The organism is Sphingobacterium sp., from assembly GCF_032065005.1.
Lineage (GTDB): Bacteria > Bacteroidota > Bacteroidia > Sphingobacteriales > Sphingobacteriaceae > Sphingobacterium.
Genome location: NZ_DAMBMM010000010.1, coordinates 57,672 through 151,159, shown reverse-complemented (window position 1 = coordinate 151,159; position 93,488 = coordinate 57,672). Strand labels below are relative to the sequence as shown.

At 39.3% G+C, this 93,488-nt stretch carries 86 protein-coding genes, 1 tRNA gene and 1 pseudogene (1 of these 88 only partly in view); 33 read left to right on the top strand and 55 right to left on the bottom strand.

Annotation, left to right across the window (positions count from 1 at the left end; translation table 11 throughout):
- Positions 1-959 precede the first annotated feature (959 nt).
- A complete protein-coding gene (locus tag RT138_RS15705) occupies positions 960-1,943 on the bottom strand; it encodes an AraC family transcriptional regulator (RefSeq protein WP_313191418.1) in 984 nt (327 codons plus the stop codon).
- 263 nt (positions 1,944-2,206) lie between these two features.
- Here RT138_RS15705 and RT138_RS15700 point away from each other — a divergent pair, with 263 nt between their 5' ends.
- Entirely contained in the window at positions 2,207-2,989 is a 783-nt protein-coding gene (locus RT138_RS15700) for a class I SAM-dependent methyltransferase (RefSeq protein WP_313191417.1), read from the top strand.
- 68 nt (positions 2,990-3,057) lie between these two features.
- Entirely contained in the window at positions 3,058-3,381 is a 324-nt protein-coding gene (locus RT138_RS15695; RefSeq protein ID WP_313191416.1) for a cupin domain-containing protein, read from the top strand.
- Positions 3,382-3,449: 68 nt separating this feature from the next.
- Here RT138_RS15695 and RT138_RS15690 read toward each other — a convergent pair whose 3' ends face one another.
- The 6 genes from RT138_RS15690 to RT138_RS15665 all read right to left on the bottom strand — a co-directional run bounded on the left by RT138_RS15690 (position 3,450) and on the right by RT138_RS15665 (position 8,695).
- The gene (locus RT138_RS15690) at positions 3,450-3,923 is read right to left on the bottom strand and encodes a hypothetical protein (RefSeq protein ID WP_313191415.1); all 474 of its coding nucleotides are present in this window, start codon (positions 3,921-3,923) and stop codon (positions 3,450-3,452) included.
- Positions 3,924-4,312: 389 nt separating this feature from the next.
- Complete coding sequence (locus RT138_RS15685; RefSeq protein ID WP_313191414.1) at positions 4,313-4,693, bottom strand: hypothetical protein; 381 nt, start codon at positions 4,691-4,693, stop codon at positions 4,313-4,315.
- 6 nt (positions 4,694-4,699) lie between these two features.
- The gene (locus RT138_RS15680; protein WP_313191413.1) at positions 4,700-5,152 is read right to left on the bottom strand and encodes a hypothetical protein; all 453 of its coding nucleotides are present in this window, start codon (positions 5,150-5,152) and stop codon (positions 4,700-4,702) included.
- An 11-nt stretch (positions 5,153-5,163) separates the two neighbouring features.
- Positions 5,164-5,571, bottom strand: coding sequence for a hypothetical protein (locus tag RT138_RS15675; protein WP_313191412.1), 408 nt, complete (start codon positions 5,569-5,571; stop codon positions 5,164-5,166).
- 937 nt (positions 5,572-6,508) lie between these two features.
- Positions 6,509-7,027: a GNAT family N-acetyltransferase gene (locus tag RT138_RS15670; protein WP_313191411.1), complete on the bottom strand. Its 519-nt coding sequence runs from the start codon at positions 7,025-7,027 to the stop codon at positions 6,509-6,511.
- A gap of 162 nt (positions 7,028-7,189) precedes the next feature.
- Positions 7,190-8,695 carry a S41 family peptidase gene (locus RT138_RS15665; protein ID WP_313191410.1) on the bottom strand — a complete coding sequence of 502 codons (1,506 nt, stop codon included), beginning with the start codon at positions 8,693-8,695 and terminating at the stop codon, positions 7,190-7,192.
- Positions 8,696-9,087: 392 nt separating this feature from the next.
- Here RT138_RS15665 and RT138_RS15660 point away from each other — a divergent pair, with 392 nt between their 5' ends.
- From RT138_RS15660 to RT138_RS15635, 6 genes are all read left to right on the top strand, one after another.
- Positions 9,088-9,300 (top strand): tyrosine-type recombinase/integrase, encoded by a 213-nt coding sequence (locus RT138_RS15660; protein WP_313191409.1) that lies wholly within the window; start codon positions 9,088-9,090, stop codon positions 9,298-9,300.
- 1,129 nt (positions 9,301-10,429) lie between these two features.
- The gene (locus RT138_RS15655; protein WP_002993297.1) at positions 10,430-11,275 is read left to right on the top strand and encodes an RteC domain-containing protein; all 846 of its coding nucleotides are present in this window, start codon (positions 10,430-10,432) and stop codon (positions 11,273-11,275) included.
- Positions 11,276-11,537: 262 nt separating this feature from the next.
- Positions 11,538-11,819 (top strand): helix-turn-helix domain-containing protein, encoded by a 282-nt coding sequence (locus RT138_RS15650; protein WP_002993296.1) that lies wholly within the window; start codon positions 11,538-11,540, stop codon positions 11,817-11,819.
- Between the two features lie 100 nt (positions 11,820-11,919).
- On the top strand, positions 11,920-13,386 hold the full coding sequence (locus tag RT138_RS15645; RefSeq protein WP_185213547.1) for a DUF3945 domain-containing protein: 1,467 nt from the start codon (positions 11,920-11,922) through the stop codon (positions 13,384-13,386).
- A gap of 2 nt (positions 13,387-13,388) precedes the next feature.
- Entirely contained in the window at positions 13,389-15,473 is a 2,085-nt protein-coding gene (locus tag RT138_RS15640; protein ID WP_091097008.1) for a type IA DNA topoisomerase, read from the top strand.
- Positions 15,470-16,345: an ORF6N domain-containing protein gene (locus RT138_RS15635; RefSeq protein WP_091097010.1), complete on the top strand. Its 876-nt coding sequence runs from the start codon at positions 15,470-15,472 to the stop codon at positions 16,343-16,345. Before RT138_RS15640 ends, RT138_RS15635 begins: the two co-directional genes overlap by 4 nt.
- A 6-nt stretch (positions 16,346-16,351) precedes the next feature.
- Here the strand turns inward: RT138_RS15635 and RT138_RS15630 are convergent, their stop codons facing one another.
- Both RT138_RS15630 and RT138_RS15625 read right to left on the bottom strand, forming a co-directional pair.
- Complete coding sequence (locus tag RT138_RS15630) at positions 16,352-18,472, bottom strand: DEAD/DEAH box helicase (protein WP_091097012.1); 2,121 nt, start codon at positions 18,470-18,472, stop codon at positions 16,352-16,354.
- A gap of 3 nt (positions 18,473-18,475) precedes the next feature.
- Positions 18,476-19,393 (bottom strand): DUF1837 domain-containing protein, encoded by a 918-nt coding sequence (locus tag RT138_RS15625; protein ID WP_091097014.1) that lies wholly within the window; start codon positions 19,391-19,393, stop codon positions 18,476-18,478.
- Positions 19,394-19,594: 201 nt separating this feature from the next.
- Between RT138_RS15625 and RT138_RS15620 the strand changes: the two genes are divergently transcribed.
- The 4 genes from RT138_RS15620 (at position 19,595) to RT138_RS15605 (ending at position 26,726) form a co-directional block, all read left to right on the top strand.
- Positions 19,595-20,032: a DUF1896 domain-containing protein gene (locus tag RT138_RS15620; protein ID WP_091097015.1), complete on the top strand. Its 438-nt coding sequence runs from the start codon at positions 19,595-19,597 to the stop codon at positions 20,030-20,032.
- Positions 20,019-25,457 carry an N-6 DNA methylase gene (locus RT138_RS15615; RefSeq protein WP_313191408.1) on the top strand — a complete coding sequence of 1,813 codons (5,439 nt, stop codon included), beginning with the start codon at positions 20,019-20,021 and terminating at the stop codon, positions 25,455-25,457. Before RT138_RS15620 ends, RT138_RS15615 begins: the two co-directional genes overlap by 14 nt.
- Positions 25,458-25,813: 356 nt before the next feature.
- Positions 25,814-26,362, top strand: a complete 549-nt coding sequence (locus RT138_RS15610) for a DUF305 domain-containing protein (RefSeq protein ID WP_313191422.1) — start codon at positions 25,814-25,816, stop codon at positions 26,360-26,362.
- A 28-nt stretch (positions 26,363-26,390) separates the two neighbouring features.
- Positions 26,391-26,726, top strand: coding sequence for a four-helix bundle copper-binding protein (locus tag RT138_RS15605; RefSeq protein WP_002993225.1), 336 nt, complete (start codon positions 26,391-26,393; stop codon positions 26,724-26,726).
- A 270-nt stretch (positions 26,727-26,996) separates the two neighbouring features.
- Here the strand turns inward: RT138_RS15605 and RT138_RS15600 are convergent, their stop codons facing one another.
- The 26 genes from RT138_RS15600 to mobA form a co-directional block, all read right to left on the bottom strand.
- Entirely contained in the window at positions 26,997-27,824 is an 828-nt protein-coding gene (locus RT138_RS15600; protein ID WP_002993221.1) for an RteC domain-containing protein, read from the bottom strand.
- 65 nt (positions 27,825-27,889) lie between these two features.
- Positions 27,890-30,349, bottom strand: a complete 2,460-nt coding sequence (locus RT138_RS15595) for a multicopper oxidase domain-containing protein (protein ID WP_313191407.1) — start codon at positions 30,347-30,349, stop codon at positions 27,890-27,892.
- A 72-nt stretch (positions 30,350-30,421) separates the two neighbouring features.
- Complete coding sequence (locus RT138_RS15590) at positions 30,422-32,575, bottom strand: heavy metal translocating P-type ATPase (protein ID WP_091097022.1); 2,154 nt, start codon at positions 32,573-32,575, stop codon at positions 30,422-30,424.
- 36 nt (positions 32,576-32,611) lie between these two features.
- A complete protein-coding gene (locus tag RT138_RS15585) occupies positions 32,612-33,466 on the bottom strand; it encodes a restriction endonuclease (protein WP_091097024.1) in 855 nt (284 codons plus the stop codon).
- Between the two features lie 45 nt (positions 33,467-33,511).
- Positions 33,512-34,567 carry a class I fructose-bisphosphate aldolase gene (locus tag RT138_RS15580; protein WP_313191406.1) on the bottom strand — a complete coding sequence of 352 codons (1,056 nt, stop codon included), beginning with the start codon at positions 34,565-34,567 and terminating at the stop codon, positions 33,512-33,514.
- A gap of 18 nt (positions 34,568-34,585) precedes the next feature.
- The gene (locus tag RT138_RS15575; protein WP_091097028.1) at positions 34,586-35,599 is read right to left on the bottom strand and encodes a type II glyceraldehyde-3-phosphate dehydrogenase; all 1,014 of its coding nucleotides are present in this window, start codon (positions 35,597-35,599) and stop codon (positions 34,586-34,588) included.
- A gap of 68 nt (positions 35,600-35,667) precedes the next feature.
- Positions 35,668-36,234, bottom strand: coding sequence for a DUF305 domain-containing protein (locus tag RT138_RS15570; RefSeq protein ID WP_214649527.1), 567 nt, complete (start codon positions 36,232-36,234; stop codon positions 35,668-35,670).
- Positions 36,235-36,236: 2 nt separating this feature from the next.
- Positions 36,237-36,638, bottom strand: a complete 402-nt coding sequence (locus tag RT138_RS15565; protein WP_313191405.1) for a heme-binding domain-containing protein — start codon at positions 36,636-36,638, stop codon at positions 36,237-36,239.
- 95 nt (positions 36,639-36,733) lie between these two features.
- Entirely contained in the window at positions 36,734-38,317 is a 1,584-nt protein-coding gene (locus RT138_RS15560) for an efflux RND transporter periplasmic adaptor subunit (RefSeq protein ID WP_148917765.1), read from the bottom strand.
- Between the two features lie 25 nt (positions 38,318-38,342).
- Positions 38,343-39,809, bottom strand: coding sequence for a TolC family protein (locus tag RT138_RS15555; RefSeq protein ID WP_148917764.1), 1,467 nt, complete (start codon positions 39,807-39,809; stop codon positions 38,343-38,345).
- Positions 39,796-43,647, bottom strand: coding sequence for an efflux RND transporter permease subunit (locus tag RT138_RS15550; protein WP_148917763.1), 3,852 nt, complete (start codon positions 43,645-43,647; stop codon positions 39,796-39,798). The genes RT138_RS15555 and RT138_RS15550 overlap by 14 nt, the downstream gene beginning before the upstream one ends.
- 93 nt (positions 43,648-43,740) lie before the next feature.
- Positions 43,741-44,319, bottom strand: a complete 579-nt coding sequence (locus tag RT138_RS15545; RefSeq protein ID WP_313191404.1) for a DUF3347 domain-containing protein — start codon at positions 44,317-44,319, stop codon at positions 43,741-43,743.
- An 18-nt stretch (positions 44,320-44,337) separates the two neighbouring features.
- The gene (locus RT138_RS15540) at positions 44,338-44,763 is read right to left on the bottom strand and encodes a hypothetical protein (protein ID WP_148917761.1); all 426 of its coding nucleotides are present in this window, start codon (positions 44,761-44,763) and stop codon (positions 44,338-44,340) included.
- 9 nt (positions 44,764-44,772) lie between these two features.
- A complete protein-coding gene (locus RT138_RS15535; protein WP_237235626.1) occupies positions 44,773-45,339 on the bottom strand; it encodes a DUF3347 domain-containing protein in 567 nt (188 codons plus the stop codon).
- Between the two features lie 877 nt (positions 45,340-46,216).
- Positions 46,217-48,250 carry a heavy metal translocating P-type ATPase gene (locus tag RT138_RS15530; RefSeq protein WP_148917760.1) on the bottom strand — a complete coding sequence of 678 codons (2,034 nt, stop codon included), beginning with the start codon at positions 48,248-48,250 and terminating at the stop codon, positions 46,217-46,219.
- 5 nt (positions 48,251-48,255) lie between these two features.
- Positions 48,256-49,056: a transglutaminase family protein gene (locus tag RT138_RS15525; RefSeq protein WP_313191403.1), complete on the bottom strand. Its 801-nt coding sequence runs from the start codon at positions 49,054-49,056 to the stop codon at positions 48,256-48,258.
- A complete protein-coding gene (locus RT138_RS15520; RefSeq protein ID WP_094258248.1) occupies positions 49,023-49,445 on the bottom strand; it encodes a Fur family transcriptional regulator in 423 nt (140 codons plus the stop codon). The genes RT138_RS15525 and RT138_RS15520 overlap by 34 nt, the downstream gene beginning before the upstream one ends.
- An 11-nt stretch (positions 49,446-49,456) precedes the next feature.
- Positions 49,457-50,713, bottom strand: coding sequence for an efflux RND transporter periplasmic adaptor subunit (locus RT138_RS15515; RefSeq protein WP_148917758.1), 1,257 nt, complete (start codon positions 50,711-50,713; stop codon positions 49,457-49,459).
- A gap of 8 nt (positions 50,714-50,721) precedes the next feature.
- On the bottom strand, positions 50,722-55,026 hold the full coding sequence (locus RT138_RS15510; protein WP_237235625.1) for a CusA/CzcA family heavy metal efflux RND transporter: 4,305 nt from the start codon (positions 55,024-55,026) through the stop codon (positions 50,722-50,724).
- 183 nt (positions 55,027-55,209) lie between these two features.
- A complete protein-coding gene (locus RT138_RS15505; protein ID WP_313191402.1) occupies positions 55,210-55,557 on the bottom strand; it encodes a DUF6660 family protein in 348 nt (115 codons plus the stop codon).
- A 193-nt stretch (positions 55,558-55,750) separates the two neighbouring features.
- Positions 55,751-57,754, bottom strand: a complete 2,004-nt coding sequence (mobC, locus tag RT138_RS15500) for a conjugal transfer protein MobC (protein ID WP_313191421.1) — start codon at positions 57,752-57,754, stop codon at positions 55,751-55,753.
- Between the two features lie 198 nt (positions 57,755-57,952).
- Positions 57,953-58,159, bottom strand: a complete 207-nt coding sequence (locus RT138_RS15495) for a GDCCVxC domain-containing (seleno)protein (protein WP_148917757.1) — start codon at positions 58,157-58,159, stop codon at positions 57,953-57,955.
- 1 nt (position 58,160) lies between these two features.
- Positions 58,161-58,760, bottom strand: coding sequence for a mercuric transport protein MerTP (gene merTP / locus RT138_RS15490; RefSeq protein ID WP_148917756.1), 600 nt, complete (start codon positions 58,758-58,760; stop codon positions 58,161-58,163).
- On the bottom strand, positions 58,757-59,131 hold the full coding sequence (locus RT138_RS15485; protein WP_091100906.1) for an ArsR/SmtB family transcription factor: 375 nt from the start codon (positions 59,129-59,131) through the stop codon (positions 58,757-58,759). Before RT138_RS15485 ends, merTP begins: the two co-directional genes overlap by 4 nt.
- Before the next feature lie 96 nt (positions 59,132-59,227).
- A complete protein-coding gene (mobB, locus tag RT138_RS15480; RefSeq protein WP_148917755.1) occupies positions 59,228-60,508 on the bottom strand; it encodes a conjugal transfer protein MobB in 1,281 nt (426 codons plus the stop codon).
- 8 nt (positions 60,509-60,516) lie between these two features.
- Positions 60,517-60,948 (bottom strand): conjugal transfer protein MobA, encoded by a 432-nt coding sequence (mobA, locus tag RT138_RS15475; protein ID WP_002993194.1) that lies wholly within the window; start codon positions 60,946-60,948, stop codon positions 60,517-60,519.
- 688 nt (positions 60,949-61,636) lie between these two features.
- Here mobA and RT138_RS15470 point away from each other — a divergent pair.
- Genes RT138_RS15470 through RT138_RS15455 form a run of 4 tightly spaced genes read left to right on the top strand, consistent with a single transcriptional unit; the run spans position 61,637 to position 63,730 of the window.
- Positions 61,637-62,404 (top strand): ParA family protein, encoded by a 768-nt coding sequence (locus RT138_RS15470; protein ID WP_313191401.1) that lies wholly within the window; start codon positions 61,637-61,639, stop codon positions 62,402-62,404.
- Between the two features lie 11 nt (positions 62,405-62,415).
- Entirely contained in the window at positions 62,416-62,820 is a 405-nt protein-coding gene (locus tag RT138_RS15465) for a DUF3408 domain-containing protein (RefSeq protein WP_313191400.1), read from the top strand.
- Complete coding sequence (locus tag RT138_RS15460) at positions 62,820-63,092, top strand: DUF3408 domain-containing protein (protein WP_313191399.1); 273 nt, start codon at positions 62,820-62,822, stop codon at positions 63,090-63,092. Before RT138_RS15465 ends, RT138_RS15460 begins: the two co-directional genes overlap by 1 nt.
- A gap of 2 nt (positions 63,093-63,094) precedes the next feature.
- Positions 63,095-63,730: a conjugal transfer protein TraD gene (locus tag RT138_RS15455; protein ID WP_313191398.1), complete on the top strand. Its 636-nt coding sequence runs from the start codon at positions 63,095-63,097 to the stop codon at positions 63,728-63,730.
- A 60-nt stretch (positions 63,731-63,790) separates the two neighbouring features.
- On the opposite strand, the gene RT138_RS15450 is transcribed toward RT138_RS15455, so the two are convergent.
- Together RT138_RS15450 and RT138_RS15445 are read right to left on the bottom strand one after the other, a co-directional pair.
- Positions 63,791-64,585, bottom strand: coding sequence for a cation transporter (locus tag RT138_RS15450; protein WP_091100928.1), 795 nt, complete (start codon positions 64,583-64,585; stop codon positions 63,791-63,793).
- Between the two features lie 5 nt (positions 64,586-64,590).
- Entirely contained in the window at positions 64,591-66,762 is a 2,172-nt protein-coding gene (locus RT138_RS15445; RefSeq protein ID WP_313191397.1) for a TonB-dependent receptor plug domain-containing protein, read from the bottom strand.
- A gap of 587 nt (positions 66,763-67,349) precedes the next feature.
- On the opposite strand from RT138_RS15445, the gene RT138_RS15440 reads away from it, so the two are divergent.
- The 15 genes from RT138_RS15440 to RT138_RS15370 all read left to right on the top strand — a co-directional run bounded on the left by RT138_RS15440 (position 67,350) and on the right by RT138_RS15370 (position 78,232).
- Positions 67,350-67,655 carry a DUF4134 domain-containing protein gene (locus tag RT138_RS15440; RefSeq protein WP_115170698.1) on the top strand — a complete coding sequence of 102 codons (306 nt, stop codon included), beginning with the start codon at positions 67,350-67,352 and terminating at the stop codon, positions 67,653-67,655.
- 11 nt (positions 67,656-67,666) lie between these two features.
- Positions 67,667-67,999 carry a DUF4133 domain-containing protein gene (locus tag RT138_RS15435; protein WP_313191396.1) on the top strand — a complete coding sequence of 111 codons (333 nt, stop codon included), beginning with the start codon at positions 67,667-67,669 and terminating at the stop codon, positions 67,997-67,999.
- Positions 67,996-70,500, top strand: coding sequence for a TraG family conjugative transposon ATPase (locus tag RT138_RS15430; RefSeq protein WP_313191395.1), 2,505 nt, complete (start codon positions 67,996-67,998; stop codon positions 70,498-70,500). Before RT138_RS15435 ends, RT138_RS15430 begins: the two co-directional genes overlap by 4 nt.
- Positions 70,501-70,521: 21 nt before the next feature.
- The gene (locus RT138_RS15425) at positions 70,522-71,154 is read left to right on the top strand and encodes a DUF4141 domain-containing protein (RefSeq protein WP_045755183.1); all 633 of its coding nucleotides are present in this window, start codon (positions 70,522-70,524) and stop codon (positions 71,152-71,154) included.
- Between the two features lie 2 nt (positions 71,155-71,156).
- Positions 71,157-72,152 (top strand): conjugative transposon protein TraJ, encoded by a 996-nt coding sequence (gene traJ / locus RT138_RS15420; RefSeq protein WP_045755182.1) that lies wholly within the window; start codon positions 71,157-71,159, stop codon positions 72,150-72,152.
- Between the two features lie 26 nt (positions 72,153-72,178).
- Positions 72,179-72,802 (top strand): conjugative transposon protein TraK, encoded by a 624-nt coding sequence (traK, locus tag RT138_RS15415; protein ID WP_045755181.1) that lies wholly within the window; start codon positions 72,179-72,181, stop codon positions 72,800-72,802.
- Between the two features lie 10 nt (positions 72,803-72,812).
- Positions 72,813-73,100: a nitrogen regulatory IIA protein gene (locus RT138_RS15410; protein ID WP_313191394.1), complete on the top strand. Its 288-nt coding sequence runs from the start codon at positions 72,813-72,815 to the stop codon at positions 73,098-73,100.
- On the top strand, positions 73,087-74,424 hold the full coding sequence (gene traM / locus RT138_RS15405) for a conjugative transposon protein TraM (RefSeq protein WP_313191393.1): 1,338 nt from the start codon (positions 73,087-73,089) through the stop codon (positions 74,422-74,424). Before RT138_RS15410 ends, traM begins: the two co-directional genes overlap by 14 nt.
- Before the next feature lie 31 nt (positions 74,425-74,455).
- A complete protein-coding gene (gene traN / locus RT138_RS15400; RefSeq protein ID WP_313191392.1) occupies positions 74,456-75,349 on the top strand; it encodes a conjugative transposon protein TraN in 894 nt (297 codons plus the stop codon).
- Positions 75,350-75,369: 20 nt separating this feature from the next.
- Positions 75,370-75,930: a conjugal transfer protein TraO gene (locus RT138_RS15395; protein ID WP_313191391.1), complete on the top strand. Its 561-nt coding sequence runs from the start codon at positions 75,370-75,372 to the stop codon at positions 75,928-75,930.
- 12 nt (positions 75,931-75,942) lie between these two features.
- Positions 75,943-76,392, top strand: a complete 450-nt coding sequence (locus RT138_RS15390) for a DUF3872 domain-containing protein (protein ID WP_313191420.1) — start codon at positions 75,943-75,945, stop codon at positions 76,390-76,392.
- A 120-nt stretch (positions 76,393-76,512) separates the two neighbouring features.
- Positions 76,513-76,806, top strand: a complete 294-nt coding sequence (locus tag RT138_RS15385; RefSeq protein WP_045755914.1) for a hypothetical protein — start codon at positions 76,513-76,515, stop codon at positions 76,804-76,806.
- Positions 76,807-76,972: 166 nt separating this feature from the next.
- Positions 76,973-77,284 (top strand): helix-turn-helix domain-containing protein, encoded by a 312-nt coding sequence (locus tag RT138_RS15380; protein ID WP_313191390.1) that lies wholly within the window; start codon positions 76,973-76,975, stop codon positions 77,282-77,284.
- Complete coding sequence (locus RT138_RS15375) at positions 77,265-77,564, top strand: helix-turn-helix domain-containing protein (RefSeq protein ID WP_313191389.1); 300 nt, start codon at positions 77,265-77,267, stop codon at positions 77,562-77,564. The genes RT138_RS15380 and RT138_RS15375 overlap by 20 nt, the downstream gene beginning before the upstream one ends.
- 275 nt (positions 77,565-77,839) lie before the next feature.
- On the top strand, positions 77,840-78,232 hold the full coding sequence (locus RT138_RS15370; RefSeq protein ID WP_313191388.1) for a DNA-binding response regulator: 393 nt from the start codon (positions 77,840-77,842) through the stop codon (positions 78,230-78,232).
- Between the two features lie 322 nt (positions 78,233-78,554).
- Here the strand turns inward: RT138_RS15370 and RT138_RS15365 are convergent, their stop codons facing one another.
- The 17 genes and pseudogenes from RT138_RS15365 to RT138_RS15285 form a co-directional block, all read right to left on the bottom strand.
- Complete coding sequence (locus tag RT138_RS15365) at positions 78,555-79,622, bottom strand: ArsO family NAD(P)H-dependent flavin-containing monooxygenase (RefSeq protein WP_313191387.1); 1,068 nt, start codon at positions 79,620-79,622, stop codon at positions 78,555-78,557.
- Between the two features lie 159 nt (positions 79,623-79,781).
- Positions 79,782-80,813, bottom strand: coding sequence for an ACR3 family arsenite efflux transporter (gene arsB / locus RT138_RS15360; RefSeq protein WP_313191386.1), 1,032 nt, complete (start codon positions 80,811-80,813; stop codon positions 79,782-79,784).
- A 9-nt stretch (positions 80,814-80,822) separates the two neighbouring features.
- On the bottom strand, positions 80,823-81,431 hold the full coding sequence (locus RT138_RS15355) for a low molecular weight phosphatase family protein (RefSeq protein ID WP_045752272.1): 609 nt from the start codon (positions 81,429-81,431) through the stop codon (positions 80,823-80,825).
- 13 nt (positions 81,432-81,444) lie between these two features.
- Positions 81,445-81,900 carry a DUF6428 family protein gene (locus tag RT138_RS15350; RefSeq protein ID WP_313191385.1) on the bottom strand — a complete coding sequence of 152 codons (456 nt, stop codon included), beginning with the start codon at positions 81,898-81,900 and terminating at the stop codon, positions 81,445-81,447.
- Between the two features lie 66 nt (positions 81,901-81,966).
- Positions 81,967-82,296, bottom strand: coding sequence for an ArsR/SmtB family transcription factor (locus RT138_RS15345; RefSeq protein ID WP_045752270.1), 330 nt, complete (start codon positions 82,294-82,296; stop codon positions 81,967-81,969).
- A 368-nt stretch (positions 82,297-82,664) separates the two neighbouring features.
- Positions 82,665-83,474, bottom strand: a complete 810-nt coding sequence (locus RT138_RS15340; protein ID WP_313191384.1) for a PRTRC system ThiF family protein — start codon at positions 83,472-83,474, stop codon at positions 82,665-82,667.
- On the bottom strand, positions 83,471-84,190 hold the full coding sequence (locus tag RT138_RS15335; RefSeq protein ID WP_313191383.1) for a PRTRC system protein B: 720 nt from the start codon (positions 84,188-84,190) through the stop codon (positions 83,471-83,473). The genes RT138_RS15340 and RT138_RS15335 overlap by 4 nt, the downstream gene beginning before the upstream one ends.
- The gene (locus tag RT138_RS15330) at positions 84,187-85,356 is read right to left on the bottom strand and encodes a hypothetical protein (RefSeq protein ID WP_313191382.1); all 1,170 of its coding nucleotides are present in this window, start codon (positions 85,354-85,356) and stop codon (positions 84,187-84,189) included. The genes RT138_RS15335 and RT138_RS15330 overlap by 4 nt, the downstream gene beginning before the upstream one ends.
- A 17-nt stretch (positions 85,357-85,373) precedes the next feature.
- A complete protein-coding gene (locus RT138_RS15325; protein WP_313191381.1) occupies positions 85,374-85,592 on the bottom strand; it encodes a PRTRC system protein C in 219 nt (72 codons plus the stop codon).
- Between the two features lie 17 nt (positions 85,593-85,609).
- Positions 85,610-86,221, bottom strand: a complete 612-nt coding sequence (locus RT138_RS15320; RefSeq protein WP_313191380.1) for a PRTRC system protein E — start codon at positions 86,219-86,221, stop codon at positions 85,610-85,612.
- A gap of 23 nt (positions 86,222-86,244) precedes the next feature.
- Entirely contained in the window at positions 86,245-86,415 is a 171-nt protein-coding gene (locus tag RT138_RS15315) for a hypothetical protein (RefSeq protein ID WP_313191379.1), read from the bottom strand.
- Positions 86,412-86,888, bottom strand: a complete 477-nt coding sequence (locus tag RT138_RS15310; protein ID WP_313191378.1) for a hypothetical protein — start codon at positions 86,886-86,888, stop codon at positions 86,412-86,414. Before RT138_RS15310 ends, RT138_RS15315 begins: the two co-directional genes overlap by 4 nt.
- Positions 86,889-86,938: 50 nt before the next feature.
- A pseudogene (locus tag RT138_RS15305) lies at positions 86,939-88,012 on the bottom strand (DUF932 domain-containing protein).
- Positions 88,013-88,057: 45 nt separating this feature from the next.
- Positions 88,058-88,450: a single-stranded DNA-binding protein gene (locus RT138_RS15300; RefSeq protein WP_313191377.1), complete on the bottom strand. Its 393-nt coding sequence runs from the start codon at positions 88,448-88,450 to the stop codon at positions 88,058-88,060.
- Between the two features lie 668 nt (positions 88,451-89,118).
- Entirely contained in the window at positions 89,119-89,394 is a 276-nt protein-coding gene (locus RT138_RS15295) for a helix-turn-helix domain-containing protein (protein WP_313191376.1), read from the bottom strand.
- Between the two features lie 194 nt (positions 89,395-89,588).
- Positions 89,589-90,824: a site-specific integrase gene (locus tag RT138_RS15290; RefSeq protein WP_313191375.1), complete on the bottom strand. Its 1,236-nt coding sequence runs from the start codon at positions 90,822-90,824 to the stop codon at positions 89,589-89,591.
- Positions 90,825-91,118: 294 nt separating this feature from the next.
- A tRNA-Pro gene (locus tag RT138_RS15285) sits at positions 91,119-91,195 on the bottom strand.
- A 226-nt stretch (positions 91,196-91,421) separates the two neighbouring features.
- Here RT138_RS15285 and RT138_RS15280 point away from each other — a divergent pair.
- Positions 91,422-92,324 (top strand): hypothetical protein, encoded by a 903-nt coding sequence (locus RT138_RS15280; RefSeq protein ID WP_313191374.1) that lies wholly within the window; start codon positions 91,422-91,424, stop codon positions 92,322-92,324.
- A 187-nt stretch (positions 92,325-92,511) separates the two neighbouring features.
- Complete coding sequence (locus RT138_RS15275; RefSeq protein WP_313191373.1) at positions 92,512-92,811, top strand: Smr/MutS family protein; 300 nt, start codon at positions 92,512-92,514, stop codon at positions 92,809-92,811.
- Here RT138_RS15275 and RT138_RS15270 read toward each other — a convergent pair.
- Positions 92,806-93,488, bottom strand: partial view of an L-dopachrome tautomerase-related protein gene (locus RT138_RS15270; RefSeq protein ID WP_313191372.1) — the 3' portion only. Its footprint extends 364 nt past the window's final position; the window shows 683 of its 1,047 coding nt (coding positions 365-1,047); its start codon lies off the right edge, out of view; its stop codon occupies positions 92,806-92,808. The two genes, RT138_RS15275 and RT138_RS15270, sit on opposite strands and share 6 nt — an antisense overlap.

The following is a 93,488-nucleotide window of genomic DNA, read 5'->3' as shown; positions in this document are numbered from 1 at the left end:
GTATTAGCGCACATGCCCTTAACCGAACGTTAACCCCACACTGTCACCCTGACACCGGAAGGGTCTCGGAACTATACAAATAAGAGTGTATTAGCGCACATGCCCTTAACCGAACGTTAACCCCACACTGTCACCCTGACACCGGAAGGGTCTCGGAACTATACAAATAAGAGTGTATAGGCGTACAGTTCCTGCACCTTCGGTGCAGGATGACATAGTGGGTGGGTGGGAAACCGTACAGATTCTTCACGAATCGTTCAGAATTGGAAATGAATTCAGCAGGGATTTTCAGAAAAATATTTCACCCACACTGTGGGTTTTCCGATCAACGATCCGATTTTCTACAAAGATGTCACCCCTTCCAGGGGTTCCCAATATATAAACAACCATTCTTCCGGAGGAAGCTCTTTAGCCCTCGGCTCATTTCCAGTGGCGGAAAAATGGATAGAATGCCGTCGACTTGTGCGATGGGATTGGCCTTGGAATGCTTTCAATAGATCATCCCATTAAAAGGGATGATCTATTGAAAGATATTCCCGACAACAAGGCATTCTATCCATGTGCGGGAGCCCGTGCGAAAAGCCACCTTAAATGGGCCGAAGCGTTTACGGATTCGAGTTGTTTTTGGTATCCCTGAGCTCCTTCGTCGGTTTGGTACTTTTGCGCTTCAAAAGTAACGAAGAGAATTGGTATCCCTGAGCTCCTTCGTCGGTTTGGTTACTTTTGGGCTTCAAAAGTAACGAAGATTAAATTTTCGCATGCAGCTGCAAAAAACGTGAATATTCGACAATTTCAAAGAACAACCGACATACAGGGCCGTATACAAGAAACTAGTACTAGATAATGATTAGAGCACCTAGATTTCTTGCACACCACTAGCTTGAGTTGCAATTTAAAATTTTAATCCAAAAGAAAAACAATACTCAATATTATGTTTTCTATAAGAAAACAGGTGATCATTAATATTCCCTTCTTTTCCTATTTCGAGCAACATCACCCGGATGTATTCCAAAAAATTCTTTATAGGCGTATGTAAAATTGGAAGGCTTTTGATAACCAACTTGTATAGCAATTTCTTTCAACAATAAATTCTTTTGGGTAAGAAGTTCATGCGCTTTTTGCATTCTAATCCGTTGCGTATAGGCATGAATGGTACTGTGGAAAGTTTTCTTAAAATTGGTCTTGAGCTTTGTCTCGTTCAGACCAACCATCCCTGCTAGGTCCTTTATGGTTGGTGGTTGGATATATTGATCCTCCAAAATGTTTTTCGCTTCTTCTATTTTTTCAATATCCGCATCATGCATGGCCGGTCTTGCCGACTGTTCTGAATGCAAGCTGGCTTGCTGCTCTAATTGTAGCATCAGCAATTCAGCAATCTTTATTTCGAGACATAGGCGATGAAATGAACCCTTTCGACTACAGTTTCGAACCTTATCGATAATCTGTTTCATGTCAAGGCCCATTAAAGCAAACTCAGGGGACAAACTAATTCTATGCCCTTCTTTGACAGCTTTTACCAGCCTATCTTGACTATCATAGTCTTGTGGCATAATCCGAAGGCAGAACTCTTGAGAAAGCAGGATAATAAAGGAATTGACACTCAAAACAGGCTCAATGAGGAGCTTTAGATTTCTCGAGTTGAAAACCTCGAAATTGTGCTTTCCTCTTTGTAACTTTATTCCAGAATCGTGATTCACGCCGCTCTCCACGATCCTTGCATCTCCGTCGAGATGAAATAGCATGGCAACTACGCTATTGTGAAAAGACACATTTAAAGCAGCTCGCTGAGAAAATTGCGAATGGATATCAATGAGAATCAATCCATCGGTATGAAAGACCCTAAACTGGCCATCGGATATCTCCCCATCCCCCAGAGAAAGTTCTTTCAGGTCTGAGCCCAAGTTGTAACCATCAGTTACAGCAAAGCTTGCTTTCTCAGCCATTTTTCGATTGTTGAATATCAATTCCATCTTCAATCATGCTTATAAAATACTTCCTTTTTGGGCATTTTTACTTCCTTTTTGGGCATTCAAAAAATATCACAATGGATAACTTTACAAAGATAATTTTTATTTAGTATAAATCTAAATACTATCGCTTGTAATTCAATAAATTACAGCAAGACTAAGAATATTCAGCATGATTTAAAGCGTAATATGCCCTCATTCAAAAGCTGTTAATCACTTATCGTAAATTCAATAGCAAAATGTCAATAGAAGAAAAATTAAATGAAAAGCAAGGACACTGGATCCTTGCGAAGGTAGGTAAAAAGGTCCTTCGTCCCGGAGGTCGTGAACTTACAAAAATACTGATGGACAATATGGACATCAATTCCTCAGATGATGTAGTAGAGTTTGCCCCTGGCTTGGGCTTCACCGCATCGATTGCCTGTGCAAAAAAACCAAACAGTTATATTGGAGTAGACAACAACCTGCAGGCTGCCGAACTAGCTCGCAAAAACGTCAAATACGACAAAGTGAAATTTATTATCGCTGATGCCTCCGAAACCAGCCTTCCCTCTTGCCATGCTACAAAGGTTTACGGTGAAGCCATGTTGACCATGCAGCCCCAAGAACATAAAAAAGCGATCATCAAAGAAGCTGCAAGACTCTTGAAACCTGGTGGTTATTATGGCATTCACGAATTGGGACTGCAACCAGAGGATATTAGCGAAGAAATAAAACAGAGCGTTTACAAGGATTTGAGCTCCAACATTAGGGTCCACGCCCGTCCATTGACCATATCAGAATGGAGCCAACTATTAGAGGATGAAGGATTTGAAATTGTAAAGGTAGAAAGCAATGCCATGGCACTGTTGGAATTTTCTCGAGTCCTAGCCGACGAAGGTTTTTTCCGTACTATAAAAATCATTTACAACGTGATAACCCATGCTGATTTAAGAAAACGCATTTTACAGATGCGCAAAACATTCAAAAAGCATAAGAATGATATCAACGCCGTTGCCATTGTTGCCCGTAAAAAGATGTAGAAATGATGATTACTGGATAAAATGGTTTAAATTAATAGGAATTGAAAAAAAGAAAAACATAACATTATATGGCAACAATAGAAACAGGTTTTGTTTTTTCACTAAAGGAAAGAATAGAATATTCAAAAAACAGTGTGGTAAGCCAACAGGTTATCAAAAGTAAGGCTGGCAATATTACCCTATTCGCATTTGACAAAGACGAACAACTCAGCGAACATTCCGCTCCCTTTGATGCTGCACTACAGGTTCTGGACGGCGAAGCCCTGATCCATATCGCCCGTCAACCCCATGTGGTCAAAGAAGGCGAAATGATCATCCTGCCAGCCAATATCCCCCACGAAGTCTATGCAACAACGGCATTCAAAATGATGTTGACCATGATCAAGGGCTAGGGAAAGAAGAAGAGGGAATTTAGAAATACTGGTACCTAAAAAGGTTCTTAACCATTATCTCCTATCACTTAGTGATAGATGATAAAATGATAACTATCGTCCTGCGCTTTCTGAAAACCAAAAAATGATTCGATTTGATGGTCCTTAACCAGGACGTAGATTGGTGGATAATCCTCAAAGGACAATTTATAGATATCTTGATACCGTATTGGGTCAAATCTCAAAAACTTTGCCTTATCTTCTTCCTTGAACTCTTCATATCCAATCAACTTAATATTATCGTTGAGTATGTTTACCTTAAATGCAGCAACAAAGGATTCATGAGTTCCCTTTTGAAAATATTCCACGGAATTGACTGCATCCTGATAGTTGGAATCTACATAAACCACATACTTATCGACGATTTCATCTGACCATTTTTGACCTTCAAATATTTCCTTATAGAAAGTTTTGATGAGTTGTTTGGCTGAATTGGTTTCTTGGGAAAAGGAAGGTGAATGGAGCATGAAAACCATGGTTAGTGCTGTGATAAGTGCTTTCATAATTTGTTTTTTAATAAAAAAAGGGAAATAGTATAATAAAAACAATTTATAAGTATTAATATTTCGGGAAGTCTTAAAGATTAGAAAAAATGGACCTGCCCCCTTTCCATTGAGATATGCTCATAGAAAACCGATCTCTTTTTTTTAGGTTGTAAGAATATGAAAGCAAGCTATAGTAATAAAATCTGTAATGTTCAATTATAATTTGACGCACCTAATAACAATAATAATAACATATAAAAACCATTTTAGTTAGCTCATCTAGTTTCTTCTTTTAAAACAATATCACAAACGAAGCACAAATTTTGCACCTTAGATTATGGTCCAATCGAATTCGATCAATCCTTTATTTAAGAATAACTTGTAAGTGGGTGTTTCCTTTATTTTTGTTAAGGCAAATATTTAATGTCAACTCCTCTGTCGTGCATATGCAGAACGCAATTATCAACCTGCCCATTTTTCAAATGTATTGTTAGCCCATAGTCTGAAAAAGATGCACCCATGGAATCATGTCCATAGCCTCTCAATACAATTCTGTCATTGTTGCTTTCAATAATTCGCATCTGTTTCGGAGCCATTTGGATATTGTTTTGCCAAAGAGGATGGTTGCCATTTAGGTTATAAAGTGTTACTGTCAGTCCTTCACCACCATGAATATTTGGTTCTACTTTAACCGCTCGTGCGGCACCGTTATGTGGTCCTGAAACATGTCTCCCATTTTCATAACGAAGGTGGTCTGAAGACTTAAATACAAAATCTAATTCTATCATTATTTTTTAGTTTTTAAATGAATTTTCAATGGGTTCGGAATATTCAATTCTGAAATAATGATTTTCAAAACTGATAAGAATGTGAGTATAGTATTTTCCCCTTTGTTTTACAATTGAGACATCAAACATAGAACCGGGTAAAGTTGCATGAGCAATCTCCAATTCATGTTCAGGCTTAGCTGTATAGTCCCATTCTGAAAGAAGTAAATTCCTGTGATAGTCAATTATTCCATGTTGTTCAAAACGCTCCACTTTATTGAAGTTGAACCAGGTTAAAATCCCTCTACCAATAGAAGGCATCCAAATTATTTCTGATGGAAACTCATCTTCGGCCTCGTAGTAATCAAATTCATCAATTTGAATTTCTTCGCTCCCATACCTTCGTTTAAAAATTTTCGTTTTATTAAACTGGATATGAAACTCACCGCCATTTCCAATTTCTTTTATTGTTGTTGCCATGAATATGAATGTTATGAATAAAATTCTACTAAGGTATTGGGATCATGAATTGTATATGTGACTTTTGTCAATACACCATGTTTGTAAAAAAGCGATGAAATGTCTGGATTGTTCCTTTCAATTTTATTTGTGGTATTGAAAATATCTTTACTCCACATTATTCTATCTCCATTTGTAGAAATCTCACCAAATGAAAATTGCTTTTTGATATGATTGTTGATCATAGCATCATCAATAGTAACATTGAGAATATCACTATCTACTTTGGCAACAATCTGTCCATTGGAGTTACCTGAATAAATGCAAGCACCCGCCTGCCAAACTTCAAATCTATGGTAGTTGAAATTAAATGCTTGACGGGTTATCCGTCCTGACATTTCCTTAATATTACTTGGAAATCTGTCCCAATTATCGCTCATGTTTTTAATTTTTATTTTTCATGCCTACTCTCTTCGGTTTTCAGCTTCGCCGCTATAGTATTCACATTAAATAAGGAGAGGCTATATATTGTTAATCTCACTCAAATACTAAAGTAATTCACTTAACTATATCGCTCACAAATATCTCAACTTGAACACTATTTCAAATTATGAAAATTTTTTATTATTAGAAAATACAAGCGCACAGAAAATTAAAAATTATTTTTAAAAACATTATTTAATTTATTTCAATAGTGAATTAGAAAGATATTAATACAGGAAAATAAATATGGTTATAAATACCTAGAAACAGACTTCCACAAAATGTTCATTGGTAGGAACGAAGAATCTTGGAGCCATTCAGAAAATGATAACAGAACCATAAATAAAACAACATCATTGGCGAACAGGTCCTTGATCTTCGATCAAAGATGACAAGGAAGTGTTGAGACATTTACGTACAGATTCTTAACTGATCGTTCAGAATTGGATATTCCTTAGAGAGATTCAGAGCTCTGCGAAGAATCTATTTTTGTTATTTTTAGGATATGCTGTAATTCCGCAATCGTAAGATGAGAAAACTATTTCAAATGTTTGTGGATAGTTCCGAGACCCTTCGGGGGTGCCCAGGGTTACACAAAATAGTTGTAGAAAAATATTTCACCCACGCTGTGGGTTATCCGTTTTGCAATCCAATTTTTCTACAAAGATTTCACCCCTTCCAGGGGTTTTCAGTGCGTTGTTTTATAATATCAGATCACAAGCCACGGATTTGCGAGAATGGCAGATAACAAGCGAGAACATTCAATTTGCACTAACTTGAGCAACAGCTTTTTTTATATTTACCAATAAAAAAAAGGAAATAAAAAAGGCTGTTACGGATAAATTTGCACAATCCTTCTATATTTCCCTTAACGCGCCATTTCGCAAACCGCTGTTAGGTGAATGTCTTATTATTTTCAATTTTGTAGATTAGTCCAATATTGGATTCATCAAAATCAAATTCATTTACGAATTGTAAGCCTATTTTTTCTAATACTTTTATCGACGCAATATTATTTTTCATGGCCCTTCCTATAATTGTTTTTAGATTCAGTTTTTCGAATCCATATTCAACACAAGCTTTTGCACTTTCTGTAGCATAACCTTTGTTCCACTTTTCTTCAAAAAATCTAAAGCCAATATCTGTTTCGTTTTTTCCCTTATCATATTTAAGACCGCACCAGCCTAAAAATTCTTCGTTTTCCTTTTCAATTACCGCCCATCTTCCAAAACCATTCAATTCATAATCTTCATAATTTAATAAGAATTGTTTTGCTTCTTCGATATTTTTAAATGCAGGATTTCCTGTATACCGTATAACGTTTGGATTTAGATTCAAGTTATAGAAATCCTCGGAATCTTGAATATTAAGTTCTCGCAAATAAAGACGATCTGTTTCTAAAATTATTTTCATTGGAGTGTATGGAAAGGTTTTCACATTAGGGTTTAAGGCTTGGCGAAAGCGGAATTTTAGCACAAAAGTTCAATTGAAATCCTAAAGTTGAACCTTGTACAAATGCTCAGTCGAAGCACTTTAGTCCTGCTGTTGCAAACCGCTTGTTGTACATAGTTTTTATTATTCGTTTAATATTATATCCCGCAATTTTTCAAGTTGTGAGTCAGTGTGCCAAAGAACCTGGTTTATATCTCGTTCAATTCTGATATCAGGTTCAGTCCCATATCCGTCTAAAGTTTTTCCGTTATTTTGGAATGAAACCATTGTACTGATTTTTCCAAACAATTTTGAATTAGGTAAATCAAACCACTCACTATTTCCGCTTGAACCATCGGTTGTGTTGCCTACAATTTTAATATTTTCAATTCCTTTGAAAACGGACACAAAGACAGAGGCAGCACTAAAAGTCTTTTCGTTGGCTAATATATAGACGGGTTTATTGTAGTAAAAAGATTTCTTTGCTAACTTTTGTCCATTTAATAACCCAAAATAATAATTGCTATATTTTTTGTTGTCCAATTCATAAATTGGGTTAAAGGTTTTCAAAAATTCCGTTACAACTTTCTGTTCTCTTTTATCCAATTCAGAAAAAGAATACAAAAACCGATTGTGTAAGGTCTTTTTATAATCTTCCGGCAATGGGATTGGTCCTCTTTGTTTCGTGATATTTACGACATAAACCGAATCGGGGTGTACTAAATATTTTGCAAATTCATACAGCAAATCACGTGTTCCACCACTGTTGGCTCTTACATCAATTATCAAGGCCTCACTATCATTTTGAATAGATTTCATAAATGAATTGACTTTATCAAAAAGAAGAGGGGCTTCATCTTTATTGACCATTTCGGGAATCTTGATATATGCAATGTTGTCCTTTATGCTAAATAGGTTTTCAATAATTTCAGGTTTGTTGTAATCTTCATCTTTTATGAAAAGATAATCTACTTCAAATTTTTCGTCCCAAGGACGAAGCCTTTTTGACTTGTCAACTATCGAAACAGCCATAACAGTGTCTTTTTTAAAAGTAGGATTCGAAAGTGTCAATTTGATTTTTTTGGGTAATGATTTCTCAAGAAGTATATAGTTTTTCTGAATGTCCCGAATATCTCTTACCGCTAATGTGAAATAAGTTTCTTTGGGTGCTTTTATATCCTCTGGGCGTATTTTTTTCAGAAAATTATTTATATCCATACCGTCGATTTTCTTGACGTAAGGAAATTTTGAATTGAGTAATGCTAACTCTCTATTTTGATTATAATTCAAAACTAAAACTTTGTTATTTATTGGTGCGTAAGCGAACGGCAGAAAGAAATCTTCATTTAAATCATAGCCTCTTATTGTTGATAATGAAGAATGTCTATCGCCAATTTTTGCCAAAGTGTTCGTGACAAAAAGTCCAAAATTTTCAAGACGTGTAGAATCTTTTACCATTTTCAAATAATTTTGAAAGTCGACATTAAAGTCATAACCGTTTAGATAAGCATAAGAAGATTTCTCATTAAGGATCTTTCTCAAAAATTCAATGTCTTCAACTACCTGTTTTTTTGTCAGCCACTTATTTTGTGCATTAGAAAAGATGGAACAAAGATTAAATATTGTAATAATCAGGATTTTTAGATTCATTAGTGGGGTCTGTATATAATTGCGTTCATCTACCTTTTTGACGAAATAATGTTACACTAAATAATCTCTATAAGCGAACTTCGTTAATCAAGTTCTTAAATATAGTATTTTTCTGAATATCAGCTCGATATCATTATCAATTATTATGGATAGGGAAAGAATTTTATCAGTTTTGAAGAGCGTATGCGCCTACAAAGTTAAGCTGCTAGTACAATAAAATCTTAAAAGGAATACATAACGATATTTTTGAAAGAAATGCATGGATATAAAAAACTCTCTCTTATCCCTATCTCAAGTATAGAAGCTTTTCTCAACAAGAAAGTTATTGATGACAAAATCAGTTCATCCTATCAGCGATCATTAGTTGGGGCAATAAAAAAATATACCTCTTATTGCTAGATCAACCACTCCATTTGGATTACTTATTACCTACGCGTAGTGAAACTAAATTACCCAAATTCTTTTCAAAAGAAGAGGTGCGTAGACTTTTTGATAGTACTGATAATATCAAACCCAAAGCGATGTTGATGACATTCTATAGCTGTGGCTTACGTTTGAGTGAACTGTTGAATCTCAAAATTAAAGATGTACTTTCTACCGATTAGATTGTTAGAATCAATCAAAGCAAAGGGAACAAAGACAATATAGTATCTTTGCCAGATAAGCTTCATGATGTTTTACGTGAGTATTATCAAGTTATAAGCCCACAGATTCTTCACAAATCATTCATAATTGGAAAATAATTCAGAAGGGATTTTCAGAAAAATATTTCACCCACATTGTGAGTTATCCGATTAACAATCCGTTTTTCTACAAAGATTTCATCCCCGTTGGGGGTTCCTAATTTATTCAAACAACAATCCTTCCGAAGGAAGTCATTTAGCATCCGGCTCATTTCCAGTGGCGGGAAAATGGATAGAATGCCGATGCCCTGCGCGATGGGATTGGCCTTGGAATGCTTTCAGAAGAACATCCCATTAAAAGGGATGATCTTCTGAAAGATATTCCCGACAACAAGGCATTCTATTCATGTGTGTGGACCCGTGCGAAAAGCCACCTTAAATGGGCCGAAGGTTTTTGGTTACTTTTGGGCTCCAAAAGTAACGAAGAACAACGGTGGCAGGATGGCTTCAGCCCCGCACACCCCAAACACTCCCCTGAAGCTCCTTCGGATCGAACCACGGTTCGAATCTGCCACACCCGGACACAAAAAAAGCCCGACCTAAGTCGAGCTTTTTTTAGTCGGGGTGGCAGGACGAATCTGCGCACACTCAAATATCTATATGTCAATATGTTGACTTTCTTTAAAAAGAACTACTCACCGTTTAACTCACATATAATTTGTGATTCGATGTTGCAAATTTAACCATTTAATTTGATTGAGCAATACAATTTGGTGATTTTTGATTTAAACCTCAAAATCACTAAAGCGATTTTTCTGGCTCATTTTTTCAAATAAAAAGATTAACAAGGTTCAAAGTTATATAATAAAGCAATCAGACTTAAAGTCTCTTTATATCCGTTAAATTTGCGTTTACTAAAGGGGCTTTTCAAAGTCATTTCATACTGAATATTTATAAAATAATCTCCACAGTTGGGTGAGATTTATGGCAAAAATCTTCCCACAGGTGGGGTGAACTTGGGTAAAGGTATCACTTAATATAATGATGTTTGTGTATTATTTAGGGATAAACTGAATTTGAAATTCGGTATTGATCACAAAAATTATGGGCTATGCAGCATTCTTTACACACCATTATTTTAGAGATACATAATAAGGAAGATAAGATTTTATCACAGAGCAAAAGGTTGATTGATGAGGCTTATGAAATGACCTTGTATCTACAAGACCTGTTATTTGAGGTCAAGAAATATATTGCTAAAAAGGGCTTTCAAAATGATGGGGAAGAAATAAAATTCTTCCGAACCATCAAACCCCAAATACTTGGAAAACTCATCTACTACAATAAAATTTACCGGATTGAAACGACCTGTCCGGTCAGCAACGGCAAAATGTATTACAGTTACTTTTCGACTCAATTAGCCAATCTTAAAAGAGAGTACATTGAGCATATCTGCAATTCAGATTTTTATAGGTACTATCGTTCGGGGCGTACGGACCGTGACGACACCTATTTCAAAAGAGGCAACATAAATTACCACGACGGTCTGAACAGTATCGTCTTTGAAATTGATCCCGAATTTTCTACTTTCTACGATTACAAGACCGCAAGGATTATCGCCAACGAATTGCTTTATACCTATCTGCTGACGAAAATCAATCCAGATGAAAATCCCGATGCTATTTTACAAAAGCCGGAAAACGCCAAAGATATTTTTTGGACAGAAAGCAAAAACGCACTTGTCGAATTGATATATGCCCTGTATGCTTCGGCAGCAGTTTCGCACGGTAAAACCGGTGTCCGAAAAATCAGTTTGATGTTCCAGATACTTTTTGGCATTACGCTCGGTGACCTGCACCACGCATTCCACAGAATGAAAACCCGAAGCGGTTCCCGAACGGCATTCTTGGACCAGCTTAAAACTTCATTGGAAGAATATATGGATAAAGACCTTTAACCCAATGCAGGTCTTTTGTTCAGGGCAGTGCATTGTTGTGTACTGCTTTTTTGTTTATACCATAAGCCAATGTATGTCAATTGGCAAATGATGGTATAAACCATCTCCTAAATACTCGAAATTCTTTTTAAGCCCTACCAAACAAGGGTTTCTCCCAATTGCAAAAATTTTCAAAAAACAGCCAAACCAATTGGCAGGGCTTGGCTGATAAACACTGCCACGCTTCCCAATTTTGCATGGTGAACATTAAAACTTATCGACTATGAATATTGACAGAATGGAATTTATAGCGTGGATGGAACGCATCATGGACAGGTTTGATATGTTGGGCGACAATATTGACGATTTAAAAAAGAAACGCAATAGCATAGACGGAGAAGAACTGCTCGATAACCAGGACCTGCTGCAAATGTTGAAAATCAGTAACCGTTCCCTGCAACGCTACCGCTCCATAGGTAAACTACCTTACTATACCATTAGCGGAAAACTGTATTACAAGCTATCCGATGTGCACCAGTTTATCAGGGAGAGTTTTAACAAGTAAAACGCCAATGCGTGCCAAATACTGCCTTTGACTGCCACTTCGGGCGATGCAGTAACTGCTTCATTTACTTTCGGCAATAAAACTTTAAACTTTTCAGATTATGAGTGAAGAAAAAGAAACAGAAAACCAACAGGTTGCTTCCGAACAGTTATCGGATATACTTTTAGTGCTGGATAAAGAAAAAATGAAAATCCAAGCTGTAAAAAGTATTGACAAAAGCGGAAAAATGGAAACGGTTGACCCTACGAAGAAGAACCAAAGCGAGTTCATGCGGGTGGATAAACACGGTGATTTCGTGACCAATTTCCTTTCCAATTTTTGGAGGCAGTTAAAAGACCCTACCAAATTTGCTCTTTTCAAAGTTTCGGCTGACGAAGCCGTAGAGAAAGCAAAAGAATTTCAGAATCAGATAAACAATCCAACTGCCGAAGGCAAAAAGAAAATGGAAAAGCATGAAGTGAAAAATGAACCCGAACAAGAGCAAAAACAAGAAAATAAAAATGATATGGCAAAAACAGAGACAACCCCGGAAACAAGCGAGTACCGCTTCCAGCCGGAACAGATTGATTGGGAAACAATGAACAATCTCGGATTAAGCAAGGAATACCTTGAGAAAAAGAACCTCCTTGACCCACTATTGAGGGGTTACAAGACCAATGAGCTTGTACCTATAAGCGTTAATCTTGGCGGTGCGGTCGTCCGTACAGATGCCCGCTTGTCTTTACAGTCCACCCCGGAGGGGGACGTTGTGGCAGCGGTACACGGTATCAGGCGTGAACCCAACTTAAACTTTGAGTTTTTCGGACACAAGTTCTCGGACGAGGACAAACAGAACTTACGTCAAACAGGCAATATGGGGCGTGTGGTCGATCTGATAAACTCCAAAACAGGCGAATTGATGCCGTCCATCATTAGTGTGGACCGGCTTACCAATGAGCTGATTGCTTTGAAAACAGATTTCATCAAAATCCCCGATGAGGTTAAAGGTATAAAACTAAATGACGAACAAAAACAAACCTTAGTGGAGGGCAAACCCCTGTTCATTGAGGGAATGATTTCTACAAAAGGTACTCCCTTTGATGCAAACGTACAGTTCAATGCGGATAAACGGTATGTGGAATTTCTGTTTGACCGAAGCAACAATAACAGGCAAACCCAAAACAGCCAACAGGACAATCAGCAAAGCAGGTCGCAGGAAGCCCCGAAAACCTTTAGGGGAAAGGAACTGGAGGATGAACAATACAACAAGTTCAAAGACGGTCAAACAGTTTACATTCCGAATTTGGTCGATAAGAAAGGGCAAACTTATAACGGCTATATCACATTCAACAAGGAAACAGGAAAAACCAACTTTGAGTTTCCCAACCAATACAAGGAACGGATAAAACCTACAGAAGCCCACAAAACGCAGATTGCCGTCAATTCCGAGGGCAAGACCAACGAAGCGACCAAGAATATCAAAGAGCCTCTACAGAAAGGGCAGCAAAGACCGAAAAACGAAAAGCAACAGGAGCAACAGAACAAACCCAAAGCACCTGCAAAATCAAAGGGTAGGAAAGTGAGTTAGGTATGAAAACAATTATCGCAGAAAAACCAAGCGTAGCAAGGGAAATAGCCGGCTTGTTGGGTGTTTCCGAAAAAAAGGACGGTTATCTAACGGGCAATGGCTATTTCGTTACGTGGGCATTCGGACACCTTATCGGTTTGGGAATGCCCGAAGATTATGGGATTTCGGGATTTGACAAGGCTTCCTTGCCGATACTCCCGAATCCGTTTATTTTGACTGTTCGTAAGGTCAAAAAAGACAAAGGTTATACAGCCGATACTGGAGCATTAAAGCAACTGAAAGTCATCAAGGAGCTATTCCATAAAAGCAACAGTATTATCGTAGCTACCGATGCAGGTCGTGAGGGTGAACTTATCTTTCGGTACATTTATGAATATCTGAAATGCCGTAAGCCCTTTCAGCGGCTTTGGATAAGCTCGCTTACTGAAAAAGCAATCAAGCAAGGGTTTGACAGCCTGAAAGACGGTAAAGAATTTGACGGCTTATTTCAGGCTGCACAAGGCAGAAGCCGTGCCGATTGGCTGATCGGCATCAATGCGACACAGGCATTGAGTATAGCCGCTGGCAACGGCATTTATTCGCTGGGCAGGGTGCAAACACCTACATTGGCTTTGATTTGTAAACGCTATCTGGAAAATAAAAATTTCGCTATTAAAAAGTATTGGCAAATTCAGCTATTGCACCGCAAAGAGGATATTGATTTTAAGAGTATCTCAAAAACCAAATGGAACGAACAAAAGCTTGCGGAAGATACATTACGACTGGTCCAAAGACACGGAACCGCAACGGTCATATCTGTGGAAAACAAAAACACCACGGAGCAACCCCCCTTGCTTTTTGATCTCACAGGCTTGCAAAAAGAAGCCAATAAAAAGCTGAACCTGTCGGCAGAGCAAACACTCAATATTGCCCAGAACCTTTATGAAAAGAAATTTATTACCTATCCACGTACCGGAAGCAAATATATACCCGAAGATATGTGGAGTGAGATACCTAATCTTGTAAGAGCGTTACAGGACAATGATAACTTTAAGCAAGCTATTTCTAAATTAAAATGGGGTCGCTTCAATAAACGTGTCGTGAATGACCTGCGTGTAACAGACCACCACGGAATACTCATCACGGACAAAGTGCCGTCTGCACTCAATGCCGACGAAACAAAGGTTTATGATATGATTGCCTTTCGACTGCTCGAAGCTATCTCTCAGCCTTGCATTAAAGAAATAACGGATATAGCATTGGAAGTATCACACTACGATTTTATGCTAAAAGGCTGTAAAGTTTTGGAAGCGGGCTGGCGTTCGATCAAAGGAACATTTTCGGACGAAGATAACGAACCCATACAAGATCTACCCGAACTGAAAACGGGCGATGAGTTGAAAATAAAAGAAGCCTCCGTTTTGGAAAAGACAACCAAACCGCCTGTGCTTTATACAGAAGCCGGACTATTGTCGGCAATGGAAAACGCAGGCAAAGAAATCGAAAGCGAGGAAGAACGGAAAGTCCTGCAAAACATCGGTATAGGTACCCCAGCGACACGGGCGGCAATAATTGAAACGCTGTTTACCCGTAGTTATATCCAACGGGAAAGGAAATCCTTGATCCCGACCGAAAAAGGATTACTGGTATATAGATTAGTGAAAGACAAAAAAATTTCGGACGTAATGATGACTGCCGAATGGGAACTGGCTTTACAGAAAATCGAAATCAACGAAGTAGATGCAAGCGTATTTCTAAGCGAAATGGAAACCTATGCGAAATCCATTACCGAAGAACTGCTACAAACTTCCATCGCCAGTATAAACCTGCCGAAACTTACCTGTCCGAAATGCAAAAATCAGCAACTTATTATCCGTGATAAGATTGCCAAATGTCCTGACGAAAGCTGTAAATGGATACAGTTTAGAAATGTTTGCGGTGTGCAGATTGGCATAGCCGACATAACAAGCCTTGTCAATAATGGTAAAACTTCACTTATCAAAGGAATGAAAAGCAAAGCCGGAAAGAAATTCGATGCTTATATCGTATTGGATGATGAATGCAAAACAACCTTTGAGTTTGATAATAAAAAAGCTAAAAAAAAATGACCGATATTATCATATCCCAAAAAGAAATTGCTCCGCTTATCCACACCATTAGGGGTAAACAGGTCATTCTCGACAATGATTTAGCAATGCTCTATCAGGTAGAAACAAAAGGGTTAAACAGGGTTGTAAAGCGAAACAACAACCGCTTTCCCGAAACTTTTTGCTTTCAACTTACCGAACACGAAGCAAAATCTTTGAAGTGCCAATTTGGTACTTCAAACGTTGGACGGGGCGGTCGTCGTACGCTACCCTTTGCATTTTGTGAGCAAGGAGTGGCAATGATGTCCGCATTGTTGCGGAGTGAAGTAGCTGTACAGGTAAGCATTGAGATAATGAATGCGTTTGTAGAAATGCGGAAAATGCTTATCAGCAACGCTTCGCTGTTTCATCGTCTGGACAATATAGAACTGAAACAATTACAAGCCGACCAAAAATTTGAGGAAATCTTTAAGGCTTTGGAAAGCGACAAGCTCCACAGCGAAAAAGGTATTTTCTACAACGGACAGGTTTTTGATGCCTATACATTTGTTTCCGATATTGTCCGAAGTGCAGAAAGTTCCATCATCCTGCTTGATAATTACGTGGACGATACGGTATTGACCTTATTGGGCAAACGCAATGACAATGTAACCGCAACTATTTACACCAAAAGCATCAGCAATCAGCTACGGTTGGACTTGCAACGTTACAACAGCCAATATCCCCCGATTGAGATTAAGACGTTCTCCGATGTGCACGACCGCTTTTTAATCATCGACCAAACAGAACTGTACCATATCGGAGCATCGCTCAAAGATTTGGGTAAAAAGTGGTTTGCTTTTTCGAAAATGGATATAGAAGTCGGCAGAATGCTTCAACTCTTGAATAAATAAGGTTAATTATCCTACTGTAATACCATCATAAAAATATTCAATAATATATTTTTCAAAAGAATCTATAAAATCAAAAGATTTGATATTTTCCTTTCCAATTTCGTGAAATTTATCAATTACATTATGTATATTCAGATGGTCATCCATAAAGTTAATTATTTGATTCTGATAAAGTTTTCTTGAAATCATTCTTGGAAGTCCATATTCTTCAAGTTGATAAACAACAGATGGTAAAAAGGCGTGAGATACTTTGGATACAAAGGGGGAAACGTCAGTTCCATTATCAAGAATCTCTCTTTGCAAGATATTAATATCACTAATTAGTGATGATAAGTTGAACGCAGCTATTCTTTCAAGTTTAAAAAATTGTTCAATATCTATATCAAATTCATCTAATTCGTCCAACAATTCAGGAATTGTACTTCCCCAATTTTCGACTAATACCTTTACGAACTCTACAAATTTTTTATGTTGAAGACCATAAGCTCCGTCACCCCATTCACCTGGTTGTAAGCTGATGATTTTCCATAGTAGTCTATCCCAAGATTCAGGGTCATCCGAGTTTAGGTATGAAAGTCCATTCCAATCTTCAGGATTTGCTTTCATTTGTCTTGCTGTTTCTTTTATGAAATCAGAGTTATTTGATTGGAAAATATTTTCTTTCAATAGTCTATCATAAGTTTCCTTTCCTAAAATTTCATACATTTCACCTTTGAATGTTATTATTTTTGAAATCTGTTCATTATTTAAACTTGAACTATAAATATCTTCATCCAAATCACCTAAAATAGTATCTGGAAATGGAATATCGAGTTGAGTTGCATTATCTTGAGGAGGAGCTTCGAGCAAATATATTTTCCCTATAAAATATTTAAACATTCTTCCACTTCTGCCGATAATATTTTTATAGGTAAAACTATCTAAAATACTATTGCTTCCACTTTTACGATTTCTCCAAATAACAACATTTTCAGCAGATGTATTAACTCCCTCAATTATTGAAGAGGTTGAAATAATATTATTTAGCCCATCTTGTTCTTCAAATAACTTGACTTGTATTTGACTAATTGAACGATGTAGCTGTCCGTTATGAATTCCAACACCTCTTTTTACAAGATTGGTTAATTTCCAGTTTGCTCCATAGTTAGTGGTAAGCCAATTAGCAAAATCAATTAATAATGGTTTTTCAGAAATAGGAAGCCGTTCATTTAAAAGATTTGAAACTTTATCAATTTGAGGATATGAAGCTGCATATATCAGAGATTTTGTTTTTGTTTCTTCGAGAATGTTTAGTAGAATTTCTCCTTTTTGGAGTTCTTTTTCAATTTTGTCCCCTGCAATTTCTTTGTACTTTTCAAATATATCCAGATAAACCGTGTTGAATCCTAATTTATCTTCGAACTCCATATCTTGCGTAAATACATTGTCTCCTATTGAAGTAATATTCGGAGCAAGAAAATACTTTTGCTTTGATTTATGTCCAAGTTTGATGATTGCTTTTAACAACGAAGGAGACCTTGATTTGTCGTAATCGGAACTTGCCTTATAAAATTCATCTATTATTAAAATATCAATACTGTCAATCTTATTGATATAATTCATTGCTCTTTCTTGAGGAAATATAAAAATGTTTCTTTCCGCCAATTCTACCTCAGTCGTTGTAATTATCTTGTATTTATGGGCAAATTTCTTGTATAAACGCCTACGGGTTTCATCTGTCAGTGCTATAGTTGGTACAATAATCACTACATTATCAGGGTCTTTAATGGAAATAAAAGCATCAATTACAAAACTTTTCCCAAAACTGGTAGGTGCACTTACCGCAATATTCTCTCCATTAACTAATCTTTTTAATAATGAAGATTGCTCTCTGTGTAGCGTTGACTGTTTTCCTCCTGTATCAACTTTAAAGATTTCATAAACAAATCTGTCTTCCCAATTAGCCGTTTCTGCTTTTAAATATGGATATAATCCCGTATGACGAATCAAGTGATTTACCAATGGAGAATATTCAACATTGTTTCTTTCGTGATAATCAAGAAGTTTAATTAATTCATTCCTTGCCTGAACTTCTTGATTTGAGTTCAAGAGGTCGTTTATTATGTGGCAAGATTCAAATATTTCCATAGGTCAAGAGTTTTTATAAAAGTCTGCAATAGAAATAAATCTATCTACAATTGTCTTTTTTAACGGTACAGGAAAAAGAACTAAATGAAATTTAATTTCAGAATAATGTGGTATAGCCCCCAGCTTATTTATTTGTTTAGAAAAAAATGCTTCAGCCCTGTTTTTGTGATAATTTATCATTTCAATTTTATAGTCATCAGAAAGAGATGTTTGCTTTTGTGTTATTTCACATTCGTGTAAAAGCAATATTGGAATATGTAACTTTGGCTTTATAAGGTCGATAGATTCTCTTGGAGAAAGAGAGGTTTTTATTTCATTTCTTAATTTTTCGTCACCAATTAATGAATCAATATCAGATACATTTGTGATAATACTATTTTCCTTTTTTAATTTATCCGTTAATAGTGAGTTTTCTACAGATGTGATTATTTCAGCGAGTCTGGCATCTTCTATGCTATTATAAAATTTAGCTTCACCAAACCATATAGAAAAATCATTACCATTTTCAATAATTATATGCACACTGTCAGCACCTTTAGCGTTGTCTTGGGCATTCTGTTTATAAAATATTTTAGGAACGACTGGCAATGCCTTGAAATGATGTTTCATTATAGCATAAAGAATAATTTCTGCAATCTCACTTCCTTTACTAATATCGCCTGATTTATCGGAAAGTCTCAAGTTTTTTGCAGCATAAGTCAATAAAGAATGGTGATTATTAACCAGACTTTCTCTCTCTTTATGAGATAAAGAAGTTTCGGCTATATTATCCCATATAAAATTCTGAAAATGATTGTATCTCCATTCTTTATCCTCAAAGTTATTTATCATACTAATCACACTCTTGTTCTCTACAGGAGTTAAACTCTTGTCGAAACAAAAGTCTGTAAAAGGGTTGTTTATTAATATTTCAAAATTCATCTTATCTGCCTATAGGTTAGGAATAATTATTACCCATTTCTATAGGTAAATTATGGTTACAAAAGTAAACAATAAATCCTTTACTATTAATTTAATACGCCAAATCCTGCCTCTCAACGCCAAACCGTGCCACATCTTCAAAGGAACTTATCTACCGCTATAATTTTAGGCTTTCAGTAAAATTCTAAACAAAATCATAGTATGAGTACACAGCAAAAAGATCTATCGTATTTCAGATTACGATTGCAGGAACACCTTAACGGTAGCTTTCCTGAAAAAGCTCACGACCAAAAATTTATCGACCAGCGTTCTTCGTGGGCTGCCAATGCTTACGAGGGTGCATTCCGTTCGGGAAACCCGATTGAGCAATGCAACGAGATAGCCAACTACATACTTTTTGAGGGCTTGCATTTCTCCAAGTTTGATACAGTTTTCCAAGTAGTATGCAATGAGTTTGATACCCTGATGGCAGACGAGGAACTACGACCGTTCGCCCTTAAAATGCTCCCTGTCTGTGAGCCTGTTTTTTCAAGATATACACTAACCGATGATTTCGCATATGGTTATGAGTTTGACCTGCTCTACACCGAACTAACCGGAGCAATCGCAATATGGATAGAGGAAAATGGGCTTCAGTAAACGCCAACACCTCCAACAGAATATTGATGCCCTGCGGATTGCTTTTACATTGGAAAAGGAGAAACGACAAGCCACCGTAGGCGAAAGACTGTCATTGATGCGTTACAGCGGATTTGGCGGTCTTAAATTCGTTCTGAACCCCGTAGAAAACGAAACAGACATCAACCATTGGCGAAAAACCGAACACGATTTATTCCCCATTACGCAGGAACTCCACCGACTGCTCAAAGAAAACTCCGAAGACGATAAGCAATACCGCCGATACGTGGACAGTATGAAAAGCTCCGTACTGACGGCTTTTTATACACCACCACAGGTTATTGATGCGATTTCTGAAACTTTGCGTGAAAGCGGTGTAAATATTCAGAAATTTTTAGAGCCGTCCGCAGGGATTGGGTCTTTTATCCAATCCTTTTCGGAAAACCAACAAACCAAAGTTACCGCCTACGAAAAGGACTTGCTGACAGGCAAAATCCTAAAACACCTTTATCCCGAAAGCACTATCCGTGTAAGCGGTTTTGAGGAAATTCCCGAAAAGGAACAAAACAGCTATGATGTAGTTGCCAGCAATATTCCGTTTGGCGATACTTCCGTATTCGATTTATCCTTTTCCCGAAGCAAGGACAGTGCAAAAGTACAGGCAGCACGAAGCATTCATAATTATTTCTTCTTGAAAGGAAACGATATGCTCCGTGAGGGCGGTTTACAGGCTTTCATTACTTCGCAAGGCGTTTTAAACAGTCCGAAGAATGAACCGATACGCAGGGTGTTGATGGAAAACAATAATCTGGTTTCGGTTGTCCGGTTGCCCAACAACCTGTTTACGGAATATGCAGGTACGGAGGTCGGAAGCGATTTGATCATCCTACAAAAGAATACGGCAAAACAAAATCTGACCGAAACGGAAGAACTGTTTTGCCAAAGTAAACAGACCAAATACGGTACGCCAAGCAATGCTTTCTTTCAGAATGGTACGAGGGTCATACATACCGACTGTAAAATTGATACCGACCCCTACGGACAACCTGCAATCATTTATACACATAAGGACGGAGCTGAGGGCATTGCCAAAGATTTGAAGCAAATGCTTTCCGAAGATTTTGGAAACCGTTTGGACTTGAGCTTATACATAGGCGAACGGAACGATGAGCCATTGGTACAAATTCCTGTTACGCCAACACCAACGGTTACACCTCCGGTCGTAGATGTAACCCCTGTAAGCATTCCCCAAAAGCCACAACCCGAAATCCGTCTGGAAAGCCTACAGGAACCGAAGCAGCTGAGCATTTTTGACCTGTTTGAAAATGCGAACGAGCCTGTAATGGTGGTTGCTCCACCCAAAAGAACTACGCACGCCAAAAGACAAACCGCTAAAAAAAGACGAGGTACAATAGGTCTTCAAACCGACCTGTTCGGCGGTGCGATGCAACAGCCTTATATACCGCCAAAACCTAACGGAACTACAAACGGCACAACTCAAATAAACGGCAAAAAACAGGAAGCTGTCGGCGATCTGTTTTCGGGTTTGGGTCGGAATGGCCACGTGGATAAGCAAATCGTTACCAATATTGCCATCAACACCATTCCAGAGCCTGCTCCGTACAGTGGCGAACTGCAACCGTTCCACCGAAACGACTGCCTTATCGTGGATAACGGTTGGGTCGGTCATCTGCAAGATGTGGATACGCAGGACGGTAAGGCTGTGTTCCACCCTTTACAACTGCCTTCCTTACAGAAAGCACGAGCCGAAGCGTATATCGGGGTACGTGATGTTTACCAACAGCTTTACATCAAAGAAGCGGAACTACAAACCGAGCATAAGGAAGAAAGGGAAACCCTTAACCGCTTATATGATGCCTTTGTCAAAAAGTACGGAAACCTCAACAGTGCGGACAATATCAAGCTCATCAAAACAGACAGTGTAGGCAAAGAAATGCCCTATTTGGAGCGTGTTGTCGGTGGCGTCGTACACAAGGCAGATATATTCAGTCGTCCTGTAAGTTTTTCTACCGTAACCATAGCAACGGACAATCCCGATGAAGCGTTAGCGGCTTCGCTGAACCAATACGGTAGCGTGGATTTGGACTATATGTCCAAAACCAGTGGTATGCCTGCCGATACCCTGAAAGAAGCCCTCCGAGGTCGTATTTATTACAATCCACTCCAAAGGGAATACGAAATAGCCGAACGCTGGATTGCGGGCAACGTGGTGGAGAAAGCCCAAGAGGTCAGAACCTACATCGAAAACAATTCCGCTGATACAGAAGCCAAAGAAAGCCTTGCCGTTTTGGAAGAAGCCCGACCAAGACGTATCGAATTTGAGGAACTCGATTTTAATCTGGGTGAACGCTGGATACCCGCAGGTATTTATGCCCGGTTTGCATCGCACCTGTTCGATGCAGATGTAAAAATCCACTATTCGGACAGTGCCGATGATTTTTCCGTTACCTGCAAACAGAAAAACGTCCATATATGGGATAAATATGCGGTCAAAGGCCAAAGCCGGACGTATGACGGGATTGCCCTGCTCAAACACGCCCTTGTCAATACCACGCCTGATGTTTCCAAAACGGTACAGGTTGACGGAAAGGATGTCAAGGTACGGGATATGGAAGCCATACAGATGGCGAATAGCAAGATTGACGAAATTCGAACCTCCTTTACCGATTGGCTCCACGCCCAAAGCGATGAGTTCAAGACAAGGCTGACTGACCAATACAACGACACGTTCAACTGTTTTGTCCGACCGAACTACGACGGCTCCCATCAGGAGTTTCCGGGATTGGACCGAAAAGCATTGGGTATTGAAGAACTGTATTCAAGCCAAAAGGATGCCGTTTGGATGATAAAGCTGAACAACGGTGCTATCTGCGACCACGAAGTAGGTGCAGGAAAGACGTTGATAATGTGTACAGGGGCACAGGAAATGAAGCGTTTGGGACTGGTCCACAAACCGATGATTATCGGGCTGAAAGCGAATATACCTGAAATTGCCGAAGCCTACCGCACCGCCTATCCTCACGCCAAAATACTTTATCCGGGCATTGATGATTTTACCCCCCAAAAGCGGTTACGGATTTTCGGTGATATTAAAAACAACGATTGGGATTGCGTAATACTCACACATGATCAATTCGGAATGATACCCCAATCGCCCGAAATACAAAAGGAAATTCTCCAAATCGAACTGGACAGTGTAGAACAAAACCTTGACTTCCTACGGAGCCAAGGCAATGAAATAACCAGGGGGATGCTTGCCGGAGCGGAAAAACAAAAAGAAAACCTCGAAGTAAAGCTTAAAACCCTCGCGCACGATATTGAAAACCGCAAAGATGACATAGTGGATTTCAAGATGATGGGTATTGACCACTTGTTTGTGGACGAAAGCCACCAATTCAAAAATCTGATGTTCAACACACGGCATTCGAGAGTTGCGGGATTGGGCAATCAACAGGGAAGCCAAAAGGCAATGAACCTGCTTTTTGCTATCCACACCATTCAAGAACGAACCAATGCGGATATGGGTGCAACTTTTCTTTCGGGTACCACCATTAGCAATTCATTGACGGAACTGTACCTGTTGTTCAAATACCTGCGACCTCGAGCATTGGAAAAACAAGGAATTAATTCCTTTGATGCGTGGGCGGCAATCTATGCAAAGAAAACAACCGATTATGAGTTTTCGGTCGCCAATAATATCGTGGCAAAAGAGCGTTTCCGCTACTTTATCAAAGTGCCGGAACTCGCTCAATTCTACTCCGAAATCACGGATTACCGTACCGCCGAAATGATTGGAATAGACCGTCCCGAAAAGAACGAGATATTTTACAACATACCTCCAACTCCAGACCAGGAGAAGTTTATTGAAAAGCTGATGGAGTTTGCCAAATCAGGCAAAGGGGAATTACTTGGCAGAGAACCGCTATCTAAAAAAGAAGAAAAAGCAAAAATGCTTATCGCTACGGACTACGCCCGAAAGATGTCTTTGGATATGCGAATGGTAAACCCCCATTACCAAGACCACGCCGATAACAAAGCTTCCCATTGTGCAGATAATATTGCTAAATATTACAATAAATTCAATGCACAGAAAGGCACGCAGTTCATCTTCTCGGATTTGGGAACATACAAGCCAAATCAGTGGAATATCTACTCCGAAATCAAACGTAAGCTCGTGGAAGACCACGACATACCTGCACACGAAATCCGCTTTATACAGGAAGCGAAGAATAACAAGCAACGAAAAGAGCTAATCAAAGGAATGAACGAGGGCAAAATCCGTGTCCTTTTCGGTTCTACGAGTATGCTCGGTACAGGTGTGAACGCACAGAAAAGAGCCGTTGCCGTACACCATTTAGATACGCCGTGGCGACCGTCCGACCTTGCGCAAAGGGACGGTAGGGCTATCCGCAAAGGCAATGAGATTGCCAAGCATTTTAACGACAATAAAGTGGATGTAATCATCTATGCCGTTGAAAAATCGCTGGATAGTTATAAGTTCAACCTGCTGCACAACAAACAGCTATTTATTGACCAATTAAAATCCAACAATCTTGGTAAACGGACGATTGACGAAGGTGGTATGGATGAAAAGTCGGGTATGAATTTCTCGGAATATGTAGCTATCCTTATGGGCAATACCGACCTTTTGGACAAAGCTAAAATAGAGAAACAGATTGCCGGATTGGAAAGCGAAAGGCAATCGTTCAATCGTTCAAAATCAAGTGCCAAGTACAAACTGGAAGATTATGAGGCAGAACTTGGAAAAGCCCAATCCCGCTATGACCGTATGAGCCTTGATTGGAATAATTTGCAGGGACGTATCCAAAAAAACACTGACGGTTCCGTTGCCAACCTTATTAAATTAGACGTTTTGTCGCCCAATGCGGATATAAAACAAATCGGTGCAAAGCTCAATCAGCTTGCCGACAAATCCCGAACGGGTGGGGATTATGAAGAAATCGGTAATCTGTATGGCTTTCAACTTTTGGTAAAAACGGAAATGTCGCAAAAAGAGGGGGTGGATATTCGTGTAAACCGTTTTTTTATTCAAGGTGAGGGTACTATCAAATATACATTCAACAATGGTGTAATGGCAAAAGATCCCGAAACAGCTTCACTAAATTTTATTAAAGCATTGGAAAAGCTGCCCACCTATATCAGAAAAGAACAGGAGAATATGGCAGATTTCCAAAAAAACATTCCAATACTTAAGGAAGTAATCAATGGTACGTGGACAAAAGAAAACCGACTTAGCGAACTCAAAACGGAGTTGGCGGCAATTGAGCGGAAAATACAGTTATCTATCACTCCGGAACCAATAGAAAAGTCTACAGAACAAGTCGAAAAGCAGCAAGAAAATCCAAAGGCTATGGAAAGCGTAGTACCGACAAAAAGTATTTATATGTCACGGGGAGTATTGTAAAAACATTTACCCATTCATACATTTTCCTAATCACAACATCTCAGGTTCGTTCAATTTATTTCTGGACTGTGATTCATTTCAAAATTGATGAATAAATAGTAGCATAAACCACTACATTACAGAAATAATCTTACACCCACATATCTTATCTGTAGCTCGTTTTGAATCCAAAAAATTAAACAAATTGAATTGTATGTTGTTCTGTCTATGTGTTCTATCAAAAAAAGCCTTTAACATTTCATTATTAAAAGAGAAAAGGAAATTGATAATAATAATATACATCTATGAAATTAGCGATAAAAATAATGGCAATGGCAGGAATACTGTTATTTATCCAAGCGTGAGATAAGGACGATATCAACAAAATCAAAATCCAGAATCACGATGACAATGAAATGATGACTATCATGCACAACATGGTGGATGAGATGATGGCCATGCAAATGCCCCCCGACCCTGATATTGCTTTTGGTCTGATGATGCGAATGCATCATCAGGGAGCGATCGACATGGCAAATAAGGAACTGCAATCCGGCGATGATGCGCAAATGAGGGAGATGGCCCAGAAAATGATTAAAGACCAGAAGGCTGAGATTCAAGAATTAACCACATTTCTCAATGGTCACGTACCGCATCTAAATGTTCCCGAATTTGTTACAGAGCAGATGAAAAATATGGAACGCTCAGGCAGAGTGACAGACCTCCAAATCATTAATGGAGACACGGATCACGATTTTGCCATGTTGATGATTCAGCATCATCAAAATGCAATTGAAAACGCAACATTGGAACTTATTTACGGACACGAAAGTGCTATGCAGACAATGGCAAAAAATATTATTGAAAAACAGGATCAGGAAATCTCGGAGATTCAAACCTGGTTATTAGCTAATAAGAATAGATAAATAATTTCTCACTTTAAACAATAAAATTATGTCACATCAACAATTTCAAAAATGTATTGACGAATGCTACGCCTGTGCTGTAGCTTGTAACCATTGTGCAGCTTCTTGCTTGCAAGAGGACAATGTAAAAATGATGGCTCGATGTATCCAGCTTGATCTGGAATGTGCAGCCATATGTAGAGCCGCAGCCGAACTCATGAGTTTGGGAAGCCAATATAGCCGTCACCTTTGCAAGCTATGTGCGGAGATTTGTAGAGCGTGTGGAGATGAATGTGCTAAGCATGATATGCAACATTGCAAAGAGTGTGCGGATGCTTGCTACAAATGCGCAGAAGCTTGTGAGCAAATGGCAACGGCGGTATAATCTCATTATTGGTAGAAGTCTAAAAACCTCCAATGAATTCAAACTGGGTAAAGAATTTCAGGACCGTTTCCATTTGTAAACGATAGTTAGGGAAAGAGGAAAATGGACGGTAGTGTAAACTGAACTGTGTCACATCACTCCTTTTAGGGTTCGTGCTCAGAGGCTGAAAGCCTCGAGTGCGAACCCTAAAAGGAGTTGCCGAAGGCTTTAATTCTATCTCATGGACTGGCTCCTTCGCCGAATAATGATCGACAAAATCGTCTTTTGATTTTATATTTCGTCCTGTTCTTCCATTTTTTTAATCAAAGCATCACGTAAGCTGTCAAGGAATTTCGTTCGGTTCAGCTTTCTTGCTTTGAGTTCCAAAAATGTATGGTAAAAATCGCCCAAATCAACATTAAAACTGTTTTCAAAAAATCTGACTATGGTTATAATATCTGTATTCCCATTATTGAAGACGGCTTGAGAATGCAGTCCGTAAATCAATTCCGTTAAAGCCGCTTTGCTTCCCGTCCAACTTAATGTTGGTAGGTCTATTGATTTATCTTTATAGATTATGTTGTGAAGTTGGTCTTCGAGATAAACTTGAATCAGGTCATTGGCAATTATTTTTGCCGCCTTATAATCGTGGGATGTAGAAAACCGGTGGTCGGTTTCAAAATAAACCGTGTCCAAACTTAACTTTATATCGTGTTTGCCCCGAACAAATAACTTTTCATCTACAAATGAACTGCCTGTTCGGTAATATTTATAGAATTCAAGGTTACTCTCAAAATACCGTTTGAGTTTCCTTAGCTCACCATTAATGTATTTCCTAATAGCTTTTATATCATTAGGTTTTTTTGTCTCTATTTTATAGATAGCGTTATAGTAAATGAGTTTTGCAACAATGACTGGTTTTTGATATTTGAAAAAGTGGATCTCTTCATTTATACTATCAAAGCCATTTTTTAGTGTATATTCCTTTATTTCGGAAAGTCTCGATAATATCAACTCGATAATAACTTCATACAAAGCTATGGAACCATCCAGTTCAAGAGACACCTCTTTTATTTCATCTTCTAGTTTCTTTATTATTTCCTCGTAATAATTGCTCATTAAGTAACATTTTTAATTCATCAAAAGAGGTCGGATTCTAAATCCGACCTCATAGAAAGTCAAACTTAATAGGACAAATTCAATCCGAACCCCCAGCCCATATCGCTGTCATAATGGGTAGTAGCGGCAATGTTTCTGGTCAAAATGTATTTTAGACCACCCATATACTCTTTGTCTGTATTTACCATAAATGCCCCTCTCAATCTTGCGGTCAAAGGGATATCCTCCCTTGCTAATTGGAGGCGGACAATACCGTCTGAATATACCTCAGCTTGAAAATCGACCAGCATAGGTAAAGTGTAAACGAAACCTGCACTTAGTTTGGCTCTTTTATTTTTCGTGTTTTTCTGTCCGAACATATTCTTTTCGATCTCATGGCTGCCAAATTCCCGATATCTCCAATCGAAGCCTACGAAAGGCATAAACCACTGCATTTTTCCGATATATCGACCGAAGTGCGTTTCAGTTTCATATCCATGGCGATTATTATAACCTAATCTCCATTCGGTACTAAGTTTCCAGCGTGTATTTTGAAGCATTGCCTGCCCGTCGTTACCATTTGTAGCAAAGTCGTTCTCAGCCATAAAATGCCATCCATTGCTCTCTTTTTGCAGTTTTTTATATGCTTTTTCTTTGTTAGGCAGATTTGGGTTTTGATAATCACCTACTGCAAAAACCCGGTTCATACCTGCCATCATATGATACATAATATGACAATGGAAGAACCAGTCACCCTCGGTATTGGCGGCAAATTCAATGATATTCGTCTCCATAGGCATGATGTCAATGACATTCTTTAGCGGGGACTGTATTCCATTACTATTTAGGACACGGAAATCAAATCCGTGGAGATGCATTGGATGCCGCATCATGGAGTTGTTGAACAGTTTAATCCTGAGAATTTCTCCTTTCTTGACAGGAATCTTATCCACTTCGGAAAGAACCTTGTTATCCATGCTCCAGACATACCTATTCATGTTCCCTGTGAGCGTAAAGGTCACTTCTTTTACCGGTTGATCTTTTGACAGTTCGGTATTGTACGGTGATTTAAGCATGTCGTAATTTAAGGTAACGATGTCATAACTTGACATATCATGGGCTGAGTGATCCATTGAGGAGTCCATTTCCATTTTACCCATCGCTTTATTACCATTTTTATCACCTGTGATCTCGGGATACATTACCGAATTCATGTCCATCTTTTGGAGACTCATTTTCATCCCCATGTCCTTCATGTCCCCGTTCATTTTCATCATATCGTTCATCATCTTCATGCCCTCAAAGTATTTAAGTTTCGGAAGTGGGGGATGTGGTACTTTCCTTCCTTCGCCGATATAAATCGATGCAGATTCGGTGCGATCCTCAGGGGTAACCAATAACTCATAGGAATTATTTGGCTCAGGAATGGTAACGATGATATCGTAAGTTTCCGAAACCCCTACGATCAGCCTATCCACTTCAACCGGTTCGACATCATTCCCGTCACTGGCAACGACGGTAATCTTTCCACCTGCGTAATTGATCCAAAAATAGGATGAAGCACCACCATTAGCGATCCTCAACCGAACTTTGTCTCCCGCCTTAAATTGTGAGAGTTGCTGCCCATCTGCGCCGTTGATCAAAAATTTATCATAATAAACATCACTGACATCCATCGCAAGCATACGTTTCCACTCGTTTGTAACTTTCGTTTTAAAATGTCCTTCTTTTATAGCTTCCAGATAACTTTGGGTCGTCCCTTTCTTAATTGCAAACCAGTCATTGGCATTATGAAGCATCCGGTGGACATTGTCTGGATTTAAATTTGTCCATTCACTTAAAATCAAAGGAACTGTAGGCAGATCATCAATACCTTTCCTGAATGTGGGATCACCCTCACGTTTATTCATTATGAAAGAACCATACATACCTATCTGTTCCTGCATGCCGGAATGCGAATGGTACCAATGCGTACCATGTTGGATTATCGGAAAGTGATACGTATAGGTAGAATTTGGCTCAATGGGCTTTTGGGTCAACCAAGGAACACCATCTTCTTTGTTGGGCAGCATTACACCATGCCAATGCAGGGATGTGGCTTCGTCCATCAGGTTGTGCACCATAATCTCTGCCGTGTCCCCTTCAGTAAACGTCAATGTGGGCATCGGTATCTGTCCATTAACTGCAATAGCTCTTTTGGATTTTCCGCCATAGGTAACAATGGTGTCTTTTACATATAAGTGGTATTTTACAACCTTCCCGCCACCAATTATCTTCTCTGGAAGCATTGGAACATTTTCATGAGCTTGCTTGTTCATATTCATCTCTCCGTGGCTTTCGTTACCCTCCATTTTTTTAGGGACAAGTTTCATCCCGCATTTGGGACAGTTTCCCGGTTTATCGGAGAGTATTTCTGGATGCATTGGACAGGTGTATACCTTTTGTTGTTCCTTTTCCTCCTCATTTACATTTACTTGTGGATTATCCATTTTATGCTTACGGGTTGAATGTGCTGACTGCGCGCTACTGCTTATCGTAATAAGCATAAGTAGCATTATTAAATTATATCTCATAACATATTGTTTTTGTTATATTCGACAAGAGATTGATTACCTCCATCATTTTAGCGGTTTTAATTTTAAGAGGCTTGCATTAATCGCAACCACAATTGTACTTACACTCATCAAAACCGCACCCATTGCAGGACTTAGAACGAAATCCGGATAAAGCACACCTGCTGCAAGCGGAATGGCTATCACATTGTAGCCAACTGCCCAAAGCAGATTTTGCACCATCTTTTTATATGTCCGTTTACCGAAGTCAATCATTTTTACTACATCTCTTGGGTCGCTGTTTACCAGAATAATATCGGCTGTTTCGGCTGCTACATCCGTACCCGAACCTACTGCTATACCTACATCTGCCTGTGCTAATGCAGGTGCATCATTCACGCCATCGCCGGTCATCGCAACCACTTCACCTTTGGCTTGATATTCCTTTACTTTTTCCTGTTTTTCGTGAGGCAATACATTGGCGATATAACCGTCCATTCCTAATTGTTCAGAAACCGCTTTTGCAATTTTCTCATTGTCGCCTGTAAGCAAAATGGATTTGATGTTCATCTTTTTTAACTGGTCAATGGCTTCTTGCGAACCCTCACGAATACTGTCTGCCAACGTGATAATACCGATGACTTCACCGTCAATAAAAACATAATTGACTGTTTCAATGCTTTGATTGATTTCTTTTGGAGTTTCGGGTTCTGTAAGGTTGTTCTGCTTGAAATAATTAGGTCCTGCCGCTACAACTTCTTTTCCGTTTACAACTGCTTTTACACCTATACCTGCCATATAGCTGAAGTTTTCCGACTTCCATAGTTCAAGGTTTCTTTCTTTCAACGTTTTTAAAATACCTTTTGCAATGTGGTGTTCGGAATATTGCTGAACGGCTGCTGCATATTGTATCATTTCATCGGCAGCATATTTATCGGTTAATGGGATAACTTTTTCCACTGCGTGAGAACCTTTGGTAAGCGTTCCTGTTTTGTCAAAAATAATGGTGGATAAGTTGCGTGTGGTCTCAAATGCGGTGCGGTTGCGAATAAGTAAACCATTGGTTGCCGAAAGCGTTGTAGAAATGGCAACCACCAGCGGAATAGCCACACCCAAGGCGTGGGGACAAGCCGTAACCATTACCGTAACCATTCTTTCCAATGCAAACGCAATATCTCCGCTACTGCCAAACCAATAAATAAAGGTGATAACCCCAACCGCAATAGCGATATAAGTGAGCCATTTGGCTACTTTATCGGCAAGGTTTTGCGTATTCGATTTTGCTGCTTGTGCATCCTGAACTAAATTGATTACCTTATTGAGGTAACTGTCTTTGCCCACTCCGGTTGCCGTAACCCGCAAAGCACCTTCACCATTGATAGAACCAGCAATTACTTTTCCGTCCTTTTCTTTCTTCACCGGAACACTTTCGCCTGTGAGCATACTTTCGTTCACATAAGAAACTCCATCGACAATGGTTCCATCGGCAGGAATTTTTTCACCGGGTTTGATGATAATGGTTTCACCGTTTTTTAGGTCTTCGAGTTTTATTTTCAAAGCTTCTCCGTGTCGTTCCACCGTAACATCGTTTGGTAATAGAGCGACTAAAGACTGTAAGGCTTTTGAAGCCGCCATTGTAGAACGCATTTCTAACCAATGCCCCAAAAGCATAATCACGATAAGGGTTGCCAATTCCCAAAAGAAATCCATACCGGGCAATCCAAAAACAACGGCAACTGAATAGATGTAAGCAACCGAAATAGCGATGGCTACCAAGGTCATCATACCGATGGCTTTGGCTTTGATTTCGCCTACCATTCCTTTCAGGAAAGGCATTCCGCCATAGATGTAAATGATAGTTCCCAATGTCAGCAGTACATATTTATCTCCCGGAAAAGCAATCGTAAAACCGAACCAATGCTGTATCATTTCCGATAAGAGTAAAACGGGAACGGTAATGATTAAACTTACCCAAAAACGTTTGAGGAAATCGTGGGTGTGATGTCCTTCGTGTTTGTCGTAGCCACTATCGGAATGATGATTATGGTTTTCACTATGATGCGAATGTTCTTTGTGGTCGTGATGTTGGTGGTGTCCGTGATGGCTGTGAGCTTCTTTTTTTGCTCCTCCCATCGGAACTAAATCCATTCCGCAAAGCGGACATTTCCCTGGTTCGTCCTTCATCACCTGCGGGTGCATGGGACATGTGTATCTTTTCATATTATATGATTTAGAGTTTAAAATAACAGTTGTACATTATATTAAAGTGTTAATGGCGCTACATAATTTTAGGGAATCATCTAAGATTTTCCTCTGCCTTGACTCATTTATCCCCAATTGCTCTAACAAGATTGGATTTTCGTATACTTCTTTGCAAAGTACGATTCCTTTGTCCAACAGCTGTCTTTTTTCAGTTTTAGTGAGAGTAGCCAATGCTGTTAGAGGATACAGACCAGCTTTATCAATTCTCGCCTTCAATGAATTTTGCGGGGGATAATCCCAGCTAACAAGCATTAAATCAACGCAGGTTCCATACTGAATTGCATCGGTGGTGAAACGGGTATTGGTATAAAGCCCTCCCCGGTGGAGTTTAGTGTCATGTCCAACTTGACTCTTCCATCGTTGCTTTACGTCCACGAACCTCGATTGAACATATAGCGGGGTCTTTACATTACAGAATCGTCCTTGACTATTGTGATATTTACATTCAATCATATAATGGTTGTTCTCCTTTTCTGCGATCACATCTATTTCGTGTGAAACACAGTCCCCCTGAACAATAACACCAACCTGAGTATTAAAACCTTCGAATTCCATCAGTTTACCTACCAATTTTTCAAAAGGAAAGCCCGTTGAACCTAATTCCATCAGGGACTTCTTCAGATTATATTTTGAAGCACTTATCCGGGATCTGCTTTTCAGCATATTAAAAGCCATCTGATAGATCTTTTTGGTGGTCATCCCTTCTTCAACTTGATCCACGATATTACGAGCCACATGCTGGACGAGATTCTCATCTGCTTGCGATCGCCGAAGAGAATTAATAAGCTTGTTCATATCGAAATCCTGCAATTCCCCTGAGTATTTTTTTATTTTTACTGTTTTCATCATTCCTGTTTAGGTTTTCTGGATGAAGATGAGCATTTGGGTCAAAACTTATGCAACCGTAATCTTATCTTCCAAATATACTTGCTGGACAGTTTGTAATAGTTCGACCCCCTCACTAAAAGGTCTTTGAAAAGCTTTTCTTCCCAATATCAATCCCGAACCTCCTGCACGTTTGTTAATTACTGCTGTCGTGACAGCGTCAACGATATCTGATGCTCCTTTTGAACCACCCCCGGAATTGACGAGTCCAATTTTTCCCATATAACAGTTGGCAACCTGAAATCTGCAAAGATCAATAGGGTGATCCGTTGTAAGAATATCGTACATCTCATCGTTATATTTGCCAAATTGCAGGTTCTTAAAACCATAATTAGCGTCCGGTAATTTTTGTTTTATGATATCTGCTTGTATTGTTACCCCTAAATGGTTGGCCTGCCCGGTCAGATCCGCTGAACTGTGATAATCATTTTCATCGGTTTCGAATGCTTCGTTGCGGGTATAACACCAAAGGATAGTTGCCATTCCTAAACCATGTGCTTCCGCAAAGGTTTCTGCTATTTCCTTTATTTGCCGATCACTTTCATGAGAGCCAAAATAAATTGTAGCGCCAATCGCCACGACACCCATATCCCACGCTTCCTTAACCGTTCCAAACAAGGTCTGATTATAAGTGTTCGGATAGGTCAAGAGCTCGTTATGATTGATCTTGACAATAAAAGGGATTTTATGTGCGTACTTTCTGGCGTAAAGACCAAGTCCACCGAAGGTTGATGCTACGGCATTGCATCCTGATTCAACGGCGAGCCTGATGATATTTTCAGGATCAAAATAATCGGGGTTTTTATGAAACGAAAAAGCTGCGCTATGTTCAATACCTTGATCAACAGGAAGGATACTCAGGTATCCAGTTCCGCCAAGATTTCCGTGGTTATAAAGTTGAGAGAGACTTCGTAATACCTGTAAGTTACGGTTACTATTCACAAATACCTTATCAATGGAACTATTATCAGGTAAATGCAATTTATCCTTCGTAATCTTTTTACTAATATGATCTAAATAATAAGAGGCGTTGTCGCCTAAATGACCAACAATATTTTTATACATGTCTCTAATACCTGTTCTTTAATTAATTCCAAGGCTTTTGTTTGTCCTGATAATCGACTGTTCAGCACTGGGTTCAATCCCTGTCAGTGCTCTTATCGCATCAATGGTTTCAGGAATTACGATAGCCTGATTATCTACCACATAGGCATAAAAAAGTTCATCACCCTGCACCTTCAGCATATCTTCCCAGAGGGCGACCTCATACATATCGCCCCAAGGTCTTCCCATATCCAGGAACATCTCTTTTATCGTGTTGTTTGAAACCAATCCCTGATCGTATTGAATCAGTCTAATTCGAGATGATGTTCTAAAAGCTTCCAAAACCTCTTCTTTGCAAGCTGCTTTGGTCATTTTTATGTTCCAGTAGTGCAGATGGCTAAGGGTTTGCGGAACCTTTATAGCTGAGGTAATAACATTCAGGTCAGGATCTACACTTTGTGCATCCGGTCCCTGATGACTTGGAATTTCTCTTTCGGGTACCATAGTGTTCATGATACCGCCCAAATGACTTTCCCAAGGATCGGTGGCTCGTCTTAAGAGTGTTCCTCTGGCATAATCAAGTAAACCCGCTTTCTTTAAGGCGGTGAGTGTTCTTAAGATCGAGGTGGTATTACAGGAAACCACCCTCGTAGCATCTAAATTTAATGCCGATTGGTAATTATTTTCGGCACTGAAAGAATGTCGGGTTACTTCATGCTTTTCACCACCCTGAACGATAAACTTTATTCCTCTTTCCTTATAGGCCTGCACATTTTTGGCTGCCACCTTTTTAGGGGTGCAATCTACCACCAAATCTACTTTGGTGAGAAGTTCAGCAATTCTACCTTTTACTGAAATTCCGCAGGCGTTCATTTCTTTTTCGGCTTCTGGTGTCGATGCATAAATAGCATAGCCTTTGTTTACAGCATTTTGAATTCGCCAATCACTAACGACATCGCATACCCCTACTAAGGTCATATCATTTTGTTTTACTATAGCATCGGCTATCCTTTTGCCGATGACTCCATATCCTATTACTGCTATTTTCTTCATTTCTCTTCTCTTTTGAGTTAGTATTTTAAATTGCTGAAAATTTTTGATTATAATGGATATCGATTGCTTTATTTCAAAGCTCCATCTTTTTGATATTCGTTGTTTTCCAGCTGTTTAATTTTAGCTTTCATGAATTCAATCTCTCGATTTTGAGCAGAAATTATTTCTTCTGCCAGTTTTTTTACTTCCGGATCTTCCAGTTTGCTTTCTTCGACCATTAAAATAGCTCCAGCATGATGTGGGATCATTGATTTAAGAAACTGTATATCCCCCACAGCGGTTTGTTTTCTTATACTGACAAAGAATGCTAATGCGGTGCCGAATCCTACTAAAATTAGAATTGAATTAAGCTTCTTGTCAGGATACATCTTAGCCATCAAAACCAACTCCACAATAAGCATCGGAGAAGCCATTAGTCCTGCCATGTAAAATTGATTGATATTAAAAACCATGTTTGTCAACTGATCTATCATCGCGTACATAAGGAAAAACATGAGTACAAAAGAAATAAGCATCATCCATAAAAGTTTTTTATAGCTCCCTGAATGATGTGAATTCTTATGTTCTATTTTTGGAGTTGTTGATCCGTTGTTCATGCTCTCATGATTCTCCGGCTGGTGTGATGGCGTTTTCATAACTATTTTATATTTAATTGCTTATCAAAGTAATTAATCAACAGTTGTTGCTCCTCTTTGTTTAATCGTGCACCATTGTGCATCCACATATATGACCTCAACGGCATTTTACCTTTCTCGATCTGCTCAACAATCTGCGCGAACTTTGAGTTTATCCTTCTCGGGCTATAATTTGGCAAATCATCAAAGTTCAATTTCTCTTTTCCTTCGGTTATATGATCTGCCATGAACCAACCCAAAGGCTGAACATTGGTGTACCAAGGGTATTGGGTATTGTTGCTATGGCAGTCATAGCATGATACCGACAGGATTGCATTAACTTTTGCATCGACCTTAAATGAATCAACGAAAACCTGACCCGCAGGAACCGGCGATAGGTTCCTTTGGGGGGTTATAAATTGCATTAACACAAACACACTTAACAGAACTGTTAAAATTACTTTGTATGCTTTCGTTCGTTTTCGGTTTTTTTTCATGATCTAATATTAATCAAGTACCATTATCTCCGGTCATAGAGACAACAACTCGGTAAACCATCATAAGTCTCTTTAGAAGCCTTGTCCAGCTCTGTATCGTGACCAACATTAGCAATAGCTTTGCTTATGGCACTTTTTGAGGTTACTTTTGAATCGAAATCCAAATGGATAACTTTGGCATTAACATCCCAGTTTGCGGAAATCACCCCCTTGACACTTTTCGCCGCTTTCTCAATCCGGCTTTTGCACATTTCACAATTTCCTGATACTTTCAACATATCATGGGTCTTATTGACATTGGTTTGAGCATCGCCATGCTGATGTCCGGCAGCCGATGCTGCGCCATCGTTATTCATCATACTGATTTTACCTTCCAGCTGGGCACTTGCATCAACGGTGAAAGCTCCCTTGGTCACGATTTCCTCGCCATTTTCCAGCCCCGACATAACAACATATTGGTCGCCCAATGAGGGGCCCAAGACGATCTCCCGAAGTTTAAAAGCAGGCGTGGATGTATTTGGCTGTTTTACGTAAACTATGGAGCGCTTCCCTGTCCATAAAACCGCCGACTTGGGAATGACCAACTCATCGTTGTAGCCCTTTAAAGGAGCAGTGATCCTTGCTGTTGCATACATTTCAGGTTTGAGATTGCGATCCCGGTTATCGGCTTCAACTCTAATCTTTGCTGTTCTCGAATTGGCATCAATAATTGGATTAATAAAAGCTATCCTACCTTTATATACTTTTCCGGGCACACTCTGTAAAGTATATTCCAACTGATCTCCCACCTTTAGAAATGGCAGATCTGTTTCATACGCATCAAAAACCGCCCATAACTTGGAAAGGTTTGAAATGGTGTACAAGACGCTCCCTTGGCCGATATAATCGCCCGGGTTTACATTTTTTGCTATGACAACACCACTTGTATTCGCATATATATTGACGTAGGGTGAAACTTCGTTGGATGTCAATATTTTGCTTATCTGATCCTCTGACACCTTCCATAAACTCAGCTTCTCTTTCGCGGCATCCAATAGGAGGGGCTGCATATCCTGCAATTTTGCAGCTTCGAGCAATTCTTGCTGCGCCGTCAATAAATCGGGCGAATAGATTTTGGCTATCAGCTGGCCTTCTCTTACCGACTCGCCGGTAAAGGTTACGTAAAGATTTTCAATACGTCCATTGACATGCGATGTTTGGGATTGTTGTAAACGTTCGTCCACCTGGATAGTCCCATACAGTTGGACGTCTTTAACAGCGTCTTGGTGGCCGACAACCGAAGTCTGGATATTCGCCAATGCTATGGCTTCTTCTGACATCTGGATGGCATCATCGTCAATTACACCATCACCTCCCCCGGATGATTTCAAGGGAATTAGATCCATAGCACATATTGGGCACTTCCCCGGTTTATCCATTCTGATCTGGGGGTGCATGGAGCAAGTCCATACTGTTTCTCCGTCCTCGGTCACTTCCATTTCAAGGTCATGACTGTGATCATGGGACGAATTTCCGCCAAATATCGCCCAGCCAAGCAGTAGTCCGGACAACAACATAAGCCCGTAAGTTACCGCCTTATTTCTAAAAATATTTTTCAGTTTATTCATTGCTAAGAATTTTAAAATAATTTCATTATTTATGGTCTGCTAATAATTTTTTTATCGAGACAACCATCGTATTATAGTTGGCAAGGGCCTCAGCTTTCCTTAGCTGATAATCCAATAATTGCCGTTGCACCTGAATAACGTTGGTCAAGTCACTTTTACCCGTAACAAACTCTTTTACGATCAGGTTATATGTCGTTTGGGCAAGCGTAGTTTGTTTTTCGTACAGTTTCATGACACGTTCAGCATCATCCAATTGGCTTTTGAAACTATAAAATTCACTTTTCAAAGCGTTAAACGTGTTTTTAAAGTTCTCTTCGCTTGATTTTCGCCATAATCTGCTTTCGTTTTGCTGTGCATTGTACTTTTTACGGAAGAGTGGCAGGCTCACTGAAACCATGGGCATGACCATATCCTTGCCGTTCATCCCGTCCATTGCCAGCATTGAATTATTCGTCTTTCCCACAACCATGTATTCCACACCGATACCAATCATAGGGTAACTCATTTTCCGATCCATTTCCGCTTTTGCCTTAAATGCCAATCCTTCTTCGGTAATCATTTCAAGCATGGGGTTGTTTGTCTCAATAACCCTCAGCGCTTCTTCCTCGCTATATAAAAAATTCAGCTTGTGGATCTCTTGTCCCAACATTACTTCTTCATTGGCTTCCCTGTTCAGCAATGCATTGAATTTCGCTTTTTCGGCTTTGATCTGGGCATGTAAACTTTCAATGTTATTTTCAATTTCAGCGATTTCCAATTGGATACGAAGCACCTCTGACATACCCGATCCGGAGCCACCTTCCATTGCTCCCATGCCACCACCGGACGGCATACTCATATTCTGATTAGTAGCAGGAGCTGAATTGCCTCCTCCCATACTCATCCCTCCCATACCCGATGAAGCACTAGATCTGGTTGGTGAGGAAGGCGTATTACTGCTTACGACGGGTGCTACACTTGATTGTGAGGTGCTTGAGGGCGCAGAGAATTTCCGTATTGCCAATTGTTCCAATTGTTTTAGAAACACTTGGTTTTCCTGATTATTCTTGAGTTGCTCGTTCAATTTTTGCATCGTGTACCACTGTGTGCTGACCTGAAGGATCAGATTATTTATGGCTTCCCGATACTGTTGATCTTGCATATTGGCCATATGTGTAGCCTCTGTGCGAGCTGCTTTTCTCGTGCCAAACCATGGGAACATCTGCATCAAGCTTACATTTCCAATAGAACGCCCTCCTATAATTTCCATAGGCATCGTATATGCTTCCATGGACAATTCCGGGTCTTGGTATGCTCCTGCTTGCGGAATTTTTTCAAGGTATGCCTCATGCGCATACTTTTGTGATTTTACACCCGGATTATTTTCGATTGCGACTTGTATATAATAAGACAGCGAATCGGTGGGGTAGTCTTGGGCTAAAGCTTGCGAAAAAATGCTTAAGCTTGTTAATACAGCCACGGTTATATACCGATTTATCTTATTCGTTTTCATTCGCTATATTTTTATTATTTTTTCTATTTTCTTTTTTCGTGGCAGATTCCCTCCACCAGCACTGGAATACCGGGACTACAAACATGGTCATGGATTGGATCAGCATGCCGCCGAAAGTCGGGATGGCCATTGGTACCATGATTTCCGCACCTTTACCGGTAGAGGTCAGGACAGGCAGTAAGGCGATCAGTGCTGTAGCAGTGGTCATCGCTGCCGGTCTGACACGCTTTAAGCCTGCGTATATGACTGCTTCCCGTATTTCATCTTTTGTTCTGGGGTTCCGTGCTTCAAATGTATCGTGGATGTATGTTCCCATTAATACACCATCACTCGTCGCCAGTCCGAACAGGGCGATAAATCCTACCCAAACGGCAATGCTGAGATTGATGCTGTGCATCTGGAACAGATCCCTCATATTTGTCCCTCCGACAGAGAAGTCCATAAACCAGGGCTGCCCGTAAAGCCATAATAAAATAAAGCCACCTGCAAGTGCTACAAAAACACCGGAAAAATGAATTAACGATGCTGTAACCGTTCGGAACTGAAAGTAGAGAATTACTAAAATGGCTAACAAACTCAGTGGTATAATAAACATTAGCCTTTTTGCGGCACGTTCTTGCTGTTCATAATTTCCGGCAAACTTATACGTCACCCCGTTGGGTAAATCGAGTTCTCCAGACGCTATTTTTTCCTTTAGGAGTTGATCCGCTTCGTGTACTACGTCGACTTCCGCTATGCCACTTTTTTTATCAAAGATTACATAACCCAACAAAAAGGTATTTTCACTTTGGATCATCTGAGCGCCCTTGGCATATTCAACATCCACCACATCCCCCAATGGAATCTGAGCTCCTGTAGCTGTCGGAATGATTATTTTTCGCAACGCATCCGGGTCATCCCGTAATTCTCGCGGGTAGCGCAGGCGAACGGGAAACCGTTCCCGGCCTTCGACTGTAGTGGTCAACGTCATACCGCCGACTGCCGCACTGATTACTTCTTGAAGCTCGGCAACGGTAATACCGTATCTGGCCATTCTATCCCGGTTCAGATGGATTTCGATATAGGGTGCGCCTACAGCACGGTCGTAGAAAACGGTCGATGGCATAACAGATGGAACATCCTTTAACGCTGCTTCCAAGGCCTTGCCACCGATTTCAATCGACTCCAAATCCGGGCCCGATACCTTTAACCCCATCGGAGCCCTCATGCCCGTAGAAAGCATCACCATTCTCGCTTCTATCGGTTGCAGCTTAGGAGCGGAAGTCAATCCGGGCAGATGGGAAACATTGACGATCTCTTGCCAGATATCTTCGGCTTTTTTAATTTCGGGACGCCATCTGCGGAAAAATTTTCCGCTTTTATCTTCAATCAGACTGTCGCGTGGTATGGAACGGAAACCATTGGAAACAGCATAGGTCTTGTCGCCTTTCAACACGAATTCTCCGGAACTGTTTACCTTGAATCTTTCACGGTGCCCGTCTTCATCCAGATAAAATTCCGGGATATAATTGATCGTATTTTCAAACATCTGTGTGGGCGCAGGATCAAGTGCAGAATTCACACGGCCCCATTTTCCTACGATAAGTTCGACTTCCGGTATGTTTTGAATACGTTTATCAAGTGTTCTGATCAATTGCAGGTTTTGTTCAATCCCAGTATGCGGCATACTGGTGGGCATCAAAAGGAAAGAACCTTCATTGAGGCTTGGCATAAATTCCTCCCCGATACCGGGAAATGTTTCGGTGGATTTTTGCCAGAAGGCAGTCTCCCGAAATGATTTCCAACCTGTCTTTTCGAAGCCATTTGCAACAAAACCAAAACTCTTCTCTACGCCCATCCATGCTAACATTCCGAATAATAAAGTAATGATAGGGATGGCCATGAATTTCCACCGGTTGGAAAGTGACCAACGCAGGATCTGTTCATAATAGATCACCAATGCCCATAACATTCCCAGGATGGAACCAATGGCAAAGAACACGAACACAAAGTTAAGTGTGGTGCTTGCCTGCGTGCCGAGTGGCAGCCACTCAACCGTCAGGTAATACATCGCTACAAAAAGTGTGATAGCTACATTAACGTAGTTGGCAATTTTTTCTCCTTTCCATCTTGGTGTAAACAGGTTGTTGACTCCGATCAAAGTCAATGCGAACGCGACAAAAACACCTGTATAGATCCAAAGAGCGATACCGGCAACTACCAAAACGTAGTTGGCTATCCGGCGAACTTTACTCCCATTGATACGGATTGAAAATATATAATAAGCTAGTGTTGGCAAGATAATAATGCCTAACACAAAGGCTGAAACCAAAGCAAAGGTTTTGGTGTATGCCAAGGGACCGAACAACTTACCTTCTTGTGCTTCCATCATAAAAACAGGTAAAAAGCTGATGATCGTGGTGAGCATTGCCGTTGACAAAGCTCCTGAAACTTCCGTCACAGCACGAGAAATCAATTTTACCAAGACTTTCCCTTTACTTTCAACGCCTTTAGCTCGTTCTTCATCAATATGGCGCAAAATACTCTCGATAAAGACGATCCCAACATCAACCATAACACCAATGGCAATGGCGATACCCGAAAGAGCAACGATGTTCGCTTCTACATCCATCTGTTTCATAATAATGAAAGTCGCCAACACACCGATGGGCAAGAGGCTGGATATAAGAATTGATGCGCGGAGATTGATCACCAAGACGATGACAACGATAATGCAGATCAGTATTTCATGGGCTAAAGCATTTTCCAGCGTCCCGATGGTTTCCTGGATTAAACCCGAGCGGTCATAAAACGGAACGACGGTGACTTTTGAAATAGTCCCATCCTCTAATGTTTTTTGAGGGAAACCTGCCTCCATTTCTTTGATCTTCGCCTTGACATTATTGATGACCTCCATGGGGTTGGTTCCATGTCGCGCTACCACCACACCGCCAACTGCTTCCACGCCTTCTTTATCCAATCCGCCGCGTCGGGTAGATGGACCTAAATTTACAAATCCGACGTCTTTTATCTTTACGGGAATATTATTGCGCACAGCCACTACGGCATCTTCCAGATCCTGGACACTTTTTAGATAACCCAATCCGCGCACCAAATATTCCGCTTTGTTTATTTCGATTGTCTCTGCACCGATATCCAGATTGCTGTTTTGGATAGCCGACATGATATCCATTACCGATACATTGTATGCACGCATCGCATCCGGATTGATATCGACTTGGTATTCCTTAACAAAACCTCCGATGGAAGCCACTTCGGAAACCCCCTCTGATGCTGCCAAATTATATTTGGCATAGAAATCCTGGATCGTGCGCAGCTCATCGGGATCCCAGCCTCCTGCGGGTTTTCCGGTTTCGGGGTTACGTCCCTCCAGTGTATACCAAAAGACCTGACCCAAAGCCGTGGCATCCGGTCCGAGCGTAGGCGTTACCTCGGATGGTAATGTGCCGGCAGGCAATGAGTTCAGTTTTTCCAGAATACGGGAACGGCTCCAATAAAACTCGACATCTTCTTCAAAAATGACATAGAGGAAGGACATGCCGAACATGGAACTGCTGCGGATTGTTTTTACGCCGGGGATGCCCAGTAAGGAGGTCGTGAGTGGATAGGTAATCTGTTCCTGTATATCTTTGGGAGACCTCCCCATCCATTCGGTCGCCACAATTTGCTGGTTCTCCCCAATGTTCGGAATCGCATCGACCGGCACAGGATCGCTCGGCAACGCATTTTGATGCCAATTAAAGGGCGCTGTAATCAGCCCCCATATAAGGACAACCACAAGTAATAACAGTGTTATTACTCGGTTCTCCAAAAAATATTTGATAATTTTGTTAAGCATAACATATACATTGTTTACATTTTAATATCAGATACCAGCCTACAGAAATCGACCGGTACCTGATATTTTAATTTCAAATCTTAATCAGAGTTTTTACTTCAGTTCTTCCTGAACTTTACCGCATGTTAGCATATCCGCACCATAGTAAGGGTTTTTGACCTCTTTGCTATCGCTTAACCAATATGCTCCTTTGTTGTCATCGTACATCGAGCAAAAAATCTTGTACATGGGCTTTTCGGTGCCGAATTCTTTTGTTATATCATAAAAATCCTTGCTCAGGATCACTAAATGTTCTCTTTGATGAGCGATATTGCCTATGTTATCACCTATGTGCTCCGAATGTTCCTGAATATCAGCAGCGATGTCATCGAAGGTGCTTTTCTGTTCTGCACTAAAGCCCTCGGTATTAATCTTGGGGAGTGCTTCCAGCATGCCTTTAGCTGCATTTGCGGCTTCTTTATCATTATCGGAAGACAAAGCAAAAGTCAGGTGCTGGTAATGGGAAAAAAGTTCCGAAAAAGTTCCCTGGTCGCTTGCAGCGTTGCTTTCGTTGGATACCGTTGTTTCAGTATGGACGTCGCTTTCTGATTTTTTTTCAGAAGCGCCATTGCATGCTGCCAAGGTCAATACGGATGAGGCTAGTAAGCCTACAAATAAATGTTTCATTGTCATGATTTCTGTTTTTAATAATTAAAATTGATTTATGTAATTTGTATATGTAGTATTATTTTCAAAATATGATACTTCCCCGTTGTTGCCCGTAATTGCTATTATAGCAGTCGCTTTATCTATCTGCTTTTTGGAAAATGGATCTATGGCAACGCGTGTAGAAGGATCTTTTGGAATACGTTCTTTACACATCTGGCAACATCCGTAATATATTTTTCCTTCAAAATTTACCTCAAATTGTTTTTTGCCCATGTATTCATTGTTGACCATGCATACCTCTTCCGACGGAACTACATCGCCCATTTCAAAGGCATTGTGGTCACGGGTATTTGTATTTGAGCTTTTTGAAGTATATGTATTGTCTTGCACCTTTAGTGTAGGGTTATTGTTGCATGAACTAAATATGACTACAATAGAAGTAACGATCCCAATCAATAGATATCTCATAATGGCTGACTAATTTAATTTTTCAATAGTACTACCGCAGGTCAGCATTTTTGAACCGTAATACGGGTTTTTGATATCCGTACTTTTACTTAACCAAGTTGCACCTTTGCCATCGTTGTACATCGGGCAGTTTTGGTAGTACATAGTTGTTTTTTGCTTTGATGCGTTTGCCAATTCATAGACATTCTTAGAAAGTAGGGCAAATACCCTCCGTTGCTTTACGACGTCTTTCGATTTCGAGATGTTTTCTGTGTTTAAAGACAGTTCCTTCATGACCTTCATCCATACGGTATGCTCTTTGGGAGAAAGTTCACCCATATCCACTGTTTTAATAACTGTGGCTAATTCAGTAGCATTTGAAGATGCTATATTTACATCTGCGTTTACCAAAGCATCTTTTATGGAAAAATACTTGTCAAATACGGCATGTAATTGTGATAAATTTTGTGATGGAATATTCTTTGCTTGAGCTGTTCCACCATGGTAGTGATGTTGCTCGTTCTGGTTTTGCGCAAAGCTGTTTGCTGCGGATAGTAATACGGTGATTACCATCAATATTTTTGATATTGATTTCATTTGGAACCTTATTAAGTATTAAAAATGGTAAATAATCAAAAGCCAGATCTGGCTTTTAATAAAACATGTATTGCGGATAGGTGCAAAATCAACCGATTTCGCACACCTATGGCTATACAGTACTAATTTAACTTATTTTAGGCGGTTGCCAAATGGAAGATTCCCCTGTAGAATAAAAGGGTTCTTTGTATAAAGGGTATGGTTTTTTACTTTTAGAAAAAACAGGATTTTGAGCGTTCCTAAAAAATGGGGGTGTTGCAGAAAAACTATTAGAAGAGCTGTGGCAGGACGTAGGTCCACAATTTCCAGAGCATTCATTGCTCGTGTCATCCTTAGACTTACAGCAGTCTTTCTCACATTGATCTTCTGAATGATGCTGCTTGTTGGCACTGCAACATGACTTCTCCTTGATAACAATTTCTTTGGAATGCGATTTACACGCATAGGATTGCATTGGGATTATAAAAAAGCCCAATAAGCATATAATCATTAATATGTTTATCCTTTTTAACATGTAAAAAACAAAAAAACTATTGCAAAGATAATGATATTTTTCAAACCGGTTCGTTTTTTTTGAAATAAATGGCAGATAAGTTTCTCTTATCCGCCATTTATTTTTATTCCATGAGCATTATAGTGTCAGTTACATTTCCTGCTAGTGTTCTTTTAAATCTTTCACTCAATAATATCGAATACACCCATACGCCCGGTTACGGGGTTTTCAGAAGCATGCTTCAACCTATATAAATGGTTCTTACATCAACAAGGTTGTCGTCACTGATGTCCAAAGACATTAAGTCGCTTCGGTTGAATACCTTTATATATTTCTTTTTGCGTATTTTCTGTTTTCTTTTCAATACTTATAAATTGACGTCCTTTAAAATTTCATCCGCTGTATTCGTACCGCATTAAGAATAGCCAATAACGCCACGCCCACATCAGCAAAAACGGCTTCCCACATTGTAGCCAATCCACCTGCACCAAGCACCAATACAATTCCTTTTACCACAAATGCCAATGTGATATTTTGCCAAACGATTTTCTTTGTCTTTTTTCCAATATTGATTGCCATTGGGATTTTGCTCGGCTTATCGTCTTGTATGACCACATCTGCCGTTTCAATAGTGGCATCGCTTCCCAAACCGCCCATTGCGATACCTACGTCGCTCAACGCCACAACGGGAGCATCGTTCACGCCGTCGCCGACGAAAGCAACGCTTTCGCCTTTGGCTTTAATTTCTTTAACCCTGTTTACTTTATCTTCGGGCAATAAATCCCCAAAAGCATTATCTATCCCCAACTGCTCCGCTACATACTTTACCACTGTACTTTTATCTCCGCTAAGCATAGTTGCTTTCACATTGAGTTTATGCAATAAACGGATGGTTTTCTCTGCATCTTCTTTGATACTGTCGGCAATCGTAATGTAACCGACAAATTTGTTATCGTAAGCAACGGCAATGGTCGTATAAACGATGCTGTTCGGATCTAAGTCGTATTGTATTCCAAACTTGTTCATCAGCTTGAAATTTCCAACCAACAAGTCTTTACCATTTACGGTTGATTTCAACCCGTGTCCTGCGATTTCCTCTGTATTTTCTAAGTGGATCGTACTATCCAGTTCCCCCACGTATTCGTGAATAGCTGTCGCTACGGGGTGCGTACTGTGGCTTTCCAATACATTGACCAATTGCAGGATTTCGTCTTGATTGAACGCTTTGTCAAATACCACTTCCTGAACCTTGAAAACGCCCTCTGTCATTGTACCCGTTTTATCCATTACCACATTTTGGATATTGGAAAGGCTATCTAAAAAGTTACTTCCTTTGAACAGTATTCCGTTTTTGCTCGCTGCTCCAATGCCACCGAAATAACCCAATGGAATACTGATTACTAAGGCACAAGGACAAGAAATAACTAAGAATACCAAAGCCCTGTACAACCAATCCCTAAACTCATAATCAGCTACGAAAAAGTAAGGCAGCACACAGATAGCGACCGCTAACAGTACCACTATAGGGGTATATATTTTCGCAAACTTGCGGATAAATAATTCCGTTGGTGCTTTTTGTGAAGTAGCATTTTGTACCAATTCCAAAATTTTACTCAACTTACTATCCATATATGCGGTTGTGACCTGCACTTGTGCAACGGTATTAAGGTTTATCATACCTGCCAAAACCGTTTCGCCTTTGGCTTTGGTGTCGGGTTTGCTTTCGCCTGTGAGTGCTGAGGTGTTGAACGATGCCGTTTCAGACAATAATTCTCCGTCCAAACCTAATTTTTCTCCCGGTTTCAATTGTATTATTTCGCCGATATTCACGGTTTCCGCCTTTACAGTTAGGGGTTGGTCGTTTCTTAAAACCGTTACCTCATCAGGTCTTTGGTCGAGCAATGATTTGATATTTGCTTTGGCTCTGGAAACCGCCATTGTCTGAAAAACTTCTCCAACAGCATAAAACAACATCACGGCAACGCCCTCGGGATATTCGCCAATGGCAAATGCCCCGATGGTGGCAATGCCCATTAAAAAGAACTCTGAAAAGATTTCCCCTTTTCTGATGCTTTTCACGGCATCTGTCAATACAGGAAACCCAACGGGAGCATACGCAACCACATACCAAATAATCCTTACCCAACCCGTAAACCATTGCTGTGGAAGCCAATGATCAAATGCTATGGCAGCAAGCAACAATACCAATGATATTATACTCGGCAAAAACATTTTAATTGGACTACTCTCACTATGACTGTGGTCGTGTCCTTCATCATCGCCGTGGTCGTGTTGATGCTTTTCATTTACCAGCTCTTTTGCACCTGCTTCGGTGTAAATTTTTTCTTCCAGCGTGCAACAAGTCATTTTGCCTTGTGCATCATACGTATGCTTATGATTTTTGTCTGTATTTGTCATAGCCTTTAATTTTTTAGGTTCTTTACACTTTTATTTCTTATTATTTCTACGTTATTATTCATTATATACCTCACGATATACTGAAAAACAAATCGCTTTAACGCATTTAGCTTTTGCTGATGCTTAGAATAAAATTCATCGGGTGTATCAAAAACGCCAAAGTCCTGATTGATGCCCTTATCCTGAATAAACGTATTGTTGAGGTTCCATTCAATCGGTGGGTTCTCAAAATTATCGGTATAAACCCCGAAACCACAAAATGTGGTTTTGCAATCGCTGTTCTGCTCCTGCAATTTGGTGAGATAGGGTTTATCCAAAATCACACCTTCTAAAAAATACCACTGTTCATTTACCCATACTTCTACCCAGCTATGTAAGATGTTTTGAGGCGAAAGTTTGTACCAAATACCCGTAATAGCTCCTTTTTGCAAGGCTTTGTCAATGGTAAAACCGTGAATGCGGTTAGGTATTCCCGTTGCTCTTAATAACGTCATTAGCAAAGTCGCTTTGGTATTGCACTGTCCATAGCCATCCTGCAATATATCTGATGCAGGTATATCGTCCGAAACATTGTAGCCAAATTTTATTTCATCCCTGACAAAATTGTAAATGGCTTTAACTCTTGAAACATTGCCCAAATCTTTCCACCCTCTTTGTTCCAATAGCTCTTGTATAGAAACGTTTGAGTAGTCAAGGATTTTTGTTTCTTTAAGATAGTTATCCATAACACATTTATATTTATGACAAAGATACACAGGAAGAGCCTGCAATGCTATTGCAAACTCTCCTTTAAACAGTTCTCGCAAATACCTTTACCAAATAGTTTTATTTCGTCAATACGGTAATTTTGGTTTCCATTCTGCGGTATTATAAAATCCTCCTTACAGGTTGTCTGTTTACAGATTTTACAATAGAAATGTAAGTGCCAATCTTTGTGTGTTTCTTCATCACACCCATCGTGACACAAAATATACTTAACGGTAGTGTTCTCCTGAATACTGTGTACAATGCCTTTTTCCTCGAAAGTTTTCAAAGTCCTGTAAATCGTAACCCTGTCTGCTTTATAGAAATGACTTTCGATTTCAGATAAGGACATCGCTGTCTGCTGTTGCTCCAAGAAATCATATACCAATATCCGCATACTGGTCGGATTGGTGTTCTTTGACAACAGCTTTTGTTCAATGCTTTTTTTCATTATATACCATTTTAGTGAGCGTGACCGTGTTCTCCGGTATCATTCATTTTTGCATTCACAAAAAACGCACCTTTTATCACGATATGTGTACCGTGTGGAATTTCATTTACAGGCGTTATCGCCGTGTAACCCAATTGAGAAGCACCTTTAACGACCTCCATTCTTGTAAATTGAGTTCCATTTTCCGAACCGTGGTCGTGAGCCTCATCTTCTTTATGGTCGTGCGGTTCTTCTTCCTGCTCCTTGACCAAAAAGATGTAATATTTCCCGTCTGCATTGACAACCGCTTCGTTGGGTACAGCCGTACTTAATACATCATCTAAACTTACATTTCCGGTTATGCTCATTCCGTCAATCAATCCTGTTTTATCTCCGGTAATTCTGCTGTGAACGGCAATGGTTTTGCTCTCTCCGCTAAAAGATGAACCTATACTATAAACTTCGGCAGAATGGGTCTTATTGGGGTTGTTGGTTACGACAAAATCTATTTTCTGACCTATTTTGATTAGGGGAATATCTTTTTCATAAACCTGTAAGTCCAAGTGCAATGCTGTGTTCTCTATTATTTCGGCAATAGGCGAAGACACATCTACATAGCTTCCGATTTTGGCAAAAACGTTACTTACCGTACCGCCTATCGGACTTGTAACGACCAACGAGGATTTAAGGCTGGAATTTGACAGGGAAGCCGGATTAATGCCCATCATTTGGATTTGTTGTTGTAACGATGCTTTTCGTGTTCTCAACGTGTTCAATTCAGATGTGGCACTTTGCAGGTTTTTCTTTGCACCTGCATTTCCCTCGTTCAGCTCTCTTTGTCTTGCAACTTCCTGCTCTGCAAATTCTATCCTGCTATTGATGCTTAGGTATTCTTCCTGTAATTGTATGAATTCCGGATTGGAAATAGTGGCGATGACCTGACCTTTTTTTACGAAATCGCCTATCTCCACATTGAGGGATTTGATAACACCACCAAACAACGAGGTTGCATTCGCCTTGTTGCTGTTGGGAACTCTTAATGCTCCGTTGGCTTTCAATGTTTTGGATAATTGCTTCTGTTCAATTGAACCGATTTCAACACCTACGGCTTTCATCTGCTCATCGGTCAGCACGGCAACATTTTCTTCTTCGTGTTCGTCCGTTGTTGCTGCTTCTGTACCGTGATTATGTCCGTCGCCCTCCGTATGTTTATTTGTACAAGCGTTCAAAGCAAAGATTGCTACGAGGACAAAAACGCTGAAAACTATATTATTTATGATACGTTTCATATATTGTATTATTTGCTGATTAATGAATGGATAAGCGTTACAGCCTCATTGATTTGCTGTATGCTCTTTAAATAATTAAGCTGAATATCGGTTGTTGTCTGCAATGCAAAGAGGTATTCCACATACGAAATATCTCCGGTACTGTACCCTAACTTTGCCGCATTGATGATTTCATCAGCATTCGGAAGTGCCTGCTCCTTGAAATAGGTAAACTGTGAAACATTCTGTTCATATTGTTTCAGGGCATTTGCCAACTCCGTTTTTAGCTGCTGTTGTTGCCATTGGGCATTCAGTTCCAATGATTGTTTTTGATAATCAAGGGAACGGATTTTCGCTCTGGTCGTAGTAAAGAGTGGAATGGTTATGCCTACATCAACAAAACTGAACCGCTGTCCTCTGCCGTAAAATTGTTCCACGCCGTTTCTACTGTGCATTCCTATCAGCGATATATTATTATAACCGAACGTAAAATCAGGCAGGCTGTTTGCCCGTTCCAACTTCTTGTTCTGTTCAGCGATTTTAGCCTCCTGATACAATAGCTGGATGCTTGGGTGGTTTTCAATAGCTGAACTGTCTATGAAAGAAGTCAAAAGTAATGGTTCATAGTCTGATTTGGGTTCAATGGCAAAATCTTCCTTTGTCTGCATCAGGTTTTTAAGATTCTGATAGGCATTTTGCCTGAAGACCTCATTTTGCTGGAGCAATATATTGATTTCCCCCTTTTTGGTAACAGCCGTACTGACTTCTATCCGCCCTATATCTCCTGTTTTATAACGCAGCTCCGCCACACGGATAAAGTCTGCATAAATACTATCCAAATACTTCAATACCGAAGCATTATGTTCCAGATACGCTAACTGATAATAATATGTTCTTACCTGCTTTCTTAGCTCATTTTCTGTCAGAGCCTTTGACCATTCCTGCCCTTTGACTTGCTCTTTGACAAGGTTTTTCTTTACCCCAAAAAGTGTTGGAAAGGGTATAGTCTGCGAAATTTGGAAACCGTCATTGTACTCAAATCCATCTGTATTCCCATATTGGAAATTTAAATCGGTTTTCGGTAGCTCATATGCTGTCTTACTCAAACTTTGGGTAGATTGAATCTCCAATTTTTTGGAACGGAGCTGAGGGTTATTTTCCATAGCTATTTCGATAGCTCTATCTACGTTTACAGGATTTTGTGCATTACTGGTTTGAGAAAAGCCTAAGAACGTAAACAGTAACAATATAGGTGTTATGGCTTTCATTTTATTATTTTTTGTAGGCTTATGATTTCTCATAAATACGAGGTATAGTAAAGGCAGTACGAATAACGTCAATGCCGTTGCTGACATCAATCCGCCGATAACGACCGTTGCCAACGGTTTTTGTACTTCTGCACCCGCACTTGTACTCAATGCCATCGGTAAGAAACCTAAACTTGCTACCGACGCTGTCATTAATACGGGTCTTAGTCTTGTTTTAGCCCCCTCGATAATTCTCGGGATAATCTCGTTCCAACCCTCTTTTTCCAATCTGTTGAATGTGGAAATCAGTACAATCCCGTTCAGAACAGCAACACCAAACAAAGCGATAAACCCTACACCTGCTGATATGCTGAATGGCATATCCCTCAACAATAGGGCAAACACACCTCCAATGGCACTCATCGGGATAGCTGTATAGACCAAAACGGCTTCCTTGAACGAATGAAACGTGAAGTACAATAAGATAAAAATCAAAAGCAGGGCGATAGGTACTGCAATCAGTAATCTGTCAGTAGCTTTTTGGAGGTTCTCAAACTGACCGCCATAGGTAAAATAATATCCTGTCGGTAGCTTAACCTGTTCAGCCAACTTATCCTGAATTTCTTCTACAACACTTGCTACATCCCGCCCTTGTACATTAAATCCGACATATATCCTTCGTTTTCCTCCTTCACGGCTGATTTGTGCAGGACCTAATTTATAGTCAATGTTGGCAACCTGCGAAAGTGGAACCTGCTCTCCGTTTGGAAGTGGAATAAACAGATTGCTCACATCCTCAATAGAACTGCGGTGTTCTTCATCAAGCCGTACCACCAAATCAAATCTACGCTCATTTTCATAAACCACGCCTGCTGATTTACCTGCAAACGCAGTACTGACAATATCGTTTATCTCCTGTACATTCAAGCCATAGTTGGCTATTCGGGTACGGTCGTATTCGATATTAATCTGTGGAAGACCTGCTATCCGTTCTACCTGCGGAGCGGTTGCACCCTCTACCGTTTGAATAATGGCATTGGCTTTATTGGCATAAATCAACAAACTGTCGAGGTTCTCTCCGAATATTTTCACAGCTACATCTTGCCTGATACCCGTCATCAGTTCATTAAACCTCATCTGTATCGGCTGGTTGGCTTCAAAGAATACACCGGGAATAACTTCGAGTTTCTCCATCATTTCATTGGAAAGTTCGTCATACGATTTCTTTGTTTTCCATTCGTCCTGTGGTTTAAGAATAATCATCAGGTCGGTCGCTTCGGGCGGCATCGGGTCTGTCGGTACTTCGGCAGCCCCCGTTTTTCCTACAACCATTTTTACTTCGTCAAACTCCTTGATTATCTTAGATGCCTGCATAGAGGTTTCCAGACTTTGGCTTAAGGATGTTCCTTGCGGCAAAATACAATGGAAAGCAAAATCGCCCTCGCCCAATGTTGGCAGGAACTCTCCGCCCATCCGTGAAAAAAGGAATATACTAATGGTAAAAAGTCCGACGGCAACCGCAATAATCACATATTTTATCCGAATGGCTTTTTCTAACAAAGGCTTATAAACCCCTTGAAGATAGTCCATCATTTTGTCTGAAAAATTCCTTTTGGTAATCGGTTTTTTAGACAGACACAAGGCACTCATCATCGGGATATAGGTAAAGGACAAAATCAAAGCTCCCAAAATGGCGAAACTTACGGTCTGCGCCATTGGCGTAAACATTTTTCCTTCTATGCCGACCAAAGTAAGGATAGGAATATAAACAATGAGGATAATGATTTCTCCAAATGCTGCACTCGTACGGATTTTTCTTGCAGATTCATACACCTCCTCGTCCATTTCTGCCTGCGTAAGTTTTTGAGTGGATTTCCGTAAGCCCAAATGGTGCATTGTGGCTTCAACAACGATCAGCGAACCGTCCACTATCAATCCGAAATCAATAGCTCCCAAACTCATCAGGTTGGCACTTACGCCAAATAACCTCATCATTCCCAATGCAAAAAGCATTGATAACGGTATAGCTGATGCGACGATTAAACCTGCCCTGAAATTCCCTAAGAAGATAATCAATACAAATATTACGATTAATGCACCTTCAATTAGGTTTTTTTCGACAGTACTTATCGCTCTATCTACCAGGTTCATTCTATCCAAATAAGGTTCTATGACCACATCATCGGGTAGAGATTGTTGGATAACCGGTATTTTTTCTTTGATGTTTTTTACGACCGTAGCAGTGTTTTCTCCCTTGAGCATCATTACAATACCTCCCACAGCATCTACTTCGCCGTTATAGGTCATTGCTCCGTATCGGGTAGCGTGACCAAATTGTACTTTTGCTACATCTTTGATGAATACCGGAACACTTTCCGTATTTTTAACAACAATATTACCTACATCTTCCAGTGAAGTGACTAAACCAATTCCCCGAATGAAGTATGCATTGGGTTTCTTATCAATATAAGCGCCTCCGGTATTTTGGTTGTTGTTTTCGAGTGCAGTAAAAATATCGGAGATACTGACGTCCATCGCTTTGATGCGGTTAGGGTCAACGGATACCTCGTATTGTTTGAGCAGACCGCCGAAACTATTAACTTCTGCAATTCCCGGAGTACCGTAAAGTTGTCTGGCGACAATCCAATCCTGCATTGTCCGTAAATCCATTGCAGAATATTTATCTTCGCTTCCTTGTTTGGGATGGAGAATGTATTGGTAGACTTCGCCAAGACCTGTACTGACAGGAGCAAGTTCAGGCGTTCCAACTCCATCAGGTATCTGGTCTTGTGCTTCTTTCAGCTGTTGGCTTACCAACTGTCTTGCAAAATAAATATCGACATTGTCTTGAAACACTACGGTTACAACAGATAGTCCAAACCTCGAAACACTTCTTATTTCTTCTACTTTGGGAAGATTGACGATACTTTGCTCTACAGGAAATGTAACCAGTTGCTCCACCTCCTGTCCTGCTAATGTTGGTGACAGGGTAATAATCTGAACCTGATTGTTTGTAATGTCAGGTTGGGCATCAATGGGGATTTTCGTGGCACTCCATACCCCCCAAATGATGAGTAATAAGGTCATTAATCCTATAATGAACTTATTCTTTATAGAGAATTTTATAATGTTATTTAACACTTTTTGTGATGATTAATGATGGATAAATAATGATAAAATCATAATGATTATGTTTTTAGGGAATATAAATACCCTAAAAACCAAGCTAACGCTGTTAGCATTAAGCTGTAATCATTAAAACATTAAAAATTATGCATTAATCTTTGGCGGTTGCCAAATTTCTCCCAGATAGAGGGATATAAAGATAGATTTATAGTAAACTTTGGCCTTAGACAAGTCAAAGGTCTTCTTAACTAAGTTATATACATTCCATTGAAGCACTATGCCCGACACCATTCCACAACAACCGCATAAACAAAACGGACTGCACATATCAGGTTTTTCCTGATGGTCGTGGCTTGCTTTATGGGCTAATTCTTCTGAATGGTTATGGTTTTGAAAACTCTCCTTTTCATACATATCGGTACAAGGCATTAAAAATACCGCCATCATATAAATTGCCAATATGGAAAAAAAGACTTTCATATTCTTTTGCAAAGTTAGTAAAAAAGTAATGCAATGGCATTGCATTGTTTTGAATAATTACTATTTTATATAATATCCTTTTTCATTCTGAATATTTGTTTTACATACTGTTCAAAACAATATTGGCGACACTCCATACTAAATTTAAGAAGAAGTATCGCCAATATTTTTTAGTCTATACTAAAAATTTCCACTTGTACCTTTATTACTCTTGCTGTATCAAATGCTGTAAGTTCGGGTCATTCTTAATCCGTTCCATTTCACTTTCGACGATATGCAGAATATCTGATTTTATCTGACGGTAATTGCTTTCAATTTCCTGCTTCATTTTATCCTCGCCTTGCTCATCTACAAAGGATAGGATTTGCGGTATCTTTTGATAGGCTTTTGTTTCGGCGGCTACCTTTTCATTATCGACCACGATTTCTGCGTGAAATATCTTTTGTTCGATACGCTCGTCAAAATTATCCGATACAGAACCGACAAACATACCCTGCGTTAAGGTTGAAATTTTGGAAGCCGGAATAAGGCTGTCTAATTGTGTGGATATAGAGGTCGATTTATCGTTACGGTTGATGGTCATGCTCTGGCGTTTCTGCAATACTTTTCCGAAGCGTTCCGAAAGGCTTTTTGCCGTTTCTCCTACAACCTGTCCACTGAATACATTACCTACGGTGTTTTGAATTACTTTGCTTTCCTTATCGCCATAATCTCGGGTTAATTGCGAAAAATCCTGAAAGCCCAAACACACAGCAACCTTATTACTACGGGCAGTGGCTATCAGGTTGTCCAAGCCCCTGAAATATATCGTCGGCAATTCGTCTATGATAACCGAACTCTTTAACTGCCCTTTCTTATTAATGAGTTTGACAATTCTCGAATTGTAGAGTCCTAAAGCTGCGGAGTAAATATTTTGTCTGTCGGGGTTATTACCTACACAAAGTATCTTAGGTTCTTTGGGGTTGTTGATGTCCAATGAAAAATCATCGCCTGTCATTACCCAATACAACTGCGGTGATATCATTCGTGACAAAGGGATTTTAGCCGATGCAATTTGTCCCTGCAACTGGTCTTGTGCTCCGCCTTGCCAAGCATCCATAAATGGTGAAAGATAGTTTTCCAAATCAGGATACGAAGTTAAAATGGTAAATACATCCGAATACTTTTTATTCAGCAATTCAATGGCGTGTGGAAAGGTGCAATACTTACCATTCTCGTAAATTTTTAAAAACCAGATGATAGCCGCTAAAAGAATAATTGGAGATTCGACAAAGAAATCTCCTTGTTTTTGTATCCAGCTTCTGTTGAGGTTCAACATAATCGTGTAAGCGGCTTCATAAGCATCGGATATGTCAGTCATAAAATCTGGATTGAGCGGATTGCAACGATGGCTCTTGCGTGGATCGTCAAAGTTGATGACGTAGAACTTTGGTTTTATTTCGTACTTATCCTGATGTTTCAATAAATGATTATAAGCAATAGTAGAAAGGTCGTCAAACTTGAAATCGTAGATATACATCGAAAAACCTTTTTCAATTTGTTGCTTGATATAATTGTTAACGACGGCATACGATTTACCAGAACCCGGAGTCCCCCAAACAATCGTTGCTCTGAAAGGATTTACGATATTGATCCAGCCCTTGTGTTCCTTTTTATTGTACCAAAATTTAGTAGGCAGGTTTACGGAATATTCATTTTCCATCAATTTGGTTTCCTGCATAAAACTTTCGTTCTCCATATTGAAAACATCATCCATCAGGTTGTTTTTCAATAACCTGCTTATCCAAACCCCAGCCATCAGCAAAGCAATATAACCTAGTCCGATAGTCAGTATATAAAAGAATGTGCCAATGATGGGCGACAACTTTAACAGTGGTGTATTCAGAAAGAACAGCAAAAAACCAATTCCCAAAGCCACGTAAATCTTTGACCAGGTTATCTTCTCGTTCTTCACGCCTTTGGTTCCCAAACAGCTTAAAGCCAATAACACGATTGCAAATACTTTGGTATATAAAGTATGCGAAAACAAACCGGCTGTTCGGTCAAAATTCCCTAATATTTTATTGATTACTTCTAGTGTCCAGCCACGTTCCATAAAGAAACCATAACAAAACCAATAAAGATGCATCAGTACTAATAGAATACTAACTGCTCTCATAAAAGCCATTATTTTGGCTAAACCTCTTAAATCGTCTTCTCCTTGCATTATTTTTAATTTTAATGTTCGGGCGTGAATTTAAAGACTATAAAGATTGGCTTTGGAAAAGTGGTAGTGGATGGCGGTGAGTGGCAGGGTTCGGCTGGGTCATAAGAGGTATAGCTTCTATACCCCTTTTATATAGTAATATTTATAGGTAGTAAAATAAAAATACTTTAGTTATATCGACCTTCTTTTGTTTTATACCCGTTAGCAACATTTTTTGTTTTGCTGAATAGGTGGACAAGGAACATTTCCATAACTACAATAAACACAACAGTCGCCTTGCTTTGGTTTAAGAACATGTTTGCACTTTTCACATTCGTAAAAATATTGACAAGCGTCTGTCGGCATTGTTTCTTCTTTCTTGTGTCCGCAGTTGGGACAAGTTATTGTTGATTGTAATTTGATTTCCATTTTAATTTTCTTTTTTGTCAGCTACAGAATATCCTGTTGAGTTTATTGCTTTTTCGATTTCAGAAATGTTTGTTTTTGAGTTGTCAAATTCTACGATTGCATTTCCATTTTCGTAAGATGCGTTTGAACTTATTATTCCTGTCAATTTATTTACTTCGTGATTTACGTGTTCGCCACAACTTTCACAAGTCATACCGCTAATCGTAAATTCTATTTTTTTAATATTGGATTTGTCCACTACTATGATTTGCTTTTCTTTCTTTGGGTAGAAAATGCTTGAATAGTATGGAAAGGCAAGCATAACGATTGCAAATGCTGTTACAATTCCTAAAAACATTTTTGACTGAATGAATTTTGGTTTTTCTTCTGTCTCACAGTTGCAGTCAATTTGCTTTTTAGGTTTCAACTTTTGATACCAAGCAAAACCAAGAACCAAAATTGTCAAACCGATAAAATACGGTCTGAAAGGTTCGAGCCAAGAAAAAGTAGAAGCAAGTCCGCTTGTTCCTGCTACTAAAGCCAAGACTGGAGTAATACAACACAATGAAGCTGCAATTGCTGTTAAAAGTCCTGCTCCGATTAGTTTTTTGTCAGTTTTCATAATGTTTCTAAAATTTTGTTTTCGTCAAGTATTTTAAAAAACGGTTTCAGCATTTTTTCATATTCCTTGGTCAATGAATAAAAAATAGTTTGGGCCTCCCTGTCTGTTTCTACTAGATTACGGTCTTTAAGTTTTCGTAAATGTTGTGAAACTGCCGAGATTGTCATTCCAAGAACGTCGCTTATATCGCAAACACAAAGTCGTTTTTCTTCGTAAAGTAGGAAGAGAATTTTAAGTCTTACGGTATTTCCTGCCAATTCAAGCCCATTCGATAAATAATCAAACGAATCGTTAAGCTCTAAAACCCGGTCTTTACAGCGGTTTATTTGTTCAATGTCTGCTTGTTGACGTATACAAGAATTATTACCCATAGTGCAAATATAGTTAATTCGTTTATTTAAGCAAATGCTAAAATACAATTTAACAAATCGTTTTAAAAGCAGATTTTAATTCCAAAAGATGACTTACTATAGTCTTCTTTTCTTTTTCTTCATCCTATTAGCAAAATCCTGTTCCTCGTAATCTTCCCCCTGTGCTTCAGGTATGAGCAAACCTCCAAAGGCTTCTATCAAACCGTCTTCGTGTTTTTCAGTATTTAAGAAGTCGAACAAATGATGTGGTTCTTCCGCAGGTAAATCCTCCGTATCAGTTGGTTTGGACAATTTTGGTAGGGGTGCAACTGGCTCTTTAATCTCCGCTTTGATATTATTGTTCCAATAATCATTAAAGGTATTGGCAGAAAGTTCTTTTGCCAATCGTGAACCGTTCCAAACGCTTTTAGAGTTGTGGTCAATAAAAGTCATTCCGTAAATACGACCAGTTTCATTCCGACGAACCACTACATTAATCCCTTGCTCCCCTAATTGTTTTTTAAAAGCCTGTTCATTGTTTGTGGATTGCAGGGCAATGGTAACGGCTGATTTTAAAGTCTGTTTGGTTGCGGTATCTTTCAGGGTTGTTTTGCATTTCGCAAAATGCAATTCCAAAGCCGGAAGCCCTGCGTTCTTTCCGAAAAACGAAGCCTTGAACGGATGTCCTGCTCTTTCACCTTTCTCATTCAATGGAATGTACAATAAACCCTGCTGTGCCTTTCCGTGTAATTCTCCCTCCACTTTCTCGGTGGTAATATTGAACAGGGAAAGCAAAGCATTGTATTCTCCCAAAGTTTGGTATTGATAATAGTTCGGCAAGTGGCGAATGACCGAAGCAATCTGACTTTTTATATCACTTGCCCGATAATCCACCGGACGAAAAACCTTATCATTGTGATTACGTTCTTTGTCCGTTGCGGGTATCAGACCGTGTTTTCTTTCCAGTTCACGGCATACACTCATAGACCGCATTTTCTCAAAACTATCCGAAATTTTCACGCCCTGTTCGTCCACGCAGACCGATACGATATGGATATGACTACGGTCAATATCGGTATGTTTGAAGACCACAAAAGGCTGTTCGCCGTAACCCATTTCCCGCATATATTCTTGTGCCATTTCCCGATACTTGTCATCGCTAACTTTATCTTTCGGGTCGGGATTGAGCGAAATATGCAAGGTGTGATATTGCGTATTGCGATTTGCGATAAGGTACGGCTCAAAAGATTGGGTTAATTGAGAAACGGTATATGCTCCGCTTGGCGTTTCAATTATCTTATTGGCGAACAAAATTTGTCCATTTTCGTTCTCCACTTTGAGCTGATTATATGCCAAGGCTCCGTATAAATTTGCGCTTCTACCAATTTTCGCAATCATTTCTGCTGTTATTTTTTCAGATATTTTACATCAAATTCTTCCGTTATCTGGACAATTTCTTTAAACAAGGCGGTCATTTCAGCCGTATGTTTTTCCAATTTATAGAGATATGCTGCTGCCTTTTTCTCCGAAAAGTTCTTATACAATAGCTTTACGACCTGATTATAATTCACGCCAATAGATCGAAATTGACTGTGAAACGAAGTCAATCGCATATAAAAATCAATTGTTCCTTTGTCTATTTTAACAGATTTTATCGTCTTATCGAAGATGCAAGAGGTTATAAAATGTGCCTTAACCTGCATACCGGACTTTTCAAATAAGTCAAGAAAACGGGCATGCTCTTCCTCATTAAAGGAAATCGTGTACCGGATTTTAGCGGGATCGTTTTTTAGAGGACGCCCGCCCTTTTTTAACTGCTTTCTGCTGTTTTCATTCATCACTAATCCATTTTTAATTCATACAAAACGCCGACTTCGGAGGACGTTTTCTGCCCCCGGCAGGGCAAGTTGTTTTGAGCATCGGAAATCTTTTCGAGATGCTCAAAACACAACTTGCCGTGTTCTGGTGAACACAAAAATCCGCCCTTCGGGACGGATTAAATGTAGCAGGGAAAAACGGCTTGATGCCGTTCTGCTTTTGTCCAGTTCCTCAAGATGCCTTTGCATAAATCTGTTAATAAAATTCTATATACAAAGTAAAACACTACTTATGAGAGCATCACAATCAGACACATAGCCAAACACTGCCTTTGGATGCCAAAGACTACCACACATTAATAACGAGCCGATTCAATCGCTTTATTTGCCGTATAGTTTTAGTGCAGGTAATAAAAAATGTAATGAGGATAAAAAATAAATTGGGTTTTAGTACAGAAATTTTGGAATAAAAGCATAGGGTTTTAAAAACATAAAACTGTAAAAGCATAAAAGCGGTAAAGCAATTTACAAGTTGTAAGGTTTTCCAGTTGCTAAAAATGATTACCCACCAAGCAGTAATAAAAGAAAATAACAATCAAGAAAATTTCCAAAAGGGGAATACAGGCATATAGGAAATAGGTACTATTTAAACAAACCAATATTCAAACCTGCCAAACAAATAAAATATGTAACAATAAATCTTTAAATAATGGAAACAAAAAAGAAAACTTTAAAAATCAGTTTTTCAACGCCTAAAGGCGGTGTTGGAAAATCTACTATGACCGCATTACTTTCAAGTGTATTGCATTATCGTTTAGGTTTTAATGTCCTTGTACTGGATTGTGATTTTCCACAACACAGCTTAGCCAATATGAGGGAAAGGGATTTGAAAACTATTATGCAGAATGATTACCATAAAAGGGCTGCAATGAAGTTGTATCAAAGTATCAATAAAAAAGCATATCCGATTATCAATTGTAAACCGGAGGATGCCTTGTCAAAGGCTTTAGAGTACGTAAATCAATCTGCAATAGAGCCTGATATAACTTTTTTTGACCTTCCCGGAACAGCTAATACAAAAGGTGTGCTCACGACCTTAAGAACAATGGATTTTATTTTTTCTCCAATCAGTGCTGACCGTCTAGTTATGGAAAGTACACTGAGCTTTACTAAAGCATTCCTTGGCTTACCCGAAACGGAGGAGAGTAATGAAGATCAGAAAATGTGGATGTTTTGGAATCAGGTAGATGGTCGAGAGAAAACAGGAATATACGAGGCTTATCAAAGCGTTATTAACGAACTCGATTTATCTGTGATGAATTCTCGGATAATGGATAGTAAACGTTTCAGAAAAGAGACGGACGATACACCGAACAGTGTATTTCGGTCAAGTCTGTTACCTGCCGAACCTCAACTAATGAAAGTAACGAGACTGGATTTATTTATTGAAGAATTTTTAAAAATTGTTAATCTCTAAAATAGTTAAGTATGTCAACAGATAAGAGAAGAAAAGATTTCGATAAGCCCGATGTTGATGAAGAATTAATCATGAATATCATGAGTGGTAATCAATCTGTTATTATACCCGAAGTTATTCAACAACAGCAAATACAGAAGGAAACAAAACCAAAAGAAAAAGCCCGCAATAGTTCCTTAAAGAAAGTGGATTATGAGGAGACATTTCTGGTCAATCGTTTTCCTTCAGGTCGAAACGGAAAGGTCGTTTACATTCGTCCGGAATATCACGAAAGGTTGTTACGTATAGTACAATTAACAAGAGAAGAAAAGACTACACTCTATTCATACATTGACAACATTCTTGAGCACCATTTTAGGGAGTTTGGAGACGATGTTACAAATTATTTCAACGAACGTTTTAAACCAATTTTATAATGAAAAAAGCAAAGCAAAAACCGAAAAAAGTTTTACGGACAACCGAATACAAAACGACATTTCTTACGCCAACAGATTTTTTGGCTCGGAACGGAAAAACAGTGTATATCAACAAAGAATTTCATCACAAACTTACCCAACTTGTATTTATGGTCGGTGGTGGTAAGCTGACACTTTCAGATTACTTACACAATCTGCTCCAACAGCATTTCGATGATTTCGGGGCTGAAATGAGAGAAGTTTATAACAATTTGGACAGACCAATTCTTTGATCATGGAAATTGTAATAGTAATATGCCTGTTGATAGTCATTGTCCTGCTTTTACAGGATAAGATTATCATTAAGAAAAGGTCAAAACAAAAACCTCTGCAAAAGAAAGTCAATCCGGATCTACCCGATATTATGGGACAACCCAAACCCGTAGAACGCCTTTCAGTGCCAAACACTGCCAATGAACGCCAGATTGAGGAACCAGAGGTAAGTACCAATAATTTAGACATTGAATACGACGAAAATGAAAACAGAAGTATTCAAATTCCGCAGGAAGAGCTGGACGAAGTTTTCAGAAATATACCTGATTTTGAAGAAGAGGAAGAAGAATGGACCAGGTACGGAATATCCGGTGACGATAATGGTTTTGCCCAAGGGGTTACTTTTGAAGAACTAAGCTCCGTGGGGATGTTGCTTCAGCAAGAAAAACTGGAGTCATCTCAAAAGGAAACAGCGATAGCAATCGTTCAGAAAATACAGGGAACCGAATTATTTAGTCTGCTGGAAAATTCTATAAGGGGTGCATCCAGTAAAATTGCCAAGCTATTGGATAGCTCACTCTCATCTGAAACGGAAACCGGTTCTTCCTCTTTGCGGAACAATGATTTAGATGATTTTGATATTGGGGAGTTTATCTGATACAGAATTATTTTAATTGAGCCTGAAATTTAGTTTTTCAGGCTCAACTTATTTTTACATTCACTTTGCCAACTTCAATATTCTGTAAGCCCCTCTTGCTACAATTACAAATACAATAGCTCCAATAATCAAATCTGGATAACTTGAATTGAGCCAATTAACTAAAAGACCAGCAACAATAACTCCCGAATTGATAATGACATCATTTGATGTGAATATCATCGAAGCCTGCATATGCGCTTCTTTACTTTTGTTCTTTTGTAAAAGATAAAGGCAAAATACGTTTGCAATCAATGCTAAAACTGAAACGACAATCATTGTCTTGAAATCGGGCATAGCTTCAATTCCCATAAAACGTCTGATTACTTCAACGAAACCTATAATAGCCAGTAAGACTTGGAAGTATCCTGCAAATCTGGCGATGTTGTTTTTTAAAGCGATTGTTCCACCCACGGCGATTAATGCCAATGCGTAAACGACACTGTCGGCAAGCATATCCAAACTATCGGCTACCAACCCCATTGAGCCTGAAAAAACACCGAATAACATTTCCAATCCAAAGAACAGGAAGTTGATAATCAATACGATCCAAAGTAATTTCCGTTGCTTGTTGCTTGTATCGGTTTCAACAACGAAATTACTTTTTTCGGTTGAAACCAATGTCGTATTTAGATTCAGTGTTCCCAGAGCCAAAAAAATTGGCTCTGGGTTTCCATCGTGATAAACGTCTAATTTTCTATTGGCTATATCGAATTCCAATCCTTTTACCGTATCAAAGTCTTGCAGTTTCATACGGATTAATTGCTCCTCGCTTGGGCAATCCATTTTAGTTATATTGAATATGGTTTTTTCCATTTATTTTAAAGCTTAAATTTTATTCCTCCGTTAATCACAAATCCGTCCAAAGGTGCATAAATGTCTTTAAAAACTGGATTGGTTATTGTTCCTGTATAAATGCTGTCAAAGCGTGTTTGTCGGGTGTCGAGGAAGTTTTCAAAGTTGATGTACAGAGAAAATCTTTCCCAAATCTTTTCAGCCATAAATCCAGTAATAAAGTAATCTTTGCCCGTAGTTCCATTATTCAGTTTTTGGCGACTGAAATAATAGGCTTCCAGACCAATTTTCCATTTGTCTTCTATTTCATACATTAGGATGGAATTAATGCGGTGTTTTGGTGTTAAAGGGCTTTCTACAGTCGTTCCATTTTGGTGTAATCGGGCATCTGTATAGGTATAACCCAAAAACAATTTCAGGTCATCATAACCAATTTTAATATTGGTTTCTGTTCCTTTGGTATGGATGTAGCCAGGAGAATTAACAAACTGATACAGATTTGCCGAGGAGTTTTCAAGTAACAAGGGATTATCCAAATAGGTGTAAAAGAACAATTGATTTATGCTAAATGACCAATCTTCCCCAATGTAGGTGCGGTAATTGATGTCTGCATTTGCTCCATAACTTTTTTCCAATTTATTGGTCTTGTCGTCAATGGGCATTACATTTTGATATTGTAGGCGTTCGCTTTCTTCCGTAAAAATGGTAGGTGTTTTATAGCCAAATCCACCACCAACTCGTGAAGTTAAGCCCTCGGCAATGTGGAATAGAGCCGAAACTCTCGGTAAGAATACCACCCCATAATCCACAACATAATCCGTTCTAAAACCTGTTTCCAATTGAAACCAATCCGTAGCATTAAAAGAATTTTGTACAAAAGCACCGAATGTAGTCTGATTATAATCTCTCAACGGAGATGCCATAATCTGCTTTTCTTTGAAATTATCCGTCCAAATATTAATACCTGTGACCCATTCCGATTTTTCAGTACTGTTGGTGTAGTTGGCTTCGGTAAAACTTGCTGTTTGTGTTCCCTCAAACTGATAGTTTGGAATGGTAGTATTTCGGTTAAAATAACTTACACTATTTTTGACTTGAACAGTACTGTTTTCATTGATGATATGGTCGAAAACAAATTGTGTGGAATAGCGTTGTGTTTTATTTTCCTCAAAATATTGGTTTGTATTATCTCCATTTCCTTTGATGTAAAGCATATCACCTCCCAAACGGCTCTCGATCGTTGTGTTGATACCGAAGTTCAGTTTCGTCTTTTCATTGAAATAAACGAAGAGTTTCGGATTCAGTACATAGCGTTCGAATTGTGGAATAGCGGATAGTCCGTTCTTAGCAGGATCATAAGCTGCGTTACGGTTATGGGAAGCAAATATAGTTGTTCCAATTTTATTAAACCTTTGTCCATAAAAGCCGTTTATATCCAAACCCCTGCCGGATGTTCCATTGAGGTGAAAACCTAAATCTCTCTCATAGGTCGGCGTTTTGGAAATCAGATTGACCAGTCCAGCTATTGCTCCGCCTCCATATAGTGTAGATGTAGAGCCTTTGATGACTTCTACTTGTTTGAGGTCAAGTGGTGGTATCTGTAACAAACCCAATCCACTTGAAGCACCTGAATAAATGGGGAAACCGTCTTTCAGGATTTGTGTATATCTTCCATCAAGTCCCTGAATACGAATACTTGCATTGGCACTGGTAGGCGAAGTGGTTTGTACGTGAATACCTGTGCTTTCCGCTAAAAGCATACGAATATCTCCCGGTTTCATGTTCCCTTTTTCGCCCAGTTCTTCACTTCCAATAAATTCAATACGGGTAGGGATATTTTGTATACTCCTTGTGCTTCTTGTGGATGAAATGACAACTTCCTCTAACTCCTCTGAACTTTCTTTGAGTAAGATTTCAATAGGACTGTTGTCAGCTAATGGAAATTCCAATGTATCTATATAGTTGTTAAAACCGATATAGCTAAAATGTATTTCCTGTATCCCATCAGGAATATTTTCTATTATGATGAGACCGTTTTCGTTTGATGTAGCGGCAAGCGAGGTTCCTTTTATAGATGCTGTCACTCCAATCAAAAGATTTTTGTTTTCACTGTTTCTAATAACAGCATTTAAAGTGTTTTGTGCAAATACACAGAGATTTAGTGTCATAAAAAATGACACAAAGACTATTTTTTTCATTGTATAAAAAAAACATTAATGTTTGAAAAATGAGAATTGACGGTTTGTAGCACCGTAATCTGTTATTGTGCCGAAGACACTAAAAACATTAATTAATCTTAGGGGGTTGCCAAATGGAAGAGAGGAAGTCTGAAACAGCTGACGCTGTTATTACACCTAATTTCTTTTTAGGTTGTTGGACATAATTGGATGTTAAAGCATAAAAGGAAGTAATTACAAATCCAGTACAGGTATTGCATTTAGAAAAAGGCGAGCAACATTCCATACCGCAATCGTCGCTATCTTGTTCTTGACTATTTGTTGTTTGATTCACTAGGTCAAAACATTTATCTTCCATAAAGCTTGGCAAGGTCGATAAGACCAAAACCATTAATGCTAATATGTACGACAAGGATTTCATTTTACGAAGATAGTAAAAACCTCTCTCTTCCTGTCAACACCTCTCTATTTTCTTTAGCAATTCAGCCACTCACTGCCAAACAATTCCTCTCACTGCCACTTTGTTACAACTCCTTTATTTCTGAAACACCTTTGTCACGAAGCTCGCAAGAAGCGGGAAGACAATAACAATTTAATGTGTTTCAATTATGAAAAAACAAAGAAAAAAAGTGTTGATGGCAGTCGTTGCAATGCTATCAGGAATGGGTGCATTCGCACAAGGAAACGGTACAGCAGGTATTACCGAAGCTACCCAAATGGTCACCTCTTATTTCGACCCTGCAACTCAATTAATTTATGCCATCGGTGCCGTTGTTGGGCTAATTGGAGGTGTTAAGGTGTACAACAAATTTAGTTCGGGCGATCCAGATACAAGTAAAACAGCAGCATCGTGGTTCGGTGCCTGTATCTTCCTGATCGTTGCGGCTACCATCCTCCGTTCATTCTTCCTGTAATCCTTTATCCTATGAGTATTTATAACATCAATAAAGGGATTGGAAGAACAGTAGAGTTTAAAGGACTGAAAGCACAATACCTGTTCATTTTTGCAGGTGGACTACTAGGTACGCTCATCTTCGTGATGATACTGTATATGGCTGGTGTCAATTCCTATATCTGCTTGTTTCTGGGAGCAGGCGGTGCATCACTGATCATCTGGCAAACCTTTTCATTGAACAGGAAATACGGCGAACACGGATTAATGAAAGTGGGCGCAAGAAAAAGGCATCCTCGCTACATCATCTGTCGCAAGCCTGTACACCGCTATTTAAAATTCACTCCTAAATCAAATGCCGTATGAGAAATGTATCTAAGACGACCACATTGGAAAACAAATTTCCTTTGCTGGCTGTAGAAAACAATTGCATTCTTTCCAAAGATGCAGACATTACCGCCTGTTTTGAAGTGCGTTTACCTGAATTGTTCACGGTCGCTTCTGCGGAATATGAAGCGATTCATTCCGCTTGGCATAAAGCAATCAAAACCTTGCCAGATTTTACGGTTATTCACAAACAGGATTGGTACATCAAAGAGAACTACGCACCTGATTTGGCGAAGGAAGATCAAAGTTTTTTGGCTAAATCCTACCAACGCCACTTCAACGAACGACCGTTTCTAAACCATTACTGCTACCTGTTCCTAACCAAAACCACCAAAGATCGGATGCGGATGCAAAGTAACTTTTCTTCGCTTTGCAAAGGTACGCTGATACCAAAGGAAATCAGGGATAAGGAAGCGATCCACCATTTTATGGAAACCGTGGCGCAGTTTGAGCGTATCGTGAACGATAGCGGTTTTGTAAGCCTAAAACGCCTCACCGAAGACGATATCATTGGAACGGATGAAAAACAGGGGTTGCTAGAACAATACCTTACGCTTTCCAGAGAAGTCGGTACACCGATGCAAGACATTGCGCTTGGGGCTGAGGAAGTTCGTGTCGGAAATAAAAGATTAAGTCTGCACACCTTGTCCGATACAGATGACTTGCCTACAGCGGTTTCAGCAGATACTCGTTTTGAGAAACTATCGACCGATCGGAGCGATTGCCGTTTGTCTTTCGCTGCTCCTGTGGGATTGCTGTTAAGCTGTAATCACATTTACAACCAATATTTATTCTTAGATAACAGCGAAGCTAATCTGCAAAAGTTTGAGAAGTCTGCAAGGAATATGCACTCTTTGGCTCGGTACAGTCGTGCCAATCAAATCAACAAAGAGTGGATCGAAAAATACTTGAACGAAGCACATTCGTTCGGACTTTCTTCTATTCGGGCACATTTCAACATTATGGCCTGGTCGGAAGATCCAGCAGAGCTTAAACAATTGAAGAATGATTGCGGTAGTGCATTAGCATTAATGGAATGTAAACCTCGCCATAACACGACCGACGTAGCTACGCTGTACTGGGCGGGAATACCGGGTAATGCCGCTGATATCCCGAGTGAAGAAAGCTTCTACACCTTTATAGAGCCTGCTTTGTGTTTGTTTACCGAGGAAACCAATTACCACAATTCACCCTCGCCATTCGGTATCAAGATGGCGGATCGTTTGACCGGAAAGCCTATCCATTTAGATATTTCGGATTTACCGATGAAACGTGGGATTATCACCAATCGGAACAAATTTATTTTGGGCCCTTCAGGTTCAGGAAAATCGTTCTTCACCAACCACATGGTACGTCAATATTATGAGCAAGGTGCACACGTGTTGCTTGTGGATACGGGAAATTCTTATCAAGGATTGTGCGAATTGATTAAGGGTAAAACCAAAGGCGAAGATGGTGTTTACTTTACCTATACCGAGGATAATCCGATTGCTTTTAATCCATTCTATACCGACGACGGTGTGTTTGACATTGAGAAAAGGGAAAGTGTGAAAACGCTCATCTTGACTTTATGGAAGCGTGATGATGAACCACCAACTCGTTCGGAAGAAGTAGCATTGTCCAATGCTGTAAGTGGTTACATCGACCGTATTAAACAGCACAGCGAATTTCCTTCTTTTAATGGTTTTTATGAATATGTAAAAGGCGATTACCGCAAAGTATTGGAGGAAAAACAAGTTCGTGAGAAAGATTTTGACATTGCTAATTTTCTTAACGTACTCGAACCTTATTACAAAGGAGGGGAATATGATTACTTATTGAACTCCAATAAGCAACTCGACCTGCTTTCCAAACGCTTTATTGTTTTCGAAATTGATGCGATAAAAGATCACAAAATTTTATTTCCCATTGTGACCATCATCATTATGGAGGTCTTTATCAACAAGATGCGCAGGCTCAAAGGTATCCGAAAACTCATCCTGATTGAAGAAGCTTGGAAAGCCATTGCCAAAGAAGGTATGGCGGAATATATAAAATATTTGTTTAAAACCGTTAGGAAGTTCTTCGGAGAGGCCATTGTGGTAACTCAAGAAGTGGATGACATCATCCAATCGCCCATCGTCAAAGAAAGCATCATCAACAATTCCGATTGTAAAATCCTGCTCGATCAGCGTAAGTACATGAACAAGTTTGATGAGATACAAGCCATGCTGGGGCTAACCGACAAAGAAAAAGCACAGGTACTTTCCATCAATATGAACAACGATCCTTCTCGACTTTACAAAGAAGTATGGATTGGCTTAGGCGGAACCCATTCCGCCGTCTATGCCACAGAAGTTAGTTTGGAGGAATATTTTGCCTACACCACCGAAGAAACCGAAAAAATGGAAGTGATGCAATTAGCTTCTGAACTGGGCGGAAACGTAGAGCTCGCTATTAAACGTATCGCCATGCAAAGGCGAGAGAAATCAAATCAGTAACAATTTTAAAAATTATCAAAAATGAAAAAAATCATGTATTTGGTGTGTACGGCACTTATGCTTGCCGTAGCACCATCAGCGAAAGCGCAATTTGTAGTCACCGATCCAGTAAATCTGGCATCGGGTATCCTTAACAGCGCCAATGAAATCATACAGACTTCATCCACGGTATCCAATGTCGTTAAAAACTTCAAAGAGGTGGAAAAGATGTACAACCAGGGTAAAGAATATTACGACAAACTACAAGCGGTAAACAATCTGGTGAAAGACGCCCGTAAGGTGCAGCAGACCGTATTACTTGTCGGTGATGTGTCCGAAATGTACGTTCAGAATTTCGGTAAGATGATGAATGACCCAAACTTTTCTGCACAGGAATTGGCGGCGATTGCTAACGGTTATTCGGCATTGCTGAATGAAAGTACGGAGCTACTGAAAGAACTCAAACAGATCGTAAGCTCATCTAGCCTATCGCTAAATGATAAAGAGCGTATGGATATTATTGATAAAGTGTATAACGAAGTAAAAGAATACCACAGTCTGGTACGCTACTACACCAATAAGAATATCTCCGTCAGTATTCTAAGAGCAAAGAAACAGAACAATACCCAAAGAGTACTTGAGCTGTACGGCACTTCAAATCAAAAATACTGGTAGTTATGGAATTCAATAATCTTCACGAAGTACTACGTTCCCTGTATGACGAGATGATGCCACTGTCCGCCGATATGGCGGCAGTGGCTAAAGGAGTCGCAGGATTGGGCGCTTTGTTCTATGTCGCCATCAAAGTATGGCAGGCACTCAGCCGAGCAGAACCAATCGATATGTACCCACTACTTCGCCCGTTTGCTTTGGGACTTTGCATCATGTTCTTTCCAACCATGGTTTTGGGAACCATCAATGCCGTATTAAGCCCCGTGGTACAAGGTACGCACGCTATTCTCGAAAACCAGGTGCTTGATCTGAATGATTTGCAGGCAAAAAAAGACCTCTTGGAACGAGAAGCGATGTTGCGAGATCCCGAAACTGCTTATTTGGTATCAAATGAGGAGTTCGATAAAAAACTCGAAGAATTGGGTTGGTCACCTTCCGATTTGGTTACGATGTCGGGTATGTACCTAGAGCGTGGTATGTACAGTATGGAAAAAAGCGTCAAGGATTGGTTTCGCAATTTGTTAGAAATATTGTTTCAAGCGGCTGCATTAGTCGTTGACACCATACGGACATTTTTTTTAATTGTTCTATCCATTCTCGGCCCCATAGCTTTTGCAATATCGGTATGGGATGGTTTTCAATCGACACTCACGCAATGGCTCACCCGATACATCAGTGTTTATTTATGGTTGCCAGTCGCTGATCTGTTCAGTGCGATGCTTGCCAAGATTCAATCCCTCATCATCGAAAAAGATATTGAGATGCTTGCCGATCCGACTTTCATTCCCGACACCTCAAATACTGTTTACGTCATTTTTATGATTATCGGCATCGTGGGATACTTTACCATTCCGACGGTAACAGGTTGGGTTATCCAAGCCGGTGGTGCAGGAAACTTTACCCGCAACGTAAACCAGACAGCAATGAAAGCAGGGAATGTCGCAAGTGCGGGCGCAGGTTCGGCTGCTGGCAACATTGGAGGTCAGCTTCTAAAAAAATAAGATAAAACAACTAATCATTCAAGAAAATGGAATTTAAAACATTAAGAAATATTGAAAACAGTTTTCGCCAAATCAGGCTGTACGCCCTTGTATTTGCCGTACTCTGCATAAGTGTTGTAGGATTTTCCGTGTGGAAATCCTACCGCTTTGCGGAGCAACAGCGAGAAAAAGTATATGTCTTGGACAATGGCAAATCATTGATGTTGGCTTTAGCGCAAGATGCAAGTATCAACAGACCAGTCGAAGCAAGGGAACACGTAAAACGCTTCCATGAACTGTTCTTTACGCTCGCACCGGATAAGAATGCCATCGAAAGCAATATGAAAAGGGCTTTTAACCTTGCGGACAAATCGGCTTTTGACTATTACAAAGACCTTTCGGAAAAAGGGTATTACAGCCGTATCATTTCCGGAAACGTACAGCAACGCATCGAAGTGGATAGTGTGGTTTGCAATTTTGATACCTATCCGTATTCGGTACGTGCCTACTCTAAACAATTCATTATTCGTTCGAGTAATGTAACCAAGCGAAACCTGATTACTTCCTGCTATCTGGTAAACTCTGTCCGTTCAGACAACAATCCACAGGGGTTCAATATCGAAAAATTTGCGGTGCTTGAAAACAAAGATATAGAAGTGATTGAACGCTAAAGTTTCGGGTATGAAAAAATTAAGAACAAATATAGACAGGTATTTTGACAAGCTGGACAATCGTTGGCGGAGATTACCGCTACGCAAACAGTACCGATACACCTTGTATTTCTTCACGGCGTATTTACTGCTTACCGTAGGTGTCGTTTTCAAAGTATGGTACGATACAGCAAAATCCCGTAACGATATGCAAATCGAGCATATCGAAAACCCTATTCTCAAAAAGAACGAAAACCCTGCAAGATTGCAGGACACATTAACAACAATTTTTAAAAACAAGTTATATGAAAGAAAATGAGAACAAAAAGTCGGTTGTTCGGGTAACCGAGGGAACCCCGAAAGATACCGCCGATATACTGCAAGACAGTACACAGAACAAAATGGACAAACTTAAAAAACCGCTCATCTTTGGTTTAATGGGAGTTGTTTTCGTAGGCTGTATGTATTTGATCTTTAAACCGTCCGCTGACAAAAAAGAAATCGAAAACATTGGTTTGAACGATGCTGTCCCACAAGCAACGGGTGCAGGAATGCCTGCTGACAAAGGCAAAGCTTATGAATTAGAAATGTTGGAACGCAAAGACCAGGAAAAGCGTAATGCTTTAACTACGCTTTCGGATTATTGGAGTACCGAAGACAAGGACGAGTCGATTGACGAATTTTCCGACGAAGACGAAAGCTACGATTATGGCGGTGGTGGCAGAAATTCAGGAAGATCTGGCAATCCTGCATTAAGTAGTTACCGAAATATGCAAAGTACATTGGGTTCTTTTTATCAAGATGATCACTCGGAGACCATGGAACTCCGTAAAAAAGTGGACGAATTAAAAGAGCAATTAGCGGAAAAGGATGTCCCACCTGTTCCAACATTAGATGATCAGCTTTCCCTCATGGAGAAATCCTACCAAATGGCAGCAAAGTATCTGCCAACAGGAACAAATTCGACAGAAGCTGCACCTGCTAAAAGTATTGCTCCAGCGACAACGGGGTCAACACAAAAGGAGCAATTTGTATCCTTTACCTCATCAAGGAAGAGCACCGTTTCAGCTTTGTATCGTGAGCCTACAGATAGTGCTTTTCTAGCCGATTGGAACGAAAGCAGAAATCGAGGTTTCTATACCGCTGGTTCAACCCAGCAAATCATACAACCCAAAAATAGCATCAAAGCCTGCGTACACGATGAACAGACGGTTGTTGGAGAAACAGGCGTTCGTTTGCGTTTGTTGGAATCTGCCCAGACACCTAATCGCACGATTCCCAAAGGAACAATCGTAACCGCTAATGCCAAATTTCAAACAGGCCGGTTACAGCTAAAAATTACTTCCATAGAATTGGAAGGCAATATCATGCCAGTGGATATCACCATTTACGATCTGGATGGACAGCAAGGTTTGTACGTACCGTATTCACCAGAAATGAACGCCCTTACCGAAATGGCGGGTAATATGAGCCAGAATACGGGAACAAGCGTAATGCTTACGCAATCGGCAGGACAGCAAGTAGCCGCTGATTTGAGCCGTGGCGTGGTACAAGGGATTTCGGGCTATTTCGCCAAAAAAGTAAAAACACCAAAAGTGACCCTAAAGGCAGGACATCAAGTATTCCTGGTGACTAAAAAATAATGTTGAATTCAAACAAATAAAATTAAATACGATGAAAAATCATTTAAAAACCTTTTGGGCAATCGCCCTGATGATCGGCTTTGCCGTACCTTCTTTTGCACAGAACAGCATAAGAACTCCACTTGCTTTGGGCAAAATAGAACCTTACCAAATGGAAGTTACTTACGACAAAACTTCCCATCTAATTTTCCCAACGGGTATTAGATACGTGGATTTAGGAAGCGAATACCTCATCGCTGGAAAGGCAGAAGATGCCGAAAATGTATTGCGTGTGAAAGCTTCCGTAAGGGATTTTGAATCCGAAACCAATTTTTCGGTCATTACCAATGACGGACGTTTTTACAGTTTCAATGTGTATTATAGTGGGTATCCCAATGTGTTGAGCTATGACCTGCTGACAATGCAAAAGTCAGTAGATAAATCGAATGGTAACGATGTACTTTTTGAAGAATTGGGCAACAATTCGCCATCATTGGCAGGTTTGTTATTAGAAACGATCTATAAAAACAACAAGCGCATTGTAAAACATATTGGCGCCAAGAGTTTCGGTATTCAGTTTATCCTGAAAGGAATCTACATCCACAACGGTAAATATTATTTCAACACGGAAGTAAAAAACCGTACTAACGTGCCTTTTCAGATTGATTTTATCAATTTCAAAGTAGTAGACAAAAAGATAGCTAAACGTACCGTGGTACAGGAACGTCCGATGATACCACTGAGAACTTATAAGCCATTGGACGGTATCAATGGCAAATCGACCGAACAAAACGTGTTCCTTTTAGACCAATTTACCATTGCCGATGACAAGGTACTGTTGATTGAGATTTTTGAAAAAAATGGTGGCAGACATCAAACGCTTCAGGTCGAAAATTCAGACTTAATCAAAGCTCGTTTGATTGACGATATGCACCTGAAATTTTAATAACCTTTAAAATTATAACGATGAAAAAATATATCTATACCGTGATGCTCGTTTTGATGACCATCACGGTTACACAGGCACAGCGAATGTTGCCCAAACAAAAAGGATTGGAAATAAGCACAGGCGTATTATCCGATGACAAGATTGGCAATGATTATTACATCAGTCTTGGAATGACCGTGAATGGTAAAAATGGAAATTACCAGCTTTGGGCGTTGGAATATACGCACCAATACCACAACTACAAAGACCTCCGCATACCACAGGAAACTTATACTGCCGAAGGTGGTTACAGTTTATTCTTGTTAGGCGATGCCCGTAAAAACATTGCACTGAATGCTGCTATAACAGGTGTAGTGGGTTATGAAACCATTAACCGTGGTGAAGCAATGTTGTATGACGGAGCAAAAATACTGAGCGAGGACAACTTCATTTACGGGGCAGGCGGACGATTGTCTTTTGAGACCTACTTGTCTGACCGATTTGTACTCGTCTTACAAGGTCGTACAAAAGTATTATGGGGTACGGATCTACAACAATTCCGACCATCAGCTGGTCTAGGATTACGGTTTAACTTTTAAAATATAAAAATGATGATAGCAATATTTAATAAATTCAGGACAGGATTAAGCCCGATATATACAATGCTGGCAATCCTCATAGCTTCGGTTACCTTGGTATCTTGCAGCAAAGATGACGAACTGGAAATACAGAATGATTTTCCTTTTGAGGTCAAAATAATGCCTGTACCAAAGGAGGTAACAAATGGTCAGACTATCGAGATCAGGATAACCATACAAAAAAGCGGTAATTACCGTAATACACAATACTATCTGCGGTATTTTCAGTTTGACGGAAAAGGTATGCTTCGTTATTACGATGAACCTCCGTACCTGCCGAATGATTTATACCCATTACCTTCGGAACAATTCCGGTTGTATTACACTTCGGCATCTACCGTATCACAATCTTTTGAGATTTGGATTTCGGATAGTTTTGGGAATGAAAAGCAATTAAGCTTTGACTTTAACAGTAGTAATTAGAAAGACTTGAATTAAAGAAAAACCGACCTGTATGCAATTATGCAGGTCGGTTTTTTGCTTTTCAACTTTCAGTGTATGAATGATTTTGTTTAAATTTACTTGAATTATAATTTTATAGGTATGGATGCAGTTACTTCTCAATTGGTGCTGGGGATTATTCCTCTTATTGTTGGAATAGGTCTTGTCTATTGGATAAACCGCAGGAAATTTTATAGGCGTAATGCCGTAGGTGCTGAAGGATTTTCAAGTTTTGAATCATCCGTATTTATTCGTCTTATAGAGCGTATCGGTAAATGGTGTGCTTACGCTTTGATTATTATTGGAATTCTTTTTGTTTGGTCGTATTCGCAAATGAAAAAAGAGAAAGAAAAAAAACAATCTGAAGTAAAAACCGAACAGCCTGCACAACGTTAATTTTTATTCTTCACAATAATTTTAAAATCGGATAACCTTTTGGATTATTCTATTTTTAGCAAAAGTAAACTGCCAAATACCGCCTTTCAAAGCCATCGGCTACAACATTTCAGAATGTCTTAAAATACCTTTATAAATTTAACTTCCACCGAAAAAATGAGTAAAAATGGAAGTGATTGCAATACAGAAGTCCGCATTGGATGAAATGAAGAATGAGCTAAGGGAACTTTTGGAATTGACCGAAAATGCCTCAAGGAAATATACTCCAATTTTCAAAGAAGAGAAATGGTTGGATAACCAGGAAGTGTGTTTGATGATGAACATTACCAAACGGACATTACAGACTTATAAAGACAAAGGCTTATTGCCTTATTCCAAATTGAATCGTAAGAATTATTATAAACGCTCGGACGTACAAGTTTTGCTCGAAGCTGGTCAGCCGTACAATACAAACAACAATGGATTTACTGACAAATGAAGCGGAAGAAATCATCGCTCATCAGGAGCTGATCATGCGATTAAAAAATCGTATCGAAGAAATATTGAACAACTACCGTCCTATAATGAAAGGAGAAATATACCTATCTGGCGAAGATGTATGCGAACGGCTCCATATCAGCAAACGAACTTTACAGCAATACAGAGATGATAAAATCCTACCGTATATACAAATAGGGGGAAAGATAATTTACAAGGAAAGTGATATTTTGACAGTCTTGGAGCAGAACTACATATCCAATAATACCGACCATATATAACCAATTTTTATTCAGATTGTGTTTTCGTATCAGAACGACTTTAGTATCTTTGTAGGAACATATAGAAAAATCTTAAAGTGTTTTTACTTTAAGTCCCGCATTGAAAACTGGTAATTTTTAAGACTACGGGACAATAAGAAAGAACGCTCATGCCATAGGCGTGGGCGCTCGCTTATTCGTAGTCGGGTATACCAGTGCCTCAATGTCGGTGTAAGTGTAGTTGCCTGCGCTTTATTTTTTTGTGCAGGGCTACATCAACTTAAAAAAGGTATGATATGGAAACTGGCACAGCAAAAGAAAAAATCACCCTCGCCTTTATCAACGATAAAAGTCCTATTTTGGATTTAATTTGCAAGGATTTCGTTGCTTCAGGAATTGAAGTATTGTTTCGTTCGGAAAATATTGAAGACGGACTCTCTCAATTATCAGCATTAAAAGAACTTCCTCAGGTTTGTATTATCGACCTTGATTTCTTCGATAAGAATGTATTGAAAAAACTTCAAGAATTCAAAACAAAATACCCTAGCATTAAACTTATTGCCCATAGTGATATTGACAATGAGAAAATTGGTAAGACGCTCTTAGCTATTGGTTTTTCAAGTTATTTATTAATTGGTACTGATACTGACGATTTTAAAAAAGCCATTGAAAGAGTTTCCAATGGCTGATAAATATTTTTGTGAGGGGATAACGAAAATCGTTTGAAAATATTTTTAAATAAGTAACGCCTCCAGCATTAAAAGACAAATAATTTTGATAAAAAATGTGGGGTGACTTTATTATTACACAATAATTTTGGACACAGGAAACAGGCAGGGTTGGGCGCTGGATAAAATAGATTTATTACATTAATTGGATCGAGACACAGGTCGACCCTTACAGTATGATTTCTTAACGGATTTGCATCAAAAGAGGGGTTTTCTATGTTGGGTCAAAGTCAAAAAATATTGTATTCCGACACATCTCCTTATTCATTTACGGATAATAGGTTTACCTTGTAGTAGCCAAGTATTCCTTAATTTCGTTTACTGTATTCTTAGCTGATCTTCCAACTCCAATAAGTGTGGCAGATGCAAAGCCTGTCCAATTTCCATATCCTACTAGCCAAAGTCCAGAAACTCTATTTGCTCTAGTTCCTGTTGTTTCAACTCGGCCGTTCGGATCGGTAATACCTAAGTTATCGAGATGTTGGGTGGCATACCTAAAACCAGTACACCAAACTATGGCATCAAACTTTTCCTCTTCTCCAGTTTCCCATTCAACACCGGTAGCTGTTATGGAATTTATACGACCTTTGCTATATAAAACATTTCTTCTTCTTGCTTCGACAACTGATGGTACCATTACAATATTTGACAAATTATAGGTGTTTGTATCCAATGTTTTCCCTTCTTTTTGGGCATTATACATTGCTGTTGCAGTATCAAATAGCACACGACCGTCTACTTCATCAGGAAGAAAACTAGGATTTTCAAGTGTAGACCATTCGGTTTGTCCTACTTTGGATATTTCAGCAAGTAATTGTGCTCCAGAATTACCACCTCCTACAATTAGTACTTTTTTATCCTTAAAAATCTCAGGACTTCTGTAATGAGCAGAATGTACTTGTAGACCTTTAAATAATTCCTTTCCTTTTACATCCGGAATAAATGGCGCGGACCAAGTACCAGTTGCTGAAACCACTGCTTTCGCAAAGTACTCACCATCTGATGTTTGCAATTTAAATCCTTCTTGGGTTCTTTCTACCGATTGAACCTTAACCGATCTAGTTGTTGGTATATTATATTTATTCTCATACTTTTCTAGATAATCAATTGTTTCTTTTCTGAATGGGAATTTACCCTGAGATTCTGGCATGAGCCATCCAGGTAATGAACTAAATTGTGCTGGGGAGAATAGGGTCAATGATTCCCATCCATGATTCCATGCTCCGCCAGACTGCCTTTGCTCGTCGAGTAGCATATAATTTAAACCAGTGCGTCTTAAAAAATATCCACAAGCAAGGGCACTTTGCCCACCACCAATAACTATTACATCATAAATTTTCATTTCACTCATTTAAACGATTACTATTCCATACAGTACAAAAAATCTAAAGCTTTTAATGTCATTAAGTATGTATATATTGATATGTCAATACCAGAAAAACAACTTATATAATTAAAAAAAACAGGGATTTACCTTTTTGGAAGTCCCTGCCTTACTGAGCAATAAAGTTTAACTGTAATATTTCTTTTTAAGCCAAAGACTAACACGTACTAACAGGATTAAGACGGGTACTTCAATCAATGGACCAATAACCCCCACAAATGCTTGTGGAGAATGTATTCCGAATACGGCTATCGCTACTGCAATGGCTAATTCGAAGTTGTTGCCCGTAGCGGTAAAGGATATTGCGGCATTCTTATCATAGGCTACATTCATGGATTTATTCATGAAAAAACTGATAAAGAACATCAATACAAAATAAATCACTAACGGAATAGCAACTTTCAGAACCTGCATAGGTAGTTGTACAATTTGCTCCCCTTTTAGGCTAAACATTAAAACAATGGTGAATAGCAAAGCATACAGGGTAAATGGTGATATAAAGGGTATAAATTTACGGGTATACCAATTTTCACCTTTTATTTTAGAAAGGTATTTATGACTTAAAAATCCGGCTAAAAAAGGAATTCCTAAATAGATGAGTACGCTTTTAATGACTTCGCTCATCTCTATTGAAACGGAATATTCAGCAAAACCAAAATAAGTTGGCAATACATTGATAAACAACCAAACAAAAAAGCTGTAAAATACGATTTGAAAAATACTGTTTAATGCAATTAGAAGCGCGGCATACTCTCTATTTCCTTTTGCAAGGTCATTCCATACAATGACCATGGCAATACATCGTGCGAGACCAATAAGAATTAATCCGACCATATAGTCTGGTTCATTTCTTAAGAATATCACTGCTAGTATAAACATCAAGATAGGACCAACAAGCCAGTTTAGGATAAGTGATAAGCTAAGCACTTTTTTATCCTTAAACGCAAGCGGCAAAAGATTATAATTTACTTTAGCCAAAGGAGGATACATCACGATGATTAGACCAATAGCCAATGGGATATTAGTAGTTCCAACCGATAGTGAATCCATCACGTTAGAAATGCTTGGAAATAAATTCCCTATTAACACCCCTAATCCCATCGCCAAAAAGATCCATAAGGTTAAGTATCGGTCTAAAAACTTCATTCTTACTTCCATCACTATTCTTTATTTAATTTGTGAAAAGACATAAAACATTTCTGAGGCTATTTCTAAACTTCTACGATTATAGACCTGATCTTGTTGGTCTGTATTGTCTGAGATTTTAGGATCCTCAAAGGTAATAGGTATGCGCTTCTCAGCACCCGCAATAAATGGACAACCACCGTCTGCTTGTGAACAGGTCATGACGGCAGCAAAGTTGGATTGAGGATTGAATGCTGCATCGTATTTTTTAGAGAAACCTATTATCGGCAATGCATTTTTATCATATTTGAGTGCATATACCGGATTAGCACCTTCGGAAATGGTAATTACCTCGATTCCTGCTTTTTCAAATGTTTCTGCAACTTTAGGAAACATAGCTGTTTCTTCGGTACCACCTGAATAACATATAACTCTAGGTATCTGGTAGTGTGTCGCCGCTATTTGTGCCCATACTTGAGACAAGTGACTTCTACGTGAATTGTGCGTACAGATAAAATTGATGTTGATATCTAATCCATCTGTAAATTTACCTTGGATATAGTCAATCAAGGGCTGCAAAGTAGCTTTGCGCCCTTGATTGATTTCTAATTTTAGTATATCCGTAACTGTATTTACTAATTTTGTGTTCATAATCGTATTTTGATTAACAACAGCCTGATCCTGGTGCACAGCTATTGGATTTTGATTCGCTCACTTGCGCTAGACTAGGAATACCACAAGCATCTTGTGCTAAACATGCGGTCGTTTTGTTCGTTAAAACAAAATTCTTGCCATTGAAATCTAATCCGAATTTTCCAATGGTTCCGCTTTGATACTCTACTTCAATCTCGTGATCTCCGATATTCAGTTTTGTTTCGGATAGCTCGATGATATGTAATAGCTTGCCGGGTTTTAGTCTGTGCTCATAATCATCTGCATTCCACAACTGGAAGTTTACAGTATTCTCTGCACGAGTTACTCCACCACAATCAATGAAATTTTTAATAATTTGACCTACTTCGGTAACGTGAAAGTGTTCCGGTACAAATGTTCCGTCTTCTAATTGAAATTCAACATTTTCTAATGTTGGAAGGATTTGTTTGATTTCTGATAGTTTCATACTATTTTTATTTAAATTAATTTTTAATGAATCGTTATATTACGATGTTACTTTGCAAAAAAATGCCTAACAACATTCTTTTAAATCAATGTTCTGGGCAAAAAAGTCTTTGAATTCTTCGGAAAAATCCTTCCATACGGTATCGTTGATACAGTAACAAACAGATTTTCCTTCAATGGTGCCTTGAATGAGTCCGCTAGTTTTGAGTTCTTTTAAATGTTGAGAAATAGTAGCTTGTGCTAATCCTAACTCCTCAACTAAATCATTACAAATACACGCCTTTTGGTTTATGATATATTGTAAAATAGCTAATCTTGCCGGATGAGCTAGCACTTTAAACATAGTTGCTAGCGTATTCTTCTTGTCACTAAATAATTCTGATTTCGTGATACCCATTTATAAATCTTTAATTAAACTTAACATTGCAATATTACGATAATAGATTTAAACCAACAAGATTTATTTTATTTTATTTTTAAACAGGTCAGGAATTACGAATTAAAAGTTTGATAACCAATCAAATAAAGCGACGTTCTTTTGCTTCTTTTCTTTGGTCGCAGATATGGAAAGAAAAGAAGTCAATCCAAAATCAAATATTGGGATACCGAATATCCCACGAAAACAGCTCGCAACCTATTTGATAAAATGTAAGGGAGGGAATTGTGGAGCGGTACATTTTGGCAATGTGGTTGCTCCGAATTTAATGCAAAAATGCGTTTCCGACCGTAGCGAGGAATTGCATTTTTGCCGCCCGATTTTGGCTATCAGGCGACTTTGAGGGGTTGGGTTTGGAAGTTCTTCAGATTAAGAAAAAAACCTCTGTTTTCGGTCATTCCATTACGAAACAAGCTCCACAACACAGAACAACCCATTTGAGCCAATGTTGCATTGATGTATAAATCCTGTTTTTCCAATGCTTCGGCAAGTGAGCAACTTGGCGTATCGTCCGCTTGTTCGGACTGTTTCAATAGTTCGCCAAATTCATCGGTAACCATTGGCAGGCTTGCCACCGTTTGGTATTTTTCTGAATCAGGTTGTTTGATAGTTCCGATAGTAGATAGTATCACTTGCCCTGTATCTCTACTGTTTCCGAAGTCAATCCAATATTTGGATTGGTCCCGATGGTGTCTGCGGTTACTTAATTCTTTTAATATTTCTGCAACACCAAACCTCGCCTGTACATTATCTACACAAGTAATGTAAATCGTTGCTTTTGCATTTTCGGGAAATCTTCCTAAACCGTCTTTCTCGAATTTTTGAATTTCTGCTTTCCAATTTGTACCCATAAACCGATTGACACGGTTTATGAGGGCAACCGATTTGTACAAGCCTGTTTCGCTTGGTGCAAACCGCTGTCTGCCCAAATTAGCTTCTGTGATAATATCATCATCCCACAAACGGATTTGCAATCCTGCGTGTCCCAATGCTATTAAACTGTGGTTCATTTCCATTAAAGCGGTCAGAACCTTTGAACCTGTGCCACCAGCTCCGATGAGATTAATGGTAATTGGATTGGTGGGGCTTATTAAATAGCTGTCTGTAAAATGTACTTTTTGTTTTTCGATATTCATCATAATAGATTTTTAAGGGTTTTGTTGTTCGTTTTCAACACCTCTGTCGGAAAGGGTTTATCTGTATTGATAAGGCTTTCCCAAAGGTTTACAACGTTCTTTTTTGTCAAATTTGCACACAATGAATGGCTGAAATAACTGTTAAAAAAATAGTCTTCCCATGCTTTTATAAAATCCTCAACCGAAGCCGAATTTTTAATTTCAACATTTACCGTTCCCATACATACATTGCCTTTTTCATAGATATTAAAGAACGGTGCGTGATGCAAAGGCGTTTTTTCTGTGGGTCTTCTGTTGTTTGCCAAAGCAAATATGGTAAGACTGTTTTTATCGGCAAACCATAACATTGACGGTACGTGTGCTATACCGTTTGGAATTTGCAGACTATCCACGAAATATAGTTGCCTTTGTTGTGCTTTGGTGTACCAAAGTACAGTGCCTTTTTCGCTCGGATTGATATGCAGTATGTTGGTCGGCAAAATTCCTTTTGGTTTTAAAAAGGCTTGATTCTTTTCATCATCGGTCTTTAAGCACTTTGCCAATATGCTAGCTTCCTTTACGGTTAAAGGGTGCGCATTAATGGGATTTCCATTTTTATCCATATCAAAATGCTCCACATACACATCTGTGTTCGCTCCTTTGGTTTCATAGAACACCAAAGCGGATTTCGGGAGGTATAATGTTCCGAAACTTGCGGTTATGTCGTTCGTATTATTCATTTTCTTGTGGTTTCGTAGTTATACAATAAGTCACATATATCGTTCAAAAGGGCAAACAATCTGTTTTCAAAATCGAGGTTCGTTGTTATTATTTTGCTTCCGTCAAAGCGTTTGCAAATGGTCGGTTCTTGCATCGCTCCGTATTCGTTAAACTCGTTGTTGATACTGTCTGCAATGCTTTCATATAACCAACCTTTGGTATCAGCGATAAACGAAATGTACTTTTCCATACCAATGGTTTCGTTGTCGTCCTCCTCTTCGTGGTCTTCATTTATCGGTGCGTTTCGAAAAATACTTGCGTGTGGATATTCTGTATATAAAGCAAAAGCTTTACTAGCCAACTGCCAACAATCGTAATTAAACACATCACGGCTTTTAAAAGCATTTAAACGCTGTTCGAATACTTGTAAATTGATACGGTTGAATAGTCTTTGTTCTATGCTATCGCCAATCAATTCCGCTTTTACAAACTCCTGTTTATACACTTCGGTTTCTTCGGTTTCATCGTCCTGTTCCACCCAATCTTTGTGCATTTCGTACATCCAATACAAATAACTGTCTTCTTGTCTGAAGTAGGGAATATCCGCAATGTGGTACAGATAAGAGCAAACCGAAATGAGCAATTGTGCATTCATTTTCCGTTTGGGGTCGTATAACATTTGATAAAGCGGTTCAATCGGGATATAATACAGCGTTGTACCTGTGTTGTATTTTTCCTCGCTGATAAAGTAGGTTCTATTACTATCCTGTACCAAACGTATTTCTTCCCAATTTAAAACACGTTGTTTTAGTTTCTCTTCCATATCCCATAGAGCCAATGCCATATTGTAGGGATAGGGAAATTGGTTGGTCTGCATCGGTATAATACCATAATGCTCGGTAAGTTTGGAAAGGGACTGAAAAAAATCCCTTTCAGTTTTATCAGATTTCCTGCAAGCCTGTACGGTTTTCGTTTCTTTCAGTTTGGGTAGAAATGTACACTTTAGAAAACCATTGGCAACATTGTTGTCGGTACTGATTTGCGTTTGTCTTTCCGTACTTCGTTTGCATCCTTTGGTCTTTGTAACCAATTGGCGAACTCTCCCAACTGTCGGTGTAACTTCCTTTGCCGTTGCTGTTCGGGTATTGTGATAATTCCCGATATGATGTTGCGTTGCATAATTCATCGTTTTACATATTTTGTTTAACCTTTCGTTCCCATTACGCTTTCAAATCGGTACTCTACCGCATCATCTTTGATTTGCGGTGCAGATGCTTTTGCCGTTGTGAGTATGGGGTACATATTGGCATAAAAATTCATTACGGCTTCCACGCTCCAATCTGGTTCGGGGTCGGTCAGTCTGATGTCCAGTCCTTTATCTTTGAGTATAAACACTCGTTCTAATTGCGTTGCTAATAACATAATGTTCGTTTTTATTGTTAATACTCATTTTCTTCTTCGCCTGTTTCATCTATGGGATAATCGGCTGTAACTTCTTCCTCTTGGCTCGGTTCGGGTGTGCCTTCTTCCATTGCTCCGAAAAGGTTCGGTGTGGCGAACTTGTCGGATAATGATGTTTTGCGTTTGCGTATCTCGTCCGCTTTTTCGGGAAACTCGGTTATATCGGGTACTTTTATCCACGCATCACGGAATTTGCTCTCTTTTTCGAGTTCGTCTACCTTTGCCATGCCGTCCTTAAACTTCTTGTCTTTGGTTTCTTTCTCCTTTTTCTGCTTATCGGCTTTTTCTTTCTCCATTGCCGATTGCTTTTTGGCTTCTTCCAATTGCTTCATAAAGGTTTCCATATCCACCATTAACCCCGAAGCGGTTTGAATGGGTGCAGTTACCTGCTGAAAAAATCCCTCGTCCAATTCGTTCGCCGTTCCTCTCAGATTAAGTGGGGGTATGAGTTGCTTTGCCTTATCCCCGCATTGTTCGTTATTGAGCAGTATCGATACAATAAGGTTGTTTTCCGCTCCTTTGGCTATGGTAATTTGTAGATTACCTGTAAAATCAAATTGCGTTATTTGATTGAAAAAATTTGTGTTCATCGTTCTTAAATTTTAAGGGTTGTTTACTTGTTCTCTTTCTCGTATAAGTCCGACCAATAGACTTTTAGTCTTTTGTCGAACTCCGAAAAACTTTTGTCCTCGTGTTGGTATTCTGTACATTCTTCCGCTATGCGGATGGCTTCGTTAAGGTCTGGTATTTCTATACGGCAACCGTGTAAATCTGTTATTTTCATATCGATGCTATTTTCCGCTTCAATAGCGTTTCCAAGATCTCATAATTACTTTCGTGTTCTTCGTTCTCAAAATGATATGTATCAGTTTCTTCATCAAATTGATACCTGGCAAAATCCTCATCTTCCAAATAAATATCTGTGAGTAGCTTGTCATAAAATATTGCCTTACCATATATAAGGTTGCTCATTTCCTCATAGTCCTGTACGAAATTCACGTGGTAGTATTCTGCTATCGCTTGTACTACCTCAATATTGGACGACCATTTTGTTTCGTATTGAAACATTCCTATATCCCCCTCGTTCCAATAGGTGTTGAAGAAATACCCACCGTTTTCATCTGTGATAAAATCGGGTAATTGTCCTCTTTCTGTTTGTTCTTCCTTTTCCCTCATTGTTTGGAAAAGCTGTTGTATCTGTTTGATTGCTTCGGGATTCCCCTCGAAAACAATTGTGTTACTGCACCAATTTGCCATTATATTTTTTTTAGTAGGCTACCACCGATTAAGGGGTAGCCTGTGGTTATTTAATTAAGGTTTAGGATTTCTGCACCGTCCGTTGCAAAAGAGGTGCATAAGTCAAATGCTTTCTGTGATTTCAGTTGAGCCGTTCCACCTAGTACAATGCTTTGTAGTTTGGCTTCATCGTTTTTGTAATTGCGTACATTTTGGTAGTAACCTGTGACAGCGTTGTAGGCTCCGAACAAAGTACCTTTTGTGGTGTCCATTTGTTGCGTATCGCTTAGCATTGCATACGCAAAAGCATCTTCAACGGTATTTTTAAACACGGTGGAAACTTCATCTTCCGCACCTTTTTTGAGTAAATCCAACGTTTCTTTGTTCGGGCAAAGTGTCAATTGGATTAGCTTTTTAACCTCTTGGTCTGTTACTTTTACTTTCGTCCACTCGTTGAAAATATCCTCTAATTGGTTGCTCAATGTGTTCGCTAATCCCATAATTTTATGAGCATTTTCAATACGTTGTTTTGCTCCCGAAGTATGTTTAATGCGGACTACATTAGTCATACTGCGTAACGAAGCATTTAAGGTGTTTTGACAAACAATACGAATAGGTGTAAATGCCGCTGTGATACTCCCACTACCGTCGTGCGAAGTTGTGAGGAAGATATATTTTTCGGTGACGTCATCGCCATTGCCAACTCGGATATAATCGGGCAATTTGGCTGTGATAAATATGCGTTCACCGTTTCCTAACGCTCCTGCGGTTTCGTATAGAATCCCCTCGCCACCACCTACAATAGCATCAAAGAAATTAAAGGCTTCACGGTTTTGTACAATGTGGTAATCTTTACCGACTACGCCCAATACTGCATTGTTATCAGTGCGTATGTTGGCGAAATAGTTGGGTACTTCCAATTCATTACTGCCTATTTCGATACCCTGTCCGGTTTCGATAATACCCGAACCTTTGGTAAATAGTGGACTTTTTACGACTTCATAATCTAAACCTGCGTGCTTGATGGCTTCTGCGCTTGTTGGGTATTGCTCTACGATTTGCCCCAAACCGTGCCACGCTTTTTGTTGAACGCTAAAGAATGAATAACGTCATGTTCTCTCGTTGAAATTGATGTTGTGTGCCATAATGCTAAAAATTTTGATATTTGAAAATTGATTAAATACTCGTTCTTAAAATGGGAGGTCGTCTTCTGTTTCCAGTGCTGTAACCTTGTTACTTTTCGATTGTGTAGAAGCTTGTGTAGTTTCTGCTCTCCTGCTACCTCCGTGCAGTTTGATTTGCGAGGTATGGAAATTCAGTCCTGCTCTTAATTCTCCGTCATTACCTACCCACGCTCTTGTACTTACTCTGCCCGATAGTTCTACCAAAGTGCCTTTTGTGAGTAGCTTGGCTACGTTTGGGCTTATCCAATACGAGCAGTCGAAATAGGTTGTTTGCTCGATGCGTTCGCCCTGCTTGTTACGATAGTTGTCATTGGTTGCTACCGAAAAATTTACTACTTGTTTGTCCTGTGACGTTGTGCGTACTTCCGCATCCCTTGTCAGTCTTCCGATGATGTTCATGATTTCTACTTTTTTACGTTTTTGAATTTGTCCTGATTTGATTTTTTAAAATTTATTCGGAAATGAGAGGTGGTGCTGAAGTTTTGTTTCACTTTTTTACCATTTTCAATGTTTATTTTTCCCATTTCTGACATTTTTTTTATTCGTTTAAAGAGCCGGAGTATGCTTTGTTTCGTTTCACGAGCATAAAAGGTTCGTGTTTAGCAGCAACAAGGTTTTGGCAAAAAAATACGACCCGAATGGGTGGAGATTATTTTGCAAACCCGAAGGGCATGACCTTTTTGCTGTGTTAAGAACACGGAAATACCTTTGCTCTTGAAATGGGACAAAACAGCATACTGGCTCTTGAATAAAAAAATGAATTGGAAGTAATGAAAATGACGTTGTGCAAATGGTCTATGTGATTACAAAGTCAGCTCACTTGCTTGACCGTATTTTTTTCTTGTGTAAATAAGTGGCTTGGAAAGCCACAGAAAGGGTATTGAAGAAAATATTGAAATGGGTATTGGGAGGCATTTTCTCAATATCCTTGACCAAGCATCCGATCAAAGCTCTTTTATGTGCGGTGGGATTAGCAAAGGCAAGATAAATGTGCTTTGAGGATAAAAAATAAGGCATAAAAAAAGCAGGATCGCTAAATCCTGCTTAATTCATCTTTTCTTAATCGTTTAACTGCCATCAACTCCTTCCAGCAATTTCCGAATATCTTCGTAACGATAGTACATCAACCCACCAATTTTAGTGTAGGGTAATGTTCCATTTAGCCGAAGGTTTTGAAGTGTGCCAGCTGAGATTCCTAATAATTTGCGTACCTCATAGCTTTTTAACCATTCCTTTGGTTCCTGTCCCGATTTTCTCATATAAGGTGAATATCTTCTAATTTCTTCAAAAAGTTCTTTTTTAAAACTTTCAAGATCCTCTCGGGTAATAAGTTCTACTCTCATTTGCAATTCCTTTTAATATTAATAATTTCATGAGGGGCAGAACAGCCTTCTGTTATCAATTCTGCCACTATGAATACAAATGAACTGAAAGTAACCAGAGACTTAAACAAACTGGTATCCAATGGCACCATTTGGCTGCGAAAGGCATGTAATACCCTGCGTATCCTTAAAATATACACACCAATTGCATTAAGCTAACCTTTTAAAGCCATTCGCTTCCTAAGGTTCTGCATATCTTCGCTAAGTTTGTGTTCTACAACTTTCGCATAGATTTGTGTTGTGCGTATCGAAGTGTGTCCAAGCATCTTACTGACAGATTCGATCGGAACACCGTTACTCAAAGTTACAGTGGTAGCGAAAGTATGTCTCGCAAGGTGGAACGTGAAATTCTTATTAATTCCGCAGATTTCAGCAATTTCCTTTAAGTAACCGTTCATACGCTGATTGGAAATGACTGGAAAAAGCGTACCTTTTGCTAAAGCTACGGGATGATCTCTATATTTTTTGATCAATTGGACCGCCTCTGTCAAGAGGGGAACCCTAACCACGGTGCTTGTTTTCTGTCGGTTAGTCATTAGCCAGTCCCTTCCGTCGATTCCTTTAGCGATATTCTCTTGGGTTAGATTGAATATATCGATATAGGCAAGCCCCGTGTGACAACTGAAAAGGAACATATCAAGTACAGATTGCAATCGTTCAATTTTAAATTTTTTTTTGCTCAATACCTGTAATTCTTCCTTTGTAAGATGCCCTCGTTCTACTTTGTCGAAGTGGAGTTTATATTTGGAAAAAGGATCTTTTTCCAGCCAGTCCATCATCACAGCCATATTCACCATTTTCCGCAAACGCTCCATGTGCTTCATCACTCCATTATTATTAAGAGATTTATGATGATCAATCGACTCATAATTAATAAGAAAGTTTTCGAAATCCAGAATGAACTTATAATTGAGTTCATCCAGTGTTATATCACTTTTACGATATTGATGCTTTATAAACTTTTTGAGATAACTTTCTGTAGTGTAATAGTTTTTCATGGTGCCTGGAGCAAGTTTTGTAATAGCCACTTGCTTATGATATTCAATAACCTTTAGCAAGGTCATTGCTTCCTCTATATCTTCACCAAGGTATTTGGCTTTAACAGCATCGACAGAAACCACTTTGTTTTGCTGTATCAATTCCTGATAGCTATCAAAGATCAAAGAGCGCACCTGTTCCATGTGGCTGTTCAATTTTACGATTTCTTGCCGTTTCCCTTTTGCTCTTCCTTTTGCTTCGTCCCAATTATTGATCGATACTTTGCTTTTTAAGGAAATTTCAGTTCTGCGACCGTTTACTGTAATCCTTGCATAAACAGTGGCCGTCTCATCTTTCTTGTTCTTGGGCAACCGTAACACGAATTGAATCCCAAAGGTGTTTTTACTCTTCATATCCATTTATTTTATGTTCAACTCATACTCTTTGGTGCTGTTCTCTCATTCCAACCGTTGGAAGGGATGCAGTAAAGAAGTCAAACAATCATAAATAACATCAAAATAAATGTTGTAAATGAATGATTTACAGTTATTTATAAGCTATTCGGTGAGTAAATATAAAACTTAAAAAGACTCACCGTTTAACTCACATTTAGATTGATATATATTGGGGTTTCTTGATATGAAATAAAACAAAAAACCCTCAAATTCATAGAATTTGAGGGTTTTAGACCTTACTTAGTGTAAGTGTGGTCGGGGTGGCAGGATTCGAACCTACGACCTCCACATCCCAAATGTGGCGCGATACCGGGCTACGCTACACCCCGAGAAGGTATCACCTTTTTTCTTGTGTGGCACAAATATACAATCTTTCCCCACAATCTTCCAAATGATAAAAGCAACAATAAATTAACCAATTGATTATTATGTCAATAAAATAAAAATTCCTCGACACATTATCCCCCTTTTGAACGTTTATACTTATAAATAGGATTTAAATACGATATTTGGGGTGGAATTCATCTTCCATCACACATAATTATCAAAAAAATTATGACAAAAATTTTTAGAAATTGCTTGATCTTCTCCATATTCCTGACGGCCTGTGTCTCCAATAATAAGGAACAACAAAACTCCGACAGTACCACAGTGGAGAATCCCGAAGAATACAACCTGACAAAAGCGGAGGCTTTGGAGGATTATATCTTGGCCCTCGACTCCACAGACATTGAAAGCGTGGGAAAAGCAACCTCTAAATTCAAGGAACTTTTTGAAAAGAAAGAAAGCCCTGAAAATGATAAAGGGGTAGCCCTGATCATGGACTATATCGACAAGGTATCCATGTATGCGCACCGCTCGGCTTTTGATGATGAAACAAACTACCGCCCATTGGTCAACATTGAATTCGATGGCGGCAAAGCAGCCGTTCCAAGTGATCTGGAACAAGCGTACGACAAGATCAACCGCAACGGATTCCGTGTCCGCGAAACGGAGGGCATGTTCGACCTAGAAGCTAACCCGATCTATTTCCAGGAAAACTTCTACCCTTATATCACTTCTGACCTAGAAATCTTATTGCAACAGATCGGCCGAGATAATATGGAAGGCTATGCGGACGATGCAGCCATCGCGATCCCTTTCCAATCATTGGTACAGCGAACTGTATGGTATGAGGATTTCGCCAATAAGACCAAAGGTACTATCGCCGGTGAAAAAGCACAGAAAGAATATGAGAAATACTTCACGACGCTAACCATCGGGATGGACAATACCCCAGCCATCGAAAGTCAGCAAATCTCACCTTACTTCCAGGAAGCATACAGCTACCTCAAGGACTTTTCACCCAACTCTGCCACCTACAAAAAACTGGAACCTTACATTGCTCTCCTTCAAGAACAAAAAATCGACGAAGCCAAAGCCATGTTACCAAGTTTAATCGGCAGATCCATCAATTAATCCTTAACTTTGACCCTTAAGAAATAAGTGATAAGAGATAAGTGATAAGTGATAGAGATGAGAAATAAGATAAGTATAAAAACGGTCAACCCTATTTAGGGATGGACAATGGACACATTTCTCAAATCTCATATCTCACATCTCATGTCTAAATACTAAATACTTAATACTAAATACTATTTAATTAATGTCCCTCCCCAAGCCACCCAAAACTGTCGACCTACATGCCGAAGCATTCTTGGCCGATTTGGACAGCTACGAACTAGATGAATTATTGGCAGAAACGATAGATTACCTTAGGGAACAGCTGGACGCTGCGATTTATTGGGGATATCCGGAAATCAAGTTTATCCATGGAAAAGGCAAAGGAGCCCTTAAAAATGCGGTCTACGAGGAATTAAAGATCTATAAGCAATCCAATGCCATCAGTCATTTCCATCCCTCCTATGCCAATGAAGATATTGTAGTGGTGGTAATCGGGCTATAAGACCTTGACCCGATAGACCTCATAAGGATATTGTACCAAATCCTTCCCTCCATTCCATTGCGGCAGCAACTGCATTTGAGCACATGAGAAATACAGATAACCATCTGACCCTACCCCTAATGAATCTGGCCAAAGCAGGCGCGGATCCTGAACCACAATTTCCAATTTACCTTCTGGAGTCAACCGACGAATCGAATAATCAAGGGAAGTCGTCAGATAGATATTTCCTTCCTGATCAGCGACAAGGCCATGCGTAATCCCGACTTCACCCATGTCTTCCACCTTGGATTTTAGGGCTTCATCAGTCAGATTTGCATCCGCTAGGTATTTGGTTTCAATCCTATACAGGTTCATCGCATTGATCGGTTTAAAATAAAACCACTTATTGTCCTTAGTCAGTGCAATACCATTGACATTTGATCTGAATGGATTAGCATCCTTATCCCGCATCTCCTTTCCATGATAAGCTAGAACCACATCTGCATTTGCCAAGGTAAAGCTACTATTGCTCAAAAGCTTTCTACTTTTCCCGGTCTGGAGATCTAGAACGATTACAGATGCCTGACCAGGGTCGGATAGGTAAGCCAATTTCTTCTCAGTATCAACACGAACATCATTTAAGCCTGATTTGCTCTTGTCCAAATCTTCAAACGTAAATACTTGCTTGACCTGATTGC

Bases quoted from the DNA above. Each gene is read 5' to 3' on its own strand.
- RT138_RS15385 (WP_045755914.1), top strand. From the start codon at position 76,513: ATGGATGCAGTTACTTCTCAATTGGTGCTGGGGATTATTCCTCTTATT.
- RT138_RS15515 (WP_148917758.1), bottom strand. From the start codon at position 50,713: ATGAAACGTATCATAAATAATATAGTTTTCAGCGTTTTTGTCCTCGTA.
- RT138_RS15680 (WP_313191413.1), bottom strand. From the start codon at position 5,152: ATGGCAACAACAATAAAAGAAATTGGAAATGGCGGTGAGTTTCATATC.
- RT138_RS15595 (WP_313191407.1), bottom strand. From the start codon at position 30,349: ATGCTTATTACGATAAGCAGTAGCGCGCAGTCAGCACATTCAACCCGT.
- RT138_RS15580 (WP_313191406.1), bottom strand. From the start codon at position 34,567: ATGTATAAAAATATTGTTGGTCATTTAGGCGACAACGCCTCTTATTAT.
- RT138_RS15630 (WP_091097012.1), bottom strand. From the start codon at position 18,472: ATGGAAATATTTGAATCTTGCCACATAATAAACGACCTCTTGAACTCA.
- RT138_RS15390 (WP_313191420.1), top strand. From the start codon at position 75,943: ATGATAGCAATATTTAATAAATTCAGGACAGGATTAAGCCCGATATAT.
- RT138_RS15705 (WP_313191418.1), bottom strand. From the start codon at position 1,943: ATGGCTGAGAAAGCAAGCTTTGCTGTAACTGATGGTTACAACTTGGGC.
- RT138_RS15615 (WP_313191408.1), top strand. From the start codon at position 20,019: ATGGGCTTCAGTAAACGCCAACACCTCCAACAGAATATTGATGCCCTG.
- RT138_RS15350 (WP_313191385.1), bottom strand. From the start codon at position 81,900: ATGAAACTATCAGAAATCAAACAAATCCTTCCAACATTAGAAAATGTT.
- RT138_RS15510 (WP_237235625.1), bottom strand. From the start codon at position 55,026: ATGACCTTATTACTCATCATTTGGGGGGTATGGAGTGCCACGAAAATC.
- RT138_RS15690 (WP_313191415.1), bottom strand. From the start codon at position 3,923: ATGAAAGCACTTATCACAGCACTAACCATGGTTTTCATGCTCCATTCA.
- RT138_RS15655 (WP_002993297.1), top strand. From the start codon at position 10,430: ATGCAGCATTCTTTACACACCATTATTTTAGAGATACATAATAAGGAA.
- RT138_RS15560 (WP_148917765.1), bottom strand. From the start codon at position 38,317: ATGAATAAACTGAAAAATATTTTTAGAAATAAGGCGGTAACTTACGGG.
- RT138_RS15355 (WP_045752272.1), bottom strand. From the start codon at position 81,431: ATGAACACAAAATTAGTAAATACAGTTACGGATATACTAAAATTAGAA.
- RT138_RS15300 (WP_313191377.1), bottom strand. From the start codon at position 88,450: ATGAACATCATCGGAAGACTGACAAGGGATGCGGAAGTACGCACAACG.
- RT138_RS15275 (WP_313191373.1), top strand. From the start codon at position 92,512: ATGTCCCTCCCCAAGCCACCCAAAACTGTCGACCTACATGCCGAAGCA.
- RT138_RS15370 (WP_313191388.1), top strand. From the start codon at position 77,840: ATGGAAACTGGCACAGCAAAAGAAAAAATCACCCTCGCCTTTATCAAC.
- RT138_RS15430 (WP_313191395.1), top strand. From the start codon at position 67,996: ATGAGAAATGTATCTAAGACGACCACATTGGAAAACAAATTTCCTTTG.
- RT138_RS15330 (WP_313191382.1), bottom strand. From the start codon at position 85,356: ATGAATTATGCAACGCAACATCATATCGGGAATTATCACAATACCCGA.
- RT138_RS15425 (WP_045755183.1), top strand. From the start codon at position 70,522: ATGAAAAAAATCATGTATTTGGTGTGTACGGCACTTATGCTTGCCGTA.
- RT138_RS15345 (WP_045752270.1), bottom strand. From the start codon at position 82,296: ATGGGTATCACGAAATCAGAATTATTTAGTGACAAGAAGAATACGCTA.
- RT138_RS15625 (WP_091097014.1), bottom strand. From the start codon at position 19,393: ATGAATTTTGAAATATTAATAAACAACCCTTTTACAGACTTTTGTTTC.
- RT138_RS15280 (WP_313191374.1), top strand. From the start codon at position 91,422: ATGACAAAAATTTTTAGAAATTGCTTGATCTTCTCCATATTCCTGACG.
- RT138_RS15335 (WP_313191383.1), bottom strand. From the start codon at position 84,190: ATGAATAATACGAACGACATAACCGCAAGTTTCGGAACATTATACCTC.
- RT138_RS15535 (WP_237235626.1), bottom strand. From the start codon at position 45,339: ATGAAATCAATATCAAAAATATTGATGGTAATCACCGTATTACTATCC.
- RT138_RS15555 (WP_148917764.1), bottom strand. From the start codon at position 39,809: ATGAAAACGAATAAGATAAATCGGTATATAACCGTGGCTGTATTAACA.
- RT138_RS15440 (WP_115170698.1), top strand. From the start codon at position 67,350: ATGAAAAAACAAAGAAAAAAAGTGTTGATGGCAGTCGTTGCAATGCTA.
- RT138_RS15640 (WP_091097008.1), top strand. From the start codon at position 13,389: ATGAAAACAATTATCGCAGAAAAACCAAGCGTAGCAAGGGAAATAGCC.
- RT138_RS15495 (WP_148917757.1), bottom strand. From the start codon at position 58,159: ATGGAAATCAAATTACAATCAACAATAACTTGTCCCAACTGCGGACAC.
- RT138_RS15600 (WP_002993221.1), bottom strand. From the start codon at position 27,824: ATGAGCAATTATTACGAGGAAATAATAAAGAAACTAGAAGATGAAATA.
- RT138_RS15395 (WP_313191391.1), top strand. From the start codon at position 75,370: ATGAAAAAATATATCTATACCGTGATGCTCGTTTTGATGACCATCACG.
- RT138_RS15365 (WP_313191387.1), bottom strand. From the start codon at position 79,622: ATGAGTGAAATGAAAATTTATGATGTAATAGTTATTGGTGGTGGGCAA.
- RT138_RS15590 (WP_091097022.1), bottom strand. From the start codon at position 32,575: ATGAAAAGATACACATGTCCCATGCACCCGCAGGTGATGAAGGACGAA.
- traK (WP_045755181.1), top strand. From the start codon at position 72,179: ATGGAATTTAAAACATTAAGAAATATTGAAAACAGTTTTCGCCAAATC.
- RT138_RS15290 (WP_313191375.1), bottom strand. From the start codon at position 90,824: ATGAAGAGTAAAAACACCTTTGGGATTCAATTCGTGTTACGGTTGCCC.
- mobB (WP_148917755.1), bottom strand. From the start codon at position 60,508: ATGATTGCGAAAATTGGTAGAAGCGCAAATTTATACGGAGCCTTGGCA.
- RT138_RS15530 (WP_148917760.1), bottom strand. From the start codon at position 48,250: ATGACAAATACAGACAAAAATCATAAGCATACGTATGATGCACAAGGC.
- RT138_RS15340 (WP_313191384.1), bottom strand. From the start codon at position 83,474: ATGATGAATATCGAAAAACAAAAAGTACATTTTACAGACAGCTATTTA.
- RT138_RS15670 (WP_313191411.1), bottom strand. From the start codon at position 7,027: ATGAAAATAATTTTAGAAACAGATCGTCTTTATTTGCGAGAACTTAAT.
- traM (WP_313191393.1), top strand. From the start codon at position 73,087: ATGAAAGAAAATGAGAACAAAAAGTCGGTTGTTCGGGTAACCGAGGGA.
- RT138_RS15665 (WP_313191410.1), bottom strand. From the start codon at position 8,695: ATGAATCTAAAAATCCTGATTATTACAATATTTAATCTTTGTTCCATC.
- RT138_RS15520 (WP_094258248.1), bottom strand. From the start codon at position 49,445: ATGAAAAAAAGCATTGAACAAAAGCTGTTGTCAAAGAACACCAATCCG.
- RT138_RS15650 (WP_002993296.1), top strand. From the start codon at position 11,538: ATGAATATTGACAGAATGGAATTTATAGCGTGGATGGAACGCATCATG.
- RT138_RS15570 (WP_214649527.1), bottom strand. From the start codon at position 36,234: ATGAAAACGCCATCACACCAGCCGGAGAATCATGAGAGCATGAACAAC.
- RT138_RS15310 (WP_313191378.1), bottom strand. From the start codon at position 86,888: ATGGCAAATTGGTGCAGTAACACAATTGTTTTCGAGGGGAATCCCGAA.
- RT138_RS15550 (WP_148917763.1), bottom strand. From the start codon at position 43,647: ATGCTTAACAAAATTATCAAATATTTTTTGGAGAACCGAGTAATAACA.
- RT138_RS15465 (WP_313191400.1), top strand. From the start codon at position 62,416: ATGTCAACAGATAAGAGAAGAAAAGATTTCGATAAGCCCGATGTTGAT.
- RT138_RS15575 (WP_091097028.1), bottom strand. From the start codon at position 35,599: ATGAAGAAAATAGCAGTAATAGGATATGGAGTCATCGGCAAAAGGATA.
- RT138_RS15460 (WP_313191399.1), top strand. From the start codon at position 62,820: ATGAAAAAAGCAAAGCAAAAACCGAAAAAAGTTTTACGGACAACCGAA.
- RT138_RS15545 (WP_313191404.1), bottom strand. From the start codon at position 44,319: ATGACAATGAAACATTTATTTGTAGGCTTACTAGCCTCATCCGTATTG.
- RT138_RS15565 (WP_313191405.1), bottom strand. From the start codon at position 36,638: ATGCAATTTATAACCCCCCAAAGGAACCTATCGCCGGTTCCTGCGGGT.
- RT138_RS15645 (WP_185213547.1), top strand. From the start codon at position 11,920: ATGAGTGAAGAAAAAGAAACAGAAAACCAACAGGTTGCTTCCGAACAG.
- traJ (WP_045755182.1), top strand. From the start codon at position 71,157: ATGGAATTCAATAATCTTCACGAAGTACTACGTTCCCTGTATGACGAG.
- RT138_RS15470 (WP_313191401.1), top strand. From the start codon at position 61,637: ATGGAAACAAAAAAGAAAACTTTAAAAATCAGTTTTTCAACGCCTAAA.
- mobA (WP_002993194.1), bottom strand. From the start codon at position 60,948: ATGAATGAAAACAGCAGAAAGCAGTTAAAAAAGGGCGGGCGTCCTCTA.
- RT138_RS15375 (WP_313191389.1), top strand. From the start codon at position 77,265: ATGGATTTACTGACAAATGAAGCGGAAGAAATCATCGCTCATCAGGAG.
- RT138_RS15620 (WP_091097015.1), top strand. From the start codon at position 19,595: ATGAGTACACAGCAAAAAGATCTATCGTATTTCAGATTACGATTGCAG.
- RT138_RS15315 (WP_313191379.1), bottom strand. From the start codon at position 86,415: ATGAAAATAACAGATTTACACGGTTGCCGTATAGAAATACCAGACCTT.
- RT138_RS15295 (WP_313191376.1), bottom strand. From the start codon at position 89,394: ATGAGAGTAGAACTTATTACCCGAGAGGATCTTGAAAGTTTTAAAAAA.
- RT138_RS15410 (WP_313191394.1), top strand. From the start codon at position 72,813: ATGAAAAAATTAAGAACAAATATAGACAGGTATTTTGACAAGCTGGAC.
- RT138_RS15450 (WP_091100928.1), bottom strand. From the start codon at position 64,585: ATGGAAAAAACCATATTCAATATAACTAAAATGGATTGCCCAAGCGAG.
- RT138_RS15325 (WP_313191381.1), bottom strand. From the start codon at position 85,592: ATGTTATTAGCAACGCAATTAGAACGAGTGTTTATACTCAAAGATAAA.
- merTP (WP_148917756.1), bottom strand. From the start codon at position 58,760: ATGAAAACTGACAAAAAACTAATCGGAGCAGGACTTTTAACAGCAATT.
- RT138_RS15485 (WP_091100906.1), bottom strand. From the start codon at position 59,131: ATGGGTAATAATTCTTGTATACGTCAACAAGCAGACATTGAACAAATA.
- RT138_RS15455 (WP_313191398.1), top strand. From the start codon at position 63,095: ATGGAAATTGTAATAGTAATATGCCTGTTGATAGTCATTGTCCTGCTT.
- RT138_RS15585 (WP_091097024.1), bottom strand. From the start codon at position 33,466: ATGATGAAAACAGTAAAAATAAAAAAATACTCAGGGGAATTGCAGGAT.
- arsB (WP_313191386.1), bottom strand. From the start codon at position 80,813: ATGGAAGTAAGAATGAAGTTTTTAGACCGATACTTAACCTTATGGATC.
- RT138_RS15540 (WP_148917761.1), bottom strand. From the start codon at position 44,763: ATGAGATATCTATTGATTGGGATCGTTACTTCTATTGTAGTCATATTT.
- RT138_RS15685 (WP_313191414.1), bottom strand. From the start codon at position 4,693: ATGATAGAATTAGATTTTGTATTTAAGTCTTCAGACCACCTTCGTTAT.
- RT138_RS15695 (WP_313191416.1), top strand. From the start codon at position 3,058: ATGGCAACAATAGAAACAGGTTTTGTTTTTTCACTAAAGGAAAGAATA.
- RT138_RS15675 (WP_313191412.1), bottom strand. From the start codon at position 5,571: ATGAGCGATAATTGGGACAGATTTCCAAGTAATATTAAGGAAATGTCA.
- RT138_RS15445 (WP_313191397.1), bottom strand. From the start codon at position 66,762: ATGAAAAAAATAGTCTTTGTGTCATTTTTTATGACACTAAATCTCTGT.
- RT138_RS15605 (WP_002993225.1), top strand. From the start codon at position 26,391: ATGTCACATCAACAATTTCAAAAATGTATTGACGAATGCTACGCCTGT.
- RT138_RS15380 (WP_313191390.1), top strand. From the start codon at position 76,973: ATGGAAGTGATTGCAATACAGAAGTCCGCATTGGATGAAATGAAGAAT.
- RT138_RS15435 (WP_313191396.1), top strand. From the start codon at position 67,667: ATGAGTATTTATAACATCAATAAAGGGATTGGAAGAACAGTAGAGTTT.
- RT138_RS15635 (WP_091097010.1), top strand. From the start codon at position 15,470: ATGACCGATATTATCATATCCCAAAAAGAAATTGCTCCGCTTATCCAC.
- RT138_RS15320 (WP_313191380.1), bottom strand. From the start codon at position 86,221: ATGAACACAAATTTTTTCAATCAAATAACGCAATTTGATTTTACAGGT.
- RT138_RS15700 (WP_313191417.1), top strand. From the start codon at position 2,207: ATGTCAATAGAAGAAAAATTAAATGAAAAGCAAGGACACTGGATCCTT.
- traN (WP_313191392.1), top strand. From the start codon at position 74,456: ATGAAAAATCATTTAAAAACCTTTTGGGCAATCGCCCTGATGATCGGC.